Annotated in this window: 105 protein-coding genes (2 of these 105 cut by a window edge); 65 read left to right on the top strand and 40 right to left on the bottom strand. The window is 56.3% G+C overall.

Annotated elements, in window-relative coordinates:
* The 3 genes from CC94_RS0106060 to CC94_RS0106050 all read left to right on the top strand — a co-directional run.
* A protein-coding gene (locus tag CC94_RS0106060; RefSeq protein WP_084675305.1) for a retention module-containing protein crosses the window boundary here: on the top strand, positions 1 to 1,870 show its 3' portion. It extends 7,973 nt beyond the left edge of the window; only the last 1,870 of its 9,843 coding nucleotides appear in the window; the start codon falls outside the window, past its left edge; the stop codon is at positions 1,868 to 1,870.
* 855 nt (positions 1,871 to 2,725) lie between these two features.
* Entirely contained in the window at positions 2,726 to 3,007 is a 282-nt protein-coding gene (locus CC94_RS0106055; protein ID WP_005374822.1) for a type II toxin-antitoxin system Phd/YefM family antitoxin, read from the top strand.
* Positions 3,000 to 3,269: a Txe/YoeB family addiction module toxin gene (locus CC94_RS0106050; protein WP_005374820.1), complete on the top strand. Its 270-nt coding sequence runs from the start codon at positions 3,000 to 3,002 to the stop codon at positions 3,267 to 3,269. The genes CC94_RS0106055 and CC94_RS0106050 overlap by 8 nt, the downstream gene beginning before the upstream one ends.
* 584 nt (positions 3,270 to 3,853) lie before the next feature.
* Here the strand turns inward: CC94_RS0106050 and CC94_RS25015 are convergent.
* The 5 genes from CC94_RS25015 to CC94_RS0106025 all read right to left on the bottom strand — a co-directional run bounded on the left by CC94_RS25015 (position 3,854) and on the right by CC94_RS0106025 (position 6,166).
* Positions 3,854 to 3,976: a hypothetical protein gene (locus CC94_RS25015; RefSeq protein WP_281174007.1), complete on the bottom strand. Its 123-nt coding sequence runs from the start codon at positions 3,974 to 3,976 to the stop codon at positions 3,854 to 3,856.
* A 50-nt stretch (positions 3,977 to 4,026) separates the two neighbouring features.
* Entirely contained in the window at positions 4,027 to 4,884 is an 858-nt protein-coding gene (locus tag CC94_RS0106040; protein WP_245619705.1) for an Rpn family recombination-promoting nuclease/putative transposase, read from the bottom strand.
* Positions 4,885 to 4,995: 111 nt separating this feature from the next.
* Positions 4,996 to 5,451, bottom strand: a complete 456-nt coding sequence (locus tag CC94_RS0106035) for a DUF1249 domain-containing protein (RefSeq protein WP_005374816.1) — start codon at positions 5,449 to 5,451, stop codon at positions 4,996 to 4,998.
* Positions 5,448 to 5,864, bottom strand: coding sequence for a 6-pyruvoyl trahydropterin synthase family protein (locus CC94_RS0106030; RefSeq protein WP_005374815.1), 417 nt, complete (start codon positions 5,862 to 5,864; stop codon positions 5,448 to 5,450). Before CC94_RS0106030 ends, CC94_RS0106035 begins: the two co-directional genes overlap by 4 nt.
* A 5-nt stretch (positions 5,865 to 5,869) precedes the next feature.
* Positions 5,870 to 6,166 (bottom strand): PilZ domain-containing protein, encoded by a 297-nt coding sequence (locus tag CC94_RS0106025; protein ID WP_005374813.1) that lies wholly within the window; start codon positions 6,164 to 6,166, stop codon positions 5,870 to 5,872.
* A gap of 311 nt (positions 6,167 to 6,477) precedes the next feature.
* Here CC94_RS0106025 and CC94_RS0106015 point away from each other — a divergent pair, with 311 nt between their 5' ends.
* Together CC94_RS0106015 and CC94_RS0106010 are read left to right on the top strand one after the other, a co-directional pair.
* Positions 6,478 to 7,491, top strand: coding sequence for a tryptophan--tRNA ligase (locus tag CC94_RS0106015; protein WP_005374812.1), 1,014 nt, complete (start codon positions 6,478 to 6,480; stop codon positions 7,489 to 7,491).
* A complete protein-coding gene (locus tag CC94_RS0106010) occupies positions 7,488 to 8,204 on the top strand; it encodes a hypothetical protein (RefSeq protein WP_005374811.1) in 717 nt (238 codons plus the stop codon). Before CC94_RS0106015 ends, CC94_RS0106010 begins: the two co-directional genes overlap by 4 nt.
* 34 nt (positions 8,205 to 8,238) lie before the next feature.
* On the opposite strand, the gene CC94_RS0106005 is transcribed toward CC94_RS0106010, so the two are convergent.
* The 3 genes from CC94_RS0106005 to CC94_RS0105995 all read right to left on the bottom strand — a co-directional run bounded on the left by CC94_RS0106005 (position 8,239) and on the right by CC94_RS0105995 (position 11,114).
* Positions 8,239 to 8,814, bottom strand: coding sequence for a YigZ family protein (locus CC94_RS0106005; protein WP_005374810.1), 576 nt, complete (start codon positions 8,812 to 8,814; stop codon positions 8,239 to 8,241).
* 341 nt (positions 8,815 to 9,155) lie between these two features.
* Complete coding sequence (locus CC94_RS0106000; protein ID WP_005374809.1) at positions 9,156 to 9,662, bottom strand: hypothetical protein; 507 nt, start codon at positions 9,660 to 9,662, stop codon at positions 9,156 to 9,158.
* A 45-nt stretch (positions 9,663 to 9,707) separates the two neighbouring features.
* On the bottom strand, positions 9,708 to 11,114 hold the full coding sequence (locus CC94_RS0105995) for a P-loop NTPase family protein (protein WP_031430183.1): 1,407 nt from the start codon (positions 11,112 to 11,114) through the stop codon (positions 9,708 to 9,710).
* 574 nt (positions 11,115 to 11,688) lie between these two features.
* Here CC94_RS0105995 and CC94_RS0105985 point away from each other — a divergent pair.
* Positions 11,689 to 12,102 (top strand): hypothetical protein, encoded by a 414-nt coding sequence (locus CC94_RS0105985; RefSeq protein WP_051040420.1) that lies wholly within the window; start codon positions 11,689 to 11,691, stop codon positions 12,100 to 12,102.
* 208 nt (positions 12,103 to 12,310) lie between these two features.
* Here the strand turns inward: CC94_RS0105985 and nadB are convergent, their stop codons facing one another.
* On the bottom strand, positions 12,311 to 13,963 hold the full coding sequence (nadB, locus tag CC94_RS0105980; protein WP_005374806.1) for an L-aspartate oxidase: 1,653 nt from the start codon (positions 13,961 to 13,963) through the stop codon (positions 12,311 to 12,313).
* Between the two features lie 410 nt (positions 13,964 to 14,373).
* Here nadB and rpoE point away from each other — a divergent pair, with 410 nt between their 5' ends.
* The 4 genes from rpoE (at position 14,374) to CC94_RS0105960 (ending at position 18,142) form a co-directional block, all read left to right on the top strand.
* Positions 14,374 to 14,964, top strand: a complete 591-nt coding sequence (gene rpoE / locus CC94_RS0105975; RefSeq protein ID WP_005374805.1) for an RNA polymerase sigma factor RpoE — start codon at positions 14,374 to 14,376, stop codon at positions 14,962 to 14,964.
* Between the two features lie 12 nt (positions 14,965 to 14,976).
* Positions 14,977 to 15,543 (top strand): sigma-E factor negative regulatory protein, encoded by a 567-nt coding sequence (locus tag CC94_RS0105970; RefSeq protein WP_005374804.1) that lies wholly within the window; start codon positions 14,977 to 14,979, stop codon positions 15,541 to 15,543.
* Between the two features lie 86 nt (positions 15,544 to 15,629).
* On the top strand, positions 15,630 to 16,520 hold the full coding sequence (locus tag CC94_RS0105965; RefSeq protein ID WP_281023973.1) for a MucB/RseB C-terminal domain-containing protein: 891 nt from the start codon (positions 15,630 to 15,632) through the stop codon (positions 16,518 to 16,520).
* 215 nt (positions 16,521 to 16,735) lie between these two features.
* Positions 16,736 to 18,142, top strand: a complete 1,407-nt coding sequence (locus CC94_RS0105960; protein WP_005374802.1) for a DegQ family serine endoprotease — start codon at positions 16,736 to 16,738, stop codon at positions 18,140 to 18,142.
* Between the two features lie 216 nt (positions 18,143 to 18,358).
* On the opposite strand, the gene CC94_RS23630 is transcribed toward CC94_RS0105960, so the two are convergent.
* From CC94_RS23630 to CC94_RS0105945, 4 genes are all read right to left on the bottom strand, one after another.
* Positions 18,359 to 18,571: a hypothetical protein gene (locus tag CC94_RS23630; RefSeq protein WP_157203384.1), complete on the bottom strand. Its 213-nt coding sequence runs from the start codon at positions 18,569 to 18,571 to the stop codon at positions 18,359 to 18,361.
* A gap of 329 nt (positions 18,572 to 18,900) precedes the next feature.
* Positions 18,901 to 19,329 carry an HIT domain-containing protein gene (locus CC94_RS0105955; protein ID WP_005374801.1) on the bottom strand — a complete coding sequence of 143 codons (429 nt, stop codon included), beginning with the start codon at positions 19,327 to 19,329 and terminating at the stop codon, positions 18,901 to 18,903.
* A gap of 17 nt (positions 19,330 to 19,346) precedes the next feature.
* A complete protein-coding gene (locus CC94_RS0105950; protein WP_031430179.1) occupies positions 19,347 to 20,375 on the bottom strand; it encodes a M14 family metallopeptidase in 1,029 nt (342 codons plus the stop codon).
* On the bottom strand, positions 20,366 to 21,793 hold the full coding sequence (locus CC94_RS0105945; protein ID WP_031430177.1) for a glutamate-cysteine ligase family protein: 1,428 nt from the start codon (positions 21,791 to 21,793) through the stop codon (positions 20,366 to 20,368). The genes CC94_RS0105950 and CC94_RS0105945 overlap by 10 nt, the downstream gene beginning before the upstream one ends.
* Before the next feature lie 440 nt (positions 21,794 to 22,233).
* On the opposite strand from CC94_RS0105945, the gene CC94_RS0105940 reads away from it, so the two are divergent.
* From CC94_RS0105940 to CC94_RS0105895, 9 genes are all read left to right on the top strand, one after another.
* Positions 22,234 to 23,196: a helix-turn-helix transcriptional regulator gene (locus tag CC94_RS0105940; RefSeq protein WP_245619704.1), complete on the top strand. Its 963-nt coding sequence runs from the start codon at positions 22,234 to 22,236 to the stop codon at positions 23,194 to 23,196.
* Positions 23,197 to 23,593: 397 nt separating this feature from the next.
* Positions 23,594 to 26,866, top strand: a complete 3,273-nt coding sequence (locus CC94_RS22865) for a TerD family protein (protein ID WP_084675303.1) — start codon at positions 23,594 to 23,596, stop codon at positions 26,864 to 26,866.
* Positions 26,866 to 27,672: a hypothetical protein gene (locus CC94_RS0105925; protein WP_031430174.1), complete on the top strand. Its 807-nt coding sequence runs from the start codon at positions 26,866 to 26,868 to the stop codon at positions 27,670 to 27,672. Before CC94_RS22865 ends, CC94_RS0105925 begins: the two co-directional genes overlap by 1 nt.
* A gap of 20 nt (positions 27,673 to 27,692) precedes the next feature.
* Entirely contained in the window at positions 27,693 to 30,032 is a 2,340-nt protein-coding gene (locus CC94_RS0105920) for a dynamin family protein (RefSeq protein ID WP_031430172.1), read from the top strand.
* Positions 30,033 to 30,152: 120 nt separating this feature from the next.
* Positions 30,153 to 30,545, top strand: a complete 393-nt coding sequence (locus CC94_RS23625; protein ID WP_157203383.1) for a hypothetical protein — start codon at positions 30,153 to 30,155, stop codon at positions 30,543 to 30,545.
* A 159-nt stretch (positions 30,546 to 30,704) separates the two neighbouring features.
* Complete coding sequence (locus tag CC94_RS0105910; RefSeq protein ID WP_031430171.1) at positions 30,705 to 31,364, top strand: response regulator; 660 nt, start codon at positions 30,705 to 30,707, stop codon at positions 31,362 to 31,364.
* Positions 31,361 to 32,758 carry a sensor histidine kinase gene (locus CC94_RS0105905; protein WP_005368753.1) on the top strand — a complete coding sequence of 466 codons (1,398 nt, stop codon included), beginning with the start codon at positions 31,361 to 31,363 and terminating at the stop codon, positions 32,756 to 32,758. Before CC94_RS0105910 ends, CC94_RS0105905 begins: the two co-directional genes overlap by 4 nt.
* A gap of 110 nt (positions 32,759 to 32,868) precedes the next feature.
* Positions 32,869 to 33,225, top strand: a complete 357-nt coding sequence (locus tag CC94_RS0105900; protein ID WP_005368751.1) for a YgiW/YdeI family stress tolerance OB fold protein — start codon at positions 32,869 to 32,871, stop codon at positions 33,223 to 33,225.
* 71 nt (positions 33,226 to 33,296) lie between these two features.
* On the top strand, positions 33,297 to 34,055 hold the full coding sequence (locus tag CC94_RS0105895) for a DUF2490 domain-containing protein (protein ID WP_031430167.1): 759 nt from the start codon (positions 33,297 to 33,299) through the stop codon (positions 34,053 to 34,055).
* A 104-nt stretch (positions 34,056 to 34,159) separates the two neighbouring features.
* Here the strand turns inward: CC94_RS0105895 and rnt are convergent, their stop codons facing one another.
* The gene (rnt, locus tag CC94_RS0105890) at positions 34,160 to 34,789 is read right to left on the bottom strand and encodes a ribonuclease T (RefSeq protein WP_031430165.1); all 630 of its coding nucleotides are present in this window, start codon (positions 34,787 to 34,789) and stop codon (positions 34,160 to 34,162) included.
* 122 nt (positions 34,790 to 34,911) lie between these two features.
* On the opposite strand from rnt, the gene CC94_RS0105885 reads away from it, so the two are divergent.
* From CC94_RS0105885 to CC94_RS22165, 3 genes are all read left to right on the top strand, one after another.
* A complete protein-coding gene (locus tag CC94_RS0105885; RefSeq protein WP_031430163.1) occupies positions 34,912 to 35,706 on the top strand; it encodes an MlaA family lipoprotein in 795 nt (264 codons plus the stop codon).
* Positions 35,707 to 36,109: 403 nt separating this feature from the next.
* A complete protein-coding gene (locus CC94_RS0105875; protein ID WP_031430162.1) occupies positions 36,110 to 38,209 on the top strand; it encodes a putative Ig domain-containing protein in 2,100 nt (699 codons plus the stop codon).
* A gap of 50 nt (positions 38,210 to 38,259) precedes the next feature.
* Positions 38,260 to 39,615: an Ig-like domain-containing protein gene (locus tag CC94_RS22165; RefSeq protein ID WP_157203382.1), complete on the top strand. Its 1,356-nt coding sequence runs from the start codon at positions 38,260 to 38,262 to the stop codon at positions 39,613 to 39,615.
* Positions 39,616 to 39,782: 167 nt separating this feature from the next.
* Here the strand turns inward: CC94_RS22165 and CC94_RS23620 are convergent, their stop codons facing one another.
* Positions 39,783 to 40,142 (bottom strand): hypothetical protein, encoded by a 360-nt coding sequence (locus CC94_RS23620; protein WP_157203381.1) that lies wholly within the window; start codon positions 40,140 to 40,142, stop codon positions 39,783 to 39,785.
* Positions 40,143 to 40,572: 430 nt separating this feature from the next.
* Here CC94_RS23620 and CC94_RS0105860 point away from each other — a divergent pair, with 430 nt between their 5' ends.
* Positions 40,573 to 41,367, top strand: coding sequence for an MEDS domain-containing protein (locus CC94_RS0105860; RefSeq protein ID WP_031430158.1), 795 nt, complete (start codon positions 40,573 to 40,575; stop codon positions 41,365 to 41,367).
* 355 nt (positions 41,368 to 41,722) lie between these two features.
* Here CC94_RS0105860 and CC94_RS0105855 read toward each other — a convergent pair whose 3' ends face one another.
* Both CC94_RS0105855 and CC94_RS24230 read right to left on the bottom strand, forming a co-directional pair.
* The gene (locus CC94_RS0105855) at positions 41,723 to 44,647 is read right to left on the bottom strand and encodes a DEAD/DEAH box helicase family protein (protein ID WP_031430156.1); all 2,925 of its coding nucleotides are present in this window, start codon (positions 44,645 to 44,647) and stop codon (positions 41,723 to 41,725) included.
* On the bottom strand, positions 44,644 to 46,791 hold the full coding sequence (locus tag CC94_RS24230; protein WP_005374785.1) for a DNA methyltransferase: 2,148 nt from the start codon (positions 46,789 to 46,791) through the stop codon (positions 44,644 to 44,646). Before CC94_RS24230 ends, CC94_RS0105855 begins: the two co-directional genes overlap by 4 nt.
* 116 nt (positions 46,792 to 46,907) lie before the next feature.
* On the opposite strand from CC94_RS24230, the gene CC94_RS0105845 reads away from it, so the two are divergent.
* Positions 46,908 to 47,309, top strand: coding sequence for a transcriptional regulator (locus CC94_RS0105845; protein ID WP_005374783.1), 402 nt, complete (start codon positions 46,908 to 46,910; stop codon positions 47,307 to 47,309).
* Positions 47,310 to 47,402: 93 nt separating this feature from the next.
* Here CC94_RS0105845 and pyrC read toward each other — a convergent pair whose 3' ends face one another.
* A complete protein-coding gene (gene pyrC, locus CC94_RS0105840) occupies positions 47,403 to 48,449 on the bottom strand; it encodes a dihydroorotase (protein WP_031430153.1) in 1,047 nt (348 codons plus the stop codon).
* A 105-nt stretch (positions 48,450 to 48,554) separates the two neighbouring features.
* Here pyrC and CC94_RS0105835 point away from each other — a divergent pair, with 105 nt between their 5' ends.
* The 22 genes from CC94_RS0105835 (at position 48,555) to glmS (ending at position 71,206) form a co-directional block, all read left to right on the top strand.
* Positions 48,555 to 48,812: an FmdB family zinc ribbon protein gene (locus CC94_RS0105835; protein ID WP_031430151.1), complete on the top strand. Its 258-nt coding sequence runs from the start codon at positions 48,555 to 48,557 to the stop codon at positions 48,810 to 48,812.
* Between the two features lie 83 nt (positions 48,813 to 48,895).
* Positions 48,896 to 50,680, top strand: a complete 1,785-nt coding sequence (gene aspS, locus CC94_RS0105830; RefSeq protein ID WP_031430150.1) for an aspartate--tRNA ligase — start codon at positions 48,896 to 48,898, stop codon at positions 50,678 to 50,680.
* A 124-nt stretch (positions 50,681 to 50,804) separates the two neighbouring features.
* Positions 50,805 to 50,996, top strand: coding sequence for a type II toxin-antitoxin system HicB family antitoxin (locus CC94_RS0105825; protein ID WP_031430148.1), 192 nt, complete (start codon positions 50,805 to 50,807; stop codon positions 50,994 to 50,996).
* The gene (locus CC94_RS22855; RefSeq protein ID WP_084675301.1) at positions 50,996 to 51,172 is read left to right on the top strand and encodes a type II toxin-antitoxin system HicA family toxin; all 177 of its coding nucleotides are present in this window, start codon (positions 50,996 to 50,998) and stop codon (positions 51,170 to 51,172) included. The genes CC94_RS0105825 and CC94_RS22855 overlap by 1 nt, the downstream gene beginning before the upstream one ends.
* A gap of 106 nt (positions 51,173 to 51,278) precedes the next feature.
* Entirely contained in the window at positions 51,279 to 52,376 is a 1,098-nt protein-coding gene (gene nadA, locus CC94_RS0105815) for a quinolinate synthase NadA (protein ID WP_031430147.1), read from the top strand.
* A gap of 157 nt (positions 52,377 to 52,533) precedes the next feature.
* Positions 52,534 to 53,073 (top strand): hypothetical protein, encoded by a 540-nt coding sequence (locus CC94_RS0105810; protein WP_005374771.1) that lies wholly within the window; start codon positions 52,534 to 52,536, stop codon positions 53,071 to 53,073.
* A 42-nt stretch (positions 53,074 to 53,115) separates the two neighbouring features.
* Positions 53,116 to 53,790 (top strand): response regulator, encoded by a 675-nt coding sequence (locus tag CC94_RS0105805; protein WP_005374769.1) that lies wholly within the window; start codon positions 53,116 to 53,118, stop codon positions 53,788 to 53,790.
* A complete protein-coding gene (locus CC94_RS0105800) occupies positions 53,780 to 55,204 on the top strand; it encodes a sensor histidine kinase (RefSeq protein WP_005374768.1) in 1,425 nt (474 codons plus the stop codon). Before CC94_RS0105805 ends, CC94_RS0105800 begins: the two co-directional genes overlap by 11 nt.
* An 80-nt stretch (positions 55,205 to 55,284) precedes the next feature.
* Positions 55,285 to 56,397, top strand: a complete 1,113-nt coding sequence (locus tag CC94_RS0105795; RefSeq protein WP_031430142.1) for an efflux RND transporter periplasmic adaptor subunit — start codon at positions 55,285 to 55,287, stop codon at positions 56,395 to 56,397.
* A 10-nt stretch (positions 56,398 to 56,407) separates the two neighbouring features.
* Positions 56,408 to 59,512: an efflux RND transporter permease subunit gene (locus CC94_RS0105790; RefSeq protein ID WP_031430140.1), complete on the top strand. Its 3,105-nt coding sequence runs from the start codon at positions 56,408 to 56,410 to the stop codon at positions 59,510 to 59,512.
* Entirely contained in the window at positions 59,512 to 60,801 is a 1,290-nt protein-coding gene (locus CC94_RS0105785) for a TolC family protein (protein ID WP_031430139.1), read from the top strand. The genes CC94_RS0105790 and CC94_RS0105785 overlap by 1 nt, the downstream gene beginning before the upstream one ends.
* Positions 60,802 to 60,896: 95 nt before the next feature.
* Positions 60,897 to 61,256, top strand: coding sequence for an ATP synthase subunit I (locus CC94_RS0105780; RefSeq protein ID WP_031430137.1), 360 nt, complete (start codon positions 60,897 to 60,899; stop codon positions 61,254 to 61,256).
* A 21-nt stretch (positions 61,257 to 61,277) separates the two neighbouring features.
* Positions 61,278 to 62,054, top strand: coding sequence for a F0F1 ATP synthase subunit A (gene atpB / locus CC94_RS0105775; RefSeq protein ID WP_031430135.1), 777 nt, complete (start codon positions 61,278 to 61,280; stop codon positions 62,052 to 62,054).
* 54 nt (positions 62,055 to 62,108) lie between these two features.
* Entirely contained in the window at positions 62,109 to 62,393 is a 285-nt protein-coding gene (gene atpE, locus CC94_RS0105770; protein WP_005374759.1) for a F0F1 ATP synthase subunit C, read from the top strand.
* A gap of 42 nt (positions 62,394 to 62,435) precedes the next feature.
* The gene (locus CC94_RS0105765) at positions 62,436 to 62,906 is read left to right on the top strand and encodes a F0F1 ATP synthase subunit B (protein WP_031430132.1); all 471 of its coding nucleotides are present in this window, start codon (positions 62,436 to 62,438) and stop codon (positions 62,904 to 62,906) included.
* Positions 62,907 to 62,917: 11 nt separating this feature from the next.
* The gene (locus CC94_RS0105760) at positions 62,918 to 63,451 is read left to right on the top strand and encodes a F0F1 ATP synthase subunit delta (protein ID WP_031430131.1); all 534 of its coding nucleotides are present in this window, start codon (positions 62,918 to 62,920) and stop codon (positions 63,449 to 63,451) included.
* A 12-nt stretch (positions 63,452 to 63,463) separates the two neighbouring features.
* Positions 63,464 to 65,005, top strand: a complete 1,542-nt coding sequence (gene atpA, locus CC94_RS0105755; RefSeq protein ID WP_031430129.1) for a F0F1 ATP synthase subunit alpha — start codon at positions 63,464 to 63,466, stop codon at positions 65,003 to 65,005.
* A 12-nt stretch (positions 65,006 to 65,017) separates the two neighbouring features.
* The gene (gene atpG / locus CC94_RS0105750) at positions 65,018 to 65,884 is read left to right on the top strand and encodes a F0F1 ATP synthase subunit gamma (protein ID WP_031430127.1); all 867 of its coding nucleotides are present in this window, start codon (positions 65,018 to 65,020) and stop codon (positions 65,882 to 65,884) included.
* Between the two features lie 36 nt (positions 65,885 to 65,920).
* Complete coding sequence (atpD, locus tag CC94_RS0105745; protein WP_031430125.1) at positions 65,921 to 67,324, top strand: F0F1 ATP synthase subunit beta; 1,404 nt, start codon at positions 65,921 to 65,923, stop codon at positions 67,322 to 67,324.
* An 18-nt stretch (positions 67,325 to 67,342) separates the two neighbouring features.
* Entirely contained in the window at positions 67,343 to 67,765 is a 423-nt protein-coding gene (locus tag CC94_RS0105740; protein WP_031430124.1) for a F0F1 ATP synthase subunit epsilon, read from the top strand.
* Between the two features lie 239 nt (positions 67,766 to 68,004).
* On the top strand, positions 68,005 to 69,375 hold the full coding sequence (gene glmU, locus CC94_RS0105735; RefSeq protein ID WP_005374751.1) for a bifunctional UDP-N-acetylglucosamine diphosphorylase/glucosamine-1-phosphate N-acetyltransferase GlmU: 1,371 nt from the start codon (positions 68,005 to 68,007) through the stop codon (positions 69,373 to 69,375).
* A gap of 1 nt (position 69,376) precedes the next feature.
* On the top strand, positions 69,377 to 71,206 hold the full coding sequence (gene glmS, locus CC94_RS0105730; RefSeq protein ID WP_005374750.1) for a glutamine--fructose-6-phosphate transaminase (isomerizing): 1,830 nt from the start codon (positions 69,377 to 69,379) through the stop codon (positions 71,204 to 71,206).
* A gap of 250 nt (positions 71,207 to 71,456) precedes the next feature.
* Here glmS and CC94_RS0105725 read toward each other — a convergent pair whose 3' ends face one another.
* Complete coding sequence (locus tag CC94_RS0105725) at positions 71,457 to 72,620, bottom strand: YncE family protein (RefSeq protein ID WP_031430122.1); 1,164 nt, start codon at positions 72,618 to 72,620, stop codon at positions 71,457 to 71,459.
* A 147-nt stretch (positions 72,621 to 72,767) separates the two neighbouring features.
* Entirely contained in the window at positions 72,768 to 73,139 is a 372-nt protein-coding gene (locus CC94_RS24225) for a hypothetical protein (RefSeq protein WP_031430120.1), read from the bottom strand.
* Positions 73,140 to 73,231: 92 nt separating this feature from the next.
* Between CC94_RS24225 and CC94_RS0105710 the strand changes: the two genes are divergently transcribed.
* From CC94_RS0105710 to CC94_RS25010, 3 genes are read left to right on the top strand one after another with little or no spacing between them, the layout of a single operon-like run.
* Entirely contained in the window at positions 73,232 to 73,447 is a 216-nt protein-coding gene (locus tag CC94_RS0105710) for an AbrB/MazE/SpoVT family DNA-binding domain-containing protein (protein WP_031430118.1), read from the top strand.
* Positions 73,447 to 73,839, top strand: a complete 393-nt coding sequence (locus tag CC94_RS0105705) for a type II toxin-antitoxin system death-on-curing family toxin (protein WP_005374743.1) — start codon at positions 73,447 to 73,449, stop codon at positions 73,837 to 73,839. The genes CC94_RS0105710 and CC94_RS0105705 overlap by 1 nt, the downstream gene beginning before the upstream one ends.
* Before the next feature lie 58 nt (positions 73,840 to 73,897).
* The gene (locus tag CC94_RS25010; RefSeq protein ID WP_281023971.1) at positions 73,898 to 74,032 is read left to right on the top strand and encodes a hypothetical protein; all 135 of its coding nucleotides are present in this window, start codon (positions 73,898 to 73,900) and stop codon (positions 74,030 to 74,032) included.
* A 118-nt stretch (positions 74,033 to 74,150) separates the two neighbouring features.
* Here CC94_RS25010 and CC94_RS0105695 read toward each other — a convergent pair whose 3' ends face one another.
* From CC94_RS0105695 to murJ, 9 genes are all read right to left on the bottom strand, one after another.
* Entirely contained in the window at positions 74,151 to 75,125 is a 975-nt protein-coding gene (locus CC94_RS0105695) for a FecR family protein (RefSeq protein ID WP_031430117.1), read from the bottom strand.
* 228 nt (positions 75,126 to 75,353) lie between these two features.
* Positions 75,354 to 75,857 (bottom strand): RNA polymerase sigma factor, encoded by a 504-nt coding sequence (locus CC94_RS0105690; RefSeq protein WP_031430115.1) that lies wholly within the window; start codon positions 75,855 to 75,857, stop codon positions 75,354 to 75,356.
* Positions 75,858 to 76,047: 190 nt separating this feature from the next.
* Positions 76,048 to 76,806, bottom strand: a complete 759-nt coding sequence (locus CC94_RS0105685) for an ABC transporter permease (protein ID WP_031430114.1) — start codon at positions 76,804 to 76,806, stop codon at positions 76,048 to 76,050.
* Positions 76,803 to 77,528: an ABC transporter ATP-binding protein gene (locus CC94_RS0105680; RefSeq protein WP_031430113.1), complete on the bottom strand. Its 726-nt coding sequence runs from the start codon at positions 77,526 to 77,528 to the stop codon at positions 76,803 to 76,805. Before CC94_RS0105680 ends, CC94_RS0105685 begins: the two co-directional genes overlap by 4 nt.
* On the bottom strand, positions 77,528 to 79,408 hold the full coding sequence (locus tag CC94_RS0105675) for a TonB-dependent receptor (protein ID WP_031430112.1): 1,881 nt from the start codon (positions 79,406 to 79,408) through the stop codon (positions 77,528 to 77,530). The genes CC94_RS0105680 and CC94_RS0105675 overlap by 1 nt, the downstream gene beginning before the upstream one ends.
* Positions 79,408 to 80,820 (bottom strand): Vgb family protein, encoded by a 1,413-nt coding sequence (locus tag CC94_RS0105670; protein ID WP_031430111.1) that lies wholly within the window; start codon positions 80,818 to 80,820, stop codon positions 79,408 to 79,410. Before CC94_RS0105670 ends, CC94_RS0105675 begins: the two co-directional genes overlap by 1 nt.
* Before the next feature lie 15 nt (positions 80,821 to 80,835).
* Positions 80,836 to 82,224, bottom strand: a complete 1,389-nt coding sequence (locus CC94_RS0105665; protein WP_031430110.1) for a radical SAM/SPASM domain-containing protein — start codon at positions 82,222 to 82,224, stop codon at positions 80,836 to 80,838.
* Positions 82,225 to 82,609: 385 nt separating this feature from the next.
* A complete protein-coding gene (locus tag CC94_RS0105660; protein WP_031430109.1) occupies positions 82,610 to 84,907 on the bottom strand; it encodes a TonB-dependent receptor in 2,298 nt (765 codons plus the stop codon).
* Between the two features lie 305 nt (positions 84,908 to 85,212).
* Positions 85,213 to 86,766, bottom strand: coding sequence for a murein biosynthesis integral membrane protein MurJ (gene murJ, locus CC94_RS0105655; protein WP_031430107.1), 1,554 nt, complete (start codon positions 86,764 to 86,766; stop codon positions 85,213 to 85,215).
* 103 nt (positions 86,767 to 86,869) lie between these two features.
* Between murJ and rpsT the strand changes: the two genes are divergently transcribed.
* On the top strand, positions 86,870 to 87,133 hold the full coding sequence (rpsT, locus tag CC94_RS0105650) for a 30S ribosomal protein S20 (RefSeq protein ID WP_005374724.1): 264 nt from the start codon (positions 86,870 to 86,872) through the stop codon (positions 87,131 to 87,133).
* 166 nt (positions 87,134 to 87,299) lie between these two features.
* Here the strand turns inward: rpsT and proB are convergent, their stop codons facing one another.
* The 4 genes from proB to rplU all read right to left on the bottom strand — a co-directional run bounded on the left by proB (position 87,300) and on the right by rplU (position 90,180).
* Positions 87,300 to 88,421 (bottom strand): glutamate 5-kinase, encoded by a 1,122-nt coding sequence (proB, locus tag CC94_RS0105645; RefSeq protein ID WP_031430106.1) that lies wholly within the window; start codon positions 88,419 to 88,421, stop codon positions 87,300 to 87,302.
* Complete coding sequence (gene cgtA, locus CC94_RS0105640; RefSeq protein ID WP_031430105.1) at positions 88,408 to 89,445, bottom strand: Obg family GTPase CgtA; 1,038 nt, start codon at positions 89,443 to 89,445, stop codon at positions 88,408 to 88,410. Before cgtA ends, proB begins: the two co-directional genes overlap by 14 nt.
* 147 nt (positions 89,446 to 89,592) lie before the next feature.
* Positions 89,593 to 89,850: a 50S ribosomal protein L27 gene (gene rpmA, locus CC94_RS0105635; RefSeq protein WP_005374711.1), complete on the bottom strand. Its 258-nt coding sequence runs from the start codon at positions 89,848 to 89,850 to the stop codon at positions 89,593 to 89,595.
* An 18-nt stretch (positions 89,851 to 89,868) separates the two neighbouring features.
* The gene (rplU, locus tag CC94_RS0105630) at positions 89,869 to 90,180 is read right to left on the bottom strand and encodes a 50S ribosomal protein L21 (RefSeq protein ID WP_005374709.1); all 312 of its coding nucleotides are present in this window, start codon (positions 90,178 to 90,180) and stop codon (positions 89,869 to 89,871) included.
* Positions 90,181 to 90,445: 265 nt separating this feature from the next.
* On the opposite strand from rplU, the gene ispB reads away from it, so the two are divergent.
* Together ispB and CC94_RS0105620 are read left to right on the top strand one after the other, a co-directional pair.
* Positions 90,446 to 91,456, top strand: a complete 1,011-nt coding sequence (gene ispB, locus CC94_RS0105625; RefSeq protein WP_031430104.1) for an octaprenyl diphosphate synthase — start codon at positions 90,446 to 90,448, stop codon at positions 91,454 to 91,456.
* Positions 91,457 to 91,620: 164 nt separating this feature from the next.
* Positions 91,621 to 91,896: a cupin domain-containing protein gene (locus CC94_RS0105620; protein ID WP_005374705.1), complete on the top strand. Its 276-nt coding sequence runs from the start codon at positions 91,621 to 91,623 to the stop codon at positions 91,894 to 91,896.
* On the opposite strand, the gene CC94_RS0105615 is transcribed toward CC94_RS0105620, so the two are convergent.
* Complete coding sequence (locus CC94_RS0105615; RefSeq protein ID WP_031430103.1) at positions 91,893 to 92,450, bottom strand: hypothetical protein; 558 nt, start codon at positions 92,448 to 92,450, stop codon at positions 91,893 to 91,895. The genes CC94_RS0105620 and CC94_RS0105615 overlap by 4 nt on opposite strands.
* 191 nt (positions 92,451 to 92,641) lie before the next feature.
* Between CC94_RS0105615 and CC94_RS0105610 the strand changes: the two genes are divergently transcribed.
* From CC94_RS0105610 to CC94_RS0105595, 4 genes are all read left to right on the top strand, one after another.
* Positions 92,642 to 93,181 carry a GbsR/MarR family transcriptional regulator gene (locus CC94_RS0105610; RefSeq protein WP_031430101.1) on the top strand — a complete coding sequence of 180 codons (540 nt, stop codon included), beginning with the start codon at positions 92,642 to 92,644 and terminating at the stop codon, positions 93,179 to 93,181.
* Positions 93,182 to 93,252: 71 nt separating this feature from the next.
* Positions 93,253 to 94,539, top strand: a complete 1,287-nt coding sequence (locus tag CC94_RS0105605; protein ID WP_031430100.1) for an SDR family oxidoreductase — start codon at positions 93,253 to 93,255, stop codon at positions 94,537 to 94,539.
* Positions 94,536 to 95,009 carry a DUF2269 family protein gene (locus CC94_RS0105600; protein WP_031430099.1) on the top strand — a complete coding sequence of 158 codons (474 nt, stop codon included), beginning with the start codon at positions 94,536 to 94,538 and terminating at the stop codon, positions 95,007 to 95,009. The genes CC94_RS0105605 and CC94_RS0105600 overlap by 4 nt, the downstream gene beginning before the upstream one ends.
* 22 nt (positions 95,010 to 95,031) lie before the next feature.
* Positions 95,032 to 95,613, top strand: a complete 582-nt coding sequence (locus tag CC94_RS0105595) for a DUF4166 domain-containing protein (protein ID WP_031430098.1) — start codon at positions 95,032 to 95,034, stop codon at positions 95,611 to 95,613.
* A 233-nt stretch (positions 95,614 to 95,846) separates the two neighbouring features.
* Here CC94_RS0105595 and recD read toward each other — a convergent pair whose 3' ends face one another.
* The 4 genes from recD to CC94_RS0105575 form a co-directional block, all read right to left on the bottom strand.
* Positions 95,847 to 97,850 (bottom strand): exodeoxyribonuclease V subunit alpha, encoded by a 2,004-nt coding sequence (gene recD, locus CC94_RS0105590; protein ID WP_031430097.1) that lies wholly within the window; start codon positions 97,848 to 97,850, stop codon positions 95,847 to 95,849.
* Positions 97,847 to 101,542 (bottom strand): exodeoxyribonuclease V subunit beta, encoded by a 3,696-nt coding sequence (recB, locus tag CC94_RS0105585; RefSeq protein ID WP_031430095.1) that lies wholly within the window; start codon positions 101,540 to 101,542, stop codon positions 97,847 to 97,849. The genes recD and recB overlap by 4 nt, the downstream gene beginning before the upstream one ends.
* On the bottom strand, positions 101,539 to 105,039 hold the full coding sequence (gene recC, locus CC94_RS0105580) for an exodeoxyribonuclease V subunit gamma (RefSeq protein WP_031430092.1): 3,501 nt from the start codon (positions 105,037 to 105,039) through the stop codon (positions 101,539 to 101,541). Before recC ends, recB begins: the two co-directional genes overlap by 4 nt.
* A gap of 201 nt (positions 105,040 to 105,240) precedes the next feature.
* Positions 105,241 to 105,639 carry an RDD family protein gene (locus tag CC94_RS0105575; protein ID WP_425411944.1) on the bottom strand — a complete coding sequence of 133 codons (399 nt, stop codon included), beginning with the start codon at positions 105,637 to 105,639 and terminating at the stop codon, positions 105,241 to 105,243.
* Between CC94_RS0105575 and CC94_RS24055 the strand changes: the two genes are divergently transcribed.
* From CC94_RS24055 to egtD, 9 genes are all read left to right on the top strand, one after another.
* Complete coding sequence (locus CC94_RS24055) at positions 105,629 to 105,904, top strand: hypothetical protein (RefSeq protein ID WP_169740930.1); 276 nt, start codon at positions 105,629 to 105,631, stop codon at positions 105,902 to 105,904. The genes CC94_RS0105575 and CC94_RS24055 overlap by 11 nt on opposite strands.
* 191 nt (positions 105,905 to 106,095) lie before the next feature.
* Entirely contained in the window at positions 106,096 to 107,472 is a 1,377-nt protein-coding gene (gene pcnB, locus CC94_RS0105565) for a polynucleotide adenylyltransferase PcnB (RefSeq protein WP_031430088.1), read from the top strand.
* Positions 107,473 to 107,533: 61 nt separating this feature from the next.
* Positions 107,534 to 108,037 carry a 2-amino-4-hydroxy-6-hydroxymethyldihydropteridine diphosphokinase gene (gene folK / locus CC94_RS0105560; RefSeq protein WP_031430086.1) on the top strand — a complete coding sequence of 168 codons (504 nt, stop codon included), beginning with the start codon at positions 107,534 to 107,536 and terminating at the stop codon, positions 108,035 to 108,037.
* Between the two features lies 1 nt (position 108,038).
* Positions 108,039 to 108,830 (top strand): 3-methyl-2-oxobutanoate hydroxymethyltransferase, encoded by a 792-nt coding sequence (gene panB / locus CC94_RS0105555; RefSeq protein WP_005374670.1) that lies wholly within the window; start codon positions 108,039 to 108,041, stop codon positions 108,828 to 108,830.
* A gap of 2 nt (positions 108,831 to 108,832) precedes the next feature.
* Positions 108,833 to 109,678 (top strand): pantoate--beta-alanine ligase, encoded by an 846-nt coding sequence (gene panC / locus CC94_RS0105550; RefSeq protein WP_031430085.1) that lies wholly within the window; start codon positions 108,833 to 108,835, stop codon positions 109,676 to 109,678.
* Positions 109,679 to 109,877: 199 nt separating this feature from the next.
* Positions 109,878 to 110,264, top strand: coding sequence for an aspartate 1-decarboxylase (panD, locus tag CC94_RS0105545; protein ID WP_005374668.1), 387 nt, complete (start codon positions 109,878 to 109,880; stop codon positions 110,262 to 110,264).
* Between the two features lie 672 nt (positions 110,265 to 110,936).
* Complete coding sequence (locus CC94_RS0105540) at positions 110,937 to 111,218, top strand: DUF427 domain-containing protein (RefSeq protein WP_031430083.1); 282 nt, start codon at positions 110,937 to 110,939, stop codon at positions 111,216 to 111,218.
* A gap of 61 nt (positions 111,219 to 111,279) precedes the next feature.
* The gene (gene egtB, locus CC94_RS0105535) at positions 111,280 to 112,551 is read left to right on the top strand and encodes an ergothioneine biosynthesis protein EgtB (protein ID WP_031430081.1); all 1,272 of its coding nucleotides are present in this window, start codon (positions 111,280 to 111,282) and stop codon (positions 112,549 to 112,551) included.
* 2 nt (positions 112,552 to 112,553) lie between these two features.
* Positions 112,554 to 113,504, top strand: coding sequence for an L-histidine N(alpha)-methyltransferase (gene egtD, locus CC94_RS0105530; protein ID WP_157203379.1), 951 nt, complete (start codon positions 112,554 to 112,556; stop codon positions 113,502 to 113,504).
* A 39-nt stretch (positions 113,505 to 113,543) separates the two neighbouring features.
* Here the strand turns inward: egtD and CC94_RS0105525 are convergent, their stop codons facing one another.
* Together CC94_RS0105525 and CC94_RS0105520 are read right to left on the bottom strand one after the other, a co-directional pair.
* Positions 113,544 to 114,677 (bottom strand): PilT/PilU family type 4a pilus ATPase, encoded by a 1,134-nt coding sequence (locus tag CC94_RS0105525; RefSeq protein ID WP_005374664.1) that lies wholly within the window; start codon positions 114,675 to 114,677, stop codon positions 113,544 to 113,546.
* 55 nt (positions 114,678 to 114,732) lie between these two features.
* Positions 114,733 to 115,343 carry the 3' portion of a type IV pilus twitching motility protein PilT gene (locus CC94_RS0105520; RefSeq protein WP_031430077.1) on the bottom strand. It continues 427 nt past the right edge of the window, so only the last 611 of its 1,038 coding nucleotides appear in the window; its start codon lies off the right edge, out of view; it ends in the stop codon at positions 114,733 to 114,735.

Genomic DNA, 115,343 nt, shown 5'->3' with positions numbered 1-115,343 from the left:
CAACGGCACCGACAGCGGCCTGGACAACCTGGCGGGCCAGAACATCCTGCTGCACAACAACGGCGGCGTGATCGAAGGCCGCGTAGGCGACACCGTCTACTTCACGGTCAGCGTCAACGGCAGCGGCACAGTCACGCTGGACCAGCAAATCGCGATCAAGCATCCGGACGGCAGTGACCCGGACGACGCAGTCACGCTGAGCAACGCCAACCTGATCGTGCTGACGCGCACCGACACCATCACGGACGGGGACGGCGACACCAACACCGGTTCGGCCAGCATCGACATTGGCACGGCCTTGAGCTTCAAGGATGACGGCCCGGCAATAGGTGATTTCACCCACGCTGTCATTCCGAACGAAGTTGGAACTGTAAGCGGCTTCTTCAATGCCGATTTCGGCGCGGATGGATTTGATGGGTTCACCATCACGCCTCCTGCAATTGATGGCGTGACCTACAGCCAGGCTGATCTTGTCGTGGACGGCGCGGTGGTGGGGCGCGTGTTGACGGCAATGGCTGGGGGAGACGAGCTTTTCAAGCTGACGGTTCACAAGGACGGAACCTACAATTTCGGGCTCATCACCCCGGAGGCAGGAACAACCACTACCCATGCCTTCAACCTGGGACAATTGGCGTCGGGCAACACTCTGAACTTCGTCCAGCTTTCTGACGGTACGCTGGAATTCCACAGCCCTGGATCACTGAATGTCTCTACGCAGGGCTTCGGGGTCAACAATAACTTTTTGGGAGCCAACGAAGAGGTCACGCTGGAATTCTATAAGACCGGAAGTGTGCCCGCGAACGACAGCCCTGGTGGTCCGATTCTGGGTGGTCCTGTAAACTCGGACAACCGCTATGTGGACAAACTCACGCTGACGAACAATATGCAGAGCTCGCTGACCATCCGCTGGACGGTTTTCAACGACCAGACGGGCCAGACGGAAACCGACGTAATCGCCGTTTCCGGCGCGACCACTGAGATTGATCCAAGCATCAGCTTCAACCGGGTGCATATTGAAGGAGTGTCGGCCGGCAGCCAAGGCGTTCGATTCTCGAATCCCACTATTACAGAAACCGAAACCATCCTGCCTCGGGACCAGAATCTGGAATTCGGTATTGTCGGCTCCGACGGCGACGGCGACGTGACTGCATCGCAGGCGTTGAATATTCACATCGTCGGCGGTGCCGGCACGAGCTTCACCCTGGACGGCACGAGTGGAGATGATGTGATTGCATCCAGCACGGTGGCGGATACCATCGATGGCGGCGCCGGATTCGATATCGTCGATTACCGTGACGATACGGCCGGGGTGAACGTCAACCTCGGCACCAGCACCGGCTCAGGCGGTCAGGCGGAAGGCGACACCTACACCTCCATCGAAGGAGCGCTGGGCGGCAGCGGCAACGACACGCTGACAGGCCACAGCAGCAACGCCAACTATCTGGATGGCGGCGCCGGCAACGATATCCTGATCGGTGGGGATGGCAACGACACCCTGATTGGCGGCCTTGGCAATGATACTCTGACGAGTGGTAGCGGTTCGGACACCTTCGTCTGGCAAGCGGGTGATACCGGTACCGATATCATTACCGATTTCACCGTTGGGGCGGGTGGCGATGTGCTGAATCTCGCCGATCTATTGCAGGGCGAAAACGCAGGCAATATTGCCACAGGCGGCTTCCTGAGCTTCAGCTTTAATGCCGTCACCAACGCCACCACGATTACGGTGGATGCCAACGGCAGCGGTAATGCTGGCGGTACCGGTCAGACCATCGTGTTGCAAAACGTGGATCTTACAGCTGGTAACACCTTGACGAACACGGAGATTATTAACACTATGCTGGACGTTGGCAATTTGCAGATCGACTAACAGGTAGCGTTGTTATCCTGCAGACAGGCGCCTTCGGGCGCCTGTTTTTTATGGGCAAGCCGTGTAGGTCGGGCACGCTTTTTGTGCCCGACACTTTCGATGTGACGGTATGAGGTCACGGTTACGGATCAGCGAACGGTCTTTCCGCCGCCCAAATGTCGGGCAACGGTGAAGCGGTTGCCCGACCTACCCGGCTTGCATAAGGAGGACCGTAGGACCGTAGGGCGGTTTCGCGTCAGCAAACCGCCAACTTGCATAAGGAGGGCTCTTCAATGGCGGATTGCCTGTCGGCGAATCCGCCCTACCGTGGGGCGGCATTTGGCTGTCAGTCGTGTAGGTTGGGCACGCTTTTTGTGCCCGACACTTTCGATGTGATGGTATGAGGTCACGGTCACGGTTACGGATCAGCGAACGGCCTTTCCGCCGCCCAAATGTCGGGCAACGGTGAAGCGGTTGCCCGACCTACCCGGCTTGCATAAGGAGGATCGTAGGGCGGTTTCGCGTCAGCAAACCGCCAACTTGCATAAGGAGGGCTCTTCAATGGCGGATTACCTGTCGGCGAATCCGCCCTACCGTGGGGCGGCATTTGGCTGTCAGTCGTGTAGGTCGGGCACGCTTTTTGTGCCCCACACTTTCGATGTGACGGTATGAGGTCACGGTTACGGATCAGCGAACGGCCTTTCCGCTGCCCAAATGTCGGGCAACGGTGAAGCTGTTGCCTGACCTACCCGGCTTAATTTAATGGCAGTGGCGCTGGAGCCTGGGAACGAGAAATAAGGCCAATACCCGCCTGGGCGGGTATTGGCCGCGCTTCTTTGTTTATGTACAATATGCTTGTACAAATTAGGGTGTGTTATGACAATTGAAACGACTTATAGCCAAGCGCGCGAGCAATTGAAAACGTTGATGGATCGTGCTGTGGATGATCATGAGGTGATCGTTGTGCGGCGCAGGAGCGGAGGGGCTGTTGCTATGATTGCGGCGGATGAGCTTGAAAGCTTGCTGGAAACCGCGCATTTACTGCGCTCGCCCAAGAATGCGGAACGTTTGCTGATAGCATTGGCGCGTGCACGGTCAGAAAATAGGGCGCCGACGTCGCTTGCGGATCTTGAGCAAGAGATGGGGATCAATGCATAGCGGCGACCGCGTTGCCGTTTTTCATCCTGAATTTCTGGAAGACTTGCAATATTGGGTCGAAACTGACCGGCGCGTCGCCAAACGCTTATTGGAACTTGTGAAAGCCACGTTGCGCGCGCCCTTCGACGGCATTGGCAAACCCGAACCGCTAAAGTATCTGGGACCGGATGTGTGGTCTCGCCGCATCACGCAAGAACACCGTTGCGTTTATTTGGTCAAGCAAGGCCGCGTTGAATTCTTACAGGGACGTTATCACTATTAACCCGTTCGCGGTGTTTTGTATCGCCAAAAATCGGGCGTATGGGAGCGATCCTCAGATCGCGACTAATAGTCGTGTAGGTCGGGCACGCTTTTTGTGCCCGACACTTTCGATGTGACGGTATGAGGTCACGGTTACGGATCAGCGAACGGCCTTTCCGCCGCCCAAATGTCGGGCAACGGTGAAGCTGTTGCCCGACCTACCAGACTTGCATAAGGACCGTAGGGCGGTTTCGCGTCAGCAAACCGCCAACTTGCATAAGGAGGACTCTCCAATGGCGGATTGCCTGTCGGCGAATCCGCCCTACCGCTGGGGCGGCACTTGGCTGTCAGCGGATAATGGCCCGCCCCACACCTCTTCCAGTCGTGTAGGTCGGGCACGCTTTTATGCCCGACACTTTCGATGCGACGGTATGAGGTCACGGTTACGAATCAGCGAACGGCCTTTCCGCTGCCCAAATGTCGAGCAACGGTGAAGCGGTTGCCCGACCTACCAGACTTAGACCGTAGGGCGGTTTCGCGTCAGCAAACCGCCAACTTGAATAAGGAGGACTCTCCAATGGTGGATTGCCTGTCGGCGAATCCGCCCTACCGCTGGGGCGGCACTTGGCTGTCAGCGGATAACGGCCCGCCCCATACCTCTTCCAGCCGCTCGGCGGTCAAAATACGCTCGACCCAGGCGTCCAGTTGGGCTTTCGCGGCCGCGTGCACCCGCTGCTCCACGTCCGCGGTCAGCGGGCCGAATTTTAGCCGGAGCAGTTTTAGCAGCGTTTGGGCTTCGCCCTTGGTTTCGCCCCGGGCTTCCCCCCGAGCCTCCCCCCGGGCTTCCCCCGGGCCTCCCCTTGCGCCTCGCCCTGTAATCTCGCTTCTTGTAGCCATTGCGGAATGCGTTGTGCCAGCATGGTCTTGATCTCCCGTAAATCGTTCGGTTCGGTCGGCCGGTCCTCGCCCGGCGCGTGCAGCACCCGGTTGATCCAGACGCTGAAACTGCGCCGCAGCCGGGTTTGTTCCGGTGCTGCCAGCCATTCTATCAAATTGGAGATGACTTCGAGAATCGCCGCCGGTTCGCGATGATGCTCCAGCCGGAAGATCGCCGCGACCAGATTGGGGAGCGGATCCAGCGCCTCCAGGTCATAAGCGCCTTCGTCCAGTATCAGATAACGCAGAGTGGGCCGGTAGCGTGCCAGGCCGCCGGGCAAGGTGGCGATCAACTCCGCCAGCTCGGTGGGCGCCCGCCAGCGCCGGTCGCCGTTGTACAACACGACCGGAAACACCGGCGGCAGCCGTCTGTCGGGCAGGGTTTGCCGGGTCTTGATCAGGTCCTGATAGAGCAAGCCGATATAACTCATCAGCCTGACCGCCATGTAATGATCGACGGTCGATTGAAATTCAATCAGCAAGTATACGTAAATCCACTGATGCCGGGACTTGACACGCCAGATCACATCGTCCTCGCGATGCCGTAGATCGTCGGTGACATAACTGGTGGCCACCGACTCCAGGGTGGAAAAGTCGAGTTCGCCGACCCAGGGCTCATGCACGAAGCCTTGCAATAAATCCCGGATGATTTCAGGCTCGGAGAACAGCAGTTTGTAGGAATGGTCGTGCGATGGGTTCATGTCCGGATGATAGCATGAGCGGTGATATTTTGCGAAGCCGGAGCTTGGGCGCTAGAAAATTCGCCTACGTGTTGCATCGGGTGGAGACGAATTTATCGGTCCGCTCCGGATTTAGGCGATGACGGGCGTCTTGCTGTTTTCAGGGCTGAACCGGTAGTTCTTGTTCAGGCAGTGTTCCAGCCATTTTTGCAGAAAGTAATTCAAGCGCCATTTATAGTTCATGATTTCCAGGCTCAGGCCGGGGTTCCTGTAGACCTTGGCAACGGCGGCGCGGGCATGGTCGTTGATCACTTCAGCCAGTTGCAGGTCCAGATAAAGCCGTATGGTCACGGCGGGTTCCAGAAACTCTTCCAGATTCCTTTTGAAACTGTGGCTTAACAGGATCGTCAGCGTATAGGGCGAGCGTTCGAGCACTTCGAGATGGAGGGCGGAACTGTTGTCGGCGACGCCGATCGCGGTATCGCGGCAGTCGAGCAAATGCGGAATCAAACGCAGGAGTTTCCGGTAATTGGCGGCGCAGATCTGTTCGAGGCAGAAGGACTTATTGACGGGATTCAACTGGCTCATAATCGTGGCGAATCTTCGCTGTAGCAGGCATGGGCGCTGGCGGTTTCCCAGAGCACGACTTGCGCGACATTCAATCCGGCCTGCCGAAGATAACGGTAAATCATCTTGCTGAGCACTTCGGCGGTCGGATGTTCGTCGAGGGCCAGAAAGCGTTCGTTGTTCGCGATCAGCATCGGGATGATCGGATCGTCCTTGTGCAGTAAAAAGTTATGATCGAGATATTGATCGATATAGGCTTCGACAGCATCCCTGATGTCCGAAAAATCACAGACCATTCCTTGATCGTTAAGCTGTTCCTGCCTGATCGAAATCGAGGCCTTGACGCTGTGCCCGTGCAAATGGCGGCATTTGCCGGGATGATTCATCAGCCGGTGCCCGTAACAGAAATAGACCTCTTTGGTGATGGTGTACATGTCAATCAACATCCTTTGATGCTTTTGATCGCCGCGGCGATTTCGAAGCCGCGGCCGGTTAATGGAATACAGCGGACGATTTCGATGAAGGCGGTAACCGGAGGGCCGAGCGGGCTTTTGACGACGTGTATCCTTGCGGCTTTGCCCGGTGGCAGCGCCTCGGGGAGAACAAAAGAGACGCCCGCGCCGCTGATGGTTTTGCAATGCCCTACGAGTTGTTCGGTCGAACCGGCCAGTTTGACGGCGATTTCGCCGCCGCTCGTCAGGCGCGCGTGATGACGTTGTTCATTCGGATCGGGCAAGATGGATAACCTGGATTAAGTGGTAAAACAAAGGAATTATGGTAAAACAAAGGAATTCGAAAAATGCGGTGGTTTACTGTACTCAGCTTAGCAAAAATCAACCGGAAAAGAAAAGCCTCTTGGCGCGCGCCGGCCCGGTCCGGCCATTTTGCCGGTATTTGGACTGCAAAATGGCCGGAATTTCGGTAAGATGTGCGTCTGACCCGATGCCGTTCGGGCTGCAGGCTGTCCTGTGACGCTGCAGCGGCTTTACTGGCCGGTATCGATTTTTGGGTCGTATCAAACAATCGAAGACCATCGAGTGGGTATCAATGACGAAAGCAACGGTATTAACAGGCATCACGACCACGGGCACGCCGCACCTGGGCAATTATGTCGGCGCGATTCGGCCGGCGATTGCGGCGAGCAAGAACGACAATGTCGCGCCTTTTTATTTTCTGGCCGATTATCATGCGTTGATCAAATGTCAGGAGCCGGACAGGGTACGCCAATCCAGCCGTGAAATCGCCGCGACCTGGCTTGCCCTGGGCCTCGATACCTCGAATGCGGTTTTTTACCGGCAGTCGGATGTGCCCGAGATCCTGGAGTTGACCTGGATTTTAACTTGCGTAACCGCCAAAGGTTTGATGAACCGGGCGCATGCTTACAAAGCCGCTGTGGCCGAAAATGAACAAGGGGACGAAAAGGATCCGGATAAGGGGGTCACGATGGGGCTGTTCAGTTATCCGATTCTGATGGCGGCCGATATTCTGATGTTCAAGGCCGACAAGGTGCCGGTCGGCAGGGATCAGATTCAGCATATCGAAATGGCGCGGGACATCGCGGCGCGCTTCAACCACATTTACGGCGAGCATTTTACCCTGCCCGAAGCGGTGGTCGAGGAGCACGGCGCGACACTGCTGGGGCTCGACGGACGCAAGATGAGCAAGAGCTACAACAACACGATACCGCTGTTCGAACCCGAGAAAAAACTCAGAAAGCTGATCAACAAAATTAAGACCAATTCGCTGGAGCCGGGCGAGCCCAAAGACCCGGATACCTGCACGCTGTTCAGTATCTACAAAGCCTTTGCCACTCAGGCCGAAGTCGCCGAAATACGCCAGCGTTATGCGGACGGCATCGGCTGGGGCGAGATGAAGCAGGTATTGTTCGAATATATCAACGAGCATATCGCCCCCGCCCGTGAGCGCTACGAGGCGTTGATGCAGGCGCCGGACCATATCGAACAGCAGTTGCAGGAAGGAGCGCGGAAGGCGCGCGCGATCAGCGTTCCGTTTCTGAAGGACTTGCGCGAAGCGGTCGGTATCTCCAGGATAGCGGTGTGAACGACATTACCTTCAGCAACTGGTTGCGGGAGTCCCTGCAGTTCATCGGCCGCGGCCCCGGTACCTGGTTCGGTTGTTGTCTGGCGATCGGCTTGCTGATGCTGCTGGGGCATATCTCTTTGGCGCTGGGTGTGTTCGTGTCGATTGCCGGCCTGTTTGTCGGTGTCGGCGTGGCGAAGTATATCGATCTGAAATACAACGCGGACAATCCGGTGCCGTTACTGTGGGCGGTCAAAAAAAGCCTGCCGCTGGCCATTCTGGCGGCGGGCGCCCTGGTTTTTTTCTGGGGAGTTTTCAGGACGGTTGCAGGCGTTACAGCCGGCGACTGGCAGAACATCGTCAAGTTTTTCTTCGAATGGGAGTACACGCCGGAAAACCTGCAGAGGCAAACGATGCGCGAGCTGGCAATCTGGCTGTTCGGCTATGCGAACGTCGCGCTGATGTTTTGCCTGTTGATGCTGAACAGTTTCGCGAGCTGGTTCAGCTATCCGCTGATGCTGTTCAGAAACTATCGCTGGAGCGCGGCGAAAGAGGAGGGAAGGCAAATGCTTTCCCAGCACGCGAATGCGTTCTACAAGATGCAGGGTTTCATTTTCCTGCAGGCGATGCTTTGCCTGTCCGTGACGCCTTTCTTGACGCCGGTCCTGTATATGCTGACGTCGACAATGATGTATGTGTCTTACCAGAGCTTGTTCGGGACCAAGACCAAGTAAAAAGCGCCTGTTAAGGTTTAAATGCAACTTCTCGTCAGATTTTTTCGAACAGCGGAAAGGTTTGTTGCAGCGTGGGCAATTGTTCCGCCGGCAGTTCGAGCACTAGGTGGATCTGCTCGGCAAATTGCTGATCGACGATGCGCCCGTTCAGCTTTTTGAGCAGATATTCCAGGGGCTGCAACTGGCTGTAGGTCACCGATAATTTGACGTTGGCCATTTCGATAAAAGGTTCGATGTCGGCTTCGTCGATCACCCGTTTGGCCGCGTTCCCGTAAGCGCGAGTCAAGCCGCCGGCGCCGAGCTTGATGCCGCCGAAATAGCGGACCACCACCAGCAGCACGTCGATCAAATGTTTGCCTTCCAGGTGTTGAAAGATCGGTTTTCCGGCCGTGCCGGACGGCTCGCCGGCGTCGTGGAACCGGTAGACGAAGCCTTGCGGCGTCTTCAGGCGATAAGCGTAAACGATATGCGTGGCGTCCGGGTATTCGCCGTGCAGGCGCTGCAAGTGCCGAACGGCGGTCTGCTCGTCTTGGCAGGGGAAAATCATCGCGATGAAACGCGACTTTTTGATGTTGTCTTCAATCGTGTGCTGAGATTTGACACAATACAAGGATCACTCCGAATCTGGACCGCAAACCGCGTATGATAGCAATACATCCGTATGCTTCCGAAAAAATTCACCCTCAGGTCGACCGCAACCGCCCGCTCGAAGAATTCCGGCTGGGGTTGATAACCCGTCCCCAATGTTTGAAAATTCTCCGCCAACACCAAATCATCTTTCCTGTCTATCCCGCTTTAAACGTTACGGCCGGGATAAATATCCTGTTCGGTACCTGTATCTTACGGGGCTGGCATGGCACCTTTCGGAAGGTGAGAACTTCCCTTTACGCGATATGAAAATGCTCTAGCAGCGAGGCGGCCGGCGAAATCTTCCGCCGCTGAGGCGAGGGGTCAAATCAGTTGACCGAGCCCGAACGCGCCGAGATAGGTCGCGATGAAATACAGCAATGCCAGCACGGTGCTGGCGATCACATTGATTTCGATGACCTTTTTGAAGATGTAGGTGATCAGGGTGAAATCCCAGAAAATCAGCGCGAACAAAAGGTAATAGCTTAGCGGATCATCGCTGACGGTCACCCAGATCATCACCGGGATGACGAACAGCGCGACTACGTTCGCGCAGAGCATCATCGCGGTCGTTACCTGCACGAAACCGTACAGTGTTTTATTGAAAAACATCATCAGGCCGATAAACAGCAGGGTCAATCCCGTTTCGAGCGCGACTTCGTAAAACGACTCGAACGGGTCGTCGGTCATGTTGGCCTGCAGGAAATACTGGATCAGGAAATAAAAAACCAGATTCTGTTTAAAAAAACCGGTCGACCGGGTCAATTCGAGCGGATTGTGCCTGAACCAGCATAAAGGCAGATACTGTCTGATGATGTCGACGGTTGCCATGATGGTTCGAACCCGTATGGTACGCTAGCGGCCGATGATGTTTAGTCAGGGTATTTGTTTGGGTCCCTTGCTGTCTGCAAAAACGTCGAAAAGCTGTGCATTATAGGCGCTGAACGTGTCGTTCAGCGATTGAACCAGATCCTTCGTTCTGCTCGTCAGTTGAGCCAGCCGGGCCTTGGTCTTTTTGTTCCAGAGGGCCGGTTCGGAAACCGGCAGCAGCATCCGCGAGAAAGTCAGGTTTTTTTCGAACATGCCGGCCGGATTCTCGAGCAGGTTGAGTTCCTTTTGCCGGTTACTCAACTGGTTGATCACCATTTTCGCGTGCAGCCGGCTAAAGATCAAATGAATCGGTGTCATGATCACGATCAGCACCAGCAGCGCAATCGGTCCCAAAATCGGATCGATCAGCGTTGCCAGGACAATGCCGGTGTTGATTTCGGCGAACAGCGCGAGCACGATGAACAGGCTGAGCACCAGCAGGCTGGACATGTTGACCCGTTCTTTCCAGGTCGCGATGCCTTTTTTGACTTCGGGCACGATGACGTTTTCGATCTCGGCGATATGGCTTTCGAGTGCCTGCAAAATCCGGTATGTCCGGTCGTAGCCGACATTGGCAAGCCGCTGATCGATCAGGCTGAAGTCGACCTTGCCCGGCTGCGGGATGAATCCGCTGTCCTGGCTCGGCAAAATCATGAACTGGCCGGAGGCAATGCCGAGATCGGCCAGCCGCCGCTGCCAGCTGGAGATGATCTCGCCGCTTCTTGCCGAGTTCAGCGCGGCGGGGGCATCGATCAGATAAATCACTTTGTTGGTGTCCTGATGCCGTTTGATCTGTTCGATCAGGTCATCCAGCAAAGGCGACGGCGTCTCGAAAGTATCGGTGAAGACGAACACCGTATCGGAGTTTTCGATCGCGTAACTCACGAGAAAGGACGTTACGGCGGTAGCAGGCGTCGCGCTGATGCTTGGCGCTTCGATGAACAGCTTGCCTTTCAGGTGATCGCTCGGCAGCGTTTTGAGTTCCAGGTAGGCGTTGATGCGGCCGCCTTCGCCACGCCGCAACTGTTCGAGCTTGCGGCTGATTTGATAAAACGGGAAACGATGATCGACATCGAGCGCCGTGCCGGGCAGGGTGGTCGGGCTGGTCTGATTGTTGTGCAGCAGCACCGAGAATTTGTTATGCGAGGTTTGCAGGCCGGTGAGCTGGAGATCGGAGCCGAAATAAGCGTTCATGAATTTCGACTTGGCATTCGATGCCCCGCCGATCAGGGTGACGATCGGCCACCAGGAGCATTTGGTGGCGGTGGTGTCGTCCGCGCCGATCAGGCCGAGGTCGTATTCCAGTTGGTCGAGCTCATGAAAGACTTTGGCGGTTTTTTGCAAAATCGGGCTGTCGCTGGCGAAGTATTTTTCCAGATTGGACAGGTATCTGCTTAAAGTCTTTTCAGTCATGTCTTCGCACCGGTCTATTAAATTATTATTGTTGGTATAAAAAGCCCCATGCTTGCCGTCATGTTTCGGGCTGGGGAACTGCTACTCGGCATCGGCACACCAATGAACATGAGCGACAGAGGCTCGCTACCGGTTTGTGAGTCCGTGCTTTACAGATTTTTAATCCGCTTGCGCGATGAATCCACCCATGAGCCGCTGCGCAGAAACGCTTACCGAAGCGGTTAAAAACCCTTATCCTTGTTCCGAAAAAAAACCGCAAAAAAAAGCATATTTGTACGATGATACAAAAAATGGGGTAAATATCAAAGGTATTTTATTGATCGAAGACGGCGGCGTTCGGGCGCGGCAGGCGATTACGGCCGATCGGGAGACTCGGGTTTTGAATGATGCTTCATCGCAAAGCCGTTTTGTCTGTACTCGACCGCTCGGGCGGACGCAACGCGCCGATCGGCCGATTTTTTGCCCGGTAGAAGTTTTGTGGATTTTTATCCACGCGGACAATGAATTTGTGTATATTTGATAATTTTTAGACCGGGCCGTTTAGAGGACCCTCTGTTTGAATGTCCGATCGATTATGACGCAGCCGTATTTTTTCCGTTTGCCGATCTTGATGCTGATTGCCTTGTTGACAGGGTGCGCGTGGCCCTGGGCCGGCAATCTCAGCGGCACCGGTTTGAGCAAGAAAGAGTTTGCGCGCTATGTCGAAGAAGTGTTCCGCTTTCAAAACCGGATGACCAGCGAGGTGATGATGCTGACGGCGACGGACGAGGGCAACGACTTTTCCGGTTTGCTGAAATCCGAACAGCGCATGCAGCTGGTTTGTGCGCCATTGAACGAATATGTATCCCGCGATATTGAAGGGCTCGGCAGCGGCCTGGGCCTGCAGCGGCAAGTCGCCAAGACCGCTTTCGATTGCGACCGCGCCGCGCATGAGGTCGATCGGCTGTTGAAATTGAGCCGGCCGCCGTTCGGGGAGGGCTCGGGATAAGCTGGTCCTTAGGTCCTTAATCGCATGTCTTTATACACAAATTCGTCATTCCGGCAGGGATTGCCGGAATCCACGACTGCACGGATGCAGGAGGTAGGCAACGCAGGAGCAGTTGCCGGGGCTACAGGGACGTTTGAGCTTGCCATCCTTGGCGCTGGATACCCGCTTCCCGGCGGGTATGACGGCATTTATGTATAGAGCATGCCCCTTAATCGCCCATTTCATACGTATTGCGTCCTGCGCGCTTCACCGGACGCAGTATTGTGGGGTGGGGCGGTTGGCTGCGGTCGGGCTCCGGATAGTCCAGCGTGTAATGCAGCCCCCGGCTTTCCTTGCGCAGCATCGCGCTGCGGATGATCAATTCGGCCACGATGACCAGGTTGCGCAGTTCGAGCAGGTCGCTGGTGACCCGGCAATTGCCGTAATACTCGGCGATTTCCTTCTTGAGCAGTTCGACTCGGTTCCTGGCCCGGTGCAGCCGCTTGTTCGTCCTGACGATCCCGACATAATCCCACATGAAATTTCTGAGTTCGTTCCAGTTGTGCGAGACGACCACTTCTTCGTCCGAATCGCCGACCTGCGACTCGTCCCAGGCCGGAAGCGCCGGCGGCGGGGCAATCTCCGGCAATCTCCCGGCCAGGTCGATATGGGCGCGCTCCGCGAAGACCAGGCATTCGAGCAAGGAATTGCTGGCCATCCGGTTGGCGCCGTGCAGCCCGGTGCAGGCGACCTCGCCGATCGCGTAAAGGTTGGCGATGTCGGTGCGCGCATGGCTGTCGGTCATGATGCCGCCGCAGGTGTAGTGGGCTGCCGGAACGACCGGAATCGGCTGGCGGGTGATATCGATGCCGTAGTCGAGGCATTGTTGGTAAATGGTCGGGAAGTGCTCGCGGATGAAGGTTTCCGGCTTGTGGCTGATGTCCAGGTAGACGCAGTCGATGCCGCGCTTTTTGATCTCCGCATCGATCGCGCGGGCGACGATGTCGCGGGGCGCGAGCTCGCCGCGTTCGTCATAAGCGTGCATGAACGGCGCGCCGTTCGGCAGGATCAGCTTGCCGCCTTCGCCCCGCACCGCTTCGCTGATCAGAAAGGCGCGCGCCTCGGGATGATAGAGGCAGGTCGGATGAAACTGCATGAATTCCATGTTGCTGACCCGGCAGCCGGCGCGCCAGGCCAGGGCTATCCCATCGCCGGTCGAGCTTTGCGGGTTGGTGCTGTAAAGGTAGACCTTATTGGCGCCGCCGGTTGCCAGCACGACGGCGCGCGCGGCGATCGTTTTGACCTGCTGTTTCCGGGTATCCAGCACATAGGCGCCGAGAATGCGCCGGCCGGTCGGGCTGCCGCTGTTTTCTGCGGGGCCGGTGATCAGCTCGACCACGTTGTGGTTTTCGAACAGTTCGATATTGGCATGCTCGCGCGCCCGCTCGATCAGCGAGAGCGAGACCGCTTTGCCGGTCGCATCGGCCGTGTGGACGATGCGGCGGTGAGAATGGCCGCCCTCGCGGTGCAGATGCAGTTTGAATTCGCCGGATGCGGTTTCTTCCCCGGTAAACATCACGCCCTGGCTGCGCAGCCAATTGATTGAGCTTTTTCCGTGCGTGACGGTCAATCTGACAATTTCGGGATCGCAGAGGCCGGCGCCGGCAATCAGGGTATCCTCGATATGCGATTCGATCGAGTCGCCGGCGTCGAATACGGCGGAAATGCCGCCCTGCGCATAAAAAGTGCTGCCTTCGGTTAGCGCAAATTTCGAAAGTACGGCGAGACGGATGCCGTGTTCGGCCAATTTTAAAGCTAAACTTAAGCCGGCGCCGCCGCTGCCGATGATCAGGACATCATAATAGGGTGCTGGAGTATGCATCTGTAAAGTGAAGAGGATATGCGGAATGGTAGCCGGAGAATGAGTTTTGTTGACCGGGCGAAAGCGCAGTGGGTACGGTCGAGGCTAGTATTACTCGATAATTTATGTTAATTGAATAAGGTGTCACAAGAAAAATATATTTGCTTAAGGAAAACCGCGAATCAAGCGGAGAAACTCCCTTTCCCGTTAGGAGAAGGCTGGGGCGAAGAAATGAAAATCAATGGGTTATCTTCTCGTTTCGACCTTTTTCGGGAAGGAGAGAGCGCTTATCCGGAGCTTCCTTAAGGGCTGGGCTGGCTTAGTTCGCAAGCATGATGGATAATAGCCATTTTTGCCGCGAGAGCAATTATTTTTGTTACTGCCGAACTAATACAGTTTAATTCTGTCCATTCTACCATCCACAGGCACAAGTGAAGAGTCATTCAAGGGCGAGCGAACAATTGGACGAAGACCTGGTATTGCGGGTGCAGCAGGGAGACAAGTCCGCATATGATCTTCTCGTGATCAAATACCAGCATAAGATTGTCCAATTGGTCAATCGCTATGTTAAAGATCCGAGCGAATCCCAAGATGTCGCGCAGGAGGCTTTCATTAAAGCCTACCGGGCGCTGGGCAGTTTTCGCGGCGAAAGCGCTTTTTATACCTGGCTCTACCGGATCGCGATCAATACGGCGAAAAATTATCTGATGTCCAGGTCGAGACGAAATGTCGATATGCAGATAGATGTTCAGGATGCGGAAGTCTATGAAAACCTGCCGCAACTGCATGGTCAGGAAACTCCCGAACGGGAATTGCTGAGCCGCGAGATTGTCGAGACGATCAAGTCGGCGATCGCAAAACTGCCCGAAGAAATGCGGGTGGCCATTATGCTGAGGGAATTTGAAGGAATGAGCTATGAGGAGATTGCTCAGGCGATGGATTGCCCTGTAGGAACCGTGCGTTCACGCATTTTTAGGGCGCGCGAAGCAATTGATAGTAAACTCAACCCCTTGCTCGATTGACGGTGATATTCGATGCATGAAGATCTGATTCAAAAAATTTCTCGATTCCTGGACGATGAGCTTCCTGAAGACGAAGCATTGAGCCTCTTACAAAAAATGCGGATCGATTCCGAGCTGGCCGACAAGATGCGCCGTTATGAGGCGATCAGTCACGCAATCAAAAACGACGACTTATTGGTCGCGGCAAGGCCCGATTTCGTTAGTTCGGTCAATAGCCGGATTCAGCACGAACCGACTTACCTGATTCCGAACGCCGAACGGCGCTGGATTCGTCGCCGGCATTTTACGCGTTCGCAAAAAATCGCTGCGGCCGCCGCGTCGGTTGCCGTGGTTGCTTTTGTCGCGCACCTGCAGCGCCCCGAGCCGGCCCCGAACCCGAAAATGGTCGTCGCCGCGATCAAGCCGCCGGCCGTCTCGACTGACTCCACTCCTAAACCGGTGACCTCCAAAATACTTCACGATTCCTATCCGGTCAACCGACAAATCAGCGATTATCTGCAGGCCCACAGCAGCATTTACACGCAGGGAGAGGTTGGCTTCCATCCTTACGCACAAGTCACTCAATACAGTCAAAAATGACGCTGGTCGTTCGCTTCATCCTGATATTTTTCTTTTCAACCGGATCGGTTTTCGCTGAAGATAACAAGTTAACTGCCAGACAGATCTTGACGAATATGATCCAGGCTTTGAGGACTCTCAATTACGAAGGCACTGTGGTGTTCTGGCGCAACGGAAGGCTCGAAACCATGAAATATTTTCATGCGGTCGATCGTGGAAAGGAGCAGGAGCGCCTGGTCGCTTTGAACTCGCCCTTGCGGGAGGTCGTCAGAAACGGCGATGTGGTCAGTTGCCGTTACAACGATACGCAAGACGTGGTGTTCGACCATCGGCCCTACGAGCGCTCTTTTTTGGTCAATTTTTCCAGGACGCTGGCCGAGCTGGACGATTTTTATGAATTCTCGCTCGCCGGTAAAGAAGACGTGGCGATGCTTCCCGCCTATGTGATCGATATTGAACCGAAAGACCAATTCCGCTATGGACGGCGGATCTGGGTCGAAAAGCTCCAGTTCTTGCCGCTGAAAATCGCCGTCTACGATGTTTCGGGCGCGCTTCTCGAACAGGTCGTGTTCACCGAACAGCATGTCAGGGCGGCATTGCCGTTCAGGGAAGCGAGAGCTGAGGTCGGACGAGCAAATATGTTGGCGGGGCAGGCAATAAAAGACGGCAATGCCGGCGTTTTACCGTTTACCGTAACGGATTCGCCGGCCGGTTTCAGGCCGATCTATTTTGCGCGAAAAACGATGCACGATTCCCATTTGCCCGTCGATTATTTATTGATGAGCGACGGCATCACGTCCATTTCGGTCTATAAGGAAAACAAAAATCCCGAGATGGATCTGGGGCTGCGGTCGGTCGGCGCAATCAACTACTACAGCCTGAGTCTCGAAGATTATCAGATAACGGCAATGGGCGAGGCGCCGCCGGAGACCGTGAAATCCATCGTTGAGGGCGTCAGGTTGAATCCGCCAATCGTTCGGAAACTTCAGCCAGAATAACTTCCGATGCGCAATAAAGCCGGATCGATGCACCGGGAAGCCGGCAGGGCTTTCCCGGCATGTGGCGCTTCGAGCTTTTTTCCCTTGCGCTCCCTTGTTCGACCAAGCTGTGCGAATCGGTACTTTTTGATTTTTGAACAATTTATTTTCGGCCCTGCCGCCCATACCCATGAGCGGACAGGTGATAATTTTTATTGATTGGGATTAGAAACTTTATGCTTAAAAGGCTCGGTTGGTCCGTTTTTCTGGTCTTTTTGTGGGGCCATGCTGCGTACGCGCAATTGCCTGATTTTACCGAAATGGTCAAAAGAAACGGCGTGGCGGTCGTCAACATCAGCACTACCCAAAAAGCTTCTCCGGAAGCCAGCAATCTTCCTCCCGAACAACAGTTGCCCGAAGGCTTGCCTCCGGAAATGGAAGAATTCTTCAAACACTTCTTCAATGGGCCTGGAGGGGATTACATTCCCAGGGATACGCAATCGTTGGGTTCCGGATTCATCATCTCGTCGGACGGCTATGTGCTGACCAATCATCACGTGGTCAAGGATGCCGACGAAATCGTCGTCAAGCTGACCGACAGAAGGGAGCTGGTTGCAAAACTGGTCGGTTCCGATGCGCGGACCGATGTCGCCCTACTGAAAGTGGAAGCCAAAGACTTGCCGACCGTGACGATCGGATCGCCGGAAAAATTGCAGGTCGGCGAATGGGTGCTGGCGATCGGTTCGCCTTTCGGCTTCGAGCAGTCGGTAACGGCCGGCATCGTCAGCGCGAAAGGGCGCAGCCTGCCCGGCGGCAATTACGTGCCGTTCATCCAGACCGACGTCGCGATCAATCCGGGCAATTCGGGCGGACCGCTGTTCAACATGAACGGGGAAGTCGTTGGCATCAATTCGCAGATCTATAGCCGGACAGGCGGTTTCATGGGCTTGTCGTTCGCGATCCCGATGGACGTGGTCAGCAATGTCGTCGATCAGATCAAGACGAAAGGCAAAGTGTCGCGCGGGTGGCTCGGCGTGCAAATCCAGGACGTTACCCGCGAGCTGGCCGAATCGTTCGGGATGAAGCGCCCGCATGGCGCGCTGGTCGCGAAGGTCGTTCCGGGAAGCCCGGCGGAGAAAGCCGATATTCAAATCGGCGACATCATCACCGAATTCAACGGCCATGAAATCGAAACCTCGGGCGAGCTGCCGCCGATGGTCGGCATGACGCCGATCGATGAAAAAGCGGAAATCAAGCTGATCCGCCAGGGCGAGACGATGACCGTGCCGATCCAGATCGGTTTGCTGCCCGAGCAAGAGGAAAAGTTGGCGGATATCGGCAATAAAGGCCAGATCAAATCCGACAATAAACTCGGCATTATCGTTACCGAACCGACCGCCGAACAGCGGGAAGCGCTGGAAGTGACGAAGAACGGAGTGCTCGTGCAAAACGTCGGCAAGGGGCCGGCCAAAGAGGCCGGAATCCAGCCGGGTGATGTGATTTTGCGCATTCAGAGCACGGCGATCAAAAACGTCGCCGATTTCAACAAGGCGGTCAAAAACCTGCCGGAAGGCAAACCGATTGCGCTGCTGGTTCAGCGGCGCGGTAATCCGATCTTTTTGGCGCTCAAGATCGGCAAGTGACCTTGCCGTTTCAACCGGAGCCGCAGGCAGATGCCTGCGGCTCCGGTCCCTCCTTTCCTCGGGTTTTTAAACCTCGACTAAAACGCTAAAACGGACTTTATTTGTTCGAAAATCGTAGGGCGGATTCGCCGCTAGGCAATCCGCCATGGCTTTGAAGGCTGTCGGCGTTTTGCTATCGCGAAAACGCCCTACAGATTGCTGAACCTCTTTTCCCCGTCACATTGAAAAAGATCGAAAGAACTTCCAAAAGCCCTTGTAGGGCGGATTTGCCGCCAGGCCATCCGCCATGGCTTTGAAGGGGGTTGGCGTTTTGCTATCGCGAAAACGCCCTACAGGTTGCTGAACCTCTTTTCCCCGTCGCGTTGAAAAAGATCGAAAGAACTTCCAAAAGCCCTTGTAGGGCGGATTCGCCGCCAGGCCATCCGCCATGGCTTTGAAGGGGGTTGGCGTTTTGCTATCGCGAAAACGCCCTACAGGTTGCTGAACCTCTTTTCCCCGTCACGTTGAAAAAGATCGAAAGAACTTCCAAAAGCCCTTGTAGGGCGGATTCGCCGCCAGGCCATCCGCCATGGCTTTGAAGGGGGTTGGTGTTTTGCTATCGCGAAAACGCCCTACAGGTTGCTGAACCTCTTTTCCCCGTCACATTGAAAAAGATCGAAAGAACTTCCAAAAGCCCGCGTGGTGAAACACTGGGGACAGACCCATACCAGACACAGGTTCCGGGCGTTTCCTCGGTCCGGTGGTTCGGGATTGACCTTTTAAGTCTCGATCAAAAAATTTCCAAAACAGGCCTGCACCTGTTCTGTAATCGCAGCGATCCGATCTTGGGTATAAGGGATACGGTCGAATTTTCCCCATACCGGAGCAGGCCAAGCCGCGTCGGTCTTATATCTCACGATATGATGAATATGGAGCTGGGGAACCAGGTTGCCGATCGCCGCGATATTCATTTTGTCGGCCTGGTAGAAGGCCGCAAGATTTTCCGCGAGAAGACTCGATTCCGCCGTCAAGATGATCTGATCGGCCTGACTTAATTGATAAATTTCGGTCAGACCGGTTTTCTCCGGCACCAGAATAAACCAGGGATAACGGCTGTCGTTCATCAGCAGGAGCCGGCACAAGCCGAAGCGTCCGAGCGTGACGGCATCTTCCGCCAGGCGCGGATGCAGGGTAAAGGGTTCGTTCATCGGCGGGAGTCGTGGAATCAGGAAAAATTCAGGCGTTCCATCAAATAACACAGGCAATCCTGTCGGATCACGCGTTCGTCCAGCGTCAGCATCGAAGGCATCGTCGGGCGGGTGATTTGCAGGATGCCGTTGTTCAGGCGGAAGAACTGGCCGGCCACATCATGGCCCTGTTCGTCCTGGACGAGCAGGAGGGAGGAAAGCGGGACGTTGCGAGCCTGCCCCAGCACCGTGCCCGCCGCAATTTCGGTAAAATTCATCCGCTCCAGATCTTCGCTCAATAACAGGTCCGAGTCGCTTCGGCTGAAGCTGAACGAGACAGGGTCGGCAATCCGGACCTGCGCGACCGTATGGAACAGGTCGATGTCGCCGGCGTGCACCGGCTGCTCCGGCAACGCGGACAGGTGCAGGCAGCTGTCCAGGAACTCGAACGCATGGTCGACGCCGTATTGCTGGCCGGGCCGTCCGCATTCCAGGGTTACCGACGGGCATAACTCGGCGAAGGCGGCCGACTGCACTCCGGTAGGACGCCTGAAATAAACGACCAACCGGCCGAACAACGCCGCCAGCTGTAGAAAGCGGTTATCGAGCCGGTTGATGCAGGCGTAGTGCGGATTCAGGCCGGTATTGTTATGGATATCGATGCTTGCGAAGGGCCGGCGTTCCCGCATCGCCTCGAATACGGCCGCCGCCATCGCGGTTTCCGGGGAAGCCGGCAATTCGGTGCCGGGCCAGATGCGGTTGTAGTCGGGCTGATTTTCCAGGCGCCTGACATCGCGCTCGGCCGCCTCGACATTGCCGAAAAAGAGCGCGAGCGACCGCGGCAACTCCCGATCCCGGTATTTTTTGAGCAGGCGCTGCACGGCCATGAAGCCGGTCGGTTCGTTGCCGTGCAAGAGCACCGAGACGAACAGCGGCTCGTCCAGCCTGCCCGTCAGATGGATCAGCGTGGGTTTTGGCAACAGCGCCCGCAAACCTGCCGTGTCGATATCCGGCAAGCCGGCCGGCAGGCTGTTCAATTGGGTAAAAAGACGCTCCGTCACTGCCATTCACCGACCGGTTTGCCGCTGTTCTGATTTTTTAGATAGGAACGGGTCATCGCCGCAAAATCGTGTTGATGTTTCCTCGCATAGCGCCTTTGCCAGCCGCAGCCGTTTTGCTTGTTCGCGAGGCGTTGGCGGATGATTCCCAAATAATCGTCGATGTCGGACGCATTGACGCCGAATGACTGTAAGCCTTTAACCGCGCGCGGCAGGAACTCGGTTTGCAAAAGCTGCTCGATCCGGTGCCGGGAACCGTCGGACCAGACGAGCGTGCTGTCGAGGCCGTGCCGGGCGGCATGATAGAAGTTGTCCTTGGCCGCCGGGAAAGTCAGCGGCAGGCCATGCTGCATCGCCTGCTCGCAGAGGTTTTGCGCCAGGCCGAAATAGAACGCCGCATTGGCGATCGCATCGACCGGGGTCGGGCCGGAGGCCGGTGTCCGGTGCTCGATCCGGATATGGGGCGTGCCGTCCGCGTCGAAGCCGATCAGGGGCCGGTTCCAGCGCCAGATCGTGCCGTTGTGGAGGCGCAAATGCGCGAACTGTTCGGCGTCAGTGTCCTGATTGACCGGCAGCAAGGGCGGAAAATGCCCGAGATTTTCTTCGAAACATTCGAACACCGACTGCCGCAAATAGCCCGAGCCAAAGCTGACGCGATGCAGCGGGCCGCGCGCTGCCCCATTGTAACCGCCTGTTTCTGCGGCCTGTTCGAAGAGCGGAATCCGGGTTTCGTGCCAGAGCTCCTTGCCGAACAGAAACGGCGAATTGGCGCTGATCGCTACGACGGGAGCGGAAGCGATCAGCGAGGCGTTATAAAAATGGTGCGCCCATTTCAGCGGCAGTTGAATGTGCGTTTGAAAAGAGGTCGTCGCCGATTCGATCATCACATCGTAATGGTCGAATCTGAGATGTTCGAGGCCGTGGATATCGATATGGATCGGCATCCCGCGCGCCTGCAGGATCTGCTCGTTCAAGGCCCGGTAACGGTGCATCTCGGACATGTTGCCGAGGTGCAGGTCGCTTTGCGCAAGAGTCGGCAGAATGCCGATCATGACCGCGCTATGATCCATTCTTTCGGCATGGCGGACGGCGTTTTGCCAGGTGCGCTCCAGGCGCTCGTGCAACTGGCCGAAGACATTGCCGGTCAGGGGCGCCGGTTCGCAATTCAGTTCGAAATTGAACTTCGCGAGCTCGGCGCTGGCCAACGGATCGTTCAGCGTTTCCAGATACTGTTTATTGACCGGCGCGGGACGCATCGCCCTGTCGACCAGCCAGGCTTCGAGCTCGAATCCGGCAACGGGCGGCTGCTTCGAGCACGAGTTCCGTTCGATTACCTGCTTGAGCAAAGTCGTTTCCCGGGCGAGTTTCTGGCGGAAAGCGATAAAATCGCTTTCTTCAAACTGGGTCCGCGTGATTTCTTGTCCCATGGCGGAGTTCCTGGTTGACGGCGATAGTTCATCATACGGGCTTTTCAAAGGCAGCGTCAATGCTTGTAAAGTACGAAAGCGCTAAAAACTTCTGCAGTTCTCCCATTACAACGGCCTAACTTTTCCAGATACTACGCGCCATTAAAAAGTAGGCGGGAATTAAACCGAATGCTTACAGGGTGCTGCGAACTCCGCAGTTCGCCTGACCCAATGAACCCAAAACCAACCACGGCGTTGCCGGCATGAACGGATTGCCAAAAGCGGTTATCGCAAGGCTTTGATATTTCGGCTGTTAGAGGACAAAGTGCATTGGTTAACTGGCCGTTTACGACTCAAAAAGCACGGCGAAAATTGGCCAAACTCTATCCTTGTATTTCAAGTTAACTGACTCTATTAAGGATGGCCTACGTACGTAAAAAATAATCAAATCTTTTTTGCCAATGACACAACCTGTCATTCCCTCCTGTTATTATTGGCCCATGTCCAATGCCACCGAATATGTCAGCATGGCTCCAACCCACCGCTCTTCATCCCACGACAAAATCGCCACCCGTCTGGCCGACATTCTGATTCGGCTCAACAACGGTGAAAAACTTGATCCGCATTCGCTCGCCGAACATTTCGGAGTTACGCTCCGCACGATCCAGCGCGACTTGCTCGAACGCCTGGCATTTTTGCCGCTGACCAAGGACGGGCACTGTTTCGTACTCGAACCCTATTATCTGGGGAAACTCACCACCGGCGATATTCACCGCTTCGCCGCATTGTCCGGCGTCAAAGACCTGTTCCCTGACCTCGACGATCCGTTTCTGCGGGAGCTGTTCGACAGCCGCATTAACCAGGCGTATCTGGTCAAAGGCCACCAGTACGAAGACCTCAGCGATAAAACCGATGAATTCAGGCATCTGGAGCAAGCTATCAATCAGTGCCGGCTGATCCACTTTAGCTATAAAGATAAAACCTATACCGGCATCCAGCCATACAAACTGGTCAACCACAACGGCATCTGGTATCTGGCCACCGTGCATGACCGCCAGCTCAAAGCGTTCTGTTTCAGCCAGCTTAAAGCCTTGCAATTCGACGAACATCGTTTCGAGCCGGATGCGGAAACACTTGCCGTCATCGAACAGGAAGACGGCATCTGGTACAACCAGGACAAGCGCGAAGTCGTTTTGAAAGTCGATGCCGGGGTTGCCCACTATTTCAAGCGCCGCAACCTGTTGCCCAGGCAAACCATCGACAAGGAACTCGAAGACGGCAGCCTGATCGTTTCCTCGTTGGTCGCACACGACAACCAGATTTTGCCGCTGATTAAGTTTTGGGTGCCGAATGTGTGGATTATCAGCCCGGATGAGTTGCGCCAAACGTTACTGCAAATACTCGGTGAGTATGTGAAACAATGAGGCCAACCTGATAGCACGGGAACCCTTGGCCGTGCCGCCAGCCAACCCCTGTTTTAAATTTACCTGCCCATCCTGCGGTTGGAGCATTGTTATGAACAAATAAGCGGTGTTATCATCGGCCCAAAGCTTTGCGAGAGCTGTGGAGGCAAATATAACTAAGCCGAACCGGTTTGCCGGAATGGTCGATGAGTTTTTGGATCAGACAAGCAGTTAGTTTCCTAAACAGCTAAATTTTTAGCAGAACCCAATCAATACAATTTGTATAATCATTCTATAGTTAATCGAAGAGCGCCATTCTGGAAGCCACAATACCGATAACTGTTTTTAGAGTGCGTTTAATTTCATCGCTGCCCAAATTCCAGCAAACGAGACAAGATGCTTAGAGGAGATAATAAACATGTCGATCATTCTTGTTAAAGGCGGCAACGTTTCACTGAGCAAAGAAAGGTCGGCAGACAACATCGTCGCTGGCCTGGGTTGGATAACTCTTCATGAAAATTGCGCCTTTGATTTGCACGCCAGCGTTTTTTTGCTCACCGAAACGGGAAAAGTGCGCAACAACAACGACCTGATTTTCTATAACAACGGAAAATCCACTGACGAATCAATTAAATACCTCGGCAATAGCCCCACGGCAAACGGCGACAACGCAAGCTTCCACATTATCCTATCGCAAATTCCTGGTGGCGTCAGCAAGCTGGTCATCGTCGCCCACATTCACGACGCGCAAACGCGGCGACAGAACTTCGGCATGGTCCACTCGGCTTTTATCCGTCTCGTCAACCCCGGCAATCAACAAGAAATAGTGCGTTTTGACCTGAACGACTATACCGGCTCAGAAACCGCCATGCTATTCGGCGAAATCTACCGCCATCGCTCCGAATGGAAATTTCGCGCCATAGGCCAGGGTTTTACCGATGGGTTTCCCTCGATCGTCAAAAACTACGGCATGACCGACTTTAACTTTACCTTACCTCCACAACCCGAAGACCCAACGATGACGACCGACAATATTTTTAGCCAACTCGGCCAGCAAGCAAAACAAATTAAACAGAACTTGGAAGCCATTTACCACAATCGGGCGGCCTCACATCTACGACCTTACAACCCAACGATGACGACTGACAATATTTTTGACCAACTCAGCCAACAAGCACAGCAAATTGAACAGAACTGGAACGCTCTTTACCGCGACCTAGTAGCCGCGCAATCGGACAATCCACACCTGAGCAAAGATTTTAAACAGTTCAGCGAATTAAACGACTCCTTCCGAAAGGCTTTACAGCATTTGTATAACGATTTGAACGCGCCAACGCTGATTCTGGCGACCACCGGCACGACCAGCAGCGGCAAAAGCACCCTCGTCAATCTGCTTTGTGGTGCCGATTTAATGCCGCGCATGGCGCAAGAAATGAGTGCCGGCGTGGTGTACATCAAACACAGCCCTGAAGGTCGCCGCCATTTGAAAGTACACAAGACTAACCGTGCGAAATGGAAATGTGGCGAATGGTCGGATTTGTCGGATAAAGAGATTCGTGAAAAATTAACGAACATTATGGATAGTTTTAATCAAAACAGAGGCGAAAACCAACCGGAAACGCCGAACATAGAGTTGACGTATCCATTAGCCTGTTTTAGCAATCCTGACGAACTCTTGAACTTATCCGGCTTACCTCAAAGCACCCAATTTCAATTGATGGATTTGCCCGGCTTACGCAATCAAGGCGACATTACCAATGCTGAAGTCATTCAAAAATGCAAGGATGCGTTATGTCTGGTCGCCTACAACATGGAGGAAACCGACGAGAATCGGCGACGGGAATTGGTTCAGCAAGTCCTGAAACAAGTCAAAAACATGGGCGGATCGCCGGCACGGATGCTATTCGTGCTCAATCGTATTGATGTGTTCCGTAAAGATGACGGCTGGCAACGTCGCCAAGAAGAACACATCGACAAAGTGCGGAAAGAGATTCATAACATTTTGCACGACGGATTGCCCGAACACCGCGATAAGCTGAAAGATATAACCTATTGCCCGTTAAGTTCCTTGCCGGCGCTGTATGCCCTACTCATAAGAGCGGGCAGCGATCGTGTAGCCGATGCAGGAGAATTGGAGAACCACTTCAAGCCACTGATTAATGACGTGCTTGGCGATTTACCGCGCGACATCAATAAATGGAGCGACCAGGATTTTAAGCGGATTAGTGATACCGCTTGGAAAAGCAGCTATGGAGCGGAGTTTTATAGTTGCTTGGGCAGCCACATTCAGCGGCATTTTCCCGCCTTGGTCATCCCCAGCATAGTCAAGCGTTTCGTGAACCAAGTCCAGGAAGACATCGGCCGTCTGGACAGAACATGCGAAGCGCAGTTAAACAGTTCGGATGAAAACTTCGAAAAAGCTCAAAAAAAACTGGCTGAACAAGAAGCTAAGTTGAAAGAGTTTATTGCGGAGGCAAAGCAGCAATTACTTAGACCTATTGGTCGGTTAAATGAAACTCTAAAAAAAAGACAGAAAATTCAAGGTAACCTAAAAGAATTAAATGACGAATTTGAGAAACGGCCAGAGTCGAAGAGAGAGTCTCTGTTAGAGTTCATAAAGTCAGGCGGAGAGCTACAAAAGTCGGATGCAAATTCAGTTGTGACAAGTTATCTGTTAGCTTCAGACGGAGAGCTAAATTATCTGTTAGCTTCAGACGGAGAGCTAAAAGAGTTGGTAGAAAAAATTATAAGCTATAAAAAAGAATTAGATGCCCTCTCAATGGATTCCGTATTGGATATCTTTATTGAAGGTTTGCTTGATACCGAAATTTTCCAGAGCCGGTTAGATGAAAACAAATTACGCCCATTGAGTGACTGGGAATTCCAATTAAGAAAGTCGGCAACAGAGGTGCTGGACGCCATGAAACAATCATTAGTCAATGGATCTCCCAGTTTTGCCGGCACGTCGGTAGAAAACTTGCCTAAATCACTTCAAGACCACTTGGCTTTCATTTGCAAACGCTACGCAAGAGATTTAAAGGATTTTTCTCAAATATCTGACAATTCACGGAAGGATGACATCCAAGAAAGCTTAGATATGTTTCTTGATGGGCTGAACAATATTGTCACTGAGTGCTTAGAATTGCAAAGTCAGCAAGAAAGTAAACGCATTCATGATGCGATGGATTTATTGATGAAAACGTATTTGCGGTATTTGCAGGCTGGCATTGATGGCATCGCGCGGGAATGGAACCTGAACATGGGCGAGTCAGTGTTGGATGGTTTAAGCCCGCCTGAAATCGGTCCGGTTCGTCTACAATCCGAACTAAAATCTGACTGGAGGGATGAACGTATTTGGTGGACGCTGTGGCTCTCTACTAAAAGGATTTATTATAAGACCCTGCCCGATCCGGAAGCATTACATGTTAGCTTTCACCATGACATAGTCAATCAGGTTGGTATGCGTGCTGAGGTATTTTCAAGGATGATAATAGACTACATTGACCAATTAAATGACAAAATAGATTTAAAACAGGAATTTGTGCAACGCGATTTTGACGCCAAGCTGATACAGGCTCATCAGCAACATCGCAATGATTACCAAAAAGCGCAGCAATGCTGGCTGCCTTTGTATGAACAATCGCAACAGGTAGTAGATCAACTTAAGCAGCTGAATGAGGAGTATTTATAATGAACGATGACTCCTATAATACTAATAGAGTGCTTCGTGTTTTAGGTAGATTAGAGGAAGGTATTCAAGAAAAATGGAATAAAGAAAAATTCTCTAAATTGGATGAGTTACTGAAGGATTTTTCTCAGCATTTACAAGAACCCGCCTATGTAACTAATGCTTTTAACAAAAAGGGTGAACTAATATCTGCAATCCAATGCAAGATTAATGACCTACAAAAAGATGTCACTGAGCAATTAGAAAAAGAGGAAGAAGAGATGGTTTCAGAGAATGTTGCGATGAGCATAGGTGTAAAACTGTTTATTGCGGGCGGTAGTTTGCTGGTTTTAGGAATAGCAATGTATTATTGGGCTAATAATACAAAATCGGCAAGACTTGGTCATACAAGCTCTGGAAAAGGTAGAAATATACAACCACAATCCCCTGATTATCAGCCGCACCACTTATTGTTGATCCTCCCCGCCAATCAATTGGCAGGTTTTTCCGCCAGTCAAACCAATCAAATTGTTACTAAAAACCAAATCGAACAGTTAATCAAAAATGCCGTTCGCGCTTATTGCTATCCTGAGAGAGATCCAGACGTCAATACAATTGACGAGCGGGTAATTTGCACCGATGAAGAGCTTGATACCACCAGCGAAAGCCGGTTTTTCTTGCGGGTAAAATTATTAGCTGAGCCATCAATTAAAAACGACCGCAGCAAACTGGGCATTATTGGGAAAATTAAGCCTGATCCTTCCGCTGAAATCTTGAAACTCGCTAGATTCAGAGCGTCAGACTCGACTCAGCCCTTTTTTCCCCTATAACTTCACGACAAAGCATGATTATGGACTGGAAAACCGCCTCAACCCATTACGCCCACCAGCTTAAAACCGCTCTGGACGTGCGTCGCCATGCCTTGGATCTGCTTGAATTGGCATCCGTTGCCGAATTACGGATCACCCCTGAACAAAAAGACAAGCTGCGCAAGGCTGGTGAGCCGGCGGAAAAACTAATGCGGCGCCTGCAAAACGGCGAGTTCCGCATCGCCGTGGTCGGTTTGGAAAAAGCCGGCAAAAGCACTTTTGTTAATGCTTGGTTGGGCTGTGATCTGCTGCCCGCAAAAACCGCCCGTTGCACGTTTACTACGACGCAGATTTATTCCGTCCCGCACGATAGCGAACAGCGCCTGGAAACCTTGCCGAAAACCGAGCAAGAATTTTCGGCTTACCAGAAGGATTTACGCGAGCAAGCCGAGAGCCCGGATAAAAGCGCGGCGCAAAAAGCCGATAATGATTTAATGGTGATCGAACAACATCGCGGAACCTTGCATGAAATCATTCAAGAGGGCAGAAAAACCTACGGTTTCAGTCGTCTGGAAGAAGTGAAGGAGTCACTGACGCGTTATGTTGCCGACGAACGCTACGCCCATGCCATGCACGAAGCCCGGCTCTATACGTCCAGGCTGGCGGCGGTGGACGGCGTGGTATTCTACGACGTGCCGGGACTGGATTCCGGTTTGGCCAAGCATATCGAGGAGTCGAGGGATATGCTGGCCGATTGCGATGCGATTATTCTGGTGCAGCGCCGCGATATTGACCTGAAAGCGCACGAGCAGGATTTGATTAAATTCGGCGCGGAAGGCGATCCGTATTTGAAACTGGCCGATAAATTGTTTGTGTTTTGGGGACAAATCGACCTGCAACCTTCGCAACAGGTGCTGGACGACAACTGGCGGCAATTGCTGCAAAAATGGGCGGCGCAGCAAATACCGGAACAGCGCATCGTGCGCGGTTCCGCCGGGGCGCATTTGGTTTTGCACGGCTTTGACATTCCGCAAGTAGGCAGTTTTGAGCAAACGCTGCAAAAAATGCAGTCGTTGACCGGCATCGGCCAGCCCGACAAAGTGAAAAAGGCTACCGGCATTGACGAATTGCAACAGCGCATCCAGCATTACCTGGACAACGAACGCACCGCGTTGCTGAAAAAACGTTGCGACGGCATGATTAACGACATTGTTCTATCCGCCCGCGAAATTTATCAAACGGTCGCCGCCGTTTACCCGGAAGACCCGGCGCAAGCCCAACGCGCCCAGGAAAACAATAACCGCGAAGCGTTCAGCCAATGGTGGCATAACCGCTGGCAAAAAATCCGCGCCGACGTCAACAATCGCTTTCGGGACGGCAACGAACTTTCCGTGAAAAACCGGCAATTGTTTCGGGAGCGGTATGAAAACTTGGTCAGGGAAAAAATGAACGGCTTGCCCTCCAGGCAATTGGAAAAACGGCAGCAGATTTTCGATAGCGTCAGCAATCCTGTCTTTGATGCGGGCAAAGCCAATATTCATTGGCGGGAAGCATTGCATAGCGATGTCCGCCAGATGATTGCGGAGCTGGCGAAAAATCTGGCGTTGGAATTACAGCAGGAAGCCCTGGATGTAATCGGCGAACTGGAAAAACAATTATGGGGCAGCAAAGCCGTTAAAAAGCGCTTGATCGAGAATGACGAACAGTACGTCTTGCTGCTGGAACATAGCCTGAACACGTTATTTTTACGTTTTGCCCGGCCGGTGGTCGAATTGCTGATACGCGGGCCGGTAGGCAGCGATACCCGCAAGAAAGCGCGGGAAAATATCGGCGCGGATATTGAAATTATTGACAATTACTATTCCGGCGGCGAACCGGCTCTGGGACGGTTGAAACCCTACGTCAATCACGGCATCAAGTTGCTGACCGATGAGCAAGAGCGCCGGGAAGTGTTGGGGCCGACCGTCGGGCCGGCGCTTGAGGCTCTGATTGGCGCCAATGCCTTTGCCACCATCGCGGTTCATGCCGCCAAAACGCTGGCCGAGAACCTACCCTCGCCGGAAAACGGCGACGGCAAGGACGCGATGATCGCCGAAGTGGAAGCGGATTTAAGGGTATTGGAGCATTACTTGATTTACGGCATTTTCGAGGCTTCCGGCTTTTCTGCGTTTTGCCAGCAAGAACTGGATCAGTTGCGCGATACCTTTTTAGACCCAAGCCGAACTTGGGCGGGAACCGTGCAAAACGAATGGCTGGAGGGCAATCCTGAATTGCTGAGAGAATTGCCGCCGACACTGCAAACTTTCAAGTTCGACACCGAAACCAGCGATCGGTTAAAGCAATTGGGGATAGCGTTGAACGCTATAGCCGGCATACATTAAACGGGCTGCGGGTTACGCTGCTGCCAGTCTCCGACATTCTAACAAGTTATTGAAAAATTAAGTCGTAACAGTCAGTCAATCTTGATATGGCGGCTAAGTAGCCTATATAGAGGAATTTACATGAACGGTGTTGGTTTGGCTACTCAATACAGAATGCGACTCACGCAGGAAGAGCGTACCGATTTAGAAGATAGGGTTTATAAGGGAAAAATAGCGGCGTATAAAAGATTATATGCCCCAATTTGCTCAAGGCCGGTGTCTGCGATGCCGGTGAAAAAAGGACCGATAGTGAAATCCGTGAGGCTTTGGGCATTTCAACGCATACCGTTGAACGCGTTAGGTAGCGTTTACATGAAAGGTTGGAGGCGGTACTCAACTGAGCTTTATCCTCGGGCCGAACGGATTATCTGGATGGTGGATAATTTAAATATGCATGCCGGTGATCCATTGCATAAATTCTTCGCGCTTGAAGCCGTGGATGCCGAAGGCGATCCGCCAATCCAAAGACGATAAAAACACAAAGCTTGATTTATCGCTCCAAGCTCACAGAAACCGGTCGGCATCATGGCCCGTTCCCAATGGCAGACCAGGTAAACCGGTTCCGCCTTACGGGGCAATGATCAATCCTTGAACAAGTCTTTCAAAACCGGTATAGCCCGCCTTCGATAGATTATGCGTATCCTGCTCGCCGAAGACGATCCGTCGTTAGGCGCCACCCTGCAATCCTGGCTGCAACTCGACGGCTATGCGGTCGATTGGGTTAAACGCGGCGACCATGCCGAATTGGCGTTGCGTACCCAATCTTACCAATGTCTACTACTCGACCGTGGTTTGCCGGGATTGAGCGGAGACCGTTTGCTCTCCGGCCTGCGGGCTCATGGCAACGACATGCCGGTATTGCTGATTACCGCCCGCGACGCCTTGTCGGACCGCATTGCGGGCCTTGATCTCGGCGCCGACGATTATCTGGTGAAACCTTTCGACTTGGAAGAATTATCGGCGCGCCTCCGCGCCGCTATCCGGCGCGGCTCCGGGCAGGCCGCCGGCGTGCTGCGTCACGGCGGCATCGTGCTTGACCCGGCAGGCAAACAGATTACCCAAAACGGGGCGGCCGTCGTGTTGACGGCACGAGAATTCGCCATCCTCCATGCCTTAATGCTGCACGGCGGCCGGCCGGTCAGTCGCGATCGGCTCGAAGACGCCCTGTACGGCTGGGGCGAGGAAGTGGAAAGCAATACGGTCGAGGTACACATTTACCACCTGCGCAAAAAGCTGGGGCGCCGCCTGATCCGCACCCTGCGCGGCCTGGGTTATGTGCTGGAAGCGCCGTGACCGGTTGGCTTTCGCAATGGCTGCGCGGCAAGACCGGCGGCGTTTATTCGCTGCGTAGGCGATTGTTGGTTTCGGTGCTGGGGGCCAGCGCGCTGTTATGGTCGATCAGTTTGGCGATCATGGTCAATATTGCCTGGGACGAAACCAACGATGTGTTCGACGACGGTCTGGAAGACGCCGCGCAATTGATTCGCGCGGCCGGAGCCGATTTGTCCGGGCCGGCCGTGGCGAATACCGACCCGATAGACCGCGACCGCCGCCATGCCGGCATTTATTACCAACTCGTCGCCAACAACCGCGTATTGCGCCGCACCGGGCCGACCCCCGATGAACCGTTCGTGACCGATTTCGATCGGCACAAAGGGTTTCGAACCGCATGGGTCGGCATGGCGCCGTGGCGGGTATTCGTCTTGCGCGACGAAGAGGGCGGCCTCGAAGTCCAGGTCGGCCAGCCGCTGGAAGCACGCACCGAAATTCTCGAAGAATTGGCGGACGATCTGATCTGGCCGGCCATGACGTTACTGGCATTACTCGGCGCGGTTATCTGGCTGGCGATCAGCCGGTTGATCGGACCGATCGAACAAACGGCGTTGACCATCGCCGGCAAGACGCCGGAAGACTTGACGCCGGTGGCGGTTGTCGAACAACCGGTGGAATTGCAACCGATCGTCAATGCGCTCAATACCGTGTTGGGCCGTTTGGACCATGCGCTGCAAGCCGAACGCCGCTTCACCGCGGACGCCGCCCACGAATTGCGCACGCCGCTGTCCGCGCTGCGGATGAAGATCCAGTTGCTGGAACGGCAGCATCCCGAGCATCGGCCGTCGTTACGCCAGCTCTACCAGGACACCGACCGCTGCACCGCGCTGATCGAAAATCTGCTGGCGCTGGCCCGTTTCGATGCCGCCCAGGCGTCGGCATTGCCGCGCGAACCTGTGGCGTTGCCGGATTTGCTCGACGAACTGCGCTGCTATCATTTGCCCCAAGCCGAAACCGGACAGATCGGGTTGGCCGTGGAGTGCCGCGTGGCGGCATTAGTCGGCAACACGGATCTGTTGCGTATCGCGCTGCGCAATTTGCTCGACAACGCGCTGCGTTACTGCCCGCCGGGGTGCCGGGTGCGCATCGAAGCGCAGTATATTGCCGGCGGGATACGTCTGGCGGTGCGCGACGACGGTCCGGGAGTCGAAGCATCCCAGCGCAGTCGGCTGGCCGGGCGTTTTTTTCGGGTGCTCGGCAGCGACCGGAGCGGTAGCGGCCTAGGGCTGTCCATCGTCGAGCGCATTGCCGCGCTGCACGGCGCCACGCTGCATTTCGAGACCGGCCTCGATCAACGCGGCTTGAGCGCAGTGCTGGACTTTCCCATCGCCGGGCAGGAAAAAAACGCCGTTTAGCTTCATATTCGCTTCATCGCCGCATGGTCAAATGGTTGCCACGATCCCGGTGCATACCCACGTTTGTACGGGACGTGCCTTTCATTTATCGATTATTTGGAGAAGCAGCCATGAAACGCTTATCGACCTTAACGACCTTGATTATTCTCGCTTTCGTTGCCAATGCCGCGCTGGCGGAATACGCCGGCCCAAGCAATGTGCCGGCCATGACCGTCAAGCAATTGCTGGATACCGGCACGGACGACCAATACGCGACCTTACGCGGCCGGCTAGTGTCGCACGACGGCGGCAAACATTACACCTTTGCCGATGACAGCGGTAAATTGCGCGTGGAAATCGAACCGCAACTGCTGCCGGCCGGCCAAACCCTTGACGCCAAGACCCGAGTGGAAATCAGCGGCGAGTTCGACAAAGACTTCGGCGAGGCGGAAGAATTGGAGGTCAAACAACTCAAAGTGTTGCCTTGATTTATCCAGGGAACGGCTGGCTTCGCTCCGTTCCCTTTTATGAATTTTGCAAAACAATACGGATGCCAACGATGTCCGGAATCGTTAGCAAAGCGCTAAACAATCTTCATTTCCACAAATTGCCCGCCAGATCGGCTGGGTTCGTCCTGCTGGCGGGCAGCCTGTGGGGGGCAACGGCACAAGCCGATTCCGTGGAAAACATGGCGGGCAGTTGGAGTTCGCTCACTCTTTCCGGAAAGCTCGGCGATTTCTCTCCCGGGCTTCGGGGATTCCGCTGGACCCTTATCGATCAGACGCGCCTGCGGGACGACAGTCCCTCTGCCTGGCGCCTCAACGAAGACCAGTTCTATGCGCAGATGGGCTTTTCCGTCAATTCCTACGCCAGCGTCTGGCTGGGCTATGTCCATGATTGGCATCATTCTCTCGGCAAGACCGACTACCACGAAAGCCGGCCCTACCAGGACCTGCTGTTCGACTTTCCGGTCGCGCGCTTCAAGGCCAAGCTCCGCACCCGTCTGGAAGAGCGGGTCAACCAGTCTACGGGCAACGTGGGTATCCGTCTGCGACAAATGGCCACGCTCCGGCTTCCCCTGGCATTCATCGATCCGAAACTGTCGCTGTACTTGGGCGACGAGGTGCTCTGCCATCTGAACGCCAATAGTTTCGGGGCGACGGGTTTCAGCGAAAACCGCGCGATGGCGGGATTCAGTTTCCAACTCAACCGGCAGCTCGGCGTGGACATGGGGTATGTGGGGCAAACCATTCAGGAAACCGGCGGTGACACAGTTCTCACGCATAACGTGAATGCCAACCTGAGTTACCGGTTTTAATGTCGTAAGGCCGAACCCCGTAAGGCGGATTGCCCCGGCAACCGCTCCATGCAGTCCGTGGCGGCATCCTCCCTACACGCTTTGACCTCATGCCTGCACCGCGCTTAAAGTTTCCCTGCCGCCGTTTCCAGTTGCTTCCACCGGTTCACGATCTTGCAGAATAGCGCGGCGGTCATTTCCGCATCGTACAGCGCCGAATGGGCCTTCTCGTTGTCCCATTCGAGGCCGGCGGCTTTGGCGATTTTGGCCAGTACCGTTTCCTGATAGGCGAGACCGCCCAGCGTGGCGGTGTCGAAGGTGCTGAACGGATGGAACGGGCTGCGTTTGTTTTGCGTGCGCTGAATCGCCGCATTCAGGAAGCTCAAATCGAACGCCGGATTGTGCCCGACCAGGATGGCGCGGGTGCAGAGATTGCGTTTGACCGCCTGCCGGATGGGTCTGAAAATCATGTGCAGCGCTTCGTCCTCGTCGATCGCCATCCGGAACGGATGATACGGATCGATGCCGTTGAATTTGAGCGCGGACTCGTCGAGTTCGGCATTTTTGAACGGAATCACATGGGTGGAATAACGTTCGGTGATCTCCAGATCACCTTCCGCGTTGAATTCTACGATGACTGCCGCAATTTCCAGCAAGGCGTTCTTCTTCGGATTAAATCCGGCCGTTTCGATGTCTATAATGACAGGTAAATAACCTCTAAAACGTTTGCCTAGAGGAAGTGAGGATATATCCATTAAAAAGGGAATTAAGCGGGTTGATAGAATGAGGCCGTGGTGCGCTCGAAGAGCGATTACGTTTGTGATATGTTACGCAAAGTTTAGCGGTATTGAAACCATAGCGAAATAGAGAGAGCCAAATGCAAAAGTTTAAGATACTCATGAAAGGGGCAATATTGGGCTTGGCATCGTTAGCGGCCGGTTGCGCGAGCGCACTGAAGGATGAGCGCGATCCGTGGGAAGGGTTTAATCGCAACATGCAATCCTTTAACGACAATCTCGACGACTACGTGATGAAACCGGTCGCGCAAGGTTATCAATGGATCACTCCCCACTTCGTCGATCGCGGGATTACCAATTTTTTCAGCAATATCGGCGATATCGGCGTCACGATCAACGACTTGCTGCAGATGAAAATGGCTCAGGGCGGGCAGGACGGCGCGCGCTTTCTGGTGAATACGACGGCCGGCCTTGCGGGTTTTATCGATGTGGCCTCGATGATCCACCTGCAAAAACATAACGAAGATTTCGATCAGACGCTGGGTTATTGGGGCACTCCGACCGGCCCTTATCTGGTGCTGCCGTTTTTCGGCCCCAGTTCGCCGCGCGGCGTGGGGGGCTTGATGGGCGATGCGGCGATGAATCCGATCAGTTACGTGAGTTTGGGCTTGTCTACCGGTATTTCCACCGCCATATCCGGTGGTCTCTTCGCGACGAATGCGGTCGACTTTCGTGCCGACAACCTCACCTCCGAGAAGATTGCCACCGAAGCGGCGTTGGACCGTTACGAGTTCTTCAAGAACGCCTATCTCCAGCAGCGCGAATATCTGGTGCACGACGGCAAGATTCCGCAGGACAAGGCGCATGAAGAGTATCACTTCAATATCGATGAAGAGCTGGATAAGGAGTTGACTCCGCCCGTCAGCCCTTATTGACCGGGACCGTTTCCCCGGTGCTTCGGAAACCTGACGCCCGAATACCCGGAAGGAGGTTCCCTACCGCATGTCATGCCGTTGCGCTGGCCGCGCATGTGAGCCGGCCCGCGCAGTAGTGGGCAGGCGATCCTGGCTTCCGCCGATCCTTTGTATTGTCCTCGCTCGATCCCAATTATTTCGGCGATCCCGAGGATTTGCGCTGCCTGGTGGCGGGTGCGGGAACCCGAGCATTTTTCATGGCCGCGTTTCTTTAAGAAAAATGCAGCGTTTCGGGTTGGTCTTACTGGCCGTAGTTTCGAGAAATAGGGCGTCTTTCATTTGTTGGGGTCATAATTTCGGATATCGAAGTGCGGTATCGTCAACAGAAAATATAAAACAATCACAACTTTATTGAGGAGACGAGATGAGCGCGACATTAATCGGTACAGCCAGTGGGAATATAGATGTACAAGGCGATCACGACTGGATCAAGGCCATCTTGAACGGAAATACGCTCTATCGAATCACGACCGATATAGGCATCGATTTGGGCGAACTGGGATTCATTCCGACAGGGCTGCTGAGCGTCTACGATGCAAGCGGAAACCCGGTCGGGCAAGCGGGCGTGCAACTGGGATTCATGCCGTCGGTCACCGGAGTTTATTATATCGATGTCAGCGGATTGCTGCTTACGGAAGGCAGCGGCTATACGCTAACCCTGGCCTCTTCTCCCGACGATTATACCGATAACGAGACGACGAGCGGTACGATTGCCGCCGGCGGCAGTGCGGCAGGCTCGCTAAATGTCGTCGGCGATCGCGATTGGTTTAAAGCCACGTTGGATGCGAATACCCTGTATCAGGTGAGCGCCGAGTATACCGCCGCAAATCCCGGCGATAGCACCTGGATTTCCATTTTCGACGCCGACGGCAACGTGGCTTCCGGGTTGGGTGCGGCATTCATGCCGGCGACCTCCGGTAACTACTACATCAGCGTCAGCGGCACGGCAGAAGGCGATTATGCGCTGAATCTGAGCGAATCGCCGGACGATTATACGAACAATCCGACCACGACCGGTATGATCGAAGTCGGCGGCAACGCGACCGGCATACTCGATATTCCGGACGATCAGGACTGGTTCAAAACGACCCTGAGCGAAAATACGCTGTATACGATGTCCGTCAATTATACGGAGGCCGGTGACCAGGATGTCGGATGGGTGTTCGTGTACGATGAGAACGGCGTGCCGGTCGGCGTGGCGGGAGGCAGTTTTATGCCGTCGGCTTCCGGCACTTACTATCTTGGCGTCGGCGGCACGGCGGCCGGTGCCTACACGCTGAATCTGACGTCGTCTCCGGACGATTATACCGACAATGCCTCCACGACCGGCACGGCTGCGGTCGGCGAAAGCGCCACGGGCATTATCAATGCGGACGGCGATCGCGACTGGTTTCAGGTCACTTTGAACGCGAATCAATTGTACGCCTTGTCGGCCGACTATACGGCGGCTGGCGAGCAGGACACGGCGCTGGTGTTCGTTTATGATGAAAACGGTCTCCCGGTCGGTGTGTCGGGTTCCAGTTTCATGCCGGCGGTTTCGGGGACTTACTATCTCGGCATCAGCGGGACTGCGCCGGGAGGTTATACGTTGAACGTTGAGGCGTCGCCGGACGACTACACCGACAATACCACGACGACCGGCACGATCGAAGTCGGCGGCAGTGCAAGCGGTATTTTCAACCTGGCGGGCGATCAGGATTGGTTCAAAGCCGCTTTGCAGGCGAATACCCTGTATGCGGTCACTTCCGATTCCGGGAGTGCGTTTTTCGTCATCTACGATGCGAGCGGCAACATCGTAGGGCAAACGGACGCAATTGGCACGAAACTCGGCTTTATGCCGGCGGCGTCCGGCGATTACTATATCGGCATCCGAAGTTTGACGGCGGGCGGTAATTACACGATCGATTTGGCGGCAGTAGACGACGATTATGCCAACAACCCGACGACTGCCGGAGTGATCGATACCGGAGTCGTCATTGATCCGAACACGCCGCCGACCCTCGAACATGCGCTTGCCGACCAAACGGCCGCCGAAGATAGCGTTTTCAGCTATTCGGTACCTGAGGACAGTTTTGCCGATGCGGACGCCGCCGATACGCTGTCCTATGCCGCGGCATGGGTCGACGGGGCGGGCGCACCGGTAGGCAGCGGGGCGCTGCCCGGATGGCTGGCGTTCGATGCCGAATCCAGAACTTTTACCGGTACTCCCGGAAACGGCGAGGTCGGCCAAATCCATGTCAAGGTCACGGCGACGGACAGCCAGGGCGCCAGCGTAGCCGGCACCTTTACCTTGACCGTTACGAATGTGAACGATGCGCCGGCTGCCGACGATGTGACGGTCAACGACATGGAAAATGCCGATTCCGTGAAAGTGACACTTCAGGGCAGCGATGTCGATAGCAGCGTGCAATACCTGGTGCTGAGTTTGCCGGCGCACGGCACGCTTTACAGCGTGCGGCCCTGACGGCGCCGGTTGTTGTCGGCGTGGCGTTTGGCGGGAACGAATTATATTTCGTGCCCGACGCCAATTGGAACGGTTCGACCGCTTTCGATTATAAAGCGACCGACGGCGCATTGGAGTCCGCCGCGAGAACCGCGACAATCAACATTGCCGAGGTAGATGTGGCGCCTGTCGCGAATGAGGTGTCCGTCGACGGTGAGGAAGATGCCGTTTCCATCGCGATCCAGTTGTCGAGCAATAACAATGCCGCCATTTATAAAGCCGCTTCATTGCCGCAGAACGGGACCTTGTACCAGGATGCCGCGCTCACTCAGGCGGTCGCGGTCGATACGCCGCTTGCCGCCGCCGTACTGTACTTCGTTCCGGACCACAACTGGAACGGGTCGTCCGACTTCGCTTATACGGCCACGGACGGAGCGGCGGCGTCGGAGCCGAAAACGGTTACGATCCAGGTGGCGCCGGCGAACGATTCGCCGACCGGCGCCGTTACTATCAGCGGGCAAACGTCGGAAGGCCAGACGCTGACCACCGGCAATACGTTGGCCGACCCCGACGGCCTGGGCGCCATCGGTTATCAATGGTTGAGAAACGGCGATCCGATTTCGGGCGCGAACACTTCGAGCTACGTCATAGGCCAGGACGATTTGGGGCAAAGCCTGTCCGTGCAGGCGAGTTATACCGATGGCGCAGGCACCCTGGAATCGGTACTCAGCAATAGCCTTGCCATTCTGCCTGCGGTCAATGTGACCGGACAGCCCGTTAAAGGCACGTTGAAGGGAAGCGACGGCGGCGACGTCTTCGACAGTGCCGCCGCGCCGGGAGCCAAGCTGGCCGGCGGGAAAGGGGACGATACTTATATCGTTCACGATGCGGGCGCCAAGATAAAAGAAGCCGGCAAACAAGGCAGCGATACCGTCTATTCCGATGTCAGCTATACCTTGCCGAATAACGTCGAGAATTTGATCCTTACCGGCACGGGCAACATCAGCGGCAAGGGCAATGCGTTGAACAACGTCTTGATCGGCAATGCCGGAGACAACATACTGAACGGCGTGAAAGGCAACGATACCTTGACCGGCGGCGCCGGTTCGGACCGCTTCGTTTTCGACACCCCGCTCAATGCAAAGAAGAATGTCGACACGGTCACCGACTTCGTTTCGAACGAAGACAAAATCGCCTTGAAAGCTTCGCTGTTCAAAAAACTGGGGCCCTCGATCGAGGCATCCGAAATCTGGTTCAAAGCCTCCGGCGAGGCGCAAGGCCAGAAAGCCTATCTGGTCTATGATGCAAATACCGGGGTATTGGCCTACGACAAAGACGGTGGCGGCAAGGCGGCGGCCGTCGAAATAGCCTTGATAGGCGTTCAGGCGCATGAAGAGCTGCAGGCGTCCGATTTTGTGATGATTTAACATTGCGTTTGGCGTCCATTTCCAAGCCTCGTTGGCTGGTTGGTCAAGGAGGCTTTTTTATGCGCAATCGCTTTTTCTCGCTTTTCTTTTGCATAATGATGAGTCATTCATAATGGTCGTTTGGTAAATCGACCCGAATTTGGGATAAGCCGTTAGGTCTGAGACAGTCAAATTGAATGCGAACTGAGCGCTGCATCGGCGTTGCCCCATCCACTAATTGCAGAGCAAATCCCCCTTGCCCCCTTTTTCAAAGGGGGGATGTCGCCAGCATGCCCGCTCTCTTTATCAAAGGAAGATGTCGGTTGGGCCATGGTTGAATCGACTCCTGCCCTCGCCCCTTTGACCATGCAGCTTCCCCTCTTTTGAAAAGGGAGCGCTGGAGCATTGGCTACATCGACAACAATAGCGTGTGACAATACCGCTTTCCCCCCTTTGAAAAAGGGGGCAGGGGGATTTATATAAACTGCTTTCACAGCATAACAGCCTTTAGCACTTAATCCGCATGTGACTTTGATAAATGAGTGCATGGGTTTGTCGTTTCTTATCCCGAACTCAGGTTAAATTAATGCTTTTTCATAGTTGTACACAATGGTAAAGTTGAACCATAAATAAATGCTTTTCGGTGGTCTTTACGCCCTTCTTAAGGTTCGAGTCAGGAGAGGAAGCCATGACGAGTGCGGCAGAACTCCATAACGACGAGACCGCGGACTACATCGGTCGCGCCCGGGACGCGCAGTAGCGCATTAAAGAACCGCAGGAGTAGGTCGACGGCGGGCTGGTCAAGCAAGCCGGCCTACAGTTCCGGAACGCCGGCCTATGGCGTTGGCAACAGCGTCCATGTGGTCGATGAGACCGCCGATCTCGACGAAGCGGTGCTGTTTAGGAGCTATCTCGCGCCGGATCAGACAGGCGGCGTAAAAAAGCGGACAACCTAATTATTTTTAGCGAGTTTTCGAGATGGGCGATAAAGAAAGATTGATGACGATCAGCGAAGCGGCCGACTTGTTGAAGGTAAGCAAGGCCTCGCTCAGAAGATGGAGCAACAGCGGGGTGCTGAAGAGCTACCGGGTCGGCAATCGTAGCGAAAGACGCTTCAAACTCGCCGATTTGCTGGCTTTCGTGACGACCGCAAACGGCACCTCATCGCTGCTGGAAACTTCCGGAAATGCCGCGGCTTCCACTGAGAAGGCGGAGGCTGCTTTCCTGGGGCGCGAGCCGCGCAAACATATCTGTGCGTTTTACAAAAGTCCGAGAGAACAATGGCAGTTTTTCCGCTCCCATTTCCTCGACCACATCGGGGGCGACGCCCGCATCGTCTATTTGTACCACGGCGACAGCCAGCGCGTGATCAACTGGATCCGGAGCGAGGGGCTGGATTTTGAAGCCTCGCGGGGAGACAAGCGATTACTGCTGCTGTCCACGGCCGAATCCTACAGCATCGGCGGCTTTTTCAACACCGCGCGGATGCTGGAGTTCTGGCGGAACATCGCCGCCGAAGCCAAAGCGGACGGCATCAAAAAGCTGCTGCTGACCGGAGAGATGGGCTGGGCCCATACGGATCTGCCGGGACACGAACAGCTGATCTCCTATGAGGCCGAGCTTGACCAGATGCTCGAATCTCATCCCTGGATCACCGTGGTGTGCCAGTATCCGGTTTATCAGATCTCGGGGGTTACGGTGTATGACAATCTTTGTGTGCATACGCATGTGCAGCTATCGGATCGCCTCGCGCCTTGCTTTTCGCCTTTGTGACGGTTTTGTAAGCTGGTAGGGCGGATTCGCCGCCAGGCAATCCGCCACACATAGCTTTGAAGTCTATTGGTGTTTTGCTGTCGCGAAAACACCCTACAACGCTGGTAGGGCGGATTCGCCGCCAGGCAATCCGCCACACATAGCTTTGAAGTCTATTGGTGTTTTGCTATCGCGAAAACACCCTACAACGCTGGTAGGGCGGATTCGCCGCCAGGCAATCCGCCACACATAGTTTTGAAGTCTATTGGTGTTTTGCTATCGCGAAAACACCCTACAACGCTGGTAGGGCGGATTCGCCGTCAGGCAATCCGCCATCGCTTTGAAGCCTTCGGCGTTTTGCTATCGCGAAAACGCCCTACAGCTCCGATTTCAGGCGGTTCTGCGAATCGTGCAAAACCGGCGCGCTTAGGCGGGCGAAGTCGCAAAGCTCGGCCAGGCGCTCGCCTTTATGCCGCCATTCGTAAAACAGGCTTTCGCCCAGCGGCGCATAATGCCATGTCAAATGCGAACGCTCTTTGCCCGGCAACGCGTTGATCCTCTCGCACCAGGCCGCCGCCGCTGTCAGTTTTCTTTGCGCGTTCGGCGATGAAATCTGCGCTTGCGCCTGGGTTTCCACCAGATAAACCGCCTGGCCGGTACGCAGCAGAAAATCCGGCGCATAAAACGCGAACACGCCGTCTTCCCTGACATAGCGCCGCTTCGCAAAATCATGCCGGGTTGCGCTGATTTTACAAAATGCCCGGACGCTGTCGTCGAGGTTCGCCCACTCGATCAAGGCTTTCTCCAGGTCGCCATTGCGGGCGGCATAGGGCAGGCGCGGATAAATGCACTTGTCGACCGCAAGCGAACAGCTTTCCCGCATCGGCCATTGGTTAAGCTCCGACAGGCGCCGGTAATGCACTTCGCCCGTACTACCGGCATGCGTTTGCGCCGCTTCGAGCAAAGCCGGCGCCATTACTCGGGTGATGTGGTCGACGACCGGCTGCAACAGCAGCAGGCGCCAGTTTTCACCGTCAAAAGGCTCGAACGGCCGGCCGAACAAGCGTTCGCGAATATAGCTTTCCAGCCATCCGGCCAATTCGGCGGTATTGACTTGCTGATAAGGGGCGGCAATCCGGCTGCCTTTCGGTAGCGGCCGGCTGAGCGCCTGGGCAAGACGCCGGGTGAGGCGCGACAGAAAATCGTTATAGCCCGTTACCTTTATCACCGCGCCGTCGATGCGGTAATCGCCGAACAGCGCGCTGCTTTGCAAATCCCGGGAGACGAACGCATCGCCTTTGCCGAGCATCGCCTTCAGTTGCGCCGGGCTCAACGCGGAAAACGGCGGCAGCTTGCCAATAGCGAGTTCCCGATGTTCCAGCCACGCTTCCGCCTCATGCAAAATGAACGGTATCGCGAAATCGAACGCCTCGAAGCCTTCGCGCAAGTTGACCGAAATCATGTCGCCGACGCCGCTGGCGGTATGCCGTTCTTCGCCGACGGTTCCCGCCAAACCTTCCTGCAGCCATTCCGCGTAAAACGGCGCGAACGCCGGATGCTCGACGATCCAGAGAATATCGATCAGGCTGTCCGGTTCCCGGCCGCTGGCGATGCGTTCGCGGTTTTCACGCTTGCTGTCGGCGAATTCAGGCTCGCGCCACATCAGCCGCAAGCCGCGGCCGATGCTCTGTTCCAGTAAAACCGGCGCTTGCGAGGAACGCAGCGGCACGATCACGCAGATGTTGTTGACGTCGAAACCTTCGCGCAGCATCGATACGCTGACGATGATGCGCGGCGTAGCATGCCGGTCGACCTCGAACAGGCGTTCACGCACCCGCGCCCAGTCCTGTTCGCCCAGTTCGACCTTTTTGCCGGAGTCGATCGCGATGATATCCATTTCCGCCAGTCCTTCCGCGCGGAAGAAATTCACGACCCGCGGCAACACCGCCGCGTCTTCGCAGATCACCAGCATTTTCGGATGCCGGTTGGGATCGAGGCGGGCGAAACCGGCTTCCAGCTGGCGTAGCTTCTGCAAGCCGGCGCGCAGCATCACCCGCTGGCCTGCGCTTAAGATCGGATTGCCGTTCTCGTCGCGTTCGGCCTTGAATTCCAGCGGCAGCGCGCCGATTTTCTTGCGTTTATCCAATACCGGCGACTTTACCAGGCCCTGCCGCAGCGCGGTTTTCAGGTCGAAATCGGCGATGATGTGCGGAAAATACACCTTGCGTTTGTTTTTGCCGGAACCCACGGTGTTATAGGGCGTCGCCGAAAAATCCACTTGCATGAAGCGGCGGTCCTTGTTCTCGGCGATCCGCGTCAGGCTCGGTTGCCATTCCACCTCGGTGGTTTCGCTCTCGCGCTTGAGGTCGTGAATGTGAAGCGCCGCGTGGTTGAACACCATGAGCTCCGGCAGGCCGGCCAGAAAATCCAGTACGTCGCCGCGTGCGAAACGTTTGTCCAGCACGTCGAGACTATTCCCCGCCGCTTTGCCCGGCATGACCGGCAGCAGGGCGTTGACGACCGCTTGCGGGTCGGGCGCGGCGCCCGGCGTTTCCAGTTTGGTTTCGCCGAAGGCTTCCGTGCCGGCTTCCCGAAGCAAGTGCCAGTCGGCAATCGCGATCATGCCGTTGCCGGTGGTTTTCAGGCCGATTTCGGTTTTGTCGCAGACATTGCCGCGCACGAAATGGAACACCGCCTCGCGATGGTTTTCCGGCACGAACAGCTCGGCGTATTGCGCGATGTCCGAGGTCGCGAAATCGCGCCCGCCCTCCGTCTGCTTGCCGCAGAATGCATCCAGCAGGCGGTCGTAAGCGATCAAGCCGGGGGTTACGATCAGAAAATGCCGGGTAAAACGCGCGTCGTCCACGCCTTCCGCGAGCGCCGCGTTCTTGTTCAGCAACTGCCAGATCAGCAAGGCCTGCAGCACCCAGGTCTTGCCGGTGCCGGCCGCCATTTTCAAGCAGTATTTCGGATGCCGGTGCTTGCTTTGCGATACTTCGGCCAAACGCGTGCCGGTCGATAGCGTAGCGGGCGCGGCCTGTCGATAAAGGCTTTGCAAGTCGGCAGCGGCATAAATTTCGTGGGCGGTGATAGTATTCAAAATCGCCTGTTTTTGCCCCGGATGAAAATTCAGGCTTCGTATCGCACAGGCTTCCTCGCCGAACCACCCGTGTAAAAGCGCGGCCGTGGTCGGCGTGACCTGGTCGAAAATAGCGGCAACGCCGTTTTCGAGGCCGATGCACAATTGCCGGGTTTGGTCGGTCAGCCCGGCAGCCAGCGCCAGTTGCGAATTGCCGCTCATGCGTCTACCTCGACGACGACTTCCGCTTCAAAGCCGAACACGTCCACCGCCCGCACGCACACCTTGCGGCTGCCGTTTTTGGCTGGCACGACGAGCCAGGCCAAGGTCGCCACACGCAGCGGGTCGTCGTTGTCGCCGCGATAATTCTGCCAGACCGAGCGGAACAGTTTGCCGTCGTAATCTGGGTCCACCGCCCAGTATTCGAGCAGCGCCAACGGTTCGCTGTCGATGATGCCGTGCAATTTGGCGCGGTTGGTTGCGTCGAGGTTGATGGCTTCCGGGGAGAGCAGGATGTAATTGTCGAGGGCGACGGATAAGATTTCGTCTTCGCCTTGCCGCTGCCTTTGCACCGGTTTGATGGTCAGATATTGCAAGCCGGCGAAACGCACGGCGCCTTTCAGCTTGTCGAGGCCGCCTTTCTTTCTCAGCCGGTCCGGCAAATCCGGCGGAATCACCCGGACTTCCAGGCGGTCGTCGTTCAACGCGGCAAGGGTTTCGCCGATGGATGGCTCGAAATTCCAGCCCAGCACCACGACTTTATCCCAGCCGCCCATCAGTGTGTCGCGCTGGGCGATGGCTTTTTTCAGCGTCGCCGCGCCGGTGAGTTTGTTGGGAGAATCGGCGTAGACCAAGGTTTTATTTTTTGCCTCGGCACTTGTGTAGGTCGGGTTAGGCGTAAGCCGTAACCCGACGTTTGCGGCTTCGACTAGTCGGGTTACGCTGTCGCTAACCCGACCTACGGACGCTGCGCCTGCGGGGAGATAACCCAGATTGTGCTCCGGATTGTCTTCCGGCGCCAGCGGCAGCGCGCCGAACAGTTGCAGGACGATTGGCGCCAGCTCGCCGATTTTGGATTGCTGTCCCAGCGATTTAGTGGCTTCGGCCTGATAATCGCCGATGGCCTGATACAAAAACGGCCGGGCGTTCCGGTCGATCAGGCGCTTGCGCATGATCATGCAGGCCGGTTTGCCGAGATCGGCGGTAATCCAGCGGCGGCCCAACTTCTCCGCGACCGCGGCGGTGGTGCCGGAACCGCCGAAGAAGTCGGCGACTAAACCTTTTTCGGGGCAGGCATGTTGAAGAATTCGTTTGAGCAATTGTTCAGGTTTTTGTGTTGCGTAGTCGACGCGTTCAATCGCGGCGGGGTTGATCATGGAGATATTCCAAATACCGCCATCCCATACATCGGCCAGTGAGCTTCCGGTCGCCTCACCATCTGCACGGGTTGCGGGGCGCTTACCCGACTCATCAAAAACGGTTTGCCGTTTCTTTTCTTTCCCTGGTTTTAAAGTCCCCGCCGGCTGTTCTTGAAATTCGGTAATGAAGTGACGATTTTCCGCATTTTTCCCATACCAAAAAATGGTGTCGTGGTTACGTTGGAAGTTTTTTGATTGAGGAGACCATTTTCGGTAATGCCAAATGATCTCGTTAATGAAATGATCCTTCCCGAACACCTCGTCCAGAACCAATTTTACATAATGCCCCACATGCCAATCCAGATGTACATAGATCGAGCCGGTGTCGCGCAATAGCTCGCGCATCAGGATCAGGCGCGGCGTGATCATCGCCAGATAGGACGCCGTGCCGTCCGCCCAGGTATCGGAATAGGCGAACTGTTCGATCACGGCCGGTTTTTGTTCCAGTTCCATGCCGGGCAGGGTGATTTTGGTGCGGCAGTCGGCTTTGGAATCGAACGGTGGGTCGATGTAGATCAGATCGATTTTGCCGCGCAGGCTGGGCGTCTCGTCGTCGCCGGCCAGCAGTGCGGCCATCGCCAGCAGATTATCGCCGTGGATCAGGCGATTGCGCCAAGTTTGATCCGATGTGTAGGTCGGGTTACGACTTGCAGGGATGCCACCATTAAAGGGTGGTCTATGGACAGAGCTAGAGCAATGCAGGAGCAATTGCCGAGGCGTTAGCCGTAACCCGACATTTGTGGCTTCGACTTGTCGGGTTACGCTATCGCTAACCCGACCTACGCTTTGAAACAAATCATTCTGGGTATTGTCTCTGGCAGACAACACCCATTCGCGGGTTTGCAGTGTGATGCGGTGACGGCCTTCCAGGCTTTCCAATATTTTTTCGGCAGTTTGCCGCCCTTCGGCGACGATGCCGGGAAGTTGTTCGAGCAGGCCTTTTGCCATGTTTTCATCCTGAGACGGCAAACCCAAACGGTTAAACCAAGAGTTCAATTAAAAATTTAACAAATAATACAACAAAAAGTTGGATGGGATGGCTATAAAAATTTAACTTTTTGTTCATGAATGAAAAACTCGAATTCGCCGAACGGCTGCGCAAGGCCATGCTGTCCGCAGGCTATGAAGCCCGTCCCGCCGTGCTGGAAAAAGGTTTCAACAGCCGCTATTGGGGGCGGTCGGTGTCGTTTCAGGCGGTTTCGCGCTGGTTGCGCGGCGAGGCGATTCCTTCGCAGGATAAGTTACAGGTGCTGGCGGAGTGGTTGAAAGTCGAGCCGCATGCCTTGCGTTACGGCGAAGAGGCGGCGCTGTCGATACGCGAAAAACGGAAACAATGGGAGGAAGCGCTGGATTACGGGGAAAGGGAGGCGATCGAGCAATATCTGAGTTTGCCCGCCCCGCAGCGCAAGATCGTCCGCGAGGTTATCAGCGCCTTTGCCCAGGTATATTCCGGGAAAAACCCGTAGCGCGTTAAGGCGGAATAAGTTTTGGAGTGGCAAAGCCCGGCTTTACGACTCCGATAAAGCCGTTCCTCATGCAAGGACTTAATCCGAGCTTCTTCAGACTCGAACAGTGGCTTGCAGCTTCCATGTCAAGGATTCTCCTGCTTTCAACGGCGTAATGGCGATGTCGCCGTCGTTATAAACACCGGGCACCTGCCAGGCCGATTTTTCCAGCGTCACTGTGCCCCGGTTTCTCGGCAGCCGGTAAAAATCGGCCCCGTAAAAGCTCGCGAAACCTTCCAGTTTGTCCAAGGCGCCGGCCTTTTCGAAAGCTTCCGTATACAGTTCGAGCGCTAAAGGCGCGCTGAAACATCCCGCGCAACCGCAGGCGTTTTCTTTCAGAGAAGTCAGATGCGGCGCGCTGTCGGTGCCGAGAAAGAACTTCGGACTGCCGCTGGTGGCAGCTTGAACCAGCGCCTCCCGGTGCTGTTCGCGCTTCAGGACCGGCAGGCAATAAAAATGCGGACGGATGCCGCCGGCCAGAATCGCGTTGCGGTTATATAAAAGGTGTTGCGGTGTGATTGTGGCGGCGATGCGGGGTCCTTGCGCTTTTACGAAATCGACTGCCTCGCGCGTGGTCACATGCTCGACGACGATGCGCAGCGCCGGGAAACGATCGACGATTCGGGCCAGCCGGGTCTCCAGGAAGACGCGTTCCCGGTCGAAGATGTCGCACGTTTCGTCGGTTACTTCGCCGTGAACCAATAGCGGAATGTCCTGTTTTTCCATTTCTTCGAACAACGGATAGGCGGCCTCGATATCCGCCACGCCTGAGTCGGAATTGGTCGTCGCCCCGGCCGGATAGAGCTTGAATGCGTGCACATGCTCCGAGGTGGCGGCTTTGCGGATTTCTTCAAGCGAAGTCGATCCGGTCAGGTACAAGGTCATCAAAGGCGTAAAATCGAGCCCTGCCGGAATCGCCTGCAGAATTTCCTCGCGGTAGGCTAACGCTTGTTCCACGGTTGTGACCGGCGGCTTCAGGTTCGGCATGATGATCGCGCGGGCGAACTGGCGGGCGGTGTGCGGCAGTACCGCTTTCAACAGCGCGCCGCTCCGGACGTGCAAATGCCAGTCGTCGGGCCGGTTGAGGGTTAATTTCTTCATTTGAAAGGCCATTTTCTTGTAGAATAACCTTATATTCTATCTTAGCCACTTGAAAAATACGCGCCTAGCCTTATCTCAAGTATTGTTTTTTTACCGGAGTCATCCATGCCAATCTACGAATATCAGTGCCAATCCTGCGGGTACGAGCACGAAGCCTTGCAAAAACTTAGCGACCAGCCGCTGATTCATTGCCCGGCGTGCAGCCAGCCCGATCTGATCAAAAAAATTTCCGCGGCCGGATTCCGCTTGAAAGGCGGCGGCTGGTACGAAACCGACTTCAAGAGCGGCGCGAAGAAGAACGTCGCGGGCGAAAGCACGGAAGCGTCCAAGCCGCACAGTTGCAGCGGCAGCTGCAGCCACTGATGGTTTGAACAAGCCGGCTTGAATTCAGCATGATAAGCCGTTAATATCGGCGATTTTTTCGGATTGACAGGAACAACACCACCATGCGTACGCACAAGTGCGGGGAATTAACGAAACAACATACCGGCCAGACCGTCGAATTGTGCGGTTGGGTGCATCGCCGCCGCGACCATGGGGGGGTCATTTTTATCGATCTCAGAGACCGTACCGGCTTGGTGCAGGTCGTTTTCGATCCGGATGTGCATGAAGCGTTCTCCCTGGCCGAACATGTGCGCAGCGAATATGTGCTGAAAGTCAAAGGCAGCGTGCGCGGGCGTCCCGAAGGGACGATCAATCCGAATATGGGCACCGGCGAAATCGAAGTGCTGGTGAGCGAGATGGTCGTGCTAAACGAGTCCGAAACGCCGCCGTTCCCGGTCGAAAGCGAGATCGAGGTCAACGAGGAACTGCGCCTGCGCTACCGCTATATTGATCTCCGCCGTTTTGCGATGCAGGAAAAGATGAAAGTGCGTCGTGACGTGGCGCGGGTGCTGCGCAACTTCCTGGACGATCATGAGTTCTTCGAAATCGAAACCCCGTATCTGACCAAGGCGACCCCGGAAGGCGCGCGCGACTATATCGTGCCGAGCCGGACACATGAAAACGCGTTCTTCGCGCTGCCGCAATCGCCGCAGTTGTACAAGCAGATTCTGATGGTCGCGGGCATGGACCGCTATTATCAGATCGTGCGCTGCTTCCGCGACGAGGATTTGCGCGCGGACCGCCAGCCCGAGTTTACCCAGCTCGATATCGAGACCTCGTTCATGGACGAAGACGAGATCATGCACATCATGGAAGAGATGATCCGCCAGCTGTTCCAGAAAGTGATCGGCGTGAACCTGGGCGCGCATTTCCCGCGCATGACCTATCAGGAAGCGATTTCGAAATACGGTATCGACCGGCCGGATCTTCGGATTCCTTTGGAATTGGTCGATATCGCCGAGGACATGAAAAATGTCGATTTCAAGGTCTTTTCCGCGCCGGCGAACGATCCTCAGGGCCGCGTGGTCGCGATGCGCCTGCCGAAAGGGGCCGACCTGAGCCGGAAGGAGATCGACGATCTGACCAAGTTTGTCGGCATCTACGGCGCGAAGGGGCTCGCTTATATTAAGGTCAACGATCTGGCTGTCGGGGTCGAAGGCCTGCAATCGCCGATCGTGAAGTTTGCGCCGGCCGAAGTCTGGGACAACGTGCTCGCGAAGACCGGCGCGCAAAACGGCGACCTGATCTTCTTCGGTGCGGACAAGGCTTCCATTGTGAACGAGGCGATGGGCGCGCTACGCGTGAAGCTCGGCCACGATCTGGGCCTTTTGGAAGGCGAGTGGAAGCCGGTCTGGGTGGTCGATTTTCCGATGTTCGCGTGGGACGAAAAGAGCCGACGCTATACGGCTATCCACCATCCGTTTACCGCGCCGAAGTGTTCCATTGAAGAATTGCAGGCGAATCCCGGCGAGGCCTTGTCGCGCGCTTACGACCTGGTGCTGAACGGCACCGAAGTCGGCGGGGGTTCGATCCGTATCAACCGGCCGGCGATGCAGCGGGCCGTCTTCGAAATTCTCGGCATCAAGGAAGACGAAGCGCGCGAAAAATTCGGCTTCCTGCTCGATGCCTTGAAATACGGCGCTCCGCCACACGGCGGTCTGGCGTTCGGTCTGGACCGTCTGGTCATGCTGATGACCGGCTCGACCTCGATCCGCGACGTGATCGCATTCCCGAAAACGCAGTCGGCAGCTTGTCCCTTGGTCAGCGCGCCGGCGGTCGTTCCGGAGGAACAATTGCGTGAGTTGGGTATCAAACTGGTCAAACAGCCGGGCAAAGAGAAGGCTTGATGTAGGGTGGGTTCGGCGCGCCACGCAAAAATTTTGGGGTTTAAGCGTTTTTTCCGCGCGCCGAACCCACCGTTCGAAGCCGCAGCCCTGTCCGCGTCGGGGAAGTCTGTGAGGTATCAAAGTGATGAAAACGGTGAGTTATACCTATTGGAAAAGCAAAGATTTCTTTCTGGGCTTTATCAATGATTATCCGGACTATATTACTCAGGGCGAAACCAAAGAGGAATTGCAGGAGAATCTGAAGGATTTGCTGGCTGACCTCGAAAGCAATGAAATTCCGTATATTCGCAAGGTAGAACAAATGCACGTGGCCTGATGAAAAGAAAGGATTTGATACGGTTCCTTGAAGCAATGGGTTGTAAATTGAAGCGGTACGGCGGAAAACATGATTGGTATGTCAATGAAGAAACTCAACAATCGCAACCGGTGCCGCGGCATGGCGAAATCGATGAATATTTAGCCAAGTCAATCATTAAAAAATTATCCAAATAGGGTTAGAACAAGAATTTTGATAAAGAGATATCAACTTTGGAGAACGGATCGGCGTTGGCGCATCCGTCAATACTGCTTTTAACCCTGCCGTGAAGATCTAAGCAAAATGTCTAATACCCCCTTTCCGATAGAAGATTACGCTCTGCTGAGCGATGCCGAATGCGACGAGCGCATCGCCTCTGCCAAAGCCAAGCTCGGCAAGCGCTGCGTGATTCTGGGCCACCATTATCAACGCGATGAAGTCTTCAAACATGCCGATTTTACCGGCGATTCGCTGAAGCTGTCGCGCAACGCGGCCGCCTCCGATGCCGAGTACATCGTATTCTGCGGCGTCCATTTCATGGCCGAGGTGGCCGACATCCTGTCGCGCCCCGAGCAGATTTCGATTTTGCCCGACCTCGCGGCCGGCTGTTCGATGGCGGATATGGCCAATCTGCTGAAGGTACAGCAGTGTTGGAAAGAGCTGGCCGAAGTGATCGATGTCGAAAACGAAGTGACCCCGGTCACCTACATCAATTCCGCGGCCGACCTGAAAGCCTTTTGCGGCGAGCATGAAGGTATCGTCTGCACCTCTTCGAATGCGCGGAAAATCCTCGAATGGAGTTTCGAACGGCGACCCAAGGTGCTGTTCTTTCCGGATCAGCATCTGGGGCGCAATACCGGCTACCGGATGGGCATTCCGCTCGAACAGATGGTCACATGGGATTTTACCCAGCCGCGCGGCGGGTTGACCGACGAGCAGATCAAGAACGCGAAGATCATTCTCTGGAAAGGCTTCTGCTCGGTGCATCAAGCTTTCAAACCGGAACATATCGACCAGTTTCTCGAACGCTATCCCGAAACCAAAGTCATTTCGCACCCCGAGGCGGCGTTCGAAGTCTGCCAGAAATCCGAATACATCGGTTCGACCGAATACATTCTGAAAACGGTGCGCGAGGCCGAACCGAATACCCGCTGGCTGGTCGCAACCGAACTGAACCTGGTCAACCGCTTGAACGAGGAATGCAAGGCGGAGGGCAAGCATGTGCACTTCATGTCGCCGATGCTGTGCATGTGTTCGACGATGTTCCGGACCGATCCGCAGCATCTGGCTTGGGTGATGGACAATCTGGCGGCAGGGCATGTGATCAACCGGATTACGGTGCCTCCGAAAGAGTCGGAGCTGGCGAAAAAGGCGCTGGATAACATGCTGGCAGTGGCGTAGTCGGCCTTTGGCGGCATCGGAGTTCAAAGCTTGCTTTGAACGGGGTATTCATGTGTGTTCCAAAGCCGGCTTTGGGACTCCGGGCGGCTGGTGTATAGCGGCGAATGCCGTAGCATGGGGGCGATGTGTTTCGATCAAATTCGACGGAAATAACTTTATGCCTATGAACTCATTCTCATTCCCTCGGGGCGTCCTGGCGGCGTCTCTTCTGGCGTTGATTACGGTTGCCGGTTGCGGAAACGAGACGCCGAAAAGTGCCTTTCCGCAGCAAACGGTCCGCAAGTACGAACAGGCCGTGACGCTGGAAGGGATGGTCTCCGACGACAAAGGGCCGGTCAAGTCCGGAACGGTCAAGGTCAGCGACGAAAAAGGCGCGGTGATCGCCGAAATGGCTTTGCAAGGCAGCGAACATTACCGTGTGCAGGTGCCTGCCGGGACAGCGTTGCCGATTCTGTTGACCTTTTATCCAGTGGCCGGCGGCGAACAACTGGTCACTGCGGTCATCCATCCGACCGTCACCAAATACGACATCACTCCGCTCTCGACCGCGATCGCCAAAAAAGCCAAAGCGCTGGGCGGTTATACGCACGGCAACCTGCTCGTGGCGGCCGAAAGTATGGGCACTGTGCCGGAGTCCAACAAAACGACCGCCGGTTTCCGCGGCGATCCGACCAAGCAATATGGCGGCTGGCACTGATTTCACCGCGCTGCGCCGGAGGTTTTCCGCATCCGCTCTGCGATGAATGTGCTGCTTGTCGAAGACGACGCCATTCTGGCGGACGGCCTGTCGCGCAGCTTGAGCGACTGGGGTTTTGCCGTGATTCATGCAATGACGGGCAGTTACGCGATGACGGCCTTGCTGACTCAGGTTTTCGATTTGGTCATACTCGATCTGGGTTTGCCGGATTGCGACGGCAGGGACGTCTTGAGGCAGCTCAGATCCCGTAAATCGCCCCTGCCGGTGCTGATTCTGACCGCGAGAAACGCGCTCGACGACCGGATCGGCGGCCTGGAATCGGGAGCCGACGATTATTTGGCCAAGCCTTTCGATCTGCGCGAATTGCAGGCCCGGGTAAGGGCGTTGATCAGGCGGAGCCAGGGCCAGATAGGTCACGAGACCGTGGTCGGACGGTTGACGCTCGATACGGTGGGGCAACGGGTAACGGCCGACGGCCGGCCGTTGTTGCTGCCCGCCAGAGAGTATGGCGTGCTGCTGGCGTTGATGCTGCAGGCCGGGCGCGTCGTCAGCAAGGATGCGATTGCCGGAAGGCTGGCGGTCGAAGGGGAGGAACTCGCGGACAATGCGATCGAAGTGTATGTGTCCCGCTTGCGCAAGCGCCTCGCCCCGTTCGGGATCAATATCAGAACGCTGCGCGGTTTGGGTTACGTGCTGGAGGCCGGTCATGGGGCCTAAGCCGAAGAGTATCCGCTTCCGGATTCTTTCGCGGCTGACGCTTCCTTTTTTCGTGCTGGTGCTTCTGGATGCGGCCGTGTCTTACTTCGTGGCCTTCTATTTTGCCAATACCGCTTACGACCAGTGGCTGCTCGATTCCGCGAGCTCGTTGGCGCAGCAGGTCAAGGGAAAACAGGATAAAATCACCTTCGAATTGCCGCCCGAAGCGATGGCGGTATTCCGCTGGGACGCAATCGATAAAACCTTCTTCAAAGTCGAATCGGCCTCATCGGGCTTCATTGCCGGCGACACGGCGCTCCCCGTGCCGGCAGGGCCGCCGGTCGAGCAGGCGTCGCCTTACTTCGGCGACGGCAGGATGCAAAATAAAAACGTCAGAGTCGTCTCGTTGATCACGATTCCACGCGACAGCCGCGAAGCCGTCCGGGTTTCCGTGGCGGAGACGCTGAATAAACGGCGCCGGATGATGGTCCAAATCCTGACCGCCGTCATCGTCCCGCAATGCTTGTTGGTGGTCTTTGCCGGTTTTCATATCTGGACGGGCATCGGCGGCGGCCTAAAGCCGTTAAAGGCGCTTGCCGCCGCGATCGAACAGCGTTCGGCGAAAGACCTCGATCCGATACCCGACAAGGATGCGCCTCTTGAAGTCCACTCGCTGACGCATACGATCAACGCCTTGCTGCAAAAGCTCGGGGCGGCCATGCTGAGCCAGCGCCGGTTCGTCGAAAACGCCGCGCATCAGATGCGGACACCGCTGGCCGGGCTCAAGCTGCAGGCGGAGCGCGCCTTGTTGTCGGATGATTTCGAGGCGATGAAGCTGACGATGGGGCAGATCAAAAACGCGGCCGATCGCGTCGCGCATCTGAACGAGCAGTTGTTGACGCTGGCCCGCTCCGAGTCGATCGCGGGCGGCATGGCCGAGTTCAAAACGGTCGACTTGAAGGCGCTGGCCCGCCGGTGTTGCCTCGAATGGGCGCCGAAGGCGCTCGAACGCAACATCGAATTGGGCTTCGATGCGCAGCCGTTGCCTCTGGCCGTCTCGGCGGACGCCACGCTGCTGCGCGAGCTGGTGAATAATTTACTCGACAATGCGATTCGCTATAGCTTTCCTGGCGGGCAAATCAACGTCGCGGTGCAGGCCGACCCGTGCCGTATGTTGATCGTCGAAGACGCCGGCCCCGGCATCGGGGCCGGCGAAATCGACAAGGTTTGCGAGCGGTTTTACCGGCCGCCGGGCAGTCCAGGCGACGGTTGCGGCCTCGGGCTGGCGATTGTGAAAGAAATCGCGGAACTGCACAACGCCCGGGTCGAAATCGGCAGCGGCGTCCAAGGCGTCGGCACGCGGGTCGCCATCGTCTTTCCCTCTTCCGTCGGCCACTTGCGGGGCGCCTCCCGACATGACGCTGTGACAGGTTGATGAAAGGTTCGATTGGTAACATGGCGGGGACCGGGCGGAAAACGCATCCGGTTCTCTCTTTGTCATTCGATCGAAAGTTCATGCGAATTGTTGCTTTGCTTGCTTTTCTTGGGTTGTTGGCTGCCATCGGCTGTGAAAATCACAACCCGCAGGCTCCCGAGCCTTCTTCAAAATCATCCATCGAGCCGGCCGGCAAGGGCGTGGTGACGCTGCGTCCGGAGTCGCTGCCCTATATTACGGTGCGCGAAGTGCAGCCGGAGACCGTTGCCAGCGTGGTCACGGCGCCGGCAAGAGTGGATTTTCGGGCGCAAGCGATTTCCTCGGTAGGAACGGTGGTGGCCGGACGCGTGAGTAAAGTGTTCGTGCAGGTCGGCGACAAAATCAAGGCGGGTGCCCCCGTCGTGGCGCTGGCCAGCAACGATGCGGTCCAGATACGTGCCGACCACACCCGGGCGGGAACGGAGCTTGCGCGCGCGCAGGATCATTTGAACCGGCAATTGGAAATGCAGCGCGCCGGGGTCGGCCTGGACATCGAACGGATGGAAGCCGAAACTCAACTCAAGCAGGCGCGGGCCGAATTCGAACGCAGCCGGGACTTCCTGCGTCTGCTCGGCGACGGCCGCGCCGGTGAAGTGATCGTGCGCGCGCCGGTCGACAGCACGGTGCTGAAAGCGCACGTGGCGACCGGCGCCGCTGTGGAAGCGGGGGCTCTCCTGCTTGATTTGGGCGAGCCTTCGGCCGCCTGGATCGTCGCCGACGTTTTCGAGAAAGAATTGTTGCTGGTCGAAAAAGGCGCCAAAGCGGTTATCGAGCTCGCCTCGCTGCAAGACCCGATTCAAGGCCACGTCGTTGGCGAAAGCGCCGCGATCCAGACCGAACTGCGCCGGGCATCGGTTTTCATCGTCGCGGACGATCCCAAGATTCCGCTGCGTCCCGGCATGTACGCGCGAGTCTCCATCGAGGCGTCCGCGCCCAGCCGTATCATGCTGCCGGCGTCGGCCGTGCTGATCAAGGACGGACGGGAAACCGTGGTCTATGTCGAAGTCGGCCCCGGCCGATTCAAGGCGCGTCCGATCCAGATCGGCCAGGCGCGCGAAGGTCTGACGCCGGTATTGAAAGGCTTGTCCGGCGGAGAGCGGGTGGTCGTCGACGGTGCGCTGCTGATCGACGGCGAAGCTTCGATGCTGTTGTAGGAGGCCGGCCGTGCTCAAGTTGCTAATCGAAACCTGCGTGCACCGGCGGGTCGCCGCCCTGGTGATTACCGCTCTCATCGCGTTGTTCGGGATCCATGCCTATCTGGAAACCCCGATCGAGGCTTATCCGGACGTGACCAACACCCAGGTGACCGTAATCAGCCTGATGCCGGGTTATGCGCCGGAAGAGGTGGAACGGCAAGTAACGGTGCCTTTGGAGCGGGTCTTGAACGGCACGCCGGGCATGCTGCAAATGCGCAGTCAGAGCCTGTTCGGCTTGTCGCTGATTACCATTACCTTCGAGGATGACGTCGACAGCTTCTATTCGCGCACGTTGATCACCGAGCGCATGAACGGCGCCGAACTGCCGGAATCGGTGCAGCCGGTATTGGCGCCGGATTACACGCCGCTGGGTGAAATCTACAAATTCGTGGTGACCAGCGATCGCCATTCGCTCTACGAACTGCGCTCGGAGATGGAGTGGAACGTCTCGCGGGTGCTGCGCCAAGTGCAGGGGGTTGCCGACGTGCTGACCTTCGGCGGCTACTACAAGGAGATCCATGTCGAAATCGATCCGATTCGGTTGGAATCCTTCGGCCTGACCCTGGACGAGGTCAACCGCGCCGTCGCCAGCGCCAACCGGAACGTGGGCGCGGGCTTTCTGCGCCACGGCGATCAGCAGATGGTGATCCGCAGCGTCGGCTATCTCGGCTCGCCCGAAGATGTGAAAAAAATCGTCTTGAAAAGCGAGGGCGGTACGCCGTTGACGGTAGGCGATGTGGCCCGTCTGGTGCAGGCTTATACGCCGCGCCAGGGCACGGTGGGGCTGGACGATCATAAAGAGGCGGTGGAAGGCATCGTGCTGTTGCGGCGCGGACAGAATCCGTCGCGGGTCCTGGCGGCGGTGCACGACAAGGTCGAGGAGCTCAACGCCCGCATGCTGCCGGCCGGCATGAAGCTGGTGCCGTTCCTGGACCGTACCGAGCTGGTCGATAAAACCCTGCACACCGTTTACGACAACCTCTTGCATGGGTTTTTGCTGGTCGTCGGCGTGGTCTGGCTCTTTTTGCGCAGTATTCGCGGTTCGCTGATCGTCGCCTGCGTCATTCCGCTGTCGTTGCTGGTTGCGTTTGCCGGGCTTTACCGGCTGGGGATGCCCGCCAATTTGATTTCGATGGGCGCCATCGACTTCGGCATCATTCTCGACGGCGCCGTGGTTCTGGTCGAGAGCGTCATCCATCAGGCCAGCCATCGCCATCCCAAAAGCCATCGCGACATGGTCCGGCTGATCGTCGATGCCGCTTTTAGCGTCGCCAAGCCGACATTTTTCGCGATGCTGATCATCATTGCCGCGTTGTTGCCGGTGTTCACCCTGGAACGCGTCGAAGGGCGCATCTTTCGGCCTTTGGCGCTGACCTACAGCTTCGCGCTGGGCGGTGGCTTGATCTTTGCGATGACCCTGGTGCCGGCGCTCTGTGCCGTGTTGATTCAACCCAAGCATGCGATGATCGAGGAGCCCCGTTTCCTGCTCCGCCTCAGGGCGCTTTACCGCCGCCTATTGGCGTGGTCTCTCGGGCGGCGGCCGCTAGTTCTGGGCGCGGCCGGCGTTTTGCTGCTGACCGGTGCGCTGGCGGCCGGCCGGCTCGGCAGCGAATTTTTGCCGGAGCTCGACGAAGGCGATGTGCATGTGTTCGTAGAGATGCCGGCCAGTATTTCGCTGGCCAAAGGCCAGGCGATTTTGCTCGATATGCGCGAGCGCCTGCTCTCTTTTCCCGAAGTCAAAAGCATCCTCAGCCAGCAGGGGCGTTCCGAAGACGGCACCGACAACGAAGGCGTCAACATGAGTGAAACGTTCGTGCATCTGAAGCCGCGCGAAGCATGGCGGGAGGGTTTGCACAAGGAACAGTTGGTCGAGGCGATGCGCGAGGAATTGGCCGCGATTCCCGGCGTGCGTTTCAATTTTTCGCAGCCGATCAAGGACAACGTCGAAGAAGCGGTCAGCGGCGTGCGCGGCAAGGTCGTCCTGAAAATCTACGGCGATGATCTGGAACGGATGCGTGCGACGCTGGAACAGGCGAAAAGTTTGTTGAAGGCCATTCCCGGCGTCATCGACCTGGATTTGTACCGCGAGTCCATCGTGCCGCAGCTGCAGATCAATTTGGACCGTTCCGCCCTGGCGCGCGAGGGGATTACCATCGATGCGGCGCAGGATACGATCGAAACCGGCCTGGCCGGCAAGGTGACCACCGAACTCTGGCAAAACGAACGGCCGGTGCCGGTGCGGACGATTCTGCGGGCCGGCGAGCGTAGCGACAAAGAGCAGATCGGCGATCTGAAACTGCCGGCACCTTCGGGGGCGCGCATTCCGTTGCGCGAAGTGGCCGCGATGCCGATCGAACGCGGCAGGACTTCGATCGAGCGCGAGGCCAATCGCCGTTTTCTGGCGTTGAAGTTCAACGTCGAGGGCCGCGATCTGGGTTCCGTCGTGCATGACGCGATGGCCGCCGTAGACGGTAAGGTCGAGCTCGAAGAGGGCAGTTTCCTGGTGTGGGGCGGCGAGTTCGAAAACCAGCAACGGGCGATGGGGCGGCTGGCGGTGGTGGTGCCGATCGCGGTGCTGATCGTGCTCGGCTTGCTGTACAGCGCCTTGCAGTCGGCGCGCAGCGCGCTGGCGATTCTATTGTGCACGCCGTTTGCGCTGGCCGGCGGCGTTTTTTTGCTGCTTGCCGCCGGCATTCCGCTGTCGGTCAGCGCGGCGATCGGTTTTATCGCCTTGCTGGGGCAGGTGTCGTTGATGGGGCTCTTGGTGCTCAGCGCGATCGAAGAGCGCCGGCGCGGCGGACAGCTTCTGTCCGAAGCCATCGTGGAAGGCGCGGTAGACCGCTTGCGGCCGGTGTTGATGGCGTCGCTGCTGGCACTCCTAGGGCTGTTGCCGATGGCGGTGTCGACCGGCATCGGCAGCGAAACCCAGCAGCCGTTTGCGGTCGTGATCGTCGGCGGCATGTTCACTACGTTTTTCGTCGCCATGCTGGTACTGCCGGTCATTTATGCGTATATCACGCCGAAGCGCCTGATCACCCCGGAAGAGGCCGACGATATACAGGAGGAGTCTTGATGAAAACACGCGATCGGAAAATTCGAGCCGTCGCTTTTGCCTGTCTGGCCATGCTGGCCGCGGTCAGGGCCGTTGCCGCCGAGCTGCCCGAAACGGTGACCATGCAGCAATTGCTGGATATCACCCGCGAACGCAGTCCGCGTTATGCCGCCTTGCAACAGCGCATCGAAGCGGCCGGCGCGGAAATCGTCGAAGCCGGCGTGTTGCCGAATCCGCGGCTCAGCTACGGGCGCTTCGACCTGTTGACCCGGACCAACACGATGTACGACGGCAACGTGCAGCAGCAGGTCATCCTGGAGGTGCCGGTGCTGATCGCCGGCCAGCGCGGCATGCGCCTGGAGGCCGCGGAAAAAAAGGCGGACGCGGCCGCCGCCGATATCGCCGCCGACTTTGCCGGCCTGATTTACGACGAATGGGCGCTGTTCGTCAAACAGTTGGCGAATCGGCAGCGCATCGCCGTGCTCGACGAAACGGCCCGCTACGTCGAACATCTGTCCGGCATCGTCTCCGGACGTCTGCAGGCGGGCAGCGCCAGCCGCTACGATCTGCTGCGCATCGACATCGAGGCCAAAAATGTCGAGACGCGCCGGCAAACCTTGCGCAACGATTTGTCCGCGTCGGCGGCCGAATTGAGCATTCTGCTGGGATTGTCGGATTGGCGTCCGGAGGCGCGGGGCGAACTGTCGAGCCTGAACGTGCCGACCGACATTAACGCGTTATGGGCGGATGCCGAAGCCTCGCATCCGGACATCGAAGCGGCCCGGCGCGGAGAGATCGCCGCCGAGGCCGATGTGGCGCGGGCCAAGCGCGAACGCTGGCCGACGCCGACTTTTCAGGTCGGGTCGGCGTTCACCGATTCGCCTTACGGCAACACCAGCTTTGCCGGTGTCTCGGTCGATTTACCGATTTTCGATCGCGGCCAGGGCGCGATTGCGCGTGCCAATGCGGCAAAACATGCCGCGCGGCTGCAGCACGATTTGGCGCTCGCACGCACGCGGAGCGCGCTCGAACGCGCCGTCGAAATGCTGGCGCGGCGCCGGGAAACGCGGGCGGACTTCGAGCGCAACGTGATCGCCAAGCTGCCGGATCTCCAAGAAATGGGAGAGTCCAGTTACCGTCTGGGGAAAGGCAGTCTCCTGGAGCTTCTGGATGCGTCGCGTTCCAGGACCGAAACCCGTTTGACCCGGCTGGATCTGATGCAGGCGGAAATCGAAGCCGAGTTGGACGTCCTGCGCGCTTCCGGCCTGTTGATCCGGCGCTTCGAAAACGATCCTGTCCGCATGAATTGACCCCAAACGCCGCAGCGTTGCGGCGGCTTCATTCCTCCTTGATTAAAAATGCCTCGGCCGTTATAATTCCCCAGCTAAATTGACTGGAGCGCTGTGTGGCAGGTAGAACCTTGTCTACTGTCAGCAAGATACTGCTTTATCAAATTCTGATCATGATACTGATGGCGGCCGGTTTTGCCGCCGCCGTCGGAAAAATGGCGGCCTTGTCCGCGGCGCTGGGCGGGGCGGCGGCGTTTTTTCCGAACCTGTTTTTTGCATACAGGATTAAAAAGGCGATCGGGCAGGAAGCGCGCAAGATCGTCGTATCATTTTACACTGGCGAAGTGGGCAAGCTGCTGTTGACGGCGGCTATTTTCGTCCTGATTTTTCAAATCCCTGACATAGAGTTATTACCGCTGCTCGTCGGCTATCTGACGGCATTGTCGGTTTTTTGGTTTGCGCTATTGATGCGCTGAATTTTTGACGAGAGAGGAACGATGGCAACCGAAGCGCACGCGGCTGAAGGGGCAACCGGCTATATCATTCACCATTTGACTCCGTTGAGCGTCGGCGAGGGGTTCTGGACCTTGCACTTGGATACCCTGTTTTTCTCGGCTCTGCTCGGCGGATTGTTCATCTGGTTTTTCAAGACCGCGGCCGAAAAGGCGACTTCCGGCGTGCCCGGCCCCTTGCAGAATGTCGCGGAAATGCTGATCGAGTTCGTCGACACGCAGGTCAAGGATACTTTCCACGGCCGAAGCGCGCTGATCGCGCCGCTGGCGTTGACCGTTTTCTGCTGGGTGTTCCTGTTCAATTTCATGGACCTGTTCCCGGTCGACATTCTGCCGATGATCGGTTCGGCGATGGGCATTCCCTATCTTCGGGTCGTGCCGAGCACCGATCTGAACGCGACCTTTGCGATGTCGATTTCGGTGTTTCTGCTGATCATTTTTTACAGCATCAAGGTCAAGGGCGTTTTCGGTTTTGCGAAGGAAATGCTGCTGCAGCCGTTCGGGCCCTGGCTGATGCCGTTCAACCTGCTGTTGAAAGTGGTCGAAGAAATCGCCAAGCCGATCTCGCTCGGCCTCCGGCTGTTCGGCAACCTGTATGCGGGCGAATTGATCTTCATCCTGATCGCACTGTTGCCCTGCTACGTGCAGCCGGTCCTGAGCCTGCCGTGGGCGATTTTCCATATTCTGATCATCACGCTGCAAGCGTTCATTTTCATGGTATTGACGATCGTCTACCTGAGCATGGCGCACGAAGACCATTAATCTTTATTTTTTAAACTGTTCTTTACAACTTAACTTTTTACCTTTGGAGGTATCATGGAAATTGCAAAATTGATTGCTGACGTGCAGGGCATGACTGCGATTGCGGTCGGTCTGGTATTGGGTATGGGCGCGCTCGGAACCGCGATCGGCTTCGGTCTGTTGGGCGGAAAATTCCTGGAAGGCGCGGCGCGTCAGCCGGAAATGGTGCCTATGCTGCAAGTCAAAATGTTCGTTGTCGCAGGTCTCTTGGACGCGGTCACCATGATCGGCGTCGGTCTGGCGCTGTTCTTCACTTTCGCGAACCCGTTCCTGTCAGCCGTACAAGCCGCTGCGGGCTAAATTGAGCCTACTATTTCCTAAAAACGACAAGAGGAACGCATCGTGAGTATCAATGCTACTCTGATTGGACAAATGATCACCTTTGCACTTCTGGTATGGTTTACCATGAAGTACATCTGGCCGCCTTTCATCAACGCCATGGAAGAGCGCAAAAAGAAAATTTCCGACGGTTTGGCGGCGGCCGACAAAAGCCAGGAAGATTTGAAACTGGCCGAGAAGAAAGCCAAGAACATCATCAAGGACGCAAAGGATCAGTCTTCGGAGATCGTCACGCTGGCGCAGAAACGCGCGAATGAGATCGTTGAGGAGTCCAAGGATAACGCCAACAAGGAAGCGGAGCGCCGTATCCAAGCAGCCAAAGCGCAGATCGAGCAGGAAATCGAACAAACCAAGGAAGCGCTGCGTAAAGAAGTGGCGGCTCTGGCAGTCAGCGCGGCAGAGCAGATTCTCGGTGCGGAAATCGATCAAAACAAGCATCAGGGCATCATCAGCAAAGTCTCCGATAAATTATAAGGTTGAGCATAATGAGCGAATTGGCAACATTGGCAAGGCCTTATGCGGCGGCTGTCTTTAAGAGAGCCAAAGAGACCGGAACTTCTGAAAAGTGGTCGAAAACGCTGGCGTTCCTGTCAAGTGTTTTGAACGATGACATCCTTGCGGCTTATGTCAATAACCCGAAGGTCGGCAACGAGCGTTTGACGAAATTGATGCTCGATATCGGCGAAGGCCGGCTCGACCAGGAAGGCACAAATTTTCTGCAATTGCTCGTGCAAAACCGGCGCCTGAGTCTGGTCCCGCAGATTGCAAGGATTTTCGAAGCGCACAAGGCGGAGGATGAAGGCTATCTGGATGTCGAGGTCCATGCCGCTTATGAGTTCAGCGGAGAAGGCAAGCAGAGTTTTGCGGCCAAGCTCGAAAAGCAGTTCGGCAAGAAAGTCCGCATGAATGTGTCGATCGACAAGTCGTTGATCGGCGGTGTTCTGGTGCGCGCAGGCGACAAGGTGATAGACGGTTCGATCAAGGGTCAACTCCAACACATGCAAAAAGCGCTACAGTGAGAGTGATATAAAATGCAATTAAATCCATCCGAAATTAGTGATCTGATTAAAAAGAAGATCGAAGGCTTCGATCTGGGCGCTGAAGCGCATACCGAAGGCACTGTAGTCAGCGTGACCGACGGCATTGTGAGAATTCATGGGCTTTCCGAGGCGATGCAGGGCGAAATGCTCGAATTCCCCGGCAATACCTACGGCATGGCGTTGAACCTTGAGCGTGACTCGGTCGGCGCGGTTGTTCTGGGCTCTTACCAGCATATTTCCGAAGGCGATACCGTCAAGTGCACCGGCAAGATTCTTGAAGTCCCGGTCGGCGAAGCCTTGCTCGGCCGCGTGGTCGACGCGCTCGGCAAGCCGATCGACGGCAAGGGCGCGATCGAGACCAACGAAACCTCGCCGATCGAAAAGATCGCGCCGGGCGTTATCGCGCGGCAATCGGTCAGCCAGCCGGTACAATTGGGTCTGAAATCGATCGATGCGATGATTCCGGTCGGCCGCGGCCAGCGCGAATTGATCATCGGCGACCGCCAGACCGGCAAGACCGCGATCGCGGTTGATGCGATCATCAACCAGAAAGGCACCGGCATCAAATGTATTTATGTCGCGATCGGGCAAAAACGCTCGTCGATCGCGAACGTGGTGCGCAAGCTCGAAGAACATGGCGCCATGGAGCACACGATCATCGTGTCCGCTTCCGCGTCCGAATCGGCCGCACTGCAATTCATCGCGCCTTACACCGGCTGCGCGATGGGCGAATATTTCCGCGACCGCGGCGAAGATGCGCTGATCATTTACGACGACTTGACCAAACAAGCCTGGGCCTACCGTCAGGTGTCATTGTTGCTCCGCCGTCCGCCGGGACGTGAAGCGTATCCGGGCGACGTCTTTTATCTGCACTCGCGTTTGCTCGAACGGGCCGCGCGGATCAATGCGGATGAAGTCGAAAAACTGACCGACGGCAAGGTCAAAGGCAAGACCGGCTCGCTGACCGCGCTGCCGATCATCGAAACGCAAGGCGGCGACGTGTCCGCGTTCGTTCCGACCAACGTGATTTCGATCACCGACGGCCAGATCTTCCTGGAAAGCAATCTGTTCAACTCCGGTATCCGTCCTGCGGTTAACGCAGGCCTTTCGGTCTCCCGGGTCGGTGGCGCCGCGCAAACCAAGATCATCAAAAAGCTCGGCGGTGGTATCCGTCTCGACCTCGCACAATACCGTGAGTTGGCGGCGTTCGCGCAGTTCGCGTCGGACCTGGACGAAAGCACCCGCAAGCAGATCGAACGCGGCCAGCGCGTGACCGAATTGATGAAGCAGAACCAGTATTCGCCGATGTCAGTGGCGCAAATGGCGGTTTCGCTGTTTGCGGCGAACCAGGGCTTCCTGGACGCAGTGGAAGTGAACAAGGTTCTGGCATTCGAATCCGCGTTGCAGTTGTATATGAAAACGGAACATGCCGCGCTGCTTGACAAGATCAATGCAACCGGCGACTGGAACGACGAAATTGCACAAGGTCTGCAGGCTGCGATCGAAACTTTCGTTAAAACGCATAGCTGGTAAAGGGCGCATTCCATGGCAGTCGGCAAAGAAATACGCACCAAGATCGCGAGTATCAAGAATACTCAAAAGATCACCCGCGCGATGGAAATGGTCGCCGCGAGCAAAATGCGTAAGACCAAAGACAGAATGCAGGCGACACGGCCGTATTCGCTGCGCATCGGCCGTATCATCAAGCATCTGGCGCATGCGAATCCCGAGTACAAGCATTCGTATCTGATCAAGCGCGATGTCAAACGGGTCGGTCTGATCATTATCAGTTCGGACCGCGGCCTGTGCGGCGGCCTGAATTCGAACCTGTTCCGGCGCACGCTGAGCCAGTTGACCGAGTGGGACAAAGCCGGCATCGAGGTCGAAGTCAGCACGATCGGAGCCAAGGCGACCGTTTTCTTCAGCTCGCTCAAAAAAGTGCAACTGGTCGGCCAGCTTTCGAAGCTGGGCGACACGCCGCATTTGCATGATATTGCCGGGGTAATTCGCTTGATGCTCGACGAATACGAACAGGGCAAGATCGACGAATTGTATGTGGTCAGCAATGAATTCGTGAACACGATGACGCAGCGTCCGACCATCGAAAAACTGTTGCCGGTCGTCGCCGAAGACATCGAAGACAAGCTGAACGGCCATTGGGACTATATCTATGAGCCCGATGCGAAAGAAGTGCTGGATCACTTGCTGACCCGCTATATCGAATCGAAGGTGTACCAGGGGCTGGTCGAAAACAATGCCTGCGAACAGGCGGCCCGAATGATCGCGATGAAGAGCGCGTCGGACAATGCCGGCAACCTGATCGGCGAGTTGCAGTTGATCTACAACAAAGCTCGGCAGGCTGCCATTACTCAGGAAATTTCAGAAATCGTCGGCGGCGCAGCTGCTGTTTAAGCCCAAAAGAAGCGAGACAAACAAGAGGAAAACTCAATGAGTTCGGGTAAAATCGTACAAATTATCGGCGCGGTCGTCGACGTGGAATTCTCCCGTGAGGAACTGCCCAAAGTTTATGACGCGTTGAATGTGGAAGGCGTCAATCTGGTGCTGGAAGTGCAGCAGCAATTGGGCGACGGCGTGGCCCGGACGATTGCGATGGGCAGCACCGACGGCTTGCGCCGCGGCATGGCCGTCAGCAACACCAATGCGCCGATTTCGGTACCGGTCGGTCTGGAAACGCTGGGCCGGATCATGAACGTTCTCGGTCAACCGATCGATGAAAGAGGGCCGATCGGCGAAAAGACTTCATGGGGTATTCACCGCGAAGCGCCGAGCTATGCCGACCAGGCGGCCGGCAATGAACTGCTGGAAACCGGCATCAAGGTCATCGATCTGATTTGCCCGTTCTCGAAAGGCGGCAAGGTCGGCCTGTTCGGCGGCGCCGGCGTCGGCAAAACCGTCAACATGATGGAATTGATCAACAATATCGCGACCGCGCATTCCGGATTGTCGGTATTTGCCGGGGTAGGCGAGCGGACGCGTGAAGGTAACGATTTCTACCACGAAATGCAGGAAGCGGGCGTTATCAATGCGGACGATCTGACCCAATCCAAAGTTGCGATGGTTTACGGCCAGATGAACGAACCGCCGGGAAACCGCTTGCGCGTCGCCTTGACCGGTCTGACCATGGCGGAATATTTCCGCGACGAAGGCCGCGACGTGTTGTTCTTCGTCGACAACATCTACCGTTACACCCTGGCCGGTACCGAAGTCTCGGCATTGCTCGGACGGATGCCGTCTGCGGTCGGTTACCAGCCGACGCTGGCGGAAGAAATGGGCGTGCTGCAGGAGCGGATCACCTCGACCAAGACCGGTTCGATCACCTCGATCCAGGCCGTTTACGTGCCTGCGGACGACTTGACCGACCCGTCTCCGGCTACCACCTTCGCGCATTTGGACGCAACCGTCGTCTTGTCGCGGCAAATCGCCGAACTGGGTATTTACCCGGCGATCGATCCGCTCGATTCGACCAGCCGCCAGCTCGATCCGCTGGTGATCGGCCAGGAGCACTACACGGTGGCGCGTAAGGTGCAAAGCATCCTGCAACGCTACAAGGAACTGCGCGACATCATCGCGATTCTGGGGATGGACGAGTTGTCCGAAGAAGACAAGCTGACCGTGGCGCGGGCGCGCAAGATTCAGCGTTTCCTGTCGCAGCCGTTCTTCGTGGCGGAAGTGTTCACCGGCTCGCCGGGCAAGTATGTTTCGTTGAAAGACACGATCGCCGGTTTCAAGGGCATCATCGACGGCGAATACGACTCGATTCCGGAGCAGGCGTTCTACATGGTCGGCACGATCGACGAAGCGCTCGAAAAAGCCAAGACCCTGAAAGCTTAATTTTTGACGGGATAAAACATGGTCATGACCGTACACGTAGATATCGTCAGCGCCGAGAAGGAAATCTTTTCCGGCTCTGCGGAAATGGTGTTCGCACCCGCCGAAATGGGTGAAGTCGGCATCGCGCCGCGGCACGCGCCGATGATCACGCGCTTGAGCCCCGGCGAGGTCAGAGTCAAGGTCAGCGACAAGGATAGCCTCCCGTATTTCATTTCGGGCGGCATTCTTGAAGTACAGCCGCATCTGGTCACCATTCTGGCCGATACGGCGATCCGCGCGCGGGATATCGACGAAGCGGCGGCCTTGCAGGCCAAAGCCAGAGCCGAGGAAGCCCTGGCCGACAAGTCCGGAAAAGTCGACTACGCGACCGCGCAGGCGCAGCTCATCCAGGCGATCATGCAGCTTCGTACGCTGGAACGGCTCAGAAAACGCGGCGGCTAAACGCGAAAATCCGCGTTTTCCACGCGAATAAATCAAGCCCGATAGCGCCGAATGACGTTATCGGGCTTTTTATTTTGTATAATTTCTCTCGATCCCAAGCTCCGCATTGAGCGAAACCCCTGGTAGGGTACGCTGCGCGTACCTATCAGTGCTTGATGCGCTGGAAAAAGGTACGCGCAGCGTACCCTACACTTTCTACTGGAAATCCGCATACAACACAGAGGCGCAGGAAAATTGCCATGAACCTGACCACGATCATACTCGCCGCCGGCAAAGGAACCCGGATGCGTTCGGAATTGCCGAAAATCTTGCACAAGATCGCCGGTAAACCCTTGCTTCGCCATGTCTACGACATGAGCCGCGGCCTCGAAAACAACCACATCCTAATCGTTTACGGCCACGGCGCGGAACGGGTGCTCGATACGTTGAAAGACATCGAAACCGGCTGGTTCGAGCAAAAGCAGCAGCTCGGCACCGGCCATGCGGTCCAGCAGGTCGGTGATCAGATCCGGGAGCAGGATAATGTATTGATTCTGTACGGCGACGTGCCGCTGCTGAAAAAATCGACCGTGGAAGGGCTGCTGGCGAACGTCGGCGAAAAATCGCTGGGCCTGCTGACCGTGATGCTCGACAATCCGAAAGGCTATGGCCGGATCGTTAGAAATGGCCAAGGCGCCGTTACCCGAATCGTCGAAGAAAAAGACGCGAACGAGTCCGAGAGGCAAATCCGTGAAGTGAACACCGGCATCATGGCGGTGCGGGGCGGACAGCTCAAAAAATGGCTCGGTCAGTTGAAGAACCACAACGCCCAGGGCGAATATTACCTGACCGATATCATCGAAATGGCGGTCGCGGAACAGGTGGCGGTGGTGACGAGCCGGCCTGAAACCGAGGACGAAGTGCTCGGGGTGAACGACCGGAACCAGCTCAGCCACCTGGAGCGAGTGTATCAGAACGAACAGGCCAGGGTCCTGATGGCGCAAGGCGTCACGCTCTACGACCCCGCGCGTTTCGATCTGAGAGGCACGCTCGAAGCGCTTGGCCAGGATATCGAAATCGACGTGAACGTGATTCTGGAAGGCCGCCTCAACATCGGCAGCAACGTCAAAATCGGCGCCAACTGCCAGATCAAGGATTCGATTATCGAGGACAATGTCGAAATCCTGCCGAACTGCGTGATCGAAAACGCGGTGATCGGGCAGGGCAGTCGGGTCGGTCCATTCGCGCGGTTGCGCCCGGAGACGGTATTGGCCGAAGAGGCGCATATCGGCAATTTCGTCGAGATCAAAAAATCCACGGTCGGTCAGGGTTCGAAAATCAACCATCTGAGCTATATCGGCGACAGCACGGTCGGCAGCCAGGTCAACATCGGCGCCGGCACGATCACCTGCAATTACGACGGCGTGAACAAGTTTCGGACCGTAATCGGCGACGGCGCGTTCATCGGCTCGGACACACAATTGATCGCACCGGTCACGATCGGCAATTATGCGACGATCGGCGCCGGCTCGACGATCACCAAGGACAGCCCTGAAAATCAGCTCACCCTGTCCAGGGCGAAACAGGTTTCAATTCCCGGCTGGCAACGGCCCGTAAAAAAGGAGAAATGACATGTGCGGCATCGTAGGCGGCATTGCGGAACGGAACGTGGTTCCGATTTTACTCGAAGGTTTACGGCGGCTGGAATACCGCGGCTACGATTCGGCCGGGATCGCGATCGTTGCCGGTCAGAACATCCGGCGGAAACGGGAAGTCGGCAAGGTCAAGGGATTGGCGGATTCGCTGGACGCCGATCCGATGTCCGGCACGCTCGGGATTGCGCATACGCGCTGGGCGACACACGGGAAGCCCTGTACCGAGAATGCGCACCCGCATGTCAGCCGCAACAAAGTCGCGGTCGTGCATAACGGCATTATCGAAAATCACGAAGATTTGCGTTGTGCGCAAAAGCGGAACGGCTACGAGTTCACTTCCGAAACCGATACCGAAGTTGTCGTGCACGAAATCAACCATGCGCTGGAAACCACAGGCGGGCTGCTGGATGCGGTCAAGCAGACGGTCAAAAAGCTCGAAGGGGCCTATGCGCTCGGCATCATCAGCACGGCCAGTCCGGAGCTTCTGATCGCCTGCCGCAAAGGCAGTCCTTTGGTGATCGGGGTCGGAATCGGCGAATATTTCATCGCCTCGGACGTGGCCGCCCTGCTGCCGGTCACCCAGCGCTTCATCTTTCTCGAAGACGGCGATATCGCCGCCCTCAAGACCGATCAACTGGTCATTTACGATGCGAAAGGCCATGTCGTCGAGCGTCCGATCAAGGAAAGCGGCCTGAAACCGGATGCGGTCGATAAAGGCAATTACCGGCACTATATGCTGAAGGAAATCTACGAACAGCCGTTCGCGATTTCGCAGACGCTGGAAGGCCGCTTCGTCAAGAACCGCCTGCAGGAAAACGCGTTCGGGCACAACGCCAATGAAATCTTCGACCGGATCAAATCGGTGCAGATTCTCGCCTGCGGAACCAGCTACCATGCAGGACTGGTCGCGCGCTACTGGTTCGAACGGTTCGCGCGCGTCCCTTGCGACATCGAAGTCGCCAGCGAATTCCGTTACCGTAATCCGGTGCTGGCGCCGGATACGCTGATCGTCACGATCTCGCAGTCGGGCGAAACCGCAGACACCCTGGCCGCGCTGCAGGAAGCGAAACGGCAGGGCGCCAAATACTCGGTCGCGATCTGCAACGTGCCGGAAAGCTCGCTGGTCCGGGAATCCGACTTGGCGCTGATGACCCGGGCCGGCCCGGAAATCGGGGTCGCCTCGACCAAGGCCTTCACGACCCAGCTGGTCACGCTGATGCTGCTGGTGATCGCCATCGGCCGCCGATTCCATCTGCCCAATGCGTTGGAAGAAAAAATCACCTCCGAACTGTTCGGCCTGCCCGGCAAGATCGAAAAAGCACTGGAATTGAACGACAAGGTGAAGGAATTGGCCGAGCAGTTCGCGGAGAAAGAGCACGCCTTGTTCCTCGGCCGGGGGACGCATTACCCGATTGCGATGGAAGGCGCGCTGAAGTTGAAGGAAATCTCCTACATCCATGCCGAAGCCTATCCGGCCGGTGAGTTGAAGCATGGTCCCCTGGCGCTGATCGACGCCGACATGCCGGTGATCACGGTAGCGCCGAACAACAGCCTGCTCGAAAAGTTGAAATCGAACATGCAGGAGGTCAGCGCCCGCGGCGGCCAATTGATCGTATTCAAAGACGAAAGGTTTAGCGCTTCGGATGACGGCAACGTGCAGTATATTGAAATCTCCCAGGTCGAAAACGAAGTTTCGCCGATCGTGTTTTCTATTCCGCTGCAGCTTCTGGCCTACCATGTTGCAGTATTGAAAGGCACCGATGTCGACCAGCCAAGAAACTTGGCGAAATCGGTGACGGTGGAATAACCGTTGCCTCGGTCCCTTCCGCATTGTTTCGTGATGATAAAGTCGTAAAAATCCATACCGACGAATTTAAAATCGTAAATTTTTTTGGTAAAGGAACTCAATATCCTCTGCATGAGCCGGTACGCTTGCTCATGCAACCCTCTGTACAGTTGCAGGGCCTCTGGGAAAAGTGTCGGTTTAGCCGACACTTTCAGAAAGAGGAATCGGGCTTCCGTGGGAGAGTTTCGGGACGTTACTTTTGGGCGTATCCTTAATGCGCATCATCCGTGTGCCATGCCGGCAGCATGTAAATGTCGTGGGGTTTTAAACCCATCTTTTTCAGCGTATCGATACTGGTTTTCCTGGTCATTTTATGCAAATCGATCACGGTAATCGAACCATCGTCCATTTCGGGCAGATTTAAAAAATTATTCTGCACGAACGCATATTTTTCATCGGGCGAAAAGACGACATGATGAGAGCCCGCGGCGGTTGGAATCGATTTCAGTAAAATAGGTTTTGCTATGGATTGGCCGCTGATGTCGAAAATATTCAAAGCGCCGGGCTTTGCGGTAGTGACGTATAACCGATCGTGTGCCCGGTTAAAGTAAATTTCCAAAGGAACGCCCTGCTTGATTGCCGAAAAGTCATAAATGGGCTGAAAATCAAACGTATCACTATTCGCCTGCCATGTCGCCCGCCATAATTTACCTTCGAACAGGGTATTGATATAAGCCAGCGGTGGGTTCGCATGCGGCACGAATACCGCTTCTACCGGCGCTGAACCCGACGGACTGGGTTGGTCGGACAATTTATGCGTGGAAAGTACCTTGCCGCTCGCCGCTTCGATGACGGTGACGGTTTCACCGGGATCTTTCAGGTCGGACGGACGCACGGTGCTGGTAACGATGAGCCGATTGATCTCTTCCTGCAGCCCAATGCCGTGCGGGTACCGAATAAAGGTGTCCGGGCCATTGGCGGCAATGACCTGTCTGACTTTATCCGTCCGCGCATCGCCGACAATCACGTTACTCGATCCCATACAGGTGAGATACCAGGTTTTTTGGTCCGCGGTGAACGCCATGTCTTCGCCGACTTCGCACTCAGGCACATCCAGTAATTTAATGGTGTACGGCGTGCGCTTCATGTCGATCACGCGCAAGGCGCCGTTGCCCAAGGCGGTGATATAGGCCTTGCTTAAATCTTTGTTATAAAAGAAATGATGGGAAACCGTATCCGGCGGCAGAGGCAGATCGGTTAAGATTTTGCCGAATTGCGGCGACTCAGGATCTACATCGAGGATCGCAATGCCTTCCCGGCGCGGGGTGCTGCCCGGCTTGCCGTCGTAGTTCACCATCGCCAATATTTCGGCATGGGCCATCGTTGAAGTCAGCAGCAGGCTGCACAAGGTCTTTATGAGTGTTTTCTGGATCATGGTCATGGCTCGGATTGAATGTCGAAATTTTAAAAATGCGCGTTTGCAAACCGCTACAAACGCGCTATTTAACTCGGTTAAACTTCCGCTGTTGCCGGTCGATGCCGATTTTCATCTGCGAAATTCGATTGCTCGAATCCCACTTTTTCAGCATGTTCTTTGACCGTCGTTTGACCTGGAAACAGAGACGCCATAGGCTTCAAGAAAGTCCAAGTCATTCGGGAAATCCTCTATTCCACGTAAATCACTATGCAGTGAGCGATCGACGCGGCTGCAAAATCTTGAAATAGCGGTAAAAAGAATTTGTACGGCCTCAAGAATCTCTTTTAGCCCGCCCTGAAGCATGAGCAAGGAGACGTCTTGATTGAGTAAATTTTCACGCTTGGTTTGTTTTTGAGTGAGCTTTTGCAGGCGATTAATATACGACCGGTCGTCTAAAATGTCAAAAAAAATTGGACCGGTCGTCTTTTTGTTTGGTTCGATTATCCCCGTTTTTAAGAGATAGGGATCGACGTTCAATTCTCGAAGTGGCCTTCTGGCAAACGCTAACTTTCGATTATCCCTACAATTCTTAATAACTATCTCTTGAACTTATTTCTGAATAATTCACGCTGAAGCTGACAACGGCTGGCAATTCCGTGGGCGTCGTCTTGCCTAAGGAAGCATTGGACAAGCTGCGCCTTGAAAAAGGCGATAGGGTATTTTTGACCGAATCGCCGGAAGGTTTTCGACTGACGCCCTATGATCCAGAATTCGAGAAACAAATGACCCTGGCGCGGCAGATCATGAAAAAGCGCCGTGATGTGCTGCACGAACTGGCGAAGTAATGCCGGTTGTTTGGGTCGAGGAATCCGTTGTTCTTGCTTTGCATGAGGAACACCTTGCAGAGCATGGCGGCGCGGTGGGGATTCGTGAGCGTGGCTTGTTGGAATCGGCGCTGTTTCGCCCTCGAAATTCAGCCAGTTACGATGACCCGGATTTGTCGGCGCCGGCTGCCGCCTATGGCTTTGATCTTACTCGTAATCATCCTTTTATTGACGGCAACAAACGAACAGCCTTTACGGTTACCGAGCTGTTTCTGGCTTTGAACGGTCAGAAATTGATGGCCGATGATCCGTCTTGCGTGGTTGCCATGTTAAGGCTTGCGGAAGGGCGTCTGTCCGAAACAGCATTTGCAGACTGGATTAGAGCCAATACGAAGCCGATGGAAATCACTTAAGTTCGAATATTACCTGACCGATATCATCGAAATGGCGGTCGCGGAACAGGCGGCGGTAGTGACGAGCCAGCCCGAAACCGAGGACGAAGCGCTCGGAACGAGCGACCGGAACCCGCTTAGCCATCTGGAGCGGGTGCATCGGAACGAACAGGCCAAGGCCCTGAGCTTCTGGCCTGCCATGTCGCGGTATTGAAAGGCACCGATGTCGACCAGCCAAGAAACTTGGCGAAATCGGTGGCGGTGGAATAAGCGGGGGGCTGCAAAGCCTGCACGATCCCCTTCTGTGATTTATGTTTTTCAGGTCACTACGGTTACTTTGAAAACTTTCGGGAGCGACGGCGATCGATCAACACATCACCGTTTTTATCGCGTTTAATGTCGACCGGCAAAACCGCTTCCAAGGTAACAAGAAAGCGTTCGAGATCGTTATTGTCGAAGACTCCGCCCAGAGGCAAAAAAGCCAATGACGGCTCCGCAAGCCGGAAATGCACGGGATGATAACGCTCCAATTTATTGAGGACTTCCGACAACGGCGTATTGCGGAAAATCAATTTGCCGGTATGCCAAGCCGTGAGCGCCTTGACATCGGCCGCTTCAGGTTCCGAAAGCACTGTCACGGCATTGTAGGTTATTGCCTGTCCGGCTAAGGTTTGGCGTTGATCGCCCGTGGCGGCCAATCGCAGATCAATGGCGCCTTCCAATACCGAAACGCGATTTTGCGAAGCGCCGACGACCACATCGAAACGGGTGCCGATATCGCGAATTCGTCCGCCTCCCGCCGTCACCTCGAAAGGCCGCAGTTTACCCGGAGCCACGCCGAACAAGGCTTCGCCGCGCAGTAGCGCTAAAGAACGGCCTCGCCAACTGTAATAGACGGCAAGCTCGCTGTCGGAATTAAGCTCGACGGAAGAACCATCGGCCAAGGTAATATTCCGCCTCTCGCCTTTCGCGGTACGAAAGACGCTATTGTCGGCAAGTGGCCAACCTTCCCAGGCACAAAGCCCGACGGCAAGCGCCATGCTGGCAGCAATCGCCAAGGCCAATCTTTGACTATGCCGCCATAAACGCCGATCTTTTTTACGCGCGGCCGCCAATTCGATGCTCGGGCAAGGCAAGCCCATCCATGCCGCCTCTATTTGCCGGTAGATTCGGCTATGATCGGGATCGGCCGCCAACCAACGCTCGAACGCCTGTCTCTCCTCTGCGCTAAACGCTCCGGATTGCTTGCTAACCAACCAAGCAATGGCCTGTCGGCGAACGGCATTGGAATCGGGTTGCTCTATCATAAATCTTTCATTATTCGGTAAACCGAGGTTCTGATGGTTGAAAGCCGCATAAACATACCGCTGTTTTATTCGAAAAATCAGTTGAATGCCAGGCATCCAAGCAAACCGGAACCCCGAAAGCGCCTCCGGAAAGACCGGTTATCGCTGTATCGGGCCAGTATACCGGCATAGCGGTCAAATATAAACTTCAGCCCGGCCTCTTATAAACTAACTTGTATTTGTACCCTTTTATAATTCGAGGCTGCTCAAGCAATGATCGAAGGCTTTCGTAATGTAACGCTTTACGGTTTTATCGGAAACCCCCATAAATTGCGCGATTTCCATATGAGATAAACCTTCGAAACGATTCAGCAAAAAGGCTTGCCGATGATCGGCGGGCAATTGCGCCAAAGCATCGCGAAACTTTCTTAGGCGTTCTGTTCCGCACAAAGTATCCTCCGGTCCCAGAATACTGGTAATCGTCTCTTCTTCGATTTCTTCATAATTGTCGCATTGGCGGTAGCTCTGTTTACGAACATGGTCGACGACCAAGTTGGCGGCTATTTTGAACAAAAACGCGCGCGGCTGAATAATGGCCGCCGATGATGAATAGGTTATCGCCCGTAGATAGACTTCCTGTACCAGATCCGGGGCATCCGATTCGCCAATCTTTCGGCAAAAGAATATTTCGAGATCGGACGAATAACGGTGAAACCAAGCCTGTAACATGTTGTGAGATATTTTTTCGGTCATGAAAAGGTCATCCTTTGTCGACATAACATCGTTACTAAATAAGCACGATATATGCCAATTATTTAATCCTTTATCTTCAATAGGTTGTATCTCTCTAAAAATTAAACTATGTTATATTTCGCGTATTCGGCGATATGCCCTATTTTCCGAATAACCCAAAAACAGACAGACCATTGTCACCGTTTTTTAATTACCAAAGAAAATCACGAAACCTGCGCCGAAAAGACCAATCGGCGACAATGAATAGCAATATAAGCGCGGCGATGCCGCCGCCGACGATCTGCGTTGGATCGAGAGCGGAAGATTGACTGCCGTAAACTATGCGCAAGGCTTCGCTGAGATAAGTGGTTGGTAGCAGCAGCGCGACGACATTCCAGGGGGATTCCAGCATCGCATAGCTGAAGAAAGTGCAGCCGAGAAACATCATCGGCATCAACAAAAATGCCAGAAAGTCTTGAGCCTTGGCTGGCGTTGACGGCAAGGTATAGCCGATGCAACACAATAATGCGAACGCCGCCGCGCCGTATAGCAGGCATAGCAATTCCGTCCACGGGGATACCGGCTGATAGCCTAAAAGCAGGTACAGTATCAGGCTGCCGATCAAACCCGCGAAGGTGGCTATCAGCACTGTTCCCGTCACCCAGGCTAACATTAGGGCGCGAAGGCTGAGGGGTGCCAGTAACCAACCTTCCATGCTGCGGAAATAGTAACCGCGCGAAAACAGGCCGCCGATACTGTTCAATGCCGTATTCATCACCAGCATGGCTATGATGCCCGGCCCTACGGTTAACGAATAACCGCTGCCCGATAAGGCTTGGCCGAGAATTTTGCCGAATACCAACAGATAAACAAAAGGCTGAAACACCATACGAAACAACGCGTAGCGCCAGTTTTCCAGACTTTCGGCCAAGGTTCTGGCGACAAACGCCCAAAATCCCGACGACATCATGCCGCTTCGTTTGCCGTAAGCGCATAAAAGCGGCTTTCCAGCGATTCGGCGCTATCCAGCGTCTGCAATCGACCTTGATGAATCAGCTCGACTCGGCCGCAAAGATGCTCGGCTTCCTGAAAGTGGTGAGTGGACAGCAATACCGTGCCGCCCTGATCGGCAAAGGCGCATATCCTGTCCCAAACCACGCTGCGCACCGACGGATCGAGCGCATTGGTCGGCTCGTCCAGGATCAACAGTTGCGGCTCGGTGATGAAGGCGCGCGCGATCATCACCTTACGCTTGTTGCCGCCGGATAGTTGATGGATGGACTGGTGGGCGGCGTGTTCCAACTGTAAAATGTGCAGCCATTCGGCGATGCGTGCCGAGGCTTGCCGGCGGGGAATCGAAAAATAACTGCAATGCCGTTGCAAATTGCCGAGCACGGTCAACGGTTGATCGAGATTGATATCTTGCGATACCACGCCCAAGCAGCGCTTGATGTGATGAAAGCCGTTCTTGGCTTCTATATCGAGTATCCTGAGCCGGCCGCGGCACGGTTGCAGTAAACCGCAGAGAATTTTCAGCAAGGTGGTCTTGCCGGCGCCGTTTTGCCCCAATAGACCGAATACCTCGCCGCGCCGAATCTGCAGATCGACACCCTCCAAAGCCAGATGGCCGTTAGGATAGCGTTTGATCAAGCGTTCGGCCGAAACGGCCCAATTTCCTGCTTGAGCTGCCATTAAAATTGCACTTCAATCTCGCCGCGCACCACCCGGCCGACATCGACTTGAAACAGGCTTTTCTGGAAGCGGTTGTCGGTCAGATTATTCAGCGCCAAGGTCAAATTCACGCCGTTGCCGGCCCATTGCAGTTTTTTGGTCAGCAGAAAATCCAGCGTGGCGTAGGCTTGGTTGTACCAGGCGTTGCCTGCGGCATCGCGGCGCAGATTGCGAAAATCCATATATTGCTCCGATTCGTGGTGTAGATTTAGCCGGGCGGTCAAATCCTTGATACCGGTATAGGTCAGTACCGCATTGATCCTGTGGCGCGGTTGGTAGGCCAGTTCGTTGCCGATGTAGGCGGCATCAAGGCTTTTGGTGATTTGCGTGGCCGTCAGGGTATAGTTGAAGCTCAGATTTAAGTCTTCGAGCAGACCTTGCTGTAGGCTGAATTCCAGACCTTGCGATTCCGATGCGCCGAGATTGACGGTTTGCTGGGTCGTCGGCGTACCGGCAGTCACCAGCCGCTCCATCTTGTCGGTCCAACGGGTATAAAACCAAGTCAGTTCCGCCTTCCCGCCCTGCCAAGCGGTTTCGAAACCGAAATCCAGCGTGGTCGATTGTTCGGGCCGCAAGCCGGGATTGGGCAGAATCAGATAATTCGGCCGGGTTTGCCGGTAATACAGAGTGACGGGGTCGGGCGGTACGAAACCGGTGGCGGCGGAGCCGCGCAAACTCAGCCAGGACAAAGCCTTCCAGGACAAAGCCAGTTTGGGGTTGAAGGCTTGTTTGAAGGCATCGGCCTCGTGTGTTTCCAGGCCGGCGTCGTAGATCGATATGCCGGAATAATCGTATTGATCGTAACGGCCGCTGACGTCCAGATGCCAATCGCCGAAAAAGTCCAGACCGTAACCGGCAAACAGCCCCATTCTATCCACCGTGCTTTTCATGCCGAACAATCGCCGGCCGCCGTCGGCCAGATTCTGTTCGATGCCAGCCTGATTGACGGCATACACCAAGCCGGCGTTGAAACCGCCGTATTCGCCCTGTACTTCCAGATTGAAATTTTTTTCGGTTTCCGGCCCCTGCATGTATAAGGCCAAATCACTCACATTGCCGCTATCGCGATAAACATCGGTGCGCAAATCCTCGTACATCAATTTGCCGCTCAGCTTTAAATTGCCGAAACGTATTTCCGAAAACAGCCGCGGCCGTAGCGTCGTGTATTCGTTGTAATAGTTCGGCCGACCGTAATTGCGGGTTTGTTCCAGATAATTGAGTTCGGCGCCGGCTGTCAGCCAGTCGTTGCGATAAGCAGCCTTGATGTCGCCACCGCGTTTGGCGAGCCAGGTAGCCTGAGTCTGCGCCAATGATGTCAGTGGGCTGTCGCCACGCTGGATCAGCCAACGGTTGGCGAGGCTGTCTTCGAAACTGGCGCGCAAATCGATGCCGTTTTGACCGCCGGAAGCGATGGCGCGGCTGTAATGGCTATCGACGCTGTCATAACCTTGCACCAAGCCCAGAGACATTTTCGGCTTGGCTTGCACGGTGGTGACGATGATCGCCCCACCCAAGGCATCGGCGCCGTAGCGGTTGGAGGCCGCACCGCGGACGATTTCGATACGAGCCACATCCTGCGGCTTGACCTTGTCCAGTTCGAACACCGAACCGCCGCGCGAAAAGCCATCGACATATAGCGCCACCTTGGGTACGCCGCGCAGACTCAAGGCACCGGAACTGTCACCGACGCCGCCGCGTTTGCGCAGCAATTCCATCAGGCTAGCCGGTTTCTCCCGCTCGATGTCCTCGGTGGTGATGACCTCCAGGCCGTTGTCGGCGAACAACACCGGCGCCGTCACGACCAGACACACGGCCGTCAAGCCTGCTCTCGTTAGATCCATCAAGGTTTGGCCAGCGTGTAATGCCGGTTCAGATAATCGACGATCAATTCGCGCTGTTCGTCCGCTATCGGCGCCTTGTTGAACTCGATCATCCGTTCCACGGTCGGCCGCCAGTCGGTACGCCGTTGGCCGGCCCTATCCACCCGATACCAACTATGGCAAGCCGTATGGCAATTTTGCTCGAAGGCCTTGGCGCCGGCATCGTCCGGATAGTTTAAAGGATGGCGAAGCACTGGATTCGCCGCCGCGACCGGTTGCGGCGGCGTTTTGGCAGCCATCAGGCTCAAGGCATCCTTGGGTTTCAATACGCAGGCGCTCAAGCCTTCGGCGGCATTTTTCGACCAGTTGGAGGGTACCGGCAGCGGGAAGCTTTGGATTTGGCCGCTGTCGGGATCGAGGCGGAACAGATCGTAGTTGAACAATACCGAGAACCAGACTTTGCCGTCGGCATCGACCGCCAAAGTTAAAGGCGATTCTTCTTCCGGCGGAATCGGATATTCGCGAATATGGCCTGTGCTGTCGATACGGCCGATCTTGTTGCCGCGCCATTCGGTAAACCACAGATTGCCGCGCGTATCGCTGGTCATCATCGACGATTGAGCGCCCGGCGTGGGTAAGTGATAGCGTTCGAAAGTTTTGTTGTGTTTGCGCCAAATATCGTCGCCGGTCGCCAGCCATAAATCGCCTTGCGCATCGACATGCAGCCGGGTAATAAAGGTCGTCATTTCGAGCGGGAGAGGCACCGCTTCGAATTGGCCGTTGCGAAAGGCGTACAAGCTTGGCAATGTATCGTCGTTGGCAATTAGCGATACCCAAACCGTCCCATCCCGGCCCACCGTCAGGCTGGGCACCTTGGCTTTGCGCGCTTGCAGCGCAAACGCCTGTTGTTCCAGTTGCGGATTGATTTTCACCAATTGCAACTCGCCTTCCTGACCGCAACAGGGGCCGGCCAAGGTCCAGACGTTGCCTTGCGCATCGACCGGCAATACGAAACGTCCCAGACTGCGACCGGGCAATTGAACATCGGCGAATAGTCGGTCGTTGCGCGAAAAACGGGTGAGCTTGTCGCTATTGAATGCCAACGACCAGACCGCATCGTGGCTATCATCCATGCCCAAGCCATAGAAACCGAAATCGAATTTGTAACTGAACCCGTCCTTGTCATCCCAGGTGTCGCGCTTGAGCACCGTCGGATTGGCGGCGGTGGTGGGCAGATATTCCTCGAAACGGCCGCTGGACGGCGTCAGTTTTCCCAGGCGTACATCTTCGTAATGAGCGATCCAGACGTCGCCGTTTTTATCCAACGCGATGCCGTCGGCGCCATAAACCGGGCCGCAGGCGGCCGAATTGGCAGGTTGCGAGGCCAAGATCAATAACGCTGCCATTAAGAAGCAATGAAGCGGAGTTTTCATGTCGGTTTTTCCTGTTTAATGAAAGTGGGCGGTAACGTTGGTAATGAAGCGCTGTTTACGCTTGGAATCGGCCATGATTTCGGCAAATTCGGTCAACAGGCTGTCGTAAACCGTTCGTTTCAAATGACAGAATCGTTGCGTGGGTTTAAAAATATCGCCTTCTCGCAGATGAGAAATAACATAGCAGTTGCCGCCGCACAGTTGGCGAGCCCAGCAATTGCTGCAATGCGGGTTTTTGTCTACCGGGGTATCCTTCAAGGTTTGATTTAATTCGGCGAAGTTGGCGTTGAGCGCTTGCGCATCGTTGACGTTGCCAATGCAAAATTCTTGGTAGCCGACGAAACGGTGACAAGGGTAGATGTCGCCGTCGGCAGCCACCGCTAACGTAGTTTGTCCGGCATTACACGGCCGAGGCCGGTATTGGTGGCCCAACAGCAGTTTGCATAAATTGCCGGTGTACTCGTTGAATTGCGGAACATCGCTGTCGGCTATCGAACGCAGGCTTTCCAGATTAATTTCGGCGATTTGATCGACCAATATGCCGTGCTCGGCATCGGTCAACCCGAGTTCATGGCTGTCGGCGACATCGACAGTACTCAAACCCACGCCACCCTTGCCGGCCAGTGCACTGTTATGGCGATAAATTTCCTTCAGGCGACCGTAACTGTTTTTGGTCATGATGGTGCGTATCGTATAGCGGGAGCCTTGCTGTTGAAGCTCACCGATAGTTTTTAGGGTTTTTTCGTAAGGCGAAAAATTTCCCAGTCCTGGACGCTGCGCGTCGTTGATGTCTTTAGGGCCGTCCAGACTGACGGTTAATGTGTCGATATTCGAGGCAATAAAAGCGGCAATCTTGTCGCTCCATACTGTGCCGTTGGTCGTCATGTTGAAGACCATCCTGATGCCGTGCGGCTGGGTCTTGGCCTTGCAACGGTCGATGATTCTTTGCATCAGCGGTAGATTTAGCAAGGGTTCGCCGCCGAAAAAATTGATCAGATAGCCCGGATTACGGTCAGAGATGAATTTGTCGATGAAATTGTCGGCGGTGCGTTCGTCCATCACCATCTTACCTTTACGATACTCGCCGCCATCGCCGTAGCAATAGGTGCAAGCAAGATTGCATTCTTGGCTAACGAACAGATAAAAATTGGTCAGACGTGTACTGTCGCCCAGCATGTTGGTTCTAGAACCGAGATCGGTAGGCAATGCCGAGCGCAAAGTTTGAGTTAAATGATCGTGTTCGAGCGCAGATAGGTCTCCCAAAAGCCGTTTGCCGGTCTCCAAAGCGGAAAATGTCGTTGCGATATCGAGCGGAAGCTCGAACAGCTTGGCCGACGGTCCGTGGAAACCAACCGGGCCGATTTTGGTATCCAGTACGTGAAATTCCTTTAACAAATTTTCCATCGATAAACTCCTGAATGTTTTAGGGTCGTATATGAAGAGATCGGGAAACCCTAAGGCTTCCCGATCGATTGCTAAGCTGGGATTAGTGTGTGCAATCTACGTCGCACATAGGTCCGGTACAGCACATTGCTGACTGGCCACGGTTGCCAATCACTGCACTCAGATCGTCGATTTTGATTTCATTTAGCATGGTTGATACCTCGTTGTTTAATGGCAAAAACCCTTGCGGGCGATATGCAAGCCACACCATCCCTGGGCCGGCTTGCCGGACTGCCGGCGACAACCGACGTCCCTTTTATCCGGGCATCTTAATTCCCGGACATGACGCTACCGTCCTGGTAGCGGCGGGCATCGGCGTAAAACTTTCGATGCCCTATTCACTACGCTAAAACTCTAAGCCGAGCCTAATGAATCCGACCCGAGGTTCGTTGTAAAAACCCTTGCTGCGCATTTCGTATTGGCGATCGAAAATGTTGTTGATGCCGGCGGTAACGTCCAGCGTTTTCTTGTTGCCTATCGGGTGACGGTAAGTGGCGTTGATGTCGGCCACGACGTAGGATGGCAGCTTGTAAGCAGCCTGATTGGTGCTGTCGCCGCTGATGAATTGGTTGTCGACGTAACGACCTTCCAAGCGGCCGCTAAATTGCGACGACTCGAACACCAATCCGAACGAAGCCTTATGTTCCGGAACGTTGGGTAACTGGTAACCGTTTTGCGGCAAGCCCAACGCGGTGGGCGCCAGATCGGCCGCCGTGCGGGCGATGGTATGGGTGTAATTGGTAAACAGGCTTAACTGATCGGTCAGTCGTTGCGTTAGCTCCAGTTCGGCGCCATAGGTTTGTACCTTGGCGAGATTTTGCGACTGGATCATGGTTTTGCTGCCCACCCGGTAGCGCGATACCAAGATGTAATTGCTGATGTCGTTGTAAAAGCCGGTGGCGGCGACATGCAGGCCGAACGGTGTATCGATGTCTATGCCCAGATCATAGCTATCCGAGGTTTCCGGTTGCAGGCCGGTATTAGGCAAACGTTCGACAAAAACGCTACTGGCGCCGCCAACCATGGAACCGGGATCGGGTGCCCGGAAGCCAGTGCCTATGCTACCGTGCATCGCCAGCAAGTCGTTGAATTTGTACCGAATGCCGCCGCGCGGATTAAAGGTTTCAAAGGAGCTTTGATTATGTCGCTGGGTACTCGGCGTGGTGATTGACGCATCCATGTCGTAATCGAACCAGTCGTAGCGGCCACCCATGGACACGAACAGGCGCTTGTCCAATTCCAATTCGTATTGCAAATAAAGGCCGTGGTTGACGATGTTGGCCTTGCGGTTGTCCCGTTCGGCGCCGGTCAAGGTGGTGACATCGCGAACCTTAGTCCAATCCTGGGCGGCGTTATAACCGAACAATAAGGTATGACCGTCCACCGGCGTCCAGCGGCCGCGAATCTCGCCAGTCAGCTTTTGAGCATCTTCGTGTAGCGTGACATCGGGTTGGATATTCGTGATAGTAAAAGGATAAAAGAAAGTATCCCAAGTCAAATCAGCAACATGGCTGCGGTGGCTGACGGTCGTCGTTACATCGAAACGGTCGGAAAACTCATGCTTGAAATCCAGACTGTACTGACCGTAACTACCGTTCTGCGGGGTATGGGGACGGTCGAAGGACAGCGTCGATTCGTCCATGTAGTTGAAAGCAAAATTGACTTTGTCGCGGTCGGACAGTTTGTAGCCTAATTTACCTCCCAACATGGTTCTGTCCCAGGCGCCCTTCTGTTGAGAAAGCGTGGTCGTCATCGTGTTGCCCGGATAAAAAGATAGCGTCGGTGAAGCTTTATAGCCATCCGAATTCAAATGTTTGAAATTCAGTTGATAGGTAAAGGCATCCAGGGTGCCGCCGGTCGAGATGCCGCCGCCATAAGTCGGCAAGCTGTCGAACACGAAGAACGGCCGGGTAACGCTTTTTTCTTCCGGCGCATCTTTAGTAATGACGTTGACTACGCCGCCCATCGCATTGGGACCGTATAGCGCGGAACCGGCACCACGTACCACTTCCAGACGTTCGATGTTGTCCCAATCGATAGTCTGCAGCGTATTTTGGTTACCGATGCCGATATCGAGGAATTCCGCGTATTGACCATTGACCAATACCGACGAACGTCGGGAGCCGGTGCCGCGAATATTCAGCGTCGATATGCCGGAACTACCGGAACGGGCGATGTCGATACCGGCCGAGCGAGTCAGCAAATCGCCGCTATCGCGGCTATACATGTTTTCGATTTGTTTGGCCTCGACGGTCGCCACGGTGGCCGGCACCTCGGAAATATCGCGCTCGGTCTTGGTGGCGGTAACGAAGACTTCGTCGAGTTGGGCCGCGCTAGGGGCGCCGCCGGGCGTGCTTTTTTTGATAGTAACGGTGCCGGGATCGACGAATTGATAATTCAAATTCGAACCGGCCAGGAGTTTGTCCAATATTTGTCGCGGCGAATAGTGCCCGGAAACGCCGGGTGAAGTTTTACCGGCAATGGCCTCGGCCGGATACAGGATTTGCAAGTTGGTCTGACGGCCTAATTGTTCCAGCGCGGAAGACAGCGATTGGGCGGGAATGTCTATCGCCACTGTTTCCGCTGCTTGAATCAGTGGGCTGGCCAGCAAACCGGCGATTAACGGCAAGGCATGTTTTTTCATATTTAAGGGGTCCGTGGTGGTTTACCTCCTTAAAGACGTATCAACATTCTTAAACTGGACAAAAATTATGGTTTTTTATCGCTGTTGGCGACGATTGAAAACTGATCGCTTAATTGATCTTTTTTATCAGCATGTTACAAAAACAGTGAATCATGAGCTTCTTTGCTTTAAGAAAACGCTGGATAAGTCCTCTCTCCCTTTGGGCATAGGTACCTTCGCATTCTTTATACAGCGTTTTATCGTCGTTTCTCGGCGCTGTTCTATTCTTCTTTGGTGGAATCACAGAGTCCTAAGGCGGATTTCGGTCAGCCGTTCGAACGGCCCGTCCGCGTTTTAATCGTGGGAAGAGGTGTCCGCATGCCCGTTAGCCATAAGGTCGCCCCGTAAAGCAGCAAGCCGATGCCTATCCACTCCAAAAGCCGCAGAACCCTTTTGCCCGAACTTGCGTCTAGCCAGTCGTTCGGATCGGTTTGACTGTATAAAGCCGCCGACATTACGCCGGTGGCGAGCCCAATGCGCACTAAAAAAAGCCTCCAGCCGGTGGCCGGCAGATAAATACGCTCGCGCCGCAGTTTGACGAGCAGCAGGGCGGCATTGAGGAGAGCGCCAAGCGACGTCGCCAGCGCCAGCCCCGCATGCGCGTAAGGGATCGCGAGTATGTTCAGGAGCAAACTCGCGATCATCGCATAAATGCTGTAGCGGACCGGGGTTTTGATATCCATCCGCGCGGTAAACGCCGGGGCGAGCACTTTGATCAGGATGAAGCCCAGCAGGCCCGCCGCATAAGCCTTGAGGCTTTTTCCGGCGAAATGCACGTCATCGGCGCCGAAAGCCTCGTACTGGAACAGCGTGGACAGCAGCGGTTCGGCCAGTACGATCAGGCCCATCGTCGCCGGCAATCCGATCAGCAAGACCAGACGCAGGCCCCAGTCCAGCGCGGCGGAAAACGCGGCGGGGTCGCCGGCGGCATGGGTTTTCGATAGATTCGGCAGAATCACGGTCGAGACCGCGATGCCCAATATGCCGAGCGGAAACTCGACCAGCCGGTCGGAATAATACAGCCAGGACACGCTGCCGGCAGCCAATAGCGAGGCGATCAGCGTATCGAACAGCAGGTTGATCTGGGTGACCGAGACGCTGAACATCGCCGGCAGCATCAGCCCGATCACTTTTTTGACGCCGGGGTCGGCAAAGCCCGGGCGAAAGCGCGGCAGCAGCCCCAAACGGACCAGCGCGGGCAGTTGGAACGCCAGCTGCACGATGCCCGCCGCGAACACGCCCCAGGCCAGCGCGGTGACCGGTTCGTCCAGCCGCGGCGCGAGTTCGAGCGCGGCGGCGATCATCGCGATATTCAGCCAGACCGGCGTCAAGGCGGGCAGCGCGAACTTGCCGTGCGCGTTCAAAACCGCCCCGGCAAACGCAGTCAGAGAGATGAAAAACAAATAAGGCAGGCTGATCCGCAGCAACTGCGAGGCCAGCTCGTGCCGGGCGCTTTGCCAGGCGAAACCCGGCGCGATTCCCATGATCAGCAGCGGGGCGGCGATGACCCCGGCGGCAGTGATCAGAAACAGAATTAGCGCCAGCGTGCCGGCGGTTTTATCGATAAATCCCTTTAATTCGGCCGGGCCGTGATGTTCCTTATAATCGGTCAACACCGGCACGAACGCATGCGCGAAGGCGCCTTCGGCGAACAGGCGGCGCAGGAAGTTCGGTAGTTTGAAGGCGGCAAAAAAAGCGTCCGTAGCGGGATCGGCTCCGAAAAGGCGGGCGATCAGCATGTCTCTGACGAAACCGAGCAGCCGGGAGATCAGGGTCATGGCGCCGACCAGCGCGGTCGATTTGAGGAGTTGTCCGTTCAAGAACAATTCGAAAAAAAGTTAAATTCTTGACAATCATAACATTTATCAGCATAATGACCAGTCTTTTAACTTACCTTGATACTTTTGCACGAGTCGAGACACTATGGCTAATACAGCACAAGCTAAAAAGCGCGCGAAGCAAGCGGAAAAAAGCCGTGTTCGCAACGCAGGACAACGCAGCAACTTGCGTACTTTCATCAAAAAAGTGATTGCCGCCGTTAACGCGGGCGACAAGGAAAAAGCGCAAGCCGCTTACAATACTGCGGTGCCTGTCATTGATTCTGCCGTGAACAAAGGTCTGATCCATAAAAACAAGGCCGCCCGCAGCAAAAGCCGGTTGAACGCAAAAGTCAAAGCGCTCGCGTAATTCCTTACGCAGATAAAGTAGCAAGGCGATAGCTTCCAAAAGGGCCGAACTCTTCGAGTTTCGGCCTTTTTTGTTTCCGGAGGATTGCGGCTATGTGTATGGATGTGTAGGGCGGATAAGCGAAGCGCATCCGCCGCTCTCTTTGCCAGAAGGGCGGTTTGGGGGGTTAAATCAACACCATATTGTCGCGGTGAATCATTTCCGCGTCGTCAGCATAGCCGAGAATCCTTTCAAAGTCCGCGCTGTTCTTGCCGGCGATCAGTTCGGCTTCCGCTTTGCCGTAATTGGCCAGTCCGCGCGCGATTTCCATGCCTTCTTCGTCGACGCATGAAACCAGTTCGCCGCGTTCGAAACGTCCCGACACCGATTTGACGCCGGCTGCCAAGAGGCTTTTGCCGTTGGTCTTCAAGACTTTCACCGCGCCCGGATCGAGCACCAGTTGGCCCTTGATTTGCAGCTGGCCGGCCAGCCAGCGTTTCCGGGCGACCAAAGGTTCCAGATCCGGCACGAAATAGGTGCCGATGTTTTTGCCTTCCATCACGCGGCTGATCACCTGTTCGGCGGCGCCGGGCGCAATCACCGTCGCGGTGCCCGAGCGCGAAGCGAGACGGGCTGCGCGGACCTTCGTATACATGCCGCCGCGTCCCAGGCCGCTGCGGCTTGCGCCGGCCATCCGGTCAAGGGTCGGGTCGTTCGCGCGGATTTCGGAAACCAGGGTGGCGTCCGGGTAAACGGTCGGGTCGCCGGTAAACAGGCCCTGCTGGTCGGTCAGGATGATCAGAAGTTCGGCTTCGACCAGATTCGCGACCAGCGCGGCCAGCGTATCGTTGTCGCCAAAGCGGATTTCTTCGGTCGCGACCGTGTCGTTTTCGTTGATCACCGGCACGGCGCCGAAATCGAGCAGGGTCAACAACGTGCTGCGCGCGTTCAAATAGCGGCGGCGGTCGGAGAGATCGTCGTGGGTCAGGAGGACCTGGGCGGCATGCAGTCCGTGCTGCTGGAAATTGTCGTCGAACACGCGCACCAGGCCCATTTGGCCGACCGCGGCCGAAGCCTGCAGTTCGTGAAGCGTTTTCGGGCGGGTTTTCAGTCCGAGGCGGCACATGCCTTCGGCGACCGAGCCGGAGGAGACCAGGATCACGTCGATGTCTTGTTTGCGGAGTCCCGCCATTTGGGCAACCCAGCCGGCGATAGCGGTTTGGTCGAGGCCCTTGCCGCCTTTGGTCAGCAGCGAGCTGCCGATTTTGACGACGACGCGTTTTACATGCGAAAAATCATTCCTCTTCACTGTCGTCTTTCCGCCGCCGTTCTTCTAAAAAGTCCATGATCGAAAACATCAGTTCGCGGGTGCCTTCGCCGCTGGTGGCCGAAATTTTGTAGACCGGCCCGTCCCAGTCCAATGCCTTGACGATCGTATCGCAGTGTGCGTCGACTTCGTCGGGCGGCACGATGTCGATCTTGTTCAGCACCAGCCAGCGCGGTTTGTCCGCCAGGTCGTCGCTCCACTGTTCGATTTCGTGGATGATTTTTTTGGCGGAAGTGACCGGATCGTCGCTGCTCTCGTAGGGCGCGATGTCGATCACATGCAGTAGCAGGCCGGTCCGCGACAGATGTTTCAGGAATTGCAGGCCGAGTCCTGCGCCTTCGGCCGCGCCTTCGATGACGCCCGGAATGTCCGCGATCACGAAGCTCTTCATCTCGTCGATCCGGACCACGCCGAGATTTGGGTGCAGGGTGGTGAAAGGATAATCGGCGACCTTCGGGCGGGCGGACGAGACGGCGCGGATCAGGCTCGACTTGCCTGCGTTCGGCATGCCGAGCAGGCCGACGTCCGCAATCAGGGTCATTTCGAGCAGCAGGTTGCGGTGTTCGCCCGGCGTGCCTTTGCTGGCTTTGTGCGGAGCGCGGTTGGTGCTGCTTTTGAAGCGGGTATTGCCGAGGCCATGAAAGCCGCCCTTTGCGACCAGCAAGGTCTCGCCCACCGCGAGCAGTTCGCCCATCACTTCGTCGGTATCCGCATCGCTGACGCGCGTGCCGAGCGGGACGGGGACATAGCAGTCTTCCCCTTTTCGGCCGGTGCAGTTGCGCGCCATGCCGTTCTGGCCGCGTTCGGCCCGATGCACGGCGTGATAGCGGAAATCGGCCAGCGTGTTGACGTTTTCGGCCGCGATCAGATAAACGCTGCCGCCGTCGCCGCCGTCGCCGCCGTCCGGGCCGCCCATCGGAATGTATTTTTCGCGCCGGAAGCCGATGACGCCGTTGCCGCCATCGCCCGCTTCCACGCGTATTTCTGCTTCGTCAACAAACTTCATTGATCAACTCTGCCGTGCAGGTTTGCAATCGTTTAAAACAAAAAAAGCCCCGCGATGAATTGGCGGAGCTTTTTTGGGGAGTTCCGGGCTGCTAAGCGCAAATCCCGAAGCATAACTTACGGAGTTGCCCTGGATTTCGGTTTTGGCTTAGGCAGCAACGACGCTGACGAATTTACGGCCTTTGTCGCCTTTAACCTGAAATACGACTTTGCCGTCTGCCGTTGCAAACAGGGTATGATCCTTGCCGAGGCCTACGTTGTCGCCGGCATGGAAATGCGTGCCACGCTGGCGCACGATGATGTTGCCGGCTTTGACGACTTCGCCGCCGAAGCGCTTGACGCCTAATCTTTTCGCGTTCGAGTCGCGACCGTTCCGAGTACTACCACCCGCTTTCTTATGAGCCACAATGCACCTCTTTGAGAATTATGCGGAAATACCGGTGATCCGGACTTCCGTGTAATATTGGCGATGGCCCATTTGTTTCATATGGTGCTTACGCCGTCTGAATTTAATGATTTTGATCTTTTTGTGGCGGCCTTGCGACAATACGGTCGCGGAAACTTTGCCGCCTTCGATGAAAGGCGCGCCGACTTTGACTGCATCGCCGGATCCGACCAGCAGAACCTTATCGAATTCAACGCTGTCGCCAGTACCGAGTTCCAGTTTTTCTATTTTCAAGGTCGTACCTTCGGCCACCCGGTACTGTTTACCACCCGTTTGAATTACCGCATACATCAGAGTAAGCTCCGTCAAGCATTTACTGTAAAAAGTGAACAGACTATTATATTCGCATTTAACGGCTCGTCAACCAAAATCTGGCCGGGCCGTGAGTGATCCTTATTAAGATAACATAAAAAAGCTATTGACATCAATAGACCTTATTCAATACGATGGGGGAATTTGCTGTTCATCGGGAAATCTCGGACAGCGTAGCGTCAAAATGCAGCGGATTTGCAGCTTTACGATCAAAAATAACTCCCCAATTCTCATACCGATTAGCATGGCATTGCAAACACATACCGCCCCGAGTCCGATGGCGCCGATCGATTTCGAATCGATCAAGAGTCTAACGAAAACCGAAGCCAGAGCCGTCGACCAACTGATCATCAACGAGTTGAGCTCGGATGTCGTGCTGATCAATCAAATGGGCCACTATATCGTCGGCAACGGCGGCAAGCGGCTCAGGCCGATGCTGCTGCTACTCGCGGCGAAGGCGCTCGGCGAGGCGACCGACAGGCATCTGATTCTGGCCGCGGTGATCGAGTTCATCCATACGGCGACCTTGCTGCATGACGACGTGGTCGACGAGTCCGACCTGCGCCGCGGCAAGGAATCGGCCAATGCGGTGTGGGGCAATGCGGCCAGCGTATTGGTCGGCGATTATCTGTATTCCCGTGCATTCGAGATGATGGTGCGCACCGGCAACATGCGGGTGATGGAAATTCTCTCGAAAACCACCACGCTGATTGCGGAAGGCGAGGTGTTGCAGTTGCTGAACTGTAATAATCCCGAAACGACCGAAACCAAATACCTCGAAGTGATCTCCCGCAAGACAGCGATCTTGTTCAGTGCGGCGACCCGCCTCGGGGCGGTGATTTCGGGGGCTTCTCCTGCAACCGAGGAAGGGCTCGCGAAATACGGCCAGCATTTGGGCATTGCGTTTCAGTTGATCGACGACGCGCTCGATTACAAGGCCAACCAGGACGAACTCGGCAAGAATCTGGGCGACGACCTGGCCGAAGGCAAGCCGACCTTGCCATTGATCCATGCGATTCAGAACGGCAGCGAAAGCGATGCGAAAATCGTGATCGATGCGATCCGGAACGGCAAGCGCGAATTGTTCAACGAAGTCTACGCGGTCGTACAGCGCACGCAGGCGATCGCATATACCGAAAAGCGCGCCGACGAAGAAGCCGAAAAAGCGATCGAAGCGCTGGATGTGTTGTCCGAATCCGACTACAAAGACGCCCTGATTCAACTGGCGAAGTTTTCAGTACAGCGGAATTATTGACCAGAATGCCGCAAATCTGCTGTGATGAATTTTTTTGCGACGCTTCACCTCCCCCTTTGAAAAAGGGGGATCGAGGGGATTTATCTAAAATCTCCCCTAACCCCTCTTTTTCAAAGAGGGGAATACTCCTTATCTTATAACCTTACTCAATAATCGGAACTCACATGCCGCAAATTACGATTGAACACAACCCCAGCGAAGAACGCCTGCAAGAATTGGGCGTCGCCGATTGGGCAATCTGGGAAAAAGAAGTCTCCCGCTTTCCGATCGACTTCGACGAAACCGAAACCGCGTATATTCTGGAAGGCGAGATTCTGGTCACGCCGGAAGGCGGCGAGCCGGTGCGGATATTGCCGGGCGACCTGGTGGTGTTTCCGGCGGGCCTGAACAGCCAGTGGGAAGTGGTCAAGCCCTTGCGCAAGCATTACAGCTACGATTAATCCTGAATCCGCGCCACCCGGTCATTTTCGAAATGGACGACAAACCGGTCGAACCGCGAACTCCAGTAAGTCCACTGATTCATGCTTAAATTCGGCGTTTCGGTAATCGGCGGATAGCCGATTGCCGCAATCACCGCTTTCTTGCTCATCGATTTCGCGGCTTTTCCGGCCAGAATGTTTTCCTGTTCCAGCTTCGAAAAGCGCGACAGATCCAGCTTGTTTTTGCCGAATAGCTTGGCGAACGCGCGGGCCGTGCTGTCGCCGGTATGCTTTTCCACGTTGACCACCCGCAGTTTGTCATGCGACGGGAGGATTTCCACGAAAATCTCGTCCGATGTGATGTCTTCCAGCCGGACCGGAGTATTCACGGGGACCAGAATGCCGCGCCGGTAATTGGTCGTCAAATGCCGGCCTTTTTCATACTGAAACGATACCTGTGCGTAATAGGTTTCTCCGGTGCCGATGCCTGACGAGGCTTGGTCCAGTTTTTTGGCGCAGCCGAACAGCGCGAGCAGGGCGAACACGATAAAACTCCGGCGAAAACACATTTTCATAGTCATTCCTTCAAGCTGTAAAAAAATATAACGGTAAGCGGCAGGCGTTGCGTCCGTTCGGCGACCCCGGCTGGATTCCGGTCATACCTTACGAGTCTTGCCATGACGATGCAATGATCTCGGGAAAAAATAATTTGACAATAACGTTGAGTTTCTCTAAATTCTGTTTAAACAGAAATAGGAGAATTTCGATGCGGCTGACGAATGCGATGGAACGGTTCATTTTACACTGGGGAGAAATGGGCACGCGTTGGGGCGTTAACCGCTCCGTGGCCCAGATCCATGCGCTGCTTTATTTGTCGCCCAAGCCGCTGAATGCCGAAGAAATTGCCGAGACGCTGGTGCTGGCGCGCTCGAATGTGTCCACCAGCCTGAAAGAGCTGCTGGGTATCGGGTTGATCAAAGTCACGCATCTGGAGGTCGGCGACCGGCGCGATTATTTCGAGTCGGTCAAGGACGTGCAGGAAATGTTCAATATCGTGGTCGAGGGACGCAGGAAACGCGAGGTCGATCCCACCCTTTCGCTGCTGCGCGACCTGAGCATCGAGGCCGATGCGGATACCGAAACCGATCCGGAAGTCAAGAAACGCATTGCCGACATGCTGGATTTTCTGGAAGTGATGACGCACTGGTACGACCAGTTGAGAAAACTGCCCAACAACACGTTGATGCAGTTGGTCAGGCTGGGGGATTCGGTGGTCAAATTGCTGCCGTTTTCCAAAAAATCATAGGGCGTGGTCATTCTCATGGTCGTGTTTTGTGCATTGATTTCTCTTATTTCAGAAATAAGGATAAATATAAAATGAATATCCTGCTCACTGGCGCGACAGGCTTTATCGGCGGCCACCTGCTGCGCATTTTGCTGGCGGAAAATCATCGCGTGACCGTGGTTTGCCGCCGCTCCGAAAGGCTGCTTCGGCAGTTTCCGGAAGTGCGGCCGATCGTGCTGGATTTTGCGGACGCGACCCGTAGCGGCGATTGGCTGCCGTATTTGCAGGATATCGATGCGGTGGTCAATGCGGCCGGACTGATCAAAGAGTCCTCCGGTACGAGCTTCGAAGCCGTGCATCACTTGGCGCCCGCAGCCTTGTTTAGCGCCTGTGTGCAAAGGGGCGTCAAAAAAGTCGTGCAGATTTCCGCTCTAGGTGCGGCGCTCGATGCGGAAACCCTCTATTTCACCAGCAAGGCGAAAGCGGATGCCCATCTGCAGTCGCTCGATCTGGACTGGTTCATCTTCAGGCCGTCGATCGTGTTCGGGAAGGGTGCCAAAAGCATGGGATTGCTGGCGGCAATGGCGGCGTTGCCGATTACGCCGCTGCCGGGCGGCGGCGAACAGAACCTGCAACCCGTCGATATTGACGATATATCGCGGGCGGTGGTGCTGGCGCTGAAACCCGAAACTCCATCACGCAGGGTCATTGATGCGGTAGGGCCGCAACCGATCCCTTTTGCGGCGCTGCTGGGGCTATTGGCCGATTATTCGGGTAGGCGTTTGAAACCCGTCCCGATGTCCGGCATCTGGCTCGACAGGCTGTTGCCGTTGACAGCGGTATTGGATGAGCCGATTCTGAACAGGCAAAGCCTGGCGATGCTGCGGCGCGGCAATACCGCCAATCCCGATCCGTTTGCGGCGTTTATCGGCCGCCGTCCAGCCAGGCTGGAACGGTTTCTGAGGGCGACGCCCGTTTCGCAGGCCGAACGCTGGCATGCGCGGCTGTATTTTTTGCGTCCTTTATTGACGCTGAGCATCGCGCTAGTCTGGCTGTGGACCGGCTGGATATCCGCTTTCGTTTTCCCGACCGACGAAAGTTACCGGATGCTGAGCCGCGTCGGAATCGAAGGTGGCCTGGCGCCCCTCGTCCTTTACGGGGCGTCACTGGCCGATTTCGCCATGGGTCTGGCATTACTGATGCGTTGGCGGCTGCGGCGGGTAGTGGCGGCGCAAGTCGCGATCATGCTGATTTACATGGCAGTGATCAGCGTTTTTCTGCCGGAGTTCTGGCTGCATCCTTTCGGACCGTTAACCAAAAATCTGCCGCTGCTGGCGGCGACCCTGATCATGTTAATTCTTGAAGAGGAGAAACCGTGAGTTATCTGACCCTGAAAAGTTTGCATATCTTCAGCCTGGTGCTGCTGTTCGGCACCGGCCTCGGCAGCGCCTTCTACAAATTCATGGCTGATTTGCACGGCGATGTGCGGGCGATCTATACGACCAACAGGCATGTGGTGCTCGCCGACTGGTGGTTTACCACGCCGACAGTACTGATCCAGCCGATTACCGGTTATTACCTGCTGCAGCAGTTGCCTTTTTCGCTCACTACGCCCTGGCTGCTGGTTTCGGTCATGCTGTATCTGTTGGCCGGCGCCTGCTGGCTGCCGGTCGTCTTTCTGCAAATCCGGATGCGCGAACTGTCCAGGCAGGCGGTGGAGCAAAATACCGGACTGACCGGGGAATATTTCCGCTGCGCGCGCCTCTGGTTCTGGCTGGGCGTGCCGGCGTTTGCCGCGATGATTTTGATCGTGATGCTGATGGTCCTTAAACCGGCTTTGTGGGGATAATATGTCTTCAAATAGGGCTTTAATGCAAAGGGTGCTGGGTGAAGAATGGGAGGCTCTGCCGCTGGCGATTCGGAGCCATTACGCTATTTCCGATCTGCAGGAAAGCACGCTCGTGACCGGCAGCATGACCATCGATTATCCGGACTGGTTAAGGCCGGCGCTGAAGCTGCTGCGATTGGGCAAAGCGCTGGTCGATCTGAAAGGCGGACCGATGACCGTGGAGGTCAAGAAATGGCGGGGTGAAGATAGTTCGGTGTTGTGTTGGCATCGTCATGTTCGGGCGGACGACGGGCGGCGCTGCGTGTTTCCTTCGCGGATGGTCAGCCGGCGGGCGCATGAATTGGTCGAATATGTCGGAATGGGCTTCGGAATTCGTCTAAGGGTTCACGTCGAAGAAGGCCGGCTCGTTTACCGCAGCAACGGGCATTTGCTGAAGCTCGGGCCGATCACGCTGCCCATTCCGGACAGCCTGTTGCTTGGACGGGCGGTGATCAGCGAAGAGGCTTTGTCGGACGACTCGTTCCTGCTGCGGTTTGAGATCGAGCATCCGCTGTGGGGCAGGACGTACAGCTACGGGGGAGTTTTCAAGATAATCCGAGGCTAAGCTAAGGCTGTGGTTAAAAATACCCTCCCGGCATGTCGCCCGATCGTTCCTATCGCTGCGTGCGTCATGAGACACCTCGTAGGGTGACAACGGTGTAGAGCTGTAGGGTACGCTGTGCGTACCATGGATATGGGAAGGGGTGAAAAAATATGAGAAGGAGTGAAAAGGTACGCACAGCGTACCCTACAGCCTTTCCTGGATGAGGGCTTTTTCCCGGCTGATTTGGCGTTTCCTTAGCCGGAATCGGCGGGATTTTTCATCCGCGTTTTGACGGCCTGCTCGAAAACGCCTTCGCGGCTTTCCAGCAGGGTGAAGTTTTCCTTGGCCCGGGTGATGCCGGTGTAGATCAGCTCGCGGGTCAGGACCGGGCTTTGGGTTTCGGGCAGGGCCAGCACGACGTGATTGAACTCCGAGCCTTGCGATTTGTGCACCGTGATCGCGAACGCGGTTTCCGCGTCGGGCAGACGCAGCGGCGACAGCCAGCGGATTCTGGCGGCGGACAATGGGTCGTCGGCTGGAAAAGCCACCCGCAGTTTTCCGGTCGGCTGATGATAAAGCGCAATGCCGATATCGCCGTTCATCAGGCCCAGGTTGTAGTCGTTGCGGGTGATCATCACCGGCCGGCCTTCGTACCAAAGCCCCGGCGCCTGCTTCGGAAACAGCCAGGCTTCGATCCGCCGGTTCATTTCTTCCAAGCCCCAGCGGCCCCGGCGCAGCGCGCAGAGCACCTGGAAGGCGTCGAAGGCGGCCAGGACCCGTTCGGCCCAGGCGTCGTATGAAGCGGCGTCGTTGGCCGGGCGGTTCCGGGTCGCGTCCAGGTAATGGCCGTAACCCTGGCCGGGATTCGGCTTGCCGTCGGTATCGAAGCCCGCATTGACCGCGACCAGCTTTTTCAGCAGGGCGTCGGCCGCATCGGGTTCCGGCCGGGCTCTGAGCCGCAGATAGTCGCCGGCCGGCGCGGGCAGCAGGTCGGAATAGACGTCCGTATTCTTCAGGATCGCCTGCGCCTGGGCGCTGTCGCCCGCATTGACCGCGTGCGCCAACTGGCCGATGCCGCTGTGTTCGCCGAAGCGGTGGCTGTGGCGCAGCATCACCGTTTGTTGATTGAAGGGATTGCCCAGGGATGCCGAGTGCGGCAGCTTTTCGCCGGAATAGCGTTCGATCCAGGTGCGGGCATGATCATCATAGGCTGCGTTTTCGGCGCCCCCGCACAAGTCGCCCATCACCGAGCCGGCCTCGACGGATGCCAATTGGTCCTTGTCGCCGAGCAGGATCAATTGCGCATTGTCCGGCAGCGCATCGAGCAAGGAGGCCATCATTTCCAGATCGATCATCGAGGCTTCGTCGACGATCACGATGTCTGCAGCAAGCCGATGGAGCCGGTTATGCTTGAAACGGCGGGAATCGGGGCGGCTGCCCAGCAGGCGGTGCAGCGTGCCGGCTTTTTTGGGGATGCGCTCCTTGATGTCGGCATCGATGTCGAGCCGCTCCAGCGCCTTGGCGATTGACTCGCTGACCCGGGCGGAGGCCTTGCCGGTCGGCGCGGCCAGGTGAATGATCGGTTTGCGCGCGTCGGGCGCTTCGATTTCCATGAGCTGGATCAGCAGTGCGAGCAGTTTGGTCAATGTCGTGGTCTTGCCGGTGCCGGGGCCGCCGGTGATGATCGCGAAGCGCGAACGCAGCGCCAGCACGCAGGCGATTTTCTGCCAGTCCGGCTGCTCGGGGCTGCCGGGAAACAGCGTATCGATTCGGTTCCGCAAGGCTTCGGGCAGGTCAGGACGGGCCGGCGCCAGGCGATTCTGAATGCACCGGTCCAGCGTTTGTTGATATTGCCAGTAGCGGCGCAGATACAGGCGGCTGCCGTCCAACACCAGCGGCGTTTTGCCTTCTCCTGTCGAGACCAGCGCGGAGTTTCGGAGCTCGGACTGCCATTGCGCCAGGCCGAACGCTTTGAGTGCCGAAAGCTCCGCCTGCGTGGATTCGGCGTGGGAAGTCCAGTCTTCGTCGCTTGGAATCGCTAATGTCAAGCCGGGGTGTCGCGACAGGCTTGCCAGGTCCAGATACACCTCGCCCCGGTCCAACTGATGGCTGACCAGCGCGCCGGCCCAGAGTACCGCATCGCCCGCATGCGGCTCCAGTTCCCGCAGAAAACGCGCGAAGGCGTGGTTTAGCCGGCTCAGCCAGCCCGCTTCGACCCAGCGGTCGATTGTCGCCAGTACGGACGCTTGCCGGTTCATGCCGCGCCTCCGTTCGCAAAGAGTCTGTCCAGTCCCTCGATCAACGCTTTAGGCGGTTTGGCGAACACGCGGCCGCCGGTCGGGCTTTGGCAACCGCGCAGGAACAGGTAGAGGCTGCCGCCGATATGTGTGTCGTAATCGTAGTGCGTTCCGAGCCGGGCTTTCAACTGGCGGTGCAGGGCCAGCAGATATAAGGCGGACTGCAGGTCGTAGCGCTTGGCAAGCATCGCCGCGTTCAACGCTTCCTGCGTATAGACCGCATCGCCGCTACCGAGACTGTTGAATTTGTAATCGGCCACGTAATAACGTTCCTCATGAACAAAAACCAGATCGATGAAGCCTTTCAGCAGGCCGTTCACCTGCGCGGGCAGCAGCGCCGGGCGGGGCAGGCTGGAAAAAGTGTGGCGGGTGATCAGGCGGTCCAGCGCCTGCGTATCGACCTTATCCGCACCGATCAGGAATTCCAGTTCGGGCTGGTAGGCGTCCTGAGTCAGCCTGCCCAGGCAGAGGTCCGTGTTTTCCAGCAGGGGCAGGGTCAGCCAGTCCGACAACGCGGAGACGACCACGCCGTGTTTGCCGGCCCAGTCTTTGGCCGCGAAACGCTCTTGTATCCACGCGTTCGCCAGTTCCGGCTTGGCGTGAATTTCCGCAAAGCCGAAGCGCGCGCAGCGTTCGAGCAGGTCGTGGATCAGCACGCCGGGGGCGGCGCCGCGCGGCAGGCCGTGAATTCCCATTGCGCCGACCGGGCCGGCGTCGGGTTCCGCTTCGTCGCTGCGCTTGTCGTCTCGCGCCGTTTCGGGCTCGTGCGCGAGATCGGTGGAGAAGGCGGGTTCCGTCTGAAGTTTGTCCTCGGCCGACAGCGCGCTGTAGCTGGCGATCCACCAGTCGGCCGGAATCCGCGCGTTGACCGTGCGTGCGGGATTGAACTGTCCGGCCTCGGCCTGAGGCGTGTACCGCGCATCGCTCACCGCCGGCAATGCGGTGATTTCGATGGCCGCGCAATTGCCTTTGAGTTCGGCGAGCCGCGTTCCCAGTTGTTCGGTCGGTGTATCGGTTTCCCAGTTCAACAGCGAGCCGACTGCGGATTTTTCCAATTGGCACTTTTCGCCGGTGCCCGATTTTACCGGTGCGATGCCCAGCCAGCAGGCATGGCACGCCCGGGTCATTGCGACATAGAGCAGGCGCAGATCCTCCTGAAGGCGTTCGGCGTCGTGTTTTCGCTTGTTTTCCTCGCTCTTGCCGAGGTCGATGATCAACCGGCGGTCGTCGTTTTGTTCGTCATGGTAGCGGTAATGCGAGTTTCTGCCGGTGACTTCCTTGTAGCTGCAGATGAAGGGCAGAAAAACCAGCGGATATTCGAGCCCCTTGGATTTGTGGATGGTCACGATCTTGATCAGATCGGCGTCGCTTTCGAGCCGGATGATCTCCTCGTCGCCCAGCCGGCCGCTCCCGTTTGCGACCGATTCGGCCAGATAGCGGATCAGCGCCTGCTCGCCTTCGAGCTGGCTGCCGGCCTGCTGCATGAGTTCGGCCAAATGCAGCAGGTTGGTCAGGCTGCGCTCGCCCTCGCTCTCGGTTTCCAGCCTGGCCCGCGTGTAGAGGGCGTAGTCGTCGATCAACTGCCGCAAGGCCGGCAGGATGCCGTCTTGCCGCCAGCGCGCGTGATAGGTGAGAAAGCGGTCCAGATGCAGCTCCCACTCCGGCTCGTCCTGGACCAGCCGATGCAGCTTCCGGTAAGTCCAGCCGAAGGCGGCGGTGCCGAGCGCCGCGCGCACCTTGCGCTCGTTGCGCGGATCGGCCAGCGCTTTTAGCCAGATCAACAGATCGGAGGCTTCTCGGGTTCTGAAAATCGAATCCTTTTCGGACAGATAGACGCTGCGCAAATTTCGCTTTGCCAGCGCCTTGCGCATCGCTCTGGCTTCAGTACCGCTGCGGACCAGGATTGCGATATCCGAAGGTTTCAAGGGCTCCGGGCTTTCCGCTGATTTGAATCCGGCCTGTCCCGCGTTGGCGAGGTTCAGCAGCTTGACGATCTCGCCAGCCGCCGCCTCGGCCATCTTTTCGCGGTATTCGGGCATCCCGACCGCTTTTCCCTCGTTCCAAAGCCAAAACGTGAGGGCAGGCGCGGCACGATGGTCGATCTGCCATTCTTCTTTGCGGCCTTTCGCGCCGACTTCGAGGAAAGGCAGGGGATTTTCCCGCTCGCGCTTGAAGCGGAAAACGCCGGCCGGATGCCGGCCGTCCGCATGCAGGAAGACCCGGTTGACGGCCTCTACCATCGCGGCCGTGGAGCGGTAATTGGTGGTCAGCGTATGGCGGCGTCCGGCCGTGTGCTGGTGGGCTTTCAGATAGGTGTAAATATCGGCGCCGCGAAACGAATAAATCGCCTGCTTGGGATCGCCGATCATGAAGCAGCCCGAGCCGTCCTCGATGTTTGCCGGGTAGATGGACGAGAAAATCCGGTACTGGATCGGATCGGTGTCCTGGAACTCGTCGATCAGCGCCACCGGATATTGCCGGCGGATCGTTTCCTTCAGCCGCTCTCCGCTGTGTCCGTGCAGCGCGCTGTCGAGGCGGGTCAGCATGTCGTCGAAGGTCATCCGGGTCATGCGCTGCTTTTCGCTGGCGTAGCGGTTCCGTATCCACTGCAATGCATGCAGGCATATCTTGCGGTCCAGGTCTATTTCTTTCCCACAATGGCTGGTCAAGTCATCCATAGCTTCTAATGCGGGGTGCCGCATCAGTTCGGCTTTGTCGATATGACTCTTGACCAGGGCGGAAGACAACCTGCTGCGGCCGAATCTTTCCAGGTCGTCGATTGCCAGGTAACTGCGGCCGTTCGCCCACTCGGCCATCGCTTTCAGTTTATCGCCGAAACTGGTTTTACGGTATTTGTTTCCGTTCAGCCAGCCGTTTTCCGAGGCGTCGTTCAATAATTTTTCGATGCTGTCCCGCCCGTTGCTCCAGCAGGTGCGGGCCGATATCTCTAATGCCTGGCGTTGGGTTTCCCAGGCTTCCCATGACTGGAAAACCGAGTCAATGCCTTCATTGAAATCGAGGCCCAGCGCTTCCGTTTCCGGTAATAAGGGAGTGAGCAGCCCCGCGAGATCCACGGGCGATTTGATGAACCGGGTAACCGCCCGGGAGGCGGTATCCGTCAAGGGATAAAAAAAAGTTCGCCAATAATCCTTGACGACCTCATGCAGCAGTTCCGTATCGCCGGTATGCACTTCCTGGCGGAACAGGCTGCCGCTGTGGAATGCATGCTGTTGCAGCATTTTGTTGCACCAGCCGTGGATGGTATAAATTGCCGCTTCGTCCATCCAGTTGGCGGCCAGTTCGAGGTCGCGGGCGCGGGCCGGCCAGGCGGTTTCGGGAAAATCCGCGCGCACGGCTTTCAGGAATTCGTCCGCTTCGACGGCTTGTTTGCGAAAATAGCGCGCCGCCTGGCTCAGGCGGTCGCGGATGCGTTCCCGGAGTTCCTGGGTCGCCGCCTCGGTAAAGGTGACCACCAGGATGTCCGGCGGCAATAACGGGCGCGCCGGCGTCGAATTGTCGGGAGAATGGCCGAGGATCAGCCGCACATACAGGGCCGCGATCGTATAGGTTTTGCCGGTTCCGGCACTGGCTTCGATCAGGCGGACGCCAGACAAAGGGAAATCGAAGGGGTTTAAGGGGATGGCTGCGGTCATGATTGCGCTTCCGTTGCGGATGAAGAATTCTTGATATGGTCGTAAAAAGAACCGTACAGCGTTTCGGCCCAGGATTCGAAGCCCATGCCGGAGCCGGTTCGCTGCAGTTCCTCGAAGGTCGGGAAAAACCGTGCCAGATAGGGGTCGTAAGTGACTTCGCCGTCTTTCCAGTCGCTGCCGTCGTAGCAGGCTCGGGCGGCTTTGATTTTATTGTCCGGCTGGGCGCCGAGCCAGGCGAACGCGGTCTTGCAGGCGACCGGCAACGGATGGCGCAGTCCTTGGCACGTCGCTTCGAGCAGGATTTGCAGATGGCCGGAAGCCTTTTCCTTATCCATCGGCGGCATTTCGATCACGCCGTCCGCCGCGGCGACCAGGGTCCAGGTATCCAGGCCGTCCGCGCAGGCAGCCAGATGCCGTACCCAGTATTCCACCAGTTTGGGGTATTTGATTCCTTCTTTCGGCATCAACGCCTGCACGGTCAGATACACCAGGGCGAGTTTTTCGTGATCGCGGTGTTGGCGCAAATGGCCGAGTTCGCAGGTCAATTCCATCGGCGCCTCTTCGCTTAGCCGGAATTTCAGTGCCGTGACATGCGCTTCCCGTGCGGTGGGCCAATCCAACCGCAGCGCCTGATAATTCTTCCAGGCCGTTTTTACCGGTTCGGTCAGGGTGGTATAGAAAGCTTTCGCGAAACCGCCGAGCGGCAGTTGGCCTTTTTGTGCCATGATGGCGCGTTGATGGTCGAGAAACGCCTCGACATCGTCGGGGTTCGTGTCTTTCAATGCGCCAAGCAAATCATTGCCATACAGATAAGTCTGCAGGCTGTCGAAATGAAAAGGCTCGTGGTCCTTGCTGGTAACCGTTTCATCGTCGAAGCCGAATTTCAGCGCATATTTGCAGAAAGCCTTGACCGGCGCTTTCAAAAAGCGCTCCAGGAACTCCATCGGAACGGTCAGGAGTTTTTCCATCGCCGGGACAGGCGCCGATGCGTCCGCTTCGGCCGGGAGCGTTTCCGAAAACCATTCCTTCGCATAAGTGAACAGTTCCGGTCCCGGTCCTTGGGGTTTCGTCACATACTTGAGGCTGAACGGCTGCAACGGATGGCAGACGGTGATCGCTTCCAGCAACGGGCGGCCGTCCTTGAGTGCCCAGCCCTGCGCCAGCACGTCGCGCAACTGGCCGACCAGCACCGACGGCGGCCGCTTGCTGTCGTCGCGGATGCTGCGGCCGATCCAACTGATATAAAGCTGTTCCCGCGCGGACAGCAGGGCTTCCAGGAACAGGTACTGGTCGTCCTGCCGGCGCGAGCGGTCGCCGGGGCGATACTGGCCGCGCTGGCTCATCAGGTCGAAGCCGTTTACCTGCCGGCTGCGCGGATAATCGCCGTCGTTCATGCCCAGCAGGCAAATCTGGCGGAACGGAATCGCCCGCATCGGCATCAGGGTGCAGAAGTTGACCTTGCCGCTCAAAAAGCGCTGGTGCAGCGCCGGTTCGTCGACGCCGGCCAGCCAGGCTTCGCGCACCACCTGGATCGGCAGCTTGTCATCCGGGCCGAGCCCGGCCTGTGCGCAGTAGCGGCCCCACTTTTCCAGGGCCTCGGCCAAGGTATCCAAGGTCTTGCGTTCCGCTTCGCTGCCGGCGGTGAAGAAAGCGTCGAGCAGGCTTTGCAGCGTCTGCCGCCAGTCGGTAAAACTTTGCGGCTGTGCGAGCACTCGGGCATGGTTTTCCAGCGTTTCGAGCAGGAAGGCCAGGCCGCCGAGCCATTGCGCGTCGAGGCCGCCGATTTCCTCGTAGGGCTCGATCCCATCGAACGCTTCGCCGGCGCCGACCGCATAGCCCAGCAGCATCCGGCGCAGGCCGAACCGCCAAGTGTTGGCTTCCAGTTCCGGCATGCCGATGAACCGCGCGCGTTGTTCGGCGTTCAGTCCCCAGCGGATGCCGGCTTCCTCGATCCATTGATGCAGTCTGGGGATCGCGTTTTCCTCGATTTGGAAGCGCGTCCTGAGCGCGCCGACTTCGAGCAGGTCGAGGTATTCGCTGACCGTGAAGCGCGAATCGGGCAAGTCGAGCAGGGCCTCGACCGCCGTGAGCAAGGGATCGTTGCCGCGCTGCTCGCGGTCGGCCAGGCTGTAGGGAATATGCCGCGGATCGCCGGGCGGATGCAGGCCGAAGACGGCGCGGATATGCGGCGCGTAAGCGTTGATGTCCGGCACCATCACGATGATGTCGCGCGGGGACAGCGGCTTCCCGTTTTTTTCTGCGGCGTCGAAGCATGCCAGCAACCGGTCGTGCAGAATTTCGACTTCGCGTTGCCGGCTGTGCGCCACATGAAAAACCATCGAGTCGTCGGTGCGCTTCAGCAAGGCCGGCGCTTTGGGCAACGGTTCCAGATCGAGGATCGATTGCTGGAGATGCTGCAACAAGGTGCGCCGGCCCGGAGACTCCCCGTAGTCGACGAAAAGATCGATTTTATTGTCCGGCCAGTGCCAGTCCCGGTAGCGTTGCCTTTCGTCGAAGTGGTCCAGCAGGCGGATGTAGTCGCGCCCCTGTTTGCCCCAGGCCGCCAGCAGGGGCGGTGCGTCGAGGTGAAGATCGGCGGTATCCAGTAAAGAAGTCTGTTCAGGTTTTTTATAGGTTTGGCGGCGGCGTTCGGCCTTGAGCAGGTCCTTGTCTTCGATGATGTCGGCCCAGTAGTGCCGGCAGGGATTGTGCACGAACAGCACGATCTGGCAGAATCCGCCCAGCTTTTCCAGGACTTCGAGCGACTGCTGAGGCAGGGAAGACAAGCCGAACAGGATGATCCGGCGCGGAATGCCGGGCGGCCGGTCCGTCAGTGTGCCGATCCGGCTCATGAATTGCGCGTGCACGGCGGAACGGCTGGCGAACGGGCTCGCTTCGCCGCCCAAGTCGGCGAGTACCGCTTGCCACAAGCCGGTTTGCCAACACTCCGTTTCCGGCATCGGCTGGCTTTCGCCGTGCGCGTCGCGCAACACATTTTCGCCCTGGGCCCAGTCGGTCAGCCAGTCGGAACGGTACACCTGGTACTGATCGAACAGGTCGGCGAGCTGTTCGGCAAGCTGGTAACGTTTCCGGCTGTCGCTGTCTTTGGCCAGGAAGGCTTTCAGCGTTTCGAAGCCGGGCCTGGAGACGAGCGTGGGCAAAAGACGATAAAGTCGCCAGGTTAGCGGCGCTTTCGCCAGCGGCTGCTCCAGCGGGATGCGCTCGCCCAATACCGCCCGGTAAACGCTCCAGATGAACAAGGAAGGCAGCTGCATCCGGATCGCCGCGGCAATGTCCAAGGCGGAGTTTTGCGCCAGGCTTTGTTTCAGCCATTGCCCCATGCCGTTGCTCTGGACCAGGAAGACTTCGTATTCCAGAGGATTCAAGGGATGCTGGCGCAGCCAATGGGCCACGACGTCGCGGAGCTGTTCCAACTGATTGGAATGGATGACGGCAATGCCGCTGTCCAGCGAAGTACTAGAACTTGATTCGGGCATGGGGTTGGGATTTGTTTTTTGTATCCGAACAGGGGGATCGGGTTTTGAGCGGTTAGTCCGCCAGGATGGAGCTTGCAAGCCAGCTTTTGCTATATGATCGCACGAAACCGCCCCAAAAATCACAGGCGGAGCATCAACCTCGGTCCGGACGGCTCTGCCGTATTGCCGTGGTGGGTCGGGCTCGGGCGGAAAAGGCGGGTTTTACCGGGAGTCGGCCGAATTCGGATCGAAATAGACGGCGGTATCGGATAAATGGTCGTGCCAGCTCCGCTTCCGCTTATCGAAAAGAATCCACCAGAAACCGAGCCCGAAAATCAGCCAGGAAAAGAGAGCGGAGAAAAAGCGCAGGCCGGCCCGGCGCCAGTTGAGGGGTTTTCCGTCCTTCGTCAGGACTTTGATTTTCCAGGCGCGCATGCCCAGGGTCTGGCCGCCGTGGGTCCAGAACCAGCCGAAAAACAGGAAACTGACGCCGATCAGATAGGCGGGATAAAAATATTGGTCCGGCCGGAAGGCATGGCCGGAATTGAAAGGCAGTATCGCGGCGGTGGCTGCAAACAGCACGGCCGCCAGTAACAGCGAATCGTAGACGATGGCCGCCAAACGGCGGAAGAGGCCGGGCGCCGAATTTGCACCCGGGGCATCGGAAGTTTTGGACGGCCGCCGCAATTATTTGAAAGGCGCCGTTTTTTGGCCGAGATACATGCTGCTGGCGGCCAGGGTGCCGAGCATGATCAATGAAAAGAAAAAGGGCGGACGAATAAAGATCAAAAGAAAAAAGTCCGCTACAAAGATGCTGCTCGCCAGCGGGTTGTCGATGAATCCGTCAATTATTTTTTTCATAGCAATCTTGTCAAGCTCAGGATGAATGTGTTCGGTGATTAAATGGACATTATCCTGATTTCCGAGGCTTAACTCAACGCTATGCCGATCAGGATCGGGTTTGCTCGCTAACGCAAATCATTCTACTATATCCGAATGGATTGTAAAAGGATAGTGCCAGTTGGGTTATCGGGTGCGAAGTGGTATGATTTAGGCAGATAACAGATAAACTAGGGAATGTCGATTATTTTAAACTTCTTCAAAAAAATAGTTAAATCGGCCGGCGGCAGGACCGCGGACGAAGCGCCGAAAGTTCGAATTTACCCGCGTTCGGAACATACGATTTCACGGGCTCAGATCAGCGAGCATGCGCTGAAGGTCTTGTATCGCCTGCAAAAATCCGGATACGACGCCTATCTGGTCGGTGGTTGCGTACGCGATTTGCTGCTTGGGCGCGAGCCGAAGGATTTCGACGTCGTGACCAATGCGCACCCCGAACAGATCAAGGGCGTATTCCGCAATTGCCGGCTGATCGGGCGGCGTTTTCGTCTGGCGCATGTGCATTTCGGGAACGAGGTGATCGAGGTCGCCACGTTTCGCGGCTTCGGCAACGAGCAGGACGACAATCAGGTCACCAACGACGAAGGGCGCCTGCTGCGCGATAACGTGTACGGCACGATCGAGCAGGACGTCTGGCGGCGCGATTTTACGGTCAATGCGCTGTACTACAACATCAAGGATTTTTCGGTGGTCGACTATACCGGCGGGATGGACGACCACAAGTCCGGCATGCTCAGACTGATCGGCGATCCTGAAACCCGGTTCCGCGAAGATCCGGTGCGGATGCTGCGCGCGGTCCGCTTTGCGGTCAAGCTGGGCTTCAACATCGACCCCGATTGCCAGAAGGCCATTTACGGCTCCGCCGACCTGCTTTACAGCATTCCTTCCGCTCGCCTTTACGATGAAGTCTTGAAGCTGTTCCTGTCGGGCTTTGCGCTGCAGACTTTCGAAATGTTGCGGCATTACGGCCTTTTTCAGGTATTGTTTCCGGACACCGAAAAAAGCCTTGCAGTCGAGGAAAACGGTTTTCCGAAGCTGCTGTTGATCAAGGCGCTGCAAAACTCGGATAACCGGATCGCCGAAAGCAAAACGGTAACGCCCTATTTCCTGCTGGCGGCGTTTTTGTGGGAGCCGCTCCGGATGTTGACCCGGATCAATCAGGAACGTGGCCTGGACGATTACAACGCTTTCCAGAGCGCAGCCGGCGAGATTCTGACCCGCCAGGTCAGGCGTACCGCGTTCCCGCGGCATATCAGCCTGGCGATGCGCGAGGTCTGGAGCTTGCAGCCGAAATTCGAGCAGCGGATAGGCCCCCGGCCGGCTCGCCTGCTGACCCATCCGCGTTTTCGCGCCGCCTACGATTTTTTGCTGCTTCGTGCGGAAACCGGCGATGCCGGTCCCGAATTGGCCGACTGGTGGAGTAAGTTTCAAGAGGCCGATGAAGCCGCGCAAAAAAAGATGACGCAGCCGTCCAGAAATCTGAAAAACACTCGGGCCCGTCGCCGGACCGGTAAAAAGAAAAATACGGGGTCGATCGAAAATCCACCGAGCTAGATAGAAGACCTGCCAGGTTTTTAAAGCCGGGCAGGTCTGGGGATGCAAAAAGGTTATTTCTATGAACAAACCCAATAACGGTACTGTCACTGCTTACCTAGGGCTGGGCAGCAATCTGGCCGATCCTGTGAAACAGGTGCGCTCGGCGCGCGCCGATTGCGCCGCGGTTCCGGGCGTGCGGGAGCTGGCATTTTCCAGCCTGTACCGCAGTCCGCCGATGGGGCCGCAGGATCAGCCCGATTATGTGAACGCGGTGATGGCGGTGTCGACCGATTTGACTGCGCCGGCACTGCTTCGCCAATTGCAGTGCATCGAGCAGGCGCACGGACGGGTCCGGGCCGGGGAACGCTGGACCGCGCGCACGCTCGATCTGGATTTGCTGATTTATGGCGCACACCGGATCGAAACGGACGAGTTGACCGTGCCTCACCCCGGCTTGGGCCAGCGCGCTTTTGTGCTGTATCCGCTGTTCGAAATCGCGCCGGCACTGGTGATCCCCGGACTGGGGCGGATTGCCGATCTTATCGTAAACTGCCCGCGCGACGGGCTGGAAAGGATTGAATGAAATGAACCGGAAGCCCTTATCCATTCACGACCTAGCGGCGATGAAGCGGCAAGGCGAGAAAATCGCCTGCCTGACCGCTTACGACGCCAGCTTCAGCGCTTTGATCGATCAGGCCGGCATCGATGCGATATTGGTCGGCGACTCGCTGGGCATGGTGATTCAGGGGCAGGCCTCGACGCTTCAGGTCTCGCTGGACGATATGATCTACCATACCCGCTGGGTAGCGGCCGCGCGCCGGCGAGCGTTGGTGATTGCGGACATGCCGTTTTTGACTTATCCCGACCCCCTCGGCGCGGCCATGAATGCGGCCAAACTGATGCAGGCGGGCGCGCAGATGGTCAAGCTGGAAGGCGCGCGTTTCGAAGCGGTCCGCTTTCTGGTCGATCAAGGCATCCCGGTCTGCGGCCACCTGGGGCTGCTGCCGCAGTCGATCAACCGTCTCGGCGGCTACAAGGTGCAGGGCGTCGACCCGGCCGAAGCGGACAAAATCCTGGCCGACGCGTTGCAGTTGGAAGCGGCCGGCGCGGCTTTGCTGGTGCTGGAATGCGTGCCTGCGAAGCTGGCTGCCGCCATCAGCGCGCGTCTGTCCATTCCGGTGATCGGAATCGGCGCAGGCATCGATTGCGACGGTCAGGTGCTGGTGCTTTACGACATGCTGGACATCGGCATCGGCAAGCGACCGCGTTTTTCGATGAATTTCATGCAGCCGCCGGTTGCGATCGCCGAGGCGTTCGGCAATTACCGGTCTGCCGTCAAAGAATTGCGTTTTCCTACCCCGGACCACAGCTTTTAATCATGCAAATCGTCAAAACGATAGCCGACCTGCGCACGATTCTCGGTAACCGGCGGCGTGCCGGCGAGCGGATCGCGTTCGTGCCGACGATGGGCAATCTGCACGCGGGACATATCCGCTTGGTAGAGACGGCGCGGCGGCAGGCCGAACGCGTCGTGGTCAGCATTTTCGTGAATCCGACCCAGTTCGGCCCCGGCGAAGACTTCGAGACTTATCCGCGCACCGAAGCCGAAGACCGGGAAAAATTGCTGGCGGCCGGCGCCGACCTGCTGTTCCTGCCCGAAATCCGGAACATGTACGATCCCGGCGCGAAAACAGTAGTCAGCGTGAAAGGATTGTCCGATCTGCATTGCGGAGCGTTTCGGCCGGGCCATTTCGATGGGGTCGCGACCGTGGTTGCGAAATTGTTCAATATCGTGCAACCCGACAGCGCTTTTTTCGGTCTTAAGGACTACCAGCAATTGGTGATTATTCGTACGATGGTGCGCGATTTGAATATTCCGGTGGCGTTGGTTCCGGTCGAAACGGTCCGGGAACCGAGCGGGCTGGCGATGAGTTCCCGGAACGGCTATCTGACCGAAACCGAAAAAGTTCAGGCGGCCAAGCTTTATCAGGCTTTGCTCAATGCCAAGGAAGCGGTATTGTCGGGTGGCCGGGAGGCTTACGCGGATATCGAGCGGCAGGCACAGTCTTTTCTCGCGGAGGCGGGCTTCAAGACCGATTATTTTTCGATCTGCCGAAGTTCCGATTTGGTCGCAGCGGTGCCCGAAGACCGGGAGATCGTGATCCTGGCCGCGGCGAGGCTCGGAAAAACGCGGTTGATTGATAATATCGCTTTTTCCAAGTAAAGTAATGGCGAAACGGAAGGTGCCGGCTTCAGGCGGTGCGGCGGATCTTTAATATTGTTGTACAAAGCCGCCTTTTTCTCGGCGTTTAAAAGCAGGGTTCGGCGTTTTCAAGGCGAATGCCTCGTTTTTCATGTATTGCCGGATCTACAGGAATGAGCGATAATTGAAGGTTTCTTAAAGCACTTTATATCGGGTTATTATGCAAACTACGATGCTGAAAGCGAAACTTCACCGGGCGACCGTTACACGATCGGAGCTCGGTTACGAAGGCTCATGCGCAATCGACTCCGACTTTCTCGATTTGGCGGGGATCAGGGAGTACGAACAGATCCAGATATACAATGTCAACAACGGCGAGCGTTTCACGACTTATGCGATCCGTGCGGAAGCGGGGTCCAAGGTCATCTCGGTCAACGGCGCGGCGGCGCGTCTTGCCTGTGCGGGCGATGTGGTGATCATCTGCGCCTACGCGATCTACGATCAGAAAGAGTTGGCGAACTACAAGCCGGCTTTGATCTATTTCAACGAAAAGAACGAGGTGGTGCGTACCGCGTCGTCGATTCCGGTGCAAGTTCAGGCGGCTTGACCGGCAACCTTTATTCCTGGAAGCGACTTTAACTCGGATTGAAAAAACATCCGGTTAGAGGCGCTTTTTTGCGGCCTTGACTCTAACGGATAAAGGGTTTCGCTATCTTCCGATAGAGTAAAGTCTGACGTTTCGAACCCCCTCGTTCTCAGGCCTGCCAGATTTATAAAACCTGGCAGGCCTTTTGATTTCTCTCCCATCATCCTTCTATCGCTCGCCCCGGACCTACGGTCCAATGGCCGTCGCCGCCATATTAAACAGAGGGCAAGCTCGGGCGCCGGGTAGCCTTTAGGTGCGGCTAAAAATAACCTTTCGGCATGCCGCCTGATTGTTCCCATCGCGGCGCACGCCATGAGGCACCTCATTGGGCGGTCGTGGGGTGTAGGGTACGCTGTGCGTACCATCGGGGGGCGGGAACGGTACGCACAGCGTACCCTACAACGGTTTATACACTCTTTGGGGTAACCCAAGCCGGCAAAGGGGGTATCACGGTAAGCGTTCGGCGGGGGAACGAGGGGGAAGTTATGATCAACTCAATCCTTAGGCCTATTTACAGGCAGTCGGAAGGGATAAAAAGGCCTTTTTCTTCTCCGTAAAAGCGGCGGGTGGGGAACTCCGCCGGTTGCCCCAAAGTCCCATTCCACTAAGATAAACCGTCACGGAGCGAGCGCCATGAAAGCCTTATGGAATAACGCAGTCATTGCCGACAGCGATGAGGTGATCGAGATCGAGGGAAATTGTTATTTTCCGCCGGCTTCGGTGCACACCGAATTTCTGCGCGAAAGCGCCACTCATACTGTCTGCCCGTGGAAGGGCCAGGCGAGCTATTGCGACATCGTGGCGAACGGTGCGACCAATCCGGATGCCGCCTGGTACTATCCGGAACCGAAAGAGAAAGCTTCGTCCATAAAAAACTATATCGCTTTCCAGAAGGGCGTCGAGATCGCCGCATGAAGGCGCATTGCGGAAGAAGGGATCAATTCGCAGATGCTTCGTTTCGTTAAGGAGCCGCGTGATGGACGAACATTCCGAAAGCGCGCCCAGCCGGCTGGAAGTTTATTGCCGAGTGCGCCGCCAAAGCGAGATGCTGTGCAAACCGCTCACGGTGGAAGATTATGTCGTACAGACGATGCCCGACGTCAGCCCTCCGAAATGGCATCTTGCGCATGCCAGCTGGTTTTTCGAGACTTTCATTCTGGTGCCGTACGTTTCCGGCTACCGGCCGTTCGACGTCCGCTTCCACCCGCTTTTCAATTCGTACTATCAAGGCGTTGGAACTCCGTTTCCGAGAGACCGGCGCGGGCTTTTGTCGCGTCCCTCCGTCGTCGACATTTATCGTTACAGGCGTCATGTCGATGAGGCGATGAACGAATTGATGGTGCGGCTGGATGATCGTGATGAAAGCCGGGACATCCGCCTGCTGATCAAGCTGGGTCTGCATCATGAACAACAACATCAGGAACTCCTGTTAACCGACATTAAGCATATTCTTGGAAACAATCCGCTTGTGCCGGTCTATGCCGAAGACCGCTTTGCCGAAGAGGAGGAGGTGCCGGTGCCGTTGCGGTGGATCAAAGTGCAGGGCGGCGAAACCGCCGTGGGGCATGACGGCAACGGATTTTGTTTCGACAATGAACTGCCGCGCCATCGTATGCGGATGAATGAGTTTCTGCTGGCCAACCGCCTGGTGACCAATGCCGAATATCTCGAATTCATCGACGACGGCGGCTACGCCAATCCCTTGTTATGGCTGGCCGACGGCTGGACCGCAGTGCAGCGGGAAGGCTGGCAGGCCCCTTTGTACTGGCGAAAAACGGACGGCGCCTGGCGGTATTTCACGCTGGCGGGGGAAGAGCCGCTGACGGCTGAAGAGCCGGTCTGCCATGTCAGCTATTTCGAGGCGGACGCTTTTGCGACCTGGGCCGGTAAGCGTCTGCCTTCCGAAGAAGAATGGGAACATGCGGCTGGGACGGCAGGATTGTGGCCCGGAAATTACCTGGAATCCGGCCGATTCCGTCCGCAGGCCGCTCGAACAGGGGAGGGGGTCTTACAACTGGGCGGCGATGTCTGGGAATGGACGCAAAGCGCTTACCGGCCTTATCCCGGCTTCCGGCCTTGGGCAAATGCGGTCGGCGAGTACAACGGCAAATTCATGTGCAGTCAGATGGTGCTGCGCGGCGGCTCTTGCGCCACGCCCGAAAGCCATATCCGCAAAAGTTACCGCAATTTTTTTTATCCGCATAACCGCTGGCAGTTTATGGGGATTCGCCTGGCTCAGGATGCATGACCATGGCCGGGCTGCATTTTTACGATTTTCATCCGACCTTGAGTGATTTTCAGGTGGAAATCCTGGCAGGCCTGAGCAGCCGGCAGAAAACGATCGCTCCGAAATTTTTTTACGATGCCGAAGGCTCGCAGCTGTTCGACCGGATTTGCGAACTGCCCGAATATTATCTGACGCGGACCGAAATCGGCCTGCTCGAACGGTATGGGGATCAGATCGCCGGCGCGGTCGGGCCGGAGGCGGTCTTGTTCGAACTCGGCAGCGGCAGCAGCCGCAAAATCCGGTTATTGCTCGATGCATTGCGGCCTGTTTCTTACGTGCCGATCGATATTTCGAAGCATCATTTGCGCGTTGCGGCCAAGGCCCTTGCCTCGGATTATCCGTGGCTGGAAATCCATGCCGTTTGCGCCGATTACGCGGGGAGCTGGAATTTGCCGCCGAGCCTGGAAGGGCAGCGCCGCATCGTATTTTTCCCGGGCTCCAGCATCGGCAATTTAACGCCCGGGGAGGCGGCCGCGCTGTTGAAGCGGATTGCCCGGTTGGTCGGCGACGGCGGCGGTTTGCTGATCGGCGTCGATCTGGTCAAGAATGTCGATGTGCTGGAAGCCGCCTATAATGACCGGCAGAAAGTGACCGAAGCGTTCAATAAAAATTTGCTGGTGCGTATCAATCGTGAATTGGACGCCGATTTTCGGGTCGATCGTTTCGACCATCTCGCTTTTTACAATCCGGAGCTCGACCGTATCGAAATGCACCTGGCGAGTCCTGAAGCGCAGTCGGTCCGGATAGCGGATCGAACGATCCGTATGGCGGCAGGAGAAACGATCCATACCGAAAATTCCCATAAATACAGCCTCGCAAGCTTCCGCCGCCTGGCTCTGCGGACGGGGTTCCGTCCGGGCAAAGTCTGGATCGACCCCGAAGGCTTGTTCAGCATCCATTACTTGAGCGCCTAGCGTTTCCGTTGCCGGCAATACCCTGCCCGCGGCGATTTTTTAATATAAGGCGCCTTTATCGTCTTCCGCTTCGCTCAGCATCATGTCGTCGCCGGCCATGCCGCTGATGCCTGCCGTGCCGAGCTTGATCATCAGGCGGACTTCGTTTCTCGAATCGGCCGAGCTCAAAGCGTCTTCGTAGCTGATTTTGCCTGCGACATACAGATCGTACAAGGCTTGGTCGAAGGTCTGCATGCCCTGTTCGCGCGATTGCTTCATCAGTTCCTTCAATTTGTGCACTTCGCCCTTGCGGATGTAATCCTTCGCCAGCGGCGTGTTGATCAGGATTTCGACCGCCGGATAGCGGCCTTTGCCGTCCGCGCGTTTGATCAACTGCTGCGCGACGATCCCGCGCAGATTCAGCGACAGATCCATGAACAACTGCGGGTGCATGTCCTCGGGAAAAAAATGCAGAATCCGGTCGAGCGCCTGGTTCGCGTTGTTCGCATGCAGGGTCGACAGGCAGAGATGGCCGGTTTCGGCAAAGGTAATCGCATTCTGCATCGTTTCGCGGGTCCGGATTTCGCCGATCAGAATCACGTCGGGCGCTTGCCGCAGCGTATTCTTCAAGGCGACTTCGTACGATTCGGTATCGACGCCGACTTCGCGTTGGGTCACGATGCAGCCCAGATGCGAATGCATAAACTCCATCGGGTCTTCGATGGTGATGATGTGGCCACTGGAGTTCTGGTTGCGGTGCTTGATCAGCGCGGCCAGCGAAGTCGATTTACCGGTGCCGGTCCCGCCGACGAAGATCAACAGTCCGCGTTTTTCCATGATCAGCTCTTTCAGGATCAGCGGCAGGTGCAGTTCTTCGGCCGTGGGAATCACCGTTTCGATCCGGCGCAGGACCATGCCGGCGGCGTCGCGCTGCATGAAGGCGCTGACCCGGAAGCGGCCCAGATTGGGGACGCTGATCGCGAACTGGCATTCCTTGGTATGGTCGAACTCGTCCTTTTGCCGCTGGTTCATGATGCTCTGCACGATCTTCATCGATTGGTCGGGCATCAGCGGCGTTTTGGAGACCTCGACCATCGAGCCGTCCACCTTGATCGTCGGCGAGCGGCCTGCCGTGATGAACAGGTCGGAGGCTTTTTTTTGCACCATCAGTGCAAGCAATGCTTTGAAATCCATAAGTTTTTCTTCCGTCACGGTGGTAGCCGATTGAAAATGAGTTTGCCGCTCCCGCCTAGCGGAACATGTCTTTGTTGACCGCTCGGGTCATTGCGGTTTTCGAGGTGATCAGCCCCTTGTCGACCAGTTCCTTCAGATTCTGGTCGAGCGTCTGCATGCCGTCCTTGCGTCCGGTCTGGATCGCGGAATACATTTGCGCGACTTTCGCCTCGCGGATCAGGTTGCGGATTGCGGCGGTGCCGACCATGATCTCGTGCGCCGCGGTCCGGCCGCCGCCGACCTTTTTCAGCAGCGTCTGCGAAATGACCGCCTGCAGCGATTCGGACAGCATGGCGCGGATCATGTCTTTTTCCGCGGCCGGAAACACGTCGATGATCCGGTCGATCGTTTTCGCGGCGGAAGTGGTATGCAGCGTGCCGAATACCAGGTGGCCCGTTTCGGCCGCGGTCAGGGCGAGCCGGATCGTTTCCAGGTCGCGCATTTCGCCGACCAGGATGATGTCCGGGTCTTCCCGCAGCGCCGAGCGCAGGGCCTCGTTGAAGCCGTGCGTATCGCGGTGCACCTCGCGCTGGTTGATCAGCGATTTCTGGCTTTCGTGCACGAATTCGATCGGGTCCTCGACGGTCAGGATATGGGCGTAGTCGTTCGTATTGATGTGGTTGATCA

Source organism: Methylomicrobium agile, from assembly GCF_000733855.1.
GTDB classification, from domain to species: Bacteria; Pseudomonadota; Gammaproteobacteria; order Methylococcales; family Methylomonadaceae; genus Methylomicrobium; species Methylomicrobium agile.
The sequence above is the reverse complement of the archived record's forward strand: the minus strand, read 5'-3'. Positions and strand labels throughout refer to the sequence as shown.

Excerpts from the sequence above, each read along its gene's own strand:
- atpG (WP_031430127.1), top strand. The coding sequence starts at position 65,018 with ATGGCAGTCGGCAAAGAAATACGCACCAAGATCGCGAGTATCAAGAAT.
- CC94_RS0105895 (WP_031430167.1), top strand. The coding sequence starts at position 33,297 with ATGTCCGGAATCGTTAGCAAAGCGCTAAACAATCTTCATTTCCACAAA.
- atpD (WP_031430125.1), top strand. The coding sequence starts at position 65,921 with ATGAGTTCGGGTAAAATCGTACAAATTATCGGCGCGGTCGTCGACGTG.
- atpB (WP_031430135.1), top strand. The coding sequence starts at position 61,278 with ATGGCAACCGAAGCGCACGCGGCTGAAGGGGCAACCGGCTATATCATT.
- pcnB (WP_031430088.1), top strand. The coding sequence starts at position 106,096 with ATGTCGATTATTTTAAACTTCTTCAAAAAAATAGTTAAATCGGCCGGC.
- CC94_RS0105855 (WP_031430156.1), bottom strand. The coding sequence starts at position 44,647 with ATGAGCGGCAATTCGCAACTGGCGCTGGCTGCCGGGCTGACCGACCAA.
- glmU (WP_005374751.1), top strand. The coding sequence starts at position 68,005 with ATGAACCTGACCACGATCATACTCGCCGCCGGCAAAGGAACCCGGATG.
- CC94_RS0105900 (WP_005368751.1), top strand. The coding sequence starts at position 32,869 with ATGAAACGCTTATCGACCTTAACGACCTTGATTATTCTCGCTTTCGTT.
- CC94_RS0105785 (WP_031430139.1), top strand. The coding sequence starts at position 59,512 with ATGAAAACACGCGATCGGAAAATTCGAGCCGTCGCTTTTGCCTGTCTG.
- CC94_RS0105665 (WP_031430110.1), bottom strand. The coding sequence starts at position 82,224 with ATGGAAAATTTGTTAAAGGAATTTCACGTACTGGATACCAAAATCGGC.
- aspS (WP_031430150.1), top strand. The coding sequence starts at position 48,896 with ATGCGTACGCACAAGTGCGGGGAATTAACGAAACAACATACCGGCCAG.
- CC94_RS0105705 (WP_005374743.1), top strand. The coding sequence starts at position 73,447 with ATGCCGGTTGTTTGGGTCGAGGAATCCGTTGTTCTTGCTTTGCATGAG.
- CC94_RS24230 (WP_005374785.1), bottom strand. The coding sequence starts at position 46,791 with ATGGCAAAAGGCCTGCTCGAACAACTTCCCGGCATCGTCGCCGAAGGG.
- CC94_RS0105995 (WP_031430183.1), bottom strand. The coding sequence starts at position 11,114 with ATGACTGAAAAGACTTTAAGCAGATACCTGTCCAATCTGGAAAAATAC.
- CC94_RS0105925 (WP_031430174.1), top strand. The coding sequence starts at position 26,866 with ATGAACGATGACTCCTATAATACTAATAGAGTGCTTCGTGTTTTAGGT.
- CC94_RS0105595 (WP_031430098.1), top strand. The coding sequence starts at position 95,032 with ATGCAAAGGGTGCTGGGTGAAGAATGGGAGGCTCTGCCGCTGGCGATT.
- CC94_RS0106055 (WP_005374822.1), top strand. The coding sequence starts at position 2,726 with ATGACAATTGAAACGACTTATAGCCAAGCGCGCGAGCAATTGAAAACG.
- CC94_RS0106030 (WP_005374815.1), bottom strand. The coding sequence starts at position 5,864 with ATGTACACCATCACCAAAGAGGTCTATTTCTGTTACGGGCACCGGCTG.
- CC94_RS23625 (WP_157203383.1), top strand. The coding sequence starts at position 30,153 with ATGAACGGTGTTGGTTTGGCTACTCAATACAGAATGCGACTCACGCAG.
- CC94_RS0105810 (WP_005374771.1), top strand. The coding sequence starts at position 52,534 with ATGCCTATGAACTCATTCTCATTCCCTCGGGGCGTCCTGGCGGCGTCT.
- CC94_RS0106015 (WP_005374812.1), top strand. The coding sequence starts at position 6,478 with ATGACGAAAGCAACGGTATTAACAGGCATCACGACCACGGGCACGCCG.
- atpE (WP_005374759.1), top strand. The coding sequence starts at position 62,109 with ATGGAAATTGCAAAATTGATTGCTGACGTGCAGGGCATGACTGCGATT.
- CC94_RS0105920 (WP_031430172.1), top strand. The coding sequence starts at position 27,693 with ATGGACTGGAAAACCGCCTCAACCCATTACGCCCACCAGCTTAAAACC.
- nadA (WP_031430147.1), top strand. The coding sequence starts at position 51,279 with ATGTCTAATACCCCCTTTCCGATAGAAGATTACGCTCTGCTGAGCGAT.
- CC94_RS0105940 (WP_245619704.1), top strand. The coding sequence starts at position 22,234 with ATGACACAACCTGTCATTCCCTCCTGTTATTATTGGCCCATGTCCAAT.
- CC94_RS0105955 (WP_005374801.1), bottom strand. The coding sequence starts at position 19,329 with ATGAACGAACCCTTTACCCTGCATCCGCGCCTGGCGGAAGATGCCGTC.
- CC94_RS0105695 (WP_031430117.1), bottom strand. The coding sequence starts at position 75,125 with ATGATAGAGCAACCCGATTCCAATGCCGTTCGCCGACAGGCCATTGCT.
- CC94_RS22855 (WP_084675301.1), top strand. The coding sequence starts at position 50,996 with ATGAAAAGAAAGGATTTGATACGGTTCCTTGAAGCAATGGGTTGTAAA.
- CC94_RS0105950 (WP_031430179.1), bottom strand. The coding sequence starts at position 20,375 with ATGGCAGTGACGGAGCGTCTTTTTACCCAATTGAACAGCCTGCCGGCC.
- CC94_RS0105620 (WP_005374705.1), top strand. The coding sequence starts at position 91,621 with ATGCCGCAAATTACGATTGAACACAACCCCAGCGAAGAACGCCTGCAA.
- CC94_RS0106050 (WP_005374820.1), top strand. The coding sequence starts at position 3,000 with ATGCATAGCGGCGACCGCGTTGCCGTTTTTCATCCTGAATTTCTGGAA.
- pyrC (WP_031430153.1), bottom strand. The coding sequence starts at position 48,449 with ATGAAGAAATTAACCCTCAACCGGCCCGACGACTGGCATTTGCACGTC.
- CC94_RS0105605 (WP_031430100.1), top strand. The coding sequence starts at position 93,253 with ATGAATATCCTGCTCACTGGCGCGACAGGCTTTATCGGCGGCCACCTG.
- CC94_RS0105760 (WP_031430131.1), top strand. The coding sequence starts at position 62,918 with ATGAGCGAATTGGCAACATTGGCAAGGCCTTATGCGGCGGCTGTCTTT.
- CC94_RS0105795 (WP_031430142.1), top strand. The coding sequence starts at position 55,285 with ATGCGAATTGTTGCTTTGCTTGCTTTTCTTGGGTTGTTGGCTGCCATC.
- CC94_RS0105805 (WP_005374769.1), top strand. The coding sequence starts at position 53,116 with ATGAATGTGCTGCTTGTCGAAGACGACGCCATTCTGGCGGACGGCCTG.
- recC (WP_031430092.1), bottom strand. The coding sequence starts at position 105,039 with ATGCCCGAATCAAGTTCTAGTACTTCGCTGGACAGCGGCATTGCCGTC.
- CC94_RS0105690 (WP_031430115.1), bottom strand. The coding sequence starts at position 75,857 with ATGACCGAAAAAATATCTCACAACATGTTACAGGCTTGGTTTCACCGT.
- CC94_RS24055 (WP_169740930.1), top strand. The coding sequence starts at position 105,629 with ATGGCCGCCAAACGGCGGAAGAGGCCGGGCGCCGAATTTGCACCCGGG.
- recB (WP_031430095.1), bottom strand. The coding sequence starts at position 101,542 with ATGACCGCAGCCATCCCCTTAAACCCCTTCGATTTCCCTTTGTCTGGC.
- rnt (WP_031430165.1), bottom strand. The coding sequence starts at position 34,789 with ATGGATATATCCTCACTTCCTCTAGGCAAACGTTTTAGAGGTTATTTA.
- glmS (WP_005374750.1), top strand. The coding sequence starts at position 69,377 with ATGTGCGGCATCGTAGGCGGCATTGCGGAACGGAACGTGGTTCCGATT.
- nadB (WP_005374806.1), bottom strand. The coding sequence starts at position 13,963 with ATGCATACTCCAGCACCCTATTATGATGTCCTGATCATCGGCAGCGGC.
- CC94_RS0105660 (WP_031430109.1), bottom strand. The coding sequence starts at position 84,907 with ATGAAAAAACATGCCTTGCCGTTAATCGCCGGTTTGCTGGCCAGCCCA.
- CC94_RS0105825 (WP_031430148.1), top strand. The coding sequence starts at position 50,805 with ATGAAAACGGTGAGTTATACCTATTGGAAAAGCAAAGATTTCTTTCTG.
- recD (WP_031430097.1), bottom strand. The coding sequence starts at position 97,850 with ATGAACCGGCAAGCGTCCGTACTGGCGACAATCGACCGCTGGGTCGAA.
- atpA (WP_031430129.1), top strand. The coding sequence starts at position 63,464 with ATGCAATTAAATCCATCCGAAATTAGTGATCTGATTAAAAAGAAGATC.
- CC94_RS0105910 (WP_031430171.1), top strand. The coding sequence starts at position 30,705 with ATGCGTATCCTGCTCGCCGAAGACGATCCGTCGTTAGGCGCCACCCTG.
- CC94_RS0105670 (WP_031430111.1), bottom strand. The coding sequence starts at position 80,820 with ATGAAAACTCCGCTTCATTGCTTCTTAATGGCAGCGTTATTGATCTTG.
- CC94_RS0105875 (WP_031430162.1), top strand. The coding sequence starts at position 36,110 with ATGAGCGCGACATTAATCGGTACAGCCAGTGGGAATATAGATGTACAA.
- CC94_RS0106040 (WP_245619705.1), bottom strand. The coding sequence starts at position 4,884 with ATGAACCCATCGCACGACCATTCCTACAAACTGCTGTTCTCCGAGCCT.
- rpsT (WP_005374724.1), top strand. The coding sequence starts at position 86,870 with ATGGCTAATACAGCACAAGCTAAAAAGCGCGCGAAGCAAGCGGAAAAA.
- CC94_RS0105970 (WP_005374804.1), top strand. The coding sequence starts at position 14,977 with ATGCATGAAGATCTGATTCAAAAAATTTCTCGATTCCTGGACGATGAG.
- ispB (WP_031430104.1), top strand. The coding sequence starts at position 90,446 with ATGGCATTGCAAACACATACCGCCCCGAGTCCGATGGCGCCGATCGAT.
- egtB (WP_031430081.1), top strand. The coding sequence starts at position 111,280 with ATGGACGAACATTCCGAAAGCGCGCCCAGCCGGCTGGAAGTTTATTGC.
- CC94_RS0105675 (WP_031430112.1), bottom strand. The coding sequence starts at position 79,408 with ATGGATCTAACGAGAGCAGGCTTGACGGCCGTGTGTCTGGTCGTGACG.
- CC94_RS0105615 (WP_031430103.1), bottom strand. The coding sequence starts at position 92,450 with ATGAAAATGTGTTTTCGCCGGAGTTTTATCGTGTTCGCCCTGCTCGCG.
- egtD (WP_157203379.1), top strand. The coding sequence starts at position 112,554 with ATGGCCGGGCTGCATTTTTACGATTTTCATCCGACCTTGAGTGATTTT.
- CC94_RS0105610 (WP_031430101.1), top strand. The coding sequence starts at position 92,642 with ATGCGGCTGACGAATGCGATGGAACGGTTCATTTTACACTGGGGAGAA.
- cgtA (WP_031430105.1), bottom strand. The coding sequence starts at position 89,445 with ATGAAGTTTGTTGACGAAGCAGAAATACGCGTGGAAGCGGGCGATGGC.
- CC94_RS22865 (WP_084675303.1), top strand. The coding sequence starts at position 23,594 with ATGTCGATCATTCTTGTTAAAGGCGGCAACGTTTCACTGAGCAAAGAA.
- CC94_RS0105845 (WP_005374783.1), top strand. The coding sequence starts at position 46,908 with ATGAATGAAAAACTCGAATTCGCCGAACGGCTGCGCAAGGCCATGCTG.
- CC94_RS0105885 (WP_031430163.1), top strand. The coding sequence starts at position 34,912 with ATGCAAAAGTTTAAGATACTCATGAAAGGGGCAATATTGGGCTTGGCA.
- CC94_RS23630 (WP_157203384.1), bottom strand. The coding sequence starts at position 18,571 with ATGGCGGATGGCCTGGCGGCGAATCCGCCCTACAAGGGCTTTTGGAAG.
- CC94_RS0105685 (WP_031430114.1), bottom strand. The coding sequence starts at position 76,806 with ATGATGTCGTCGGGATTTTGGGCGTTTGTCGCCAGAACCTTGGCCGAA.
- CC94_RS0105835 (WP_031430151.1), top strand. The coding sequence starts at position 48,555 with ATGCCAATCTACGAATATCAGTGCCAATCCTGCGGGTACGAGCACGAA.
- CC94_RS23620 (WP_157203381.1), bottom strand. The coding sequence starts at position 40,142 with ATGCACTCATTTATCAAAGTCACATGCGGATTAAGTGCTAAAGGCTGT.
- panD (WP_005374668.1), top strand. The coding sequence starts at position 109,878 with ATGCAAACTACGATGCTGAAAGCGAAACTTCACCGGGCGACCGTTACA.
- CC94_RS0105725 (WP_031430122.1), bottom strand. The coding sequence starts at position 72,620 with ATGATCCAGAAAACACTCATAAAGACCTTGTGCAGCCTGCTGCTGACT.
- CC94_RS0105800 (WP_005374768.1), top strand. The coding sequence starts at position 53,780 with ATGGGGCCTAAGCCGAAGAGTATCCGCTTCCGGATTCTTTCGCGGCTG.
- CC94_RS0105540 (WP_031430083.1), top strand. The coding sequence starts at position 110,937 with ATGAAAGCCTTATGGAATAACGCAGTCATTGCCGACAGCGATGAGGTG.
- CC94_RS0105680 (WP_031430113.1), bottom strand. The coding sequence starts at position 77,528 with ATGGCAGCTCAAGCAGGAAATTGGGCCGTTTCGGCCGAACGCTTGATC.
- panC (WP_031430085.1), top strand. The coding sequence starts at position 108,833 with ATGCAAATCGTCAAAACGATAGCCGACCTGCGCACGATTCTCGGTAAC.
- CC94_RS0105525 (WP_005374664.1), bottom strand. The coding sequence starts at position 114,677 with ATGGATTTCAAAGCATTGCTTGCACTGATGGTGCAAAAAAAAGCCTCC.
- panB (WP_005374670.1), top strand. The coding sequence starts at position 108,039 with ATGAACCGGAAGCCCTTATCCATTCACGACCTAGCGGCGATGAAGCGG.
- CC94_RS0106000 (WP_005374809.1), bottom strand. The coding sequence starts at position 9,662 with ATGGCAACCGTCGACATCATCAGACAGTATCTGCCTTTATGCTGGTTC.
- rplU (WP_005374709.1), bottom strand. The coding sequence starts at position 90,180 with ATGTATGCGGTAATTCAAACGGGTGGTAAACAGTACCGGGTGGCCGAA.
- CC94_RS0105740 (WP_031430124.1), top strand. The coding sequence starts at position 67,343 with ATGGTCATGACCGTACACGTAGATATCGTCAGCGCCGAGAAGGAAATC.
- CC94_RS0105960 (WP_005374802.1), top strand. The coding sequence starts at position 16,736 with ATGCTTAAAAGGCTCGGTTGGTCCGTTTTTCTGGTCTTTTTGTGGGGC.
- CC94_RS0105985 (WP_051040420.1), top strand. The coding sequence starts at position 11,689 with ATGACGCAGCCGTATTTTTTCCGTTTGCCGATCTTGATGCTGATTGCC.
- folK (WP_031430086.1), top strand. The coding sequence starts at position 107,534 with ATGAACAAACCCAATAACGGTACTGTCACTGCTTACCTAGGGCTGGGC.
- CC94_RS0105945 (WP_031430177.1), bottom strand. The coding sequence starts at position 21,793 with ATGGGACAAGAAATCACGCGGACCCAGTTTGAAGAAAGCGATTTTATC.
- CC94_RS0105860 (WP_031430158.1), top strand. The coding sequence starts at position 40,573 with ATGGGCGATAAAGAAAGATTGATGACGATCAGCGAAGCGGCCGACTTG.
- CC94_RS0106035 (WP_005374816.1), bottom strand. The coding sequence starts at position 5,451 with ATGAGCCAGTTGAATCCCGTCAATAAGTCCTTCTGCCTCGAACAGATC.